Raw genomic sequence first — 115,343 nt, forward strand, 5'->3', positions numbered from 1 at the left:
AGGAAAAAATTCAAAGGGAATCTCAAAAAGGGGTTCGGAATTTTTTAATTCCGAACCCCTTTTGTCTACAAACTGAGGCCTTCTCCGATAGAAGGCCTATAGGTATTAATTTTGTTTTTCTTGCGTCTCAAGATACTGCCTTATTTTATTAAGATACTCTGGTCCATCCATTTGATCTTTCACGATCATTTCTATAAGGGAAAGTTTTTCGGCGTTCATTTCCTGAGCCTTCTTGATGGCATCATCCAGTTCTCCATTCGTCCTGACTCTCGCAGTGAAGGCCTCCTCGCCAAATGCTTCAGCTAGCTTTGTATATTCCCACTCTGGTATCTCGTTATATTCCTGTTTTTCTATATCGACTTTTACGTTTAAGAATTTTTCTATCGTATAGCCGTTATTGTTGAGGATGAACACGATGGGTTTGCAGCCGTTCTCCAACATCGAGCTTATTTCCTGTGCTGTCAGCTGTATCGAGCCGTCACCAGTAAACAAAAGTACACGACGGTTTCTATCCGCTATACAAGCCCCAAAAGCAGCGGGTGTCGCATAACCAATACTCTGCCAGCCTCCCTGAGCTATATAGGTCGCCCCTTTTGGCAATCTAACCTGTGACATACCATAATAGAATGTTCCTGTTTCAGTGACCACAATGTCATGTTCCTTCAACATTTGCTGAATTCGAGGATAATAAGAGGCCGCTTCCAGTGGTGCTGTTGGATCTCCGACCATTGTGTCATAGGGAAACGAGGTTGTTCCAACAGATTCCTTCTGCCGGTAACCAATTTCTTTGAGAGCATTTAGAACATCTTCACCATTGACATTCATATAGCTGGCAACTCCCACTTTTAAGGAGTCAGGTTGAACCTCTATCATTTTCAGCGGATTAAGCTTTGCTGTACCTTTGGATGTATTGACGTCTGACCAAACAGCACCTACTGCAATGATACAATCCGCTTCCTCAACGGCCTGAGCTACCTCCTTACTTCCAAAAGCTCCGCCGTATACACCAATATAAAGGGGATGACTCTCATCAAACACGCTTTTCCCCTGCATTAACGAAGCGACTGGAACATTTAACTGCTCAGCCAGTTGCTGCACGGATCCTTGCAAGTTATAACGAAGTGTTTTCATATCTACAAGCAGGACTGCTTTTTTCACATCCTCTAACATTTTCCTTATATGCTCCACTGCTGACTGCAATGCATCGTCATTCGTTTTGGTCTTATTTTGGGAAGGTTCGGTGTGGGAAATCACCGGTTTTGTAATGAGATCGATGGCCACTACCAAATAAACGGGCTTTTTCTTTTCCTTCGCAATTCTGATCGCTTCCGGTATCTCCCTACCCGCGTTTTCTGGTGTAAGAATCGCCGTATAACTGGTGATATGCTCATAAACCTTACGGAAAACATCAAAATCTCCATCCATTAACGTATGATGGGCAAGCTCTTTCTCCTTTTGGATCATGGACTTTGGTGAGCCGACAATATGAATGAGCGGCACATTTTCACTGTACGCACCAGCGACTGCATTGCATGCACTCATCTCACCAACGCCAAAGGTGGTGATAAGTGCCGACATGCCCTTCACCCGGGCATAGGCGTCCGCAGCGTATCCAGCATTGAGTTCATTTCGTCCATTTATGAACTCAATCCCATCGTACTCTTCCAAAGTATCTAGCAATGAAAAATTATAGTCTCCGGGTACACCAAAAATCTCTGTAATGCCCTCTGCTTTTAAGCAGTCGTATAAATATTGTCCCAAGGTTCTGTTTCCAGCCAAGTCAATCACTCCTTCACTTGATTCATCTTACTTTATTAATACCCAAACATAAGTAGGTTAACCGTATAAGTATCCATATAAATAAGAGCTGCCTTCGCTAACCTACTAATCTATTTTGAACTTTGAGGGTGATATTGTCCTGGAATGGTGTGGAAATCTTTAACCACTCAAAGGGAAGAGGATGCTTTTAAAGGTGTTGAAGAAAATTCATTATTCCCAACCATTCCAAAAACGAACTGCTACCTCGGAGCTACTGCCTCCTATAAAAATGCGGATTTCAAAAAAAACGATTCAATTCCAAATCAAAGAATCTGAAAATTCTTGATTTCACCTCTAATTTTGATTTATATTTGAATCAACCGAAAAAGCGGACAAGGGGGAAAATGATGAGTGAAAACAATGTAAAAAGAGTTTTGGAAACCATCATCAGCACATCGAATAATAATATTACCGTGACTGATGAAAAGGGATTCATTTTATTTACGAATCCTAACCATTGGTGGATTTATGGAATTGAACCCGACCATTATCTTGGAAAATCCGTATATCAGCTCGAAACGGAAGGAATACTTACGCCTTCAATATCTGCCATGGTATTGAAAGAGAAAACACCTGTTCAAATCATGCAGCATACGAAGACGGGAAAGATCGTCATGTCGACTGCCTATCCCATCTTTGATGATGATGGTGAATTGATTCGGGTCGTCAGTTATGCCCAAGATCAAACTGAAATCAGAAACCTCCAGGACCAGTACGGTCAATTGGAGAAAAAGATTCAAGAATATCAATCGGAGGTCGAGGAACTGAGGGAACAGGAGGAGCTGATCTATCGCAGCAAGGAGATGCGGCAAATCGCCAAAACGATACTCCGTGTTTCCAAAACGGATGCTACTGTCATGCTTCTTGGGGAATCGGGGGTGGGCAAGAGCGTTTTCGCCCGCCGGCTACATAATCAGAGTTACCGCAGCAAAGAGCCATTCATCGAAGTCAACTGCAGTACCATTCCAGAAAGTCTCTTTGAATCTGAAATGTTTGGATACGAAGCGGGATCCTTCACCGGTGCGCAAAAGCACGGTAAGCAAGGGCTGATTGAACAGGCAGACAATGGAACCTTATTTCTGGATGAAATCGGGGAGCTCCCCCTGGATATGCAAGTGAAATTATTAAATGTCCTACAGGAGAAGACTTTTAAAAGGGTGGGCGGAAAAAAAGAGCATAAGATAGATTTCCGGCTTGTAACCGCAACGAATCAAAACCTTGAGGAAATGGTCGAAAAGGGCACATTCAGGCTCGATTTGTATTACCGCTTAAATGTGATTCCCGTCCATATACCGCCTTTACGGGAAAGAAAAGAAGATATTGCCATTTTAATCAATCATAATCTCGAAATCATCAACAAGAAATACAAAACAGATAAGAAGTTGCATCCTTCCACTTACGAAATCCTGATTCAGCATAAATGGTCAGGGAACGTGCGTGAATTGGAAAATCTGATTGAACGGCTCATTCTGACCTCGGAAGACTCCATCATTTTCCCAGGCTTCCTCCCTTCCCATTTCCATGGACAAGTATCTATGGAGAAAAAAGATGATACCTTAATGATCGACCAAATGATGGTTGAGGATCGTGATCTCAAAACCGCTCTTGAACAAGTGGAAAAATGGATGATGATGAAAGCAAGTAAACAATGTAAATCCACATATGAAATGGCAAAATTCTTAGGTATAAGCCAGCCTTCAGTCGTTAGGAAAATGAAGAAATATAAAGGTCAATTACCCATTACGTAAAAGTAAACTAAAAGAATATTTCACTGCTAATAAGAGACCTTCACATGAAGGTCTCTTATTTCTCTTATTTATTTGACACGCCTGCCGAGTCAAATGTTGCCATTTCTTTAAGGACCAATGTCGCTGCCTTTAGGATCGGGTATGCCACTGCGGCCCCTGTTCCTTCTCCGATTCTCATTCCTATATCGAGGATCGGCTCCTTACCAAGCAATTGTATGGCTGTTCTATGACCTGGTTCAGCCGATCGATGTCCAACAAACATATAATCTGCTGCATGTTCAGAAATGAGGTTGGCCAATACAGCGGCCGTGGTTGTAATGAAACCATCAACAAGAATGGGTATACGGTTATTCGCTGCAGCGATCATGGCCCCTGCCATACCTGCAATTTCGTATCCACCGATTTTCATCAAAATATCGATTGGATCATCAGGACTAGGTTTTCTTAACGAAATCGCTTTTTCAATTATTCTTTGCTTATGTAAAATGCCTTCAGACTTCAAACCTGTTCCCTGTCCCACTAGCAATTCGGAGCTTTTCCCGCTTACGACGGAAATGATGGCGGAACTGGATGTCGTATTTCCGATTCCCATTTCACCAAGAATCAGGCAGTTCACTCCACGGGCAATCATTTCCTGTGCACGATCATATCCAATTTCAAGCGCTTGAAGTGCTTCTTCCTTTGTCATCGCATCTTCTTTATAAAAGTTTCTAGTTCCACGGCGGACTTTTCTCGAAGTTAATTCCGGAGCCTCGATATCTGCATCGATCCCTATATCGACAATGTCCAAGTAAGCATCTATCGCACGGCTGAGTACATTGATGGCGGCTCCATCATTCAGGAAATTGAGTGCCATTTGTTCCGTCACTTCTTTTGGATATGCCGACACCCCTTCTTCCGTAATTCCGTGGTCGGCTGCAAACACGATAACACCCGGTTTAGAAATGTCCGGAAAGGCCTCTCCTGTCATCTTGGCCAATTCGATTATCCATTCCTCAAGTCGTCCCAAGCTTCCCTGAGGAACCGTCAGTGAATCGACATGGCCTTTTACCTGCCGTCCCATATCCTCATCCAGCATCGGGATGGAAATGGCGGCTAACCCATTCGTCATATTAAAAACCTCCATAATCCAAAATGAAAAACCTTAACCATCGGAAAAGGTTCTTATCCATCATTTTCTATATATACAACTTAGTCAATATAATTATCCTCTAAACTTTAACATGTGTACACACTAAGATCCATTTACTTCGGGACCCCTATTTCATTTAATGGATAGATGCGAAATTCCACTTTGCCCACAAGTGATTCCTCTGAAATAAAACCAAATCTTCTTCCATCCCAACTTTTCCTGCGATTGTCCCCCATGACAAATAAGTGACCAACAGGTACCTTGGATTTCCCAAGTAAATCATTCAGGGTGAAATTCTCCGTCAGATTTTCTTCAGGTGGAATTTCCTCTTTTTTCGTTTTCAAATATGGTTCTGTATACTCTATTCCATTAATAAACAGAATATCATCCTTCATTTCGATACTGTCACCTGGTAAACCGATCACCCTTTTTATATACTTCGCATCTGCGTCCGGTGCATTAAATACAACCATATCGAAACGTTCTGGCTTTCCGATTTTAGTTACCACGATCCGGTCATCGTTTTCATAAGTCGGCTCCATTGATTTACCCTTGACGGTAACTGGCGTAAATAAAAACTGTTGGCAAATAAACACGATCATAAAAGCGAATAAGATAGATTTCAACCAAGAGAACACTTCAGTTTTCATATCATTCTTCATAGCGACTCCCTCCCATCTATTGTGAACGGCTAACATTTGAAACCAATGCATGCAGCGTCAAGACCAATTTTTTAGCTCTGTTACTCCCTTAATGCTGAGTTTTGCCGGTCGGTGTTCAGAGGAGATATCCTAAAAGAAATATCTGGAAAAATTGTAACATATCCATTTATCGCTTGCGAGAATTAATCATTTTTATTATCGGGGGCGCAAAGCAAATCTAAAAATATATCGAAAAAAGGATAGCGAATTTCAGCTATCCTTTTACTTGGTATCTAATCCTTGTTATGTTGAACCTTAGTATTTATTCCAAGTCAATAAAGTATCTAGTGGCAAACGGACTTTTTCAAATCCTGCTTTAGTTCCTTTTCCAAGGGAGATTAACATGACAGGTTTGAAGTTTTCCGGTACATTGAATGCATCCACAAATTTGGCTTCATCGAACCCTCCCATTGGGACTGTATCGTATCCTTTTGCTTTTGCTGCTAACATGATCTGCATGGAAACCAAGCCACCGTCAATCATGGCTACACTTAAAGCCTTTTCAGCAGAAAAGTTACCGTAATTATGGATGATGGAAGCTACAAATGGCTCTTTGATTTCATTCTTCATGATCCCTTTATCCACCAATTCACCATAAATTCGCTCTGCATTTTTGTAGCCTTCTATATCAGCTAAAACGGCAATGACCGCAGAGGCATCAACAATTTGTTGTTGGTTATTTGCGATGGGCAGCAATTCTTGTTGGGTTTGCTTATCTTGAATCACAAGGAATCTCCATGGCTGTAAGTTTGAAGAAGACGGCGCTTGAATCGCAACCTCAAGGATTTCTCTAATTTCTTCTTCAGTCATCACGTATTCAGCATCGTATTGGCGAACAGATCTCCGTTCTTTTGCGACCGTAAGGAAGTCTGTATCAGTAAGGACCTTCGGCTTTTCTAGCGGTATATTCAATTCTTTCGATTTATTTAGGTACTCTTCTTTACTCATTGTATTTTTTGTCATTTGTAATGACCTCCATTTAACTGTGTTTATTACAGGAACAGTATATTACGAATACTGTTCTTTTGTCAAATACAGTTTAAGAAAAACGAAACCCTATTAGTTTCGTTTTTCACTTTAAGATTTTGATAGTAAATCAGCAATCGTCTTTTGTTCCAAGCCTTGTATAATCCAGCTCTCCATCTCGTTTTTCAAACCGCATAAAGCGTCGCGAGAAGAAGGCTGAAAGCATTTTTTATCATTCACATCAAGGAAGCCCTTTGAAAAAGGTTCGGATTTAATTGCAGCGTATATATCTGCAAGTATGATTTGTTCGGGATTTTTGGCTAGTGAATATCCGCCATCCCTGCCTTCCTTCGCTTGAATCAGCCCTGCCTTAACTAAATTACTTAATATTTTTCTGAGAAAACCCGACTCCGAATCAAGCTTATCGGCCAATTTAGCACTATTACATAATCCATCCTGATCTGCAAGAACGAGCAGAGCTTGTACTGCAAGACTAAACCACATTATACTGAATACCTTTTCAGACATTTCTTTCACCTCTCCTCTACTTTAAACTATTTTTCAATGAATATAAAACGCTGCATCGAACAATTCTTCCTAAAACCTCTTTTAAATGGACAGCCATGCGGAAAAGCTTGCAGACCCTTTTGGACCGATCGGAGTTTTTCGGAGCAGTGATAGTAATGGGAAGCGGAATCTGTCACCAAAATGATGGATAAACACAGTACTCCCACTTGGCGTATTTTATATCACCTTCCATTAAATGCTTTTCCCCATTTTACAAAAACCAGGAAAAAAATGGACTAGTTATTTGTCCAAAATAGGTTTTTTGGGAATATGGTGAACTAACTTAATAGAATTTTCACTCAGGAAGTGTTAATGAATGATGCTAAAGACCCTCTCATCACGACTATAAGCTGGTTATTGGCTTGGAACGGAAATTAATGATCATGGCCCTCTTGGTTTTGTTCATAGCTGCTTCAGGGTATGTCCATTCTTGGGTGGTCGGTAAAATTTTCAAGATGGGGAAAGGGGGATATCATCACCTTGACATTTACAGGAGGAATGCGAAGCATCAGTGCAGGATCCGTTCTTGCGACTACCTATTTCCCTGCTGCCGTCGCTGTACCCCTTGTACTTGGTATGCTTTTTCAGCAAATGCTCGCTTCCTTTTTTGGCTTCATTATGGAGAAGCATTCCACCGTTGTTCGAAAGAAGGGTGATCAGTGAAAGATTATTTCCTAAGCATCCTTTTTCCCTTTCATTTAATTTCCAATTATAATAGACTAGTGGAGCTTATTAACATGATTATCCATGAAAAATAAACAATCGGAGGTAATGAAGATGAAAATTGTTGCAATAGTGGGAAGTATTCGTAAAGAGTCTTACAACCTAAAGCTTGCCAAATATATTCAAACTAGATATCAAGATCGTTTTGATCTCGAAATCTTAAACATTCGGGACCTTCCTTTTTATGATCAAGATATTGAAAATGAGCCTCCTGCAGTCGTGAAAGAATTTAAGAGCAAAGTGGCTGATGCAGACGCAGTCCTATGGGTAACGCCTGAATACAATGGGACGATTCCAGGCGTATTGGGCAATGCCATCGATTGGTTGTCACGTGTGGATAAAGTCTTGATTGGTAAACCTTCATGGATCATGGGTGCGTCAATGGGGCAATTAGGAACGGTTAAAGCTCAATTGCATTTACGTGAAATCCTATTCGCTCTAGGCATCTCCTCCCCGCTCCTTCCCGGGAATGAAGTATACGTCGGAGCCGTGCATGACAAAATCAATGACGAAGGCAGTCTTACACATGAGTCGACTGTCCAGTTTATCGATACGGTCGTCGATAACTTCATTAGCTGGTATAATCATCATACTCGTTAATGCTTTTAAGACAAGAATCCCAGCAGATCGCTCTGCTGGGATTCTTGCTGCTTCATTCATGAGTTAAATGAGCCTTGATGGCAGTGCTCCTTCTCGATTTAAATCCTGCCTTTTCCAGGCAGATACATTCATCCTCTTCCAGCTTGGAATGAAGGATATTTCGTCATCCCGCCATCAGCAAATAAAGTGATGCCCGTTACATAACTGGATTCTGAAGATGCCAGCCATACGGCAACCGAGGCAATCTCCTCAGGCTTTCCGATATACCCCATTGGAATCATGCTTTCCAGATCCTTTTTCTTTTCGGGATCTTCAAGTTTGTCGGCATTAATTGGCGTGGCGATGGCTCCAGGTCCAATGCTGTTCACACGAATCCCTTTCGGTGCATATTCAAGCGCCAGGGTTTCCGTAAGCAACTTCACACCGCCCTTGCTTGCCGCGTAATGTACGAATAAAGGCCAGGGAATCATCTCATGTACACTGGACATGTTTATCACATTCCCTTTAACATTGTTCTCGACAAAATACTTGATCGCTTCACGGCAGCCTAAGAAATTACCGGTTAAATTGGTGTCGATTACCCTATTCCAATCGCTTAACGGCATCTCGTGAGATGGAACGGCATTTTCTACTCCTGCATTATTAATGAATATATCAAGTTTCCCGAATTCCTTTACCGCAGATCGAACAATGTTAATCATATCTTCTTCAACCGTGACATCACATTTCACTGCAATAGCTTCCCCACCATTGTTTTTGATTTCTTCCAATACACTGTCCGCTTCCTCTAATTTAGTGCGATAATTAACCACGACCTTTGCCTTTTCCTGAACAAAGCGAATGGCCATCGCCTTTCCTAAACCAGTGGATGAACCGGTTATAACAACGACCTTACCCTCTAAATCTGTATACATTTAATCACCCTCCAATTAACTTTTTGCCAATCCGAGCATAATCCCGGCTATGATAATCAAGATAATTCCTATAACGATTCCAATTAGTTGGCGCTTCGTTTTCTTTTCACGTAATATGATGATCCCGCCGAGAGTTGATATGACTATGCCCATTTGAGAAAGGGAAAAACTCGTAGCCACTCCAACACGGGGCTGGGATATGAATAAAAACATGTTCCCTGCAGCCCATATCAGTCCGGGAATGATATTGCGGATCGTATATTTGTTAAACGGTTTATGTTTAAAGGTCAATAATAGACCGCCTATCACCATCCCGATCGCTTGAGGGAATAATGCTGACCAGCCATTAACATTGAAAAGCCGGGCTACGACCACATAGACCAAATAACCGAACGTCGAGATGAGGAGAATAATGATACCTTTCTTCAAGTTTCCCGATTTGCCCTCTTTTGATTCTTTATCTTCCAAGGAGGTCAAAACAATTCCTATAATAATGAAAACTAGTGCCAAAACGCCTAAAATGACCGCTTTCATAGTAGACCATTCGTGAAAAACAATGACCCCGAATAAAGTCGTTGAAATGAGCTGCAATCCAGTTGATATCGGCATCGTTTTGGAAACACCCATTAAATCAATGCTCTTAAGCTGATTAGCTTGTCCAACGGCCCAAAACAATCCAGAAACGATCCCGACGCCAAACACCAAAAGTGACAACTTGATATCGGCAAAAATATAAACACCAATTGAGAAAATCAAAGCGCCAATCGTTGTACCTAGTGTTTGACTATAGGGTCCCCCCCCAAGTTTCACATTAAATAAAACGATGCTACCCCAGAATAATGCAGGCAAGAGAGCTAATAATATATCCATCTTCAACCCCCATATATGTATGTACTAACGGAATTTCATTTTATATTCTCTTAATATGTTGTTCGCATTATTTGAATTGAACCTCGGTAATTTTATCCAGTTCCCGCAGAAATAGTGTTCAACACAAAAAGGGCTGCAGTCTCAGCCCTTTTTGACGATAGTGATATTAATTGTGTTATGATGTTGCATGTCCATTTCCGAATCATCACTACCTTGAAATAATCACTTTCCTAAACAGCCGTCGTTCCGATAAAGATGAGGGAGAACAAGAGAGTCACAAAGAAAGGAGCAAATCCCTCCCGCTTTTTGTTTCTTTTACATCCTCTCTCTTTATATAAAAAGTCACAAAGAATATACTGGGAAAGTATTCAGATTCACCGAAATGATCATGAAAGTTTGTGAATCAAGAGCCAGCATGACCCCAAGCATGGCTCCTATCAGTGTTGTTGATAGAGACTCCATAACCGCTGTTAAACCGAATGGCTTCCGCTGATTGATGCTGCCACTGCACATATTGAGATGGCCAGAATGGTAAAACCGCAGCTTGCCGGGCAACAGGAATGACAGCATTAAACTTGCCGTTATGCTTAACATCATGACCATGCATTTACCCAGGCTAACACCAATATGATTATGGTGAAATATTCTAGTTAGCAAATGCAAAATCCAGTAGCCTATATGTTATGAAAGATGAAGTATCCTTGCACCTTACTGAGCAATAATAGTTATTGTGAATTTAATGAGTTATTAATGAATGATCTTATTATATCGGGGGCGTTAGTTGGAAAAAAAACAGCTGTAGTGCTGTCTTTTTATTATGAGATTATAAATATATACGAACAGAGCCCAATAAAAAAGCAAACCATATGTAGGTTTGCTTCTTTTCTTAGATAATGGAGCTTACTTCTTCAAATGATAGGGAACTGTCGCAACAACTACATTTCTTCTATAAAGCAAGTAGGCCTTAATCAGTAAACTTGATTGGTTATGAAGAATATTGTGCCAGCCTTTCTTCGGAATAAATTGCGGGATTATTACCGTAACTTTATAGTTGGATTCACTCGCTTTATGTTCAACTGTATCCACGAATTTAGTTAATGGCTGTATGATACTCCTGTAATAAGAGTTTAGTGTGACGAGTCTAACATCTGGCTGCCACTTTTTCCACTTTTCTTCAAATTTCTTTTCATCTTCTCTTTCAAAAGCAACATAAACAGCAATGACCTGATGTGCTGATAGAGATTTAGCATAATTTAAAGAGTTCTCAACCACATGAGTTATACCGGCCACAGGCACAATAATGATATTCCCTTCTATTGGCAAGATAGGCTCACAAGTTGTAATCCTTAGCTGGTCTCCGACTGCTTCATAATGCTTCCTAATTCGATGAAAAATTAAAATGATGATAGGTAAAAAAATCAAAACAGGCCAAACCTGAGTAAATTTGGTTAAAAAGAATATCATCGTGACGATAAAACTAATAGTGGCACCAATTGAATTAATGGTTAATTTCATGATCCAGCCTTTTGGCTTTTCGCGTATCCATTTGACAATCATCCCTGTCTGGGAAAACGTAAATGGAATAAATACCCCTACCGCATAAAGTGGAATAAGATTTTCTGTATGTCCCCCAAATGCGACTATTAAGATGATGGATGCAAGTCCTAGTATGATAATTCCATTGGAATATCCTAATCGGTCCCCTCTAATCGTAAACGCCCTTGGTATGAATTTATCTTTTGCAAGATTCACCGCAAGCAAGGGGAAAGCGGAATAGCCAGTATTGGCAGCAAGAATCAAGATCAATGCAGTCGTACCTTGAATGAAGAAATACATGAAATTCCGACCAAAGATCTCTTCAGCAATCTGCGAGACGACCGTTACCTCTGCGCTAGGAACAATGCTTAAATAGTAGGCTAAGAATACGATTCCCGTAAATAATACAGCCAGTAAGGAACCCATAGCTATTAAAGTTTTTGCAGCATTATTCGGAGCTGGGTCTTTAAAGTTCGGAATCGCATTGGAAATCGCTTCGACTCCTGTCAATGCGGAGCTTCCTGATGCAAATGCCCTTAGCAGTATGAATAAACTGATGCCCGCTACTGGAGTCCCGATTGGCGCGTGTAATTCCGGTGAGACTCCACCTGTCAGGATTTTGTAAATTCCTACACCAATCAAGATGAACAATGCTAAAACGAATAGATACACCGGATAGGCCAAAACAGAGGCCGACTCTGTAACCCCTCTTAGGTTAAGGATGGTGAGCAGAAATACAAAAATGATGGCTATGCCTACATTATATGCATGAAGGCTGGGAAAGGCGGACGTGATGGCATCCGTACCTGCAGAAACACTTACAGCTACAGTTAAAATATAATCGACCAATAAGGATCCTCCAGCTATCAACCCTGGATTGATACCTAAATTGTTTTTTGAAACCACATAGGCTCCCCCGCCATGAGGATAAGCAAAAATGATTTGTCTATAGGACAAGATCAATGCAGCCAACAGTAACAATACTCCGATGGCGATGGGTATGGAATACCAGAATGCCGCAGCACCGACCGTGATCAGAACGATTAATATTTGCTCCGGTCCATAAGCAACCGAAGACAAAGCATCAGAAGATAATATTGCCAAAGCCTTGGTTTTGTTAAGCTTTTGATCACCTAGTGCATTTGATTTTAAAGGTCTCCCGATCAAAAACCTCTTTATAGAAGATAACATCAAGAATTCACCACCATTTTTAAGTTATAAGTTTATATTACCCAGCTATAGGAAAAACAAAAAAATGGAAAAATGCCCACAAGTCATAACTAAATAGACCTGTAGACATCCACTTTTTTGTCTAACAAGCTCCACTTCCCTCTCATATAACGCTTACGAGGTTAGCTGTCGGATTCGGACCTAAGAGTAGCCCTACCTTGAAAGGATTCACCCCTTGGATTGTTAAAATAATCCCATAACGGGTCCCCCGTACCATAAGGTTTAAGCGATTTAGAAATACGAAACTGTTGATTATCATACTCCGGTGAAATAGAAAAGTAAATGAAAATTTTGCACAGTAAAATAATAATTTATTTTGAGTGAGGCTTTGTTCTGACTTATATAACATAAGTCATCCAAGTGCATGATTCGAAGGTAGGAAAAAGGTGAATAACTTGTTAAAAAAGAGAAACTTCCCAATCAATTTTTAAGAAATGAAAGAACAAAACGGTGGGTACTTAAAGGGGAAAATTACCGAATTACGAAACTGTTTAAATCTCTAATTTATTAACGGTTCACCTTTCTTATTAAAAGGATCTGCCCCCGCTTGGATAGGTTTGCAATATATAAACTCCACGCTGAAAATCAAAAATTCGCTTCATGAAATCCACTTTGATTTCCATCCAAAGGGGCATTCTTTGATTCTAATCAGTTCCTTCCTTCTTGAATTGTTCCCAAATTGCTTTTTTTAAAGACAAAGTATTTCTGGCCAATATAGTTCAGTACTGTATAAAAGATTGTTCCGATAAGTACAGCCACATTTTGCTGAATGGAAAAATGAACGGATGCTTCCAAGGATTCTGCAATGGCTTGTCCTAAAGAATAAGCGGCGTAATAACAAATCAGGATGACGCAAAAGAAACGGGCAACCCCTCTCCGCCAATCTATATCGCTTCTAAAAGTAAAAGTCCTGTTCAACAGAAAACTCGTTACTGCTCCCATACCATTGCCGAAAAAGGTAGAGATCCAGTAAGATAATTCAAGAACATTCATGAGGAAAAGCATGATGGAAAGTCCAACCCCTGTATTGACCATTCCAACCAATAAAAAGCGGATAAAGGAGTTAGTGTGTTTTAGATAGTTTTTCAATACTTGTCCGTTCATTATCTAGTTGCTCCCGTTTATTTAAATCGAGTGGATTAAATAAATCCAGATCCACAATATATTTAGGCCGGCGTTTGGATTCATTATAGATTTTACCGATATATTCCCCAATCAAGCCGACAGCAATCAACTGGAGTCCGCCGATCAACCAGATGGAGGTAATTAATGAAGTCCAACCAGTTTCGGTCTGCCCAAAAAACTTTAACCATAAAAAGTATGACCCAAAAAGTAAGCTAATGAAAAAGGAAAGACATCCTAGCCATAATACAAGCCGGATCGGTGTTACTGAAAAGGAAGTAATGCCATCAAGAGCAAAAGCAACCATCTTCTTAAATGGATATTTCGTTTCCCCTGCCAATCTTTCTTTGCGGTCATAATAAACAGAGTCCGTCTTAAACCCAATAAGCGGGACGATTCCCCGTAAAAAAAGATTCGTTTCTTCAAATCGTTCCAACTCCACGATCGCCCTTTTGCTCATTAGCCGGAAATCTGCATGATTATAGACAAGGTTGACCCCCATTTTGTTCATCATTTTATAAAAACCAGTTGCAGATGTTCGTTTAAAAAATGAATCAAGGTCCCTTTTTTGGCGGACGCCATATACAATTTCACATCCTTCAGTGAATTTCCGAATGAATTCAGGGATGACTTGAATATCATCTTGTAAATCTGCATCAATTGAAATCACACAATCCGAGGCTTCCTTGGCTGTAAACAATCCGGCAAGGAGGGCATTTTGGTGGCCTGCATTCCGTGAAAGCTTCAGTCCACGAACATATTCATTGTTAATCGTTTCCTTATATATGATCTTCCATGTTTGATCTTTACTTCCATCATCAACCAATAGAATTTTACTTTGACCAGACACAACATTTTCTTCGACTAAACCCCTCACCAATCCACAAAGCTGGGAAATGGTATCCTGTAAAACACTTTCTTCGTTATAACAAGGTACAACAATCGTCACTATCGGTGAATTCACAATATCCCCCCCTTTTCAAATGACTCTGTATAAATGAATTTTCCATACGGTCCCTTTCTTTGTGAAAATCCTATCCAGTTCCAACCCGTTTTCCTTCGCGTTGTTGATTGGTATGGCAGAAAATATATACTTGCCGCCTAATCCTTTAAACGCATCTACATTAATCTCCAAATTATCCAACTCTTTCTTCGAGCTTTTTTTGAACATATAATGCTTACCAAGCTCATCGGCAAATAGGTAACAACGTCCTCCCCATTCATCAAAGTAGATTCTGATGGTTTTATTCTTAGCCAATTCGTTTTCAATTATTTGACGAAATTGATGTTTGTATGTAAGCGGATAGAAATTGTTATAGCTATCGAGCGTGTAAAACCCATTAAATTGGGCGATAGCAGGATGTAGACCGATGCTTGCAACCCGATATTCTTCCTGTGGGAGGCCAATATGCTCTTCTATATCCTGAAAAAGGCTTTCTGCATAGAACTCTTTAAAAGATGGTTTTTTATTGTTAGTGATTTCTTCATTGAAACCCATTAAAACCATGATTTGAACGGCAATGAAGATTAAAAGGGTTTTCTTAGCAAATTCACTGTATTCCCAGATGATTTTTATGGCGAGGGCAAACCCCAAGTAAATCACCATCGGCCTTAAAAAGTGAAATCTGGCAAAATTAAAAGTATCCAAGGTATGGAACCTTTCTGTTAAAGGAAGCCAGCCTTTATAAAACCAAAATGCATACCATGCGGAGAGCATAAAATTCAAACCGAACAAAAAAACAAAAACCTTTTCCTGTCTCCACAGTTTTTTGATCAAAATAATATAAAGGGCAAAAGCTGTAATCGGCAGGATGATAAGCGCATGTACAGTCATGACATGCGTATGTCCAAGAACGAAATTTTTGAAAGTAAGCTTAATGACCCACTCGAGCGGCAGCCTTGCGTGAAAATATTCATCCCTGCTGTTTGGCTCCGAATCAAAAATGAAAGAAGCAACCAAACGATACTCCACAAGACCAAAAATGAAGGTCATATAAACGATTGAAAGAAAAAACCTTAAATTCCAACCTTTTCTCCTAATCACATCCGTTATCCAAAGAAGGCCCATTGCAACCAGGAAAAAGAAAAAGCCAAGTACGATGCTTGAATATAGAGGTAAAAGTGTAAGGACCAAATAATTCTTCCACGAGTGGTCCTTGTTGCGGATATTCAAAAAAGCCCAAAGGGCTAGCGGCATCCCAAGCGTGCTGAGCATTCCCGATGGCCAAAATGGAGTAAGGGCAAAGGCTAAGGATGTTCCAACCCTAATCCATCCCGATTGGCTCCCTGTAATGAAATGTTTTTTTAATAGGATATACATACCAAAGAAAGCAATAAATCTTGTTAATGCCTGGCTTATTGCATATGCAACCATTGTTGGAAAAAGGGCATGCAGCCAAACGATAATACTGAATTCACTGCCAAACGCATTTCGGGGCAGCCCATTCATAATCTGTGGAATTTTGGCGTTTATTGAACCAAATAACTCACCGCTTTCTGAAAGCACTTTATACCAGGCAAGGTTGGAATCCAAATTATCATGTACACGAATATGTGCATTTTCTCCAAGGATGAGTAGAGGAGAGAGATATAAAATTATGACGAGTAAAGCAAAAAGGATTTGTTTTCGCTCTTGATTTTCAATTGGCAAAATATACACCTCTTGACGAAATTCATATATCCATAATATTTACTTCAATGGTAAATCTATTCTTTTTCAGGGATTTATTTTCACCTTTTTTTGATATAGGTCAACCAATGACTACATAAAATGAAGGGTAGAACAAAAAGCGGAATAAAAGAACCTTAAAAAGGGGCTAGGCTATGATAAAGAAAGCCGTAATTCCAGCAGCCGGTTTAGGAACACGATTTTTACCTGCTACAAAAGCTCAACCAAAGGAAATGCTGCCGATTGTCGATAAGCCGACCATTCAATATATTATCGAGGAAGCGGTACAATCAGGGATTACAGATATTATCATCGTTACGGGGAAAAACAAACGTGCCATTGAAGATCATTTCGATAAATCCATAGAGCTTGAAATGCTACTACAAAAGAAAGGACAAAATGATCTGCTTACAATCGTGGAGAACATTTCCAATATGGTGGATATTCACTATGTAAGACAAAAGGAACCATTAGGTCTGGGGCATGCAGTTCTATGTGCCAAAACTTTTATCGGAGACGAACCTTTTGCCGTCCTATTAGGTGATGATATCGTGGATAGTCGTGTCCCAGCCTTGAAACAGCTAATGGAACGGTATAACAAGGTTCGAGCAAGCATTATCGGGTGTAAGGAAGTGTCACCTGCCGCTGTCTCAAAGTATGGGATTGTAAATTTCCAAGAACAATATGAGGATTTATTTCTGGTACGAAACTTAGTGGAAAAGCCAAAAGTTGAGGAGGCTCCATCAACACAGGCTATTATTGGCCGATATATTTTATCACCTGCCATTTTTGAAACCCTTGAAACCGTACAGCCCGATTGTAAGGGGGAAATCCAGCTTACCGAAGCTTTAGACCTTTTGCTGGAAAAGGAACCAATATATTCGTACATCATCGAGGGAAATCGATATGACGTCGGGGATAAATTCGGCTTTCTTCAAGCTTCAATAGATTTCGCCTTGAAACGACCTGAGCTTCGCGATCAGCTAATATCTTATTTAAGACTGTTGTTTCCTTAATAAGGTTCATAAAAGCCTATGCCCAATTACCAAGATGTGATTGGGTCATTTTCATAACTTCTTGCATTTTTAATTCAATGGAAAGATTTTTTGAGTTTAGTCAGCTCCAGGTACATTGTAATATGACCCCAATAACATGTTCCCGTTTCAAAAGCTTAAGATCTATGAATATGAAACTGTTTATTAATGGCAAATCAAGTGAAAATTTTGAACAGAAAAAGAATAATTTATTGTTAGTGAGGTTATGTTGATAAGGTATATCAAACATATGAGATCCAGAAAGGATTACAGAGAATCACATGCATAAAAAAAATAATCCGATAATATCCGATGAATTTTTAGATAGTGTAGTTAAGGAAATCAATGACCTATTTGGTGGACCCATTAATGAAAAAAATGATCGTTTCCAGAATGGGGACGATCAAGAAAGAAATTGAATCCTCCTTATCCACAACAAGGAGTTTCCTCTACCGGGAAATTACCCCACATCTTCTGAATTAGTCTCAAAAAAACTCTGGCGGTTTTTATCCAGAGTTTTTTATATGGCTAAATGCAGGCTGACTCCCCTTCTTTTCCTATATATAGCAATATCATAAGAAATTTAAATGTTCATTATGACTTGTCCAAACAGATTTAGCTTATCCTCATAGAATGAATATATGTAACTATTAAAAGAAAGGGGTCAAGCAACATTGAGCCACACTGATGATGGCTTCCGCAATTCTCAAAAAGTGCCAAAGGGAAGGCTGATTTCCGGACATACAAAGGAGTTTCAAAAAGATGCCCTTGGCTTTCTTACCCGATTGGCCAAGGAATATGGGGAGGTCGCAAAATTCCGTTTTGGACCATTCCAAAATGTTTACCTCGTTTCCAACCCTGATTTAATAAAACAAATACTAGTAACAAAACAAAAATCCTTCGTCAAATCAAAGGACCTCAAAGCTTTAAAACCACTTACCGGTGAAGGTCTGCTTACAAGTGAAAAGGACTTTCATATGCGCCAGAGAAGGCTTATTCAGCCCTCTTTCAAAAAGAATCATATTAGCCATTATGCCAAGGATATAATTGATATCACAATGGCTTATATATCAACTTGGGAACATAATGATGAACGGATAATTACAAAGGATATGATGGACATCACTCTGGGGATAGTCAGCAAGACCATGTTCAGCATAGAATTCACGGATGGCTCTGAAATTGTAGGGAAATCGCTGGACACTGTATTAAAAGCTGCAGTCAAAAGGATGAGATCGATTTTCCGGTTGCCATTATGGGTACCAACCAAAATCAACCGTGAATATAAAAAGGCGATAAAAAGCCTTGATAAAGTGATTTACGAAATTATTGAAAAACGGAAGACCGACACAGTAAAACATGAAGACATGCTTGGAATCCTGATGGATGCACGTGATGCCGAAGACGGATTAGGAATGACCAACCATCAGGTACGTGATGAGTTAATGACCATTTTTCTTGCAGGTCATGAAACGACAGCAAATGCTCTTTCTTGGGCACTGTACGCACTTTCAATGAATCCTGAAATTCAATCTAAGCTTTTCTGTGAAGTGGATAGCATAATTGGTCGTAGGACACCCAGCCCTGACGATTTCATGAAATTACCATACACTCAAAATATCATACAAGAAACACTTCGAATGTACCCGCCAAGTTTTATGATATCCCGGGATGTGGAGGAGGATGTCGTTATAGGAGGATATCACTTTAAAAAAGGCGATATGATTATAATAAGTTCTTATGTGATGCAGCATGATCCAAAGTATTTTGAACAACCGGATTCTTTTATTCCTGAACGATTTGAAAACAACTTTTTGAAAAACCTGCCTATGTTCGCTTACCTTCCATTTGGCGGAGGACCCCGGGTTTGTATCGGCAATCATTTTGCCATGATGGAAGCAGTGCTTGTCCTGGCTTGCATTTCTCAACGATATAGGATAAAGCTTGCACCTGACCATCATGAAGTAACCCCACTTCCGTCCCTTACGCTCAGGCCTAAGCGTGGGCTGCGCATGGTCGTAGAAGAAAGAGAAGCAGAGGCCTTTGCACCTGAATCATCAACTTTTAAATGAATATGAATGATTCCCCATGAACAAAACATTTTTATCTCCTTTAAGAGACTGACCTATTTTTTGAAAGGAGGGTTGAAAAATGTATATGCACTATTCACCAAAGATGGGTATCATCCACACTGAATTACAATATTTAGGGATGGCCTCGCAGGTATATACCGGTTATTTAGAATTTATAAGCGAAATTGATCCGGTACAAGAATCAGAAGACCAACAGCCGCTTCCTCTCCCCTTTTTATATGAGAACGAGTAGTCCCATTAGCCATTTCCTGCTCTAAACCTTATATGTTATAGAAAAACCGACCTATCAAGGTCGGTTTTTTGTTATTCAGCAGTATGTTCCATAACCGTAACCCTGGGCGCACCCGCCGCCAAATCCAGCTCCGCCGCAAAAGCTAGCTCCCACAATCACTAAAAGGATAAACAAAACGACTATAAAGGCGAAACCTCCGCCAAATCCAAAACCGCCATCACAACCACAATCTGACATATATGACATCTCCTTATTCGTTTTTATTGAAGGACTTGAACTAGTTACATCATCTTATTCACTACCAAACAAAATGACAGTGAAAATGCGTTTTAAGATAATTTTTTTTAACTCTCGTCCCTTGTTCAATATGTATTTTTTTCGGAATGGATGCAAAATCGGCTTTTCCAAAAACCTCCGATTATTTTAAATAAAATTGCCCACATAATTTTTTCATTCCACTCTTAAAAAATCACTTATTATACTACTTTCCTTAATTTATTTCATAAAATTCAAATACTTTTAGATAATAAAGAACCTCTAAGGCATTTCTAAGAACAACCCAAAAGGGTATCCTATTTAATGGAATATCTTTAACTACATCATGTATATTTGGTGGTGTGTGTATTTATCCTATTTGACCCCAGATCTGATATTAAGCTACCTTATGGCCATCCATTTCCTCACAGTTCTATTATTATGGATTAGTATTTGTTCGGTGCAATTGAAGCTGCGTAAACAATATACAATATAATTTGGAACTACTGTATGTCTTGTCACTTTAGCAAAACTTATCCTTATTTCTTTTATTGTCAAACAAAAAAAGAAATAAGGAAAATCCCTGAATTTATTGGAATTCAGGGGTTGAAATTCTTGTTTTTACGGTTCCAGAAGTTGAAGTGTTAAGGATGGAGACGATTCGTAAAGCACCGAATATGGTTTTATTCGACAATCAAAGGCTAGAAAGTGAAAAAGAAGAATTAAAAGAGGAGATTCAGCAATTAAAAGGTCGTATTAGAGATTTAGAGAAAGCGTGGCTCTAAATCAAAAGGTATAATATACCTTTCTAAAAAAGGCTCTTTTCGTAAAGATTGTTGTTTTTAAAACGAAACTATTTAAGGTTAATTGGAGCGGAAGTGCGAGACTCCTGCGGGAGCAGCGGGAAGCGAACATCTGGAGGGGAAATCAACCACAACTCACTACCTGGTAAATAGCAACAAAGTATGTGAAAACAGCCTTAAAAAAAAGACCCCCGTTCTGAATGAGCCCCCCTATTTAATGACTCCAGGCAAAAGTGTTTATCTAAAAGGTAAGACAAAGTTGATTGGAGCGGGTGTTCGAGACTCCTGCTTAGAAAAGCGCGTCTAGGGGAGACACCAAAGGCGAAAGCCGAGGAGGCTCCCCGACCGCCCGCGGAAAGCGAGTGCCCTACGTTCCAATCGACGGCCAAATTGTACAACTCATAAAAAATAGACAAAGTCGACAGCTGTTTTTTATAAAAAGTTTAGCAACAGTATATTGTTTCCTTCTTTCAAATTCACAACTAAATATGCTAATTAAAAGATAAAAAAACCCCTTTTTCTCCATCAATTCTTTTGGAAAAGGGGTTTGTCTACACTCTGAATCCCTGAATTTATTGGAATTTAGGGATTTTTTCTTTTCCAAAATTCTTATGGGAAATTGAAATTTGATTTTACAAAATACTCGTATGCAACAACATTCTTGTTATATATTAAACATACATGTTAAAATAACCAATGAACCAATCATCCTACAAATTCGAGGTGTATATATTGTCCATATCTAAAACAAATCGCTTATCCCTTGTAGAGCAAGTGGTTTCCCAAATCGAATCGTTAATCGAATCAGGTGAATGGGAAATTGGAAATCAGATTCCTCCTGAAATGGATTTGATCCAACAATTCGATGTAAGCAGAAATACATTAAGAGAAGCTGTACGATCACTTGTTTATGCAGGTCTTTTAGTGACGAAACAAGGAAAGGGAACATTTGTAAAGTCCTCAAGTGCCTTGGGGGCGGCATTTCAAAGAAGGGTCCAGCAGTCAAGTTTATTAGAAACGTTAGAGGTCCGTCATGCCCTTGAAAGAGAGGGAGCTCAGTTAGCGGCACTGAGACGTAACCAGGGAGATATAGAAAGATTACGGCTTCATATAACAGCTTGCAGTAATGCGGCAAAAGCAAAGGATATCAAGGCTTACGAAGAAGCGGATATCCAGTTGCATAAATCGATTATGGGTTCATCACATAATGATTTATTGATTGATTTGTACGAACATATGGAAGACTCCCTTCATGATTCCATCCATCAGATAGTCGAGATGAGTTCTGATGCGAACCTTCATCTGAACATCCATTGCAACCTTGTAGATGCCATCATCGAGCAAGATGTGGACCGGGCAATCGAAACAGTCAATGAATACATTGCACAATTCAAAAAGTCTTTAGAGTAAGTACGGAGGAGATTATGAGCATTCATCAAGCGGCAAATCAACTAGAACAAACAAAAATGGATATTAAACCCAGGTTAGGACTTCTCATCATCGGGATCATTCTTCTTGGTGCCAATCTGCGGGCTCCCTTAACATCTGTTGGCCCCCTTGTCACTTCGATCCGGGATAATTTAGGAATTTCCAATACACTATCAGGTTCCTTAACGACATTGCCTTTGCTTTCTTTCGCATTATTATCACCATTTGCGCCTAGGATAGCACGGCGTTTTGGAATGGAGCTCACCCTTTTCCTTTCCTTGATATTATTAACGATCGGGATTGGGATACGCTCTGTTGGCGGCGTATTGACATTGTTCATTGGGACCATTTTAATCGGGTTGGCCATCGCAATGGGCAATGTATTGTTACCCAGTCTGATAAAACATAACTTTGCTAGGAATATCGGTTTAATGACAGGGACATATGCAGTTTCCATGAATTTATGTGGCGCAATAGGTTCCGGGATCAGCATTCCCATTGCTACATCATCGGGTTTGGGTTGGGCTGGTGCCCTTGGATGCTGGGGAATTTTATCTCTTATTACGGTTTTCTTTTGGATGCCGCAATTAAGACGGCCATTCAAGTCAGGTAAGGATATACAAACGGCTCAAAAGGTTAAAAACATTAACTTATGGCGTTCTGGATTAGCCTGGCAGATTACTTTTTTCATGGGGTTGCAATCGTTTATCTTCTATACAGTAATTACCTGGATGCCGGAAATCCTGGAGCAAAAAGGCCTGAATGCTGATGAGGCTGGCTGGATGCTATCCATTATGCAGCTTGCCGTCATTCCCATAACATTCATTGTGCCAATTTTAGCTGGACGCTTACAAAGTCAGCGCCTGTTAGTGGTCCCACCTGTCACCTTCCTTATTGCAGGGATATTCGGCATATTATACGGGAGCACTATATTCATACCAGTATGCATGATATTGATCGGAATTGGCGTCGGAACCATTTTCAGTTTATCCATGATGTTCTTTAGTCTTCGAACACAAAGTACCCATGAAGCGACGGAATTATCAGGAATGGCTCAATCATTCGGTTACCTCTTAGCTGCCATCGGACCGGTATTATTCGGATTGCTTCATGACGTTACACATAGCTGGACAATTCCCTTATTTATGTTGGTCGTTATTTCGGCACTTATTTTCATTGTTGGAATGCGTGCAGGAAAAAATGAATATGTAACTACAAATGAAAGTCTCTCATGAATTTTGTAAAAAAGAGCATACTTACATGATAAAGAACCTGTGAAAGCGTTAGAACAACGTGTTGTCGAATTAACGAAACGAATGATATAAGTTTAGTGTATTTGAAAAAAGCCATTGCTCCTGTTGAGCAATGGCCTAGACAGTGGACAAACTCGATTAAAATCAAGTTTGCCTACTGTTTTTTTATGGCTTGTACAATTTGAAAGAGGGCTATCACCAGTACAAATCACCAAAACACATTTGTGTGACATGTCATTTTTATCAAACTGTACCGAAAATAAAGATATCAAAAAGTAGTGACACGTCATATTGGGTACGATTATATGATAGAAGCAGATCATCTGCGTCATCATCAAGATGTAAAAACCTATCTATGCGAAAAGTAAAGAAACGATTGAGCGTGTTTTCGCAGATGAAAAAAGAATAGCATGGTGCGTTGGACTACTTAAAGGGGACTTAAAAAATTGTCCATGCAGGTGATGCAATTTCGCTGCCATGAATGTAAAGAAGATGGCCAATTGGACATGGGAAGGTCAAAAGATGGCCAATTGGACATGGGAAGGTCAAAAAATGGCCTAACATAGTGGGCTCGTAAAGACACAATTCCTTAATATTGAGCAAAATTCAATTTCAAAAGGGGTTCGGAATGTTTTAATTCCGAACCCCTTTTATCTGAGCCATTGCTCTTGTTGAGCAATAGCCTTTTCGTATGTAATTCCTGAATCTGCAAAATGAAAAAAGACGTACAATGTGAATCGCACGCCTTTTTGCCTACAATTATAATGACTTGAAAATCGCCATCTCCAAGTTCTCTTTTTTATGCATACTTCTTACTTTCCTCGTCTTTAAAAAAGCTCTTCATTGCATGGAAAACATCAGCCTTTTGCTTAAGGATATAGTACCTGAATTTTTCATTATCGATGTTCTTATAAGCTGTCATCAATGTCGAATGGCGATTGTATTGATTGACTTCCCCGTATCCGAACATATTGGAAACCTTCATGAGTTCTTCAACAAGCTTAACGCATCGGACGTTATCGGATGTTAGATTATCACCATCGGAAAAGTGAAACGGATAGATATTAAACTTCGCGGGGTCATATTTATGATCAATAAGTTCTAATGCTTTTCGGTATACGGACGAACAAATCGTACCGCCGCTTTCCCCTTTTGAAAAGAAATCCTCTTCCGGAACCACTTTCGCTTCTGTATGATGGGCAATGAACTCGATTTCCACGGTTTCATATTTTGTCCGCAAGAAACGGTTCATCCAAAAGAAAAAGCTTCGAGCCATATATTTTTCCCACAACCCCATACTACCGGAAGTATCCATCATTGCCAGCACGACTGCTTTGGAATCAGGTTTCTGGATCTCATTCCAGGTTTTGAATTTAAAGTCTTCCTTATAAATAGGATGAAACCCTGGAACCCCGCTTAAAGCGTTCCGTTTGAAAGCCGAGATCATCGTTTTCTTTTTATCGATATTTCCCATTAAGCCTGTCTTGCGGATATCGTTGAATTCGATATGTTCAAGCGTGTGCTCCGCCTGTTCTTTCTTCTGGAGATTAGGCAGTTCCAATTGGCTGAACAGGGCTTCCTCCAATTCCATCATCGACACTTCGGCTTCATAATAATCCTCACCTGCCTTATCACCTGCACCTTGGCCCTTACCGGCCCCGGCATCAGACGGTGAGCCATCCCTTGCAACCACATCCCCCACTTTACTGTCTCCATCGCCTTGCCCTACATGTTTGTTTTTATCATAGTTATAACGAATTTTGTATTCATCCAAGGAGCGAATGGGAATCTTGATAACATCCCGGCCATTAGACATTATGATGCTTTCTTCTGAAATTAGATCAGGCAAATTATTCTTGATCGCTTCCTGCACCTTTTCCTGATGACGTTGTTGATCATCATAGCCTTTCCGATGGAGGGACCAATTTTCCTGTGAGATAACATATTGTTGATTATTCTCTTCCGACATTCTCTTCCCCCCTTAAAAATGTTTGCACGCTTTTCATCATTCCTTCATATAATAAATTAGTGTGGGAAAGCCCACATCATTCCGGTGTCCCAATGAAAAATACTATGCGAAAAAACGGATTAAAAGAAAAGTATTACTCTATCTTATGCAGCGGTGCAGGATAATTTACCACAAAATTCAATAATGGACGTTTGCCTGTGAACTAGACAAGTCATGACATGGACATAGGGACCCTTTAAATATTTTTTTCTAATGTTACTGCAAAATAAGTATTTATCTAGAAAACGAACAGACTTATCAGTCCTGTTCGTTTTTCAGCAGGCTTCATTTATCGGATTAGATTTTTATAAGGTAACTTAAAATATCTTTTTGATGTTAGCCGTGTACAAAATCTAAAAGCAGAGACATGCAAATACATATCAAAAAATAGCTGCAATAAACCACAACAAAAGGGTGCTCCAATAATTTTCTGGACACCCTTTTACACAGATAGAATGATTCTGGTTGTGATATTCGTCAATCTTTATCTTCCTCAATTTCATGTTGCACTGTACCTGGGCGTTTGTCCCGCTCTTTCAATTCTTCATTCGTCCGTTGATTTTCCATCTGCTTCCCAAGTTCTTTCATCTCTTCATAATCCTTAGCCATGGAGCTGTTTTCCGGAACATGCTCTCTTTTCAATTCTTCTTTACTCATTTGCTATCACCTCCACTTATTGATACCCAATATTTCCAAATCCAAAACGTAACATATCCAATGGGAAGATGGGGTATAGATAAGACATTATGAGCAAACCAAAGGAGGTGTAAGAAGTATGCAAACAACTACGCTTTATGTAAAAGAAGCAACGTCAGAAGGTCCGATTCTAAATCTAGAGTCCATACTTTTAAAAACGGAAGGCGTGGAACGTGCGATCATCGATGTTGATGATGGGGAAATTAAAATCGATCATAGCGAAGACGAACTTTCCCCCGACCAACTTATCACACTTATTGAACAGTATGGCTTGAATGTAACCAAATAGGAATCCAAAGTGCCGGGCTCCCCCTAGTAGGGCCCGGTAATTTTTTTGATTTTTAAATATCCGATACCCTGTCACCTCTAACAAATACTTTACCTTTCCTAAAAAGAGAATATAAACCCCTACCCAATAGGGGGCAGGGGCAAGAAAGCATGCATTTACCGATTTAACAAGCTGCCCACATAGCGCAGCAAATCATTGGCCGAAGTGGAATTATAACCGTGCTCATCGATAAGTCTCGTAATGACTTCGTTCACCTTCTTCAGTTGCCTTTCGTCTGGTGTTTTCGTTGAAGTAGTGATCTTGACGACATCCTTCAAATCCGCGAATAGCTTCTTCTGGATTGCTTCCCGTAAACGATCATGTGAATTATAATCGAATCGCTTTCCTTTACGCGCATATGCAGAGATACGAATCAATATTTCTTCGCGGAATGCTTTTTTTGCATTCTCGGAAATTCCAATTTGCTCTTCAATCGAGCGCATCAATTTTTCATCCGGATTAATTTCTTCCCCTGTCAAAGGATCGCGCAGCCTTGATTTATTGCAGTAAGCTTCGACATTGTCCAGATAATTATCCATGAGGATTTTCGCAGACTCTTCATATGAATAGACAAATGCCTTTTGCACTTCATTTTTTGCAATGGCATCATATTCTTTACGTGCAAGGGAAATGAAATTCAAATACCGCTCCCGAAGTTCGTTCGTAATGGACGGATGCTGATCAAGACCTGCTTTTAATGACATAAGTACATCCAATGCATTGATGGACGGATTTTCCTTACGAATGATCGTAGAGGAAATTCGGTTAATCACGTAACGGGGATCGATTCCGCTCATGCCTTCGTCCTGATATTCTTTCTTCAATTCATTGATGTCTGCGGAGTTAAAGCCTTCCACATTTTCTCCATCATACAGCCTCATCTTTTTCAGTAAATCTATATCGCCCTTTTTGGGATCCTTCAAGCGGGTCATGATGCTGAAGATTGCCGCCACCCGTAATGTATGCGGGGCAATATGAACATCTGAGACATCACTTTCATGAATCATCTTTTCATAAATCTTTTCTTCCTCGGTAACCTTCAGATTATACGGAATAGGCATGACGATGATCCGCGAATGCAATGCCTCATTTTTCTTGTTGGAAATGAAAGCTTTATATTCCGTTTCATTCGTATGGGCCACGATAAGTTCATCTGCACTGATTAATGCAAAACGCCCTGCCTTAAAATTCCCCTCTTGTGTCAATGAAAGCAAATGCCATAAGAACTTCTCATCACATTTAAGCATCTCCTGGAATTCCATCATCCCGCGGTTTGCCTTGTTCAGTTCGCCATCAAAGCGATAGGCACGCGGATCCGATTCAGATCCATATTCGGCAATCGTCGAAAAATCGATGCTGCCCGTCAAATCAGCAATATCCTGTGACTTAGGATCAGAAGGACTGAATGTTCCAATTCCAACACGCTTATCCTCTGAAAGGAAAATACGCTCGACCATCACATCTTCAATCCTGCTTCCATACTCCTGTTCTAACCTCATTACATTCAGCGGCGATAGGTTTCCTTCAATCCTGATGCCGTATTCCTCATAAAAATCACCCCGTAAATACTGCGGAATGAGATGCAGTGGATCTTCATGCATCGGGCATCCTTTTATTGCGTAAATGGCACCAGAATCCTTTAATGAATAATTTTCAAGTCCACGCTTCAGTAAAGAAACGAGTGTAGACTTTCCTCCTGAGACCGGACCCATGAGAAGCAAAATCCGCTTACGGACATCCAGCCGCTTTGCCGCCGGATGGAAATATTCCTCGATGAGCCTTTCCAGTGAATCTTCAAGCCCAAACAACTGACCGCTGAAAAAATTGTATTTCTTTGACCCATTTACTTCCTCTATCCCTGCATCTCTGATCATGTTGTATACACGTGAATGAGCAGATTGAGCAACTAATGGCGTTTCTTTCAAAATTTCTAAGTACTCTGCGAAGGTGCCTTCCCACTTCAGCTTCTGTTCATCTTCTCTAAATTTTTCGATTTTCTTTAAAATATCCATTTAAGGAACCTCCCCCTGTCACTTTCAGAGAATACTTAAATCTATGCTCTAAGTCTGACAAACATGTCAGACTTTAAAAAGTGTCCGGGCATTGTTTAGAAACCTCCTGCACGCTCCATATATCGAAAAAGGCTTCATCATTGAACAATTGATGACAAATCGGCTGACAAGAAAAATAGTGTACACTACTGCTAAAAATTAGGGTATACTAAGCCTATACTTAAGTGGGACAATATGGGTAAAGGGAGGTCACATTATGGGCACAATTATTATCGTTGCAGTTGCTATTACATTTTTAGCCGCTATCTTTACTGCTGGTTATGAAGATAAACCGGGTGTCAAATAAAGAAAATATTAAGGCCTTTCTTACATTCCAAAAAAGGGGACAGCAAATTAAATTTGCTGTCCCTTTTCTTTGCACACCCATCCATATAAATAGAAAAAAGTCCTTGCGAACCCCGGAAGGATTTTTTACTTTTAAAATAAATTAATAAACCCTTCATTGATTCCATGCAAGCATGAAATCAATGAAGGGTCTTCATATTTTATACAGCGTTCTTTTTTTCCGTTTGAGATTTGGTATCGTCGTTCTCCAATGATCTCAAGTCGTCGTTTACTTTCTTTCCTTGTTCCAAATATTCTGTTTGGAATCCACTCTTTATTGCCCATCTATAAAACACCAGTGATAAACATGTAATGAGGGCCATATCCCAACCAAATGGAATTACGTTAAGTCCACCAAACTTTTCACTGCCTAAATATGAAATGGTCATCATACAGATTAAGTAAACAACCATCCAAAGTCCTGCCGAAAAGTTTTGACGGAATCCCTTCCAGTTTATTTTTGCTTGATAATAGAAATAAACGGGAAGACCAATCATTATGATAAATAATACTTGACCTGTCAGCGGCCATCTTGCCCAATAAAGAACCAAAGAAGCAAAAACAAAGCCAAGTGGCGCAATGATGCTTAATCCTTTTAGACGTAATGGTCTGTACAAGTCCTTACCTGTGCGTCTTAGCGTCATAACAGTAACTGGACCTGTAATATAAGAGACTAAAGTGGCAACCGAAATTACCTCTGCTAGTACTCCCCAGCCCCTAAACATGAATAAAAACAGGAAAGATACACCTAGATTTAAAAACATGGCTTGACGCGGGATACCATAAAGAGGATGAAGATTTCCAAACACGCTTGGTAAATATTTATTCTTTTCCATTCCATAAATCATTCGTGATGTTGTCGCCGTGTATGTTATTCCTGTCCCGGAAGGGGAAATAAAAGCATCGGCGTATAGTAAAATGACTAACCAGTTTATGCCTAAAACAATTGCTAAGTCAGCAAACGGTGAATTGAAATTCAAATGATGCCATCCGTTCACAATCATGGACGGATCAACTGCTCCAATAAACGCAATCTGTAATAAAACATAGATAACCGTTGCAATTAAAATGGAGCCAATCACTGCAATTGGGATCGAGCGTCCAGGATTCTTTGCCTCACCCGCCATATTAATCGGACTTTGAAAACCGTTAAACGCAAAGATTATTCCAGAAGTCGCTACTGCAGTAAGCACACTTGCCCAACCATTAGGTGCCATACTTCCTGCTGACGTAAAATTGGATGCATGAAAACCAGCAAATAAAAGTGATCCAATCGTAAGTCCAGGTATAATAACCTTAAAGACTGTAATAAATGAGTTAGCTTTTGAAAACAAACTAACTGTCCAGTAATTTAATAAAAAGTAGACGATAAGTAATCCGGAGGCAATTGCCAAGCCTCCCCCTGTAAGCCTTCCATTTTCCACTAAACCATGTGTCCACTTCGCCCATTCCCATGGCCATGAGCTCATATATTGGACTGAAGCAATCGCTTCAACTGGAATTACGGAAACAATTGCAATCCAGTTTGCCCAACCTGCAAGAAACCCGATGAACGAACCATGAGAGTACTGCGTATATTTTACCATTCCACCAGCTTCAGGAAACATTGCCCCTAATTCACTGTAAGAAAGTGCAATAAATAATATTACCACCATTCCTATAATCCAAGAGATAATGGCAGCTGGTCCTGCGATTTGTGCCGCTCTCCAAGCTCCAAATAACCAACCTGATCCAATAATAGACCCGAGTCCTACCATCGTTAATGAGAACGTTCCCATCTTTCGCTGTAAATTCATATGTCATCACCATGCTTTCCAAAAATTCATTCCTTTAAATAACGTTTAAAGTAACTGGATTTATGATTTGTGCTAGTGTACGCCCAAATAAATCTTAATGTAACTGCTGTATTCAGATCACCTCTTATTAAGCGCCTAACTTTTTGATTGGAATATCTTAAGGTTGTCCCCTTTATGAGAACAAATATTTTCTGCTTTTTTAGAAAATGCTTAGATCCCATTCTTCTGCCATATGTTTCAATAGCATACTACCTGTCACGCTATTCCCATATTCATCAATTGCCGGCCCATAAATACCAATACCACATCCACCTTTGAAGGGCATTCCGCTTCTGGCACTTGGAGGAACTGATGCCATAATTCCACCCGATACTCCACTTTTGGCTGGCACCCCAACAAAAGCCGCAAATTTCCCCGAAGCATTGTACATTCCACAAGTAAGCATTAACGCTTTGGCTAGTTTAGCCACTTTTTTAGGGAGAACTTGTTCTTGACGTATAGGATGGTAACCATCTAGTGCGAGGATCAATCCAATCAGGGCTATGTCTTCTGCAGTCACTTCTATGGAACATTGCTTCAGGTAAACCTCTAAAGCCTCCTCTACATCAGATTCTAAATAATTCATCTCTTTTAAATAATGTGCTAAAGCTCTATTTCTATGAGCGGTTAACATCTCAGATTGAAATACTTCCTCATTGATGATTGGGCGCTTCCCTAACAAATTTTCAAATAATGCAAGGAGAAATTCCAATTTTTTTTGTGAAGACTCCCCTGGCAGAAGCGAAGCTACAGTAATCGCCCCAGCATTAATCATAGGATTAAACGGTTTTCCTGGCTTATGCATTTCTAAACGAATGATTGAATTGAAAGCATCCCCAGTTGGTTCCACATCGACCCTATCCAACACATAAGAAATGCCGCAACCCAAGCATGCGGCTATAAAGCTGACCACTTTTGAAATACTTTGCAACGTGAAAGGGACTTCCCAATCTCCTGACTTTATCATGTTTCCACCTGGCTCTAGTATGCAAATACCTAACTGCGATAAGTGTGTATTCCTCAACGCAGGTATATAATTGGCGGTTTGTCCTTCAGTAGCATAGGGTTTGTAATTTGCTACCCATTCATCCAAGCAGGCTTGCTTTTGATTATTAACATGAATGTTATAATCTTTTGTTAATTCTCCAACCACTTTCTTCCACCTCTTCATTGTTGTGCTTAACTTTAATGGATTAGATGAAAACATAATGAATATTCTAAATATTGTTAAGCGCTTTCAAAAGTTTTTACCTACCTTGAATTTTAAAACGGGAACTACATAATCTTACAAAAACCTACAAAATCTAAAAAATAAAAATCCTTTAAAATCAAAAACGTGATTCTTTTCACATGTTTTGATACTATTTTTGTGGATAGAAAAAAAGATTGTTTTTTCCGTATTTTTACTAATACGTTCTATTAAGCAAAGTAAGCATTGTATTGAAGCCGCTGAAACTGTATACTGATTTTTTAAACAATTGGGAGGTGAACGCCCTGAATCTCGGTACGTTAATGAAAAAAGAGGTCAATATCCTTGCTCTGATGTTGTTAACAGTCCCATTAGCTGGTGAATTGAGTTTTTATCCTTTAAATGAAACGTTTCGGATAAGTTTTGGTCCGCCTGCACTTTTCTTTTTTTTACTATTATTACAGAAAACACCTGCTATTTTATCGGGTGCCTTGACAGGAACGATGGTTGTGTTATTTCGTATCCTAATAGACTTTTTCACAAATGATAATTTTCACTGGGCGTCCACTTTTCAAGAACAGTATCCCAGTTTTTTCTTTTATTTCACCTATTCCTTTCTTTTTTCTTTAGTGAAAATCAACCGCTTTCAAAATCGGTCTTTGATTATTGGATTTATTGGCCTCATTATCGAAATATTATCCGACACTGCAGAATTAATCATTCAATATTTTGTATTAGAAACAACAATTACGTTAGGTTCATTAAATGAGATGATCGTGATCGCATTCGGACACAGTTTTATCGTTTTAAGCTTTTTTAATATGATGAAACTTTATGAGGCACAATCAAGAGAAAGGCAAATCAGAAAACAAAATGAACACATGCTGATGCTCATTTCCAATTTATATGAGGAAACGATTCATTTAAGAAAAACATTAAAAAATGCAGAGAATATAACAAAGGAATCGTATGATTTGTATCGCGATTTAAAAGAACGGGAAAAACGGGAAAAGCAACCCCATGTTCTTACACAGCAATATAGTCAAAGAGCCTTGCGCATTGCGGGTGAAATGCATGAAGTTAAGAAAGATAATCAACGAATTTTTGCTGGTCTCTCTAAATTGATTTCTAATGAGAGTTTTAAGGATTATATGGAAGCTGCTGAACTTATTCGATTAATTATCCGAATTAATGAAAAATATGCCTTATCACTTGGAAAGGATATTCAATTTGAATACTCTTTAGATGGAAACACCGATTCACATTATCATGTATATACCGTATTATCTCTTTTCAATAATTTAGTCGCTAATGCAGTGGAGGCAATTAAAGAAAAGGGAATCATTAGTTTAAGTTTGAGTGAACTTTGCGATAATGTAGAATTTAAAGTTGCTGATAATGGACCTGGGATCCCTAAAAAATATCAGACCGTTATATTTAAACCTGGATTCACTTCAAAATATGATCATTTCGGGACCCCTTCAACAGGGATTGGACTCTCATATGTTAAAGAAGTTGTGAAAGAACTGGGAGGGGATATCCTATTAGAGAGTAAAATTGACGGCGCTGTTTTTTCTATAAAGTTACCAATCCATAAGTTGATACAGAAAGGATGATTTCATGCGTTTTTTTATAACAGATGATGATTGTGCTATACGTTCGAACTTAAGCCAAATTATAGAGAACGAAGATTTAGGAGAAGTGGTAGAGGAAGCGGAAGATGGCAGTCAATTAGAAGGACATATTTTGAATTTAAAACAAATTGATATTTTATTTATTGATTTATTAATGCCCATCCGGGATGGCATTGAGACACTTCGTCATATAAAAAGTACATTTAATGGAAAAATAATAATGATTTCACAGGTTGAATCAAAAGAGCTGATTGGTGAGGCATACTCACTCGGAATCGATTATTATATTACTAAACCGATTAATCGCATTGAAATATTAACAGTTATCCGAAAGGTCATGGAACGTATTCATTTAGAAAGATCGATCACTAATATCCAAGCCTCTTTAAATAGTGTATTGAATTTTGAACAGCCAAAGGCTGATAAATCAAATAATTTTAATGAAAAAAGCATAAAAGAGGTGGGCGAATTTTTATTATCGGAATTAGGGGTTGTGGGAGAAAATGGGGCAAAGGATTTAATTGAAATGCTTCAGTATTTATTCATGTATGAACGGACATTTACTTTTGAACAGCATTTCCCGACTCTTAAAGATATCTTTGAAGAAATTACAAAAAAAAAGCTCGGAACATCAGCTGGGCAAGTTGATATTAATCGAGAAATGAAAGCTGCCGAACAGCGAATACGCAGAACGATCAACCATTCGTTAAATCATTTTGCTTCGCTCGGTTTAACGGATTTTTCAAATCCAAAGTTTGAAAATTACGCTTCCAAATTTTTTGATTTCACAGTCGTTCGCCAAAAGATGAAAGAACTGCAAAAGGATTCAACGATCGTCCTCACTCCTACCCGGGTAAATACAAAAAAATTCATTCAAGTGTTTTTTTTCGAAGCGAAACGATTGAATCCAGAGGAAATAAATAGATATAGATAAATTCCATGAATAACAATGGAATTTTGTTTGATTCCACAAAAGGAAGTGCTCAAAAAAGCGTAAAATCCCCTGAAAGATTTCAAGGGATTTTAGCAATGAACTCACTTCTTCAACAATAAATACATGAAATAAGGAGCACCGATCAATGCTACCATGATACCTGCAGGAATCCCCTCAGGTTCAACAATATTACGTCCTATCGTATCGGCAAGCAACAATAGCCACCCACCGAGTAAAATGGCAACTGGAATGAATAATTGATTTCGAGGTCCCACCAAAGATTTTGCTATATGGGGGGCCATGAGTCCAATGAATGCAATTCCGCCTGTAACAGAAACGGCAGCCGCAGCCAGTGCGACAGCTGTGATTAGCAATACGATCCGTTCCTTTTCAATCGATACACCCACTCCAATTGCGATTGGTTCACTTAAACCAAGCAGATTCAAACGGTTTGCTTTATATAAAGTGAATGGAATGAGGATGATTAACCATGGAAGAATAGCCCAAATGAAGGGCCAATCCGTACCCCATATATTTCCCGCCAACCATTTTGCAATGAAATCGACTTTTGCCCGTTCCGCTGATGAAATGAGGACAATCATCAAGCCTGAAAGCGCCATTGAAAATCCTACGCCAATCAAAACTAACCGAACAGGTTCAAGGCCAGCCCTTTTCTTAAATGAGAGTATATATATTAAACAGGCCGTCAGTAACGCGCCTATAAAAGCGACAAGTGGGATCATGTAAACAAACGAACCTGTATCAATCGGGAAAAACAAAAAGAAAGCGGCAATGGCAACACCAGCTCCTGAGTTGATTCCGATGATTCCGGGATCGGCTAAATCATTACGTGTGATTCCCTGTAAAATGGCTCCTGACAGTGCAAGGGCCATGCCTGCCAAAAGGGTAATGATAATCCGCGGTAATCGGACGGAAAATAAAATGAATTCCTCTTTAAACGTCCCTTGCCCGAAAAGCGTTGGAATCAGTCGCCCTAAAGAAAGATTCGAATAACCCGAACATGTCCCAATAATGATCGTTATGATTATGAGTGCGAATAATGCACCTAATATCCATCGCTGTTTTTTGATTAAAGCTGACTGGATCATGAAAATGATTTACCTCCTTTACGCACGATTAGGAGGAAGAAAGGTAAACCAATCATCGCAACAACCGCTACCACAGGTGTTTCATATGGAGAATTTAATGTCCGGCCTATCGTATCGGCAAGAAGCATGAAAGTGGCACCTGAAATCGCTGACATAGGCAGGATGAATCGATAATCCGTACCGACGATTGCCCTAACCATATGGGGGACCATTAACCCGATGAATACCATATTCCCAACAAGAGCAACGGCAGCACCAGCTAGGAGAATGATGACTACGAAGAGGACCGCCTTTATTTGTGTTGTCTTTTGACCTAACCCTACCGCCACTTCTTCACTTAGGCTAAGTATTGTGAGCTGTCTAGAAAAGATAAAGGAGATCAGGATGCCTATTACAATAACTGGGACGATTACACGGAGCTGCCCCCATGATGTTCCGATATTCCCGCCTGCAGTCCACATCGAAACATCCTTTGATACCTTGAAATAAATACCGACCCCTTCCGAAACGGCAAATAGGAATGCAGAGACTGCAGCACCAGCCAATACGATCCGTAAAGGAGAAAATCCTCCCTTTTTCATCGCACCTATGCCGAAAACCATGGTAGCCCCCACTGCGGATCCAATAAAACACGCAGTCATGATCCCTAAGTTATTAGCTGAAGGAATAAATGCCAAAGTTAAGGCGAGACCTGCATTGGCACCTGCCGTCAATCCAAGCAACCCTGGATCAGCAAGTGGATTTCTAGTCATTCCCTGCATGATGGCACCAGAAACGGCAAGTGCCGCACCAACAAAGATTGCACACACTTCACGAGGGAACCGGATTTCCCGAATGATGGAAATCTTATCACCAGTAGCATTTGATGTCAGTGCTTGCCAGACATCTTTGACGGTAGCATCTGCCGCACCAAACGCCATTGAAATATAGAACATGCCCATGAATGCAGCAATCCCGATGATCAGTTTATATATAAATGGGATGAAACGTTTATTCTCATTAGTCATCTGTCTCTCATCTCTTTATTTATAGAATGAAAGGAGAGGAATTTGAATCCCTCTCCTCGCTGTATTATTTACCTAGAAAACTTTTGGAAAAGAAGTCTAATTGGTAATCTAATGTTATTGGATCATTGAAGTAAAATTCTTTCGCATTAGCTTCAAATAGTTGATTGTTTTTAACAGCAGGAATGTTTTTATACGTATCTGTTTGTTGGAATGAATTATCCTCATCTTTATTATTACTCAAAATCACATAATCACCGGCATAGTCTGCCAGAACTTCTAAAGATAAAGCAAAGTAACCATCTTTCAAAGCCACTTCTTTTACTTTTTCAGGCATGGCCAATTTCATTTCTTGATAAAGGATTTCCGTTCCACGGCCCCAATTATCGCCAAATACATAGAACTGTTTGTCAAACTTTTCGAATACGGAAACGGTAGTATCTTCACCGATTTTGGCTTTTATGTCTTCACCGGCTGTTTTTGCACGTTTTTTGAAATCATCCACCCAACCCTGGGCTTCTTTTTCTTTATTCAAAAGCTTACCAATTTCTATGTGCTGCGTTAAATAGTCCACTTTTCCGTATGTATACGTAACGGTTGGAGCAATTTCACTTAATTTATCGACATTTTTAATCGTTGATAAACCAATGATTAAATCCGGATTCAACTCAATGATCTTTTCCAGGTTTTCGTCCGTCACTTCTTCGACATTCTTTAGTTCTTTAAAGTTCGGGTTCATTTTAGACCAGGAATCGACCCCTACAAGGTTAACATCCAAAGCCATTACGTTACCTGCGAAAGTAGATAGTACTACAACACGCTTTGGATCTGCAGGAACTTCAACAGGGCCGTTTTCAGATTGGTAAGTGATGGTACCTGATTTTTCCTTTTTGGAAGTGGAGCCTTTTTCTTTTTTGGTCGACTCGTTACCACAAGCACTAATAATTAACACTAACAGCAGTATAAACGGGATCATTATCTTTTTCATTTGATGTCAAATCTCCTTTTAATAAATTGTAGGTGCTGCACATTGGTTTGTTCGTTCGTTGATCTCGTCCGATTACCGCATCAATATGGAATACTTCCTTAAGCACATCATGAGTGATGACTTCTTCACAATCTCCTGCTTTGACTATTTCCCCTTCTTTTAAGGCAATGATAAAGTCGGCAAAGCGAGCAGCTTGGTTTAAATCATGAAGGACCATGACAATCGTACGGCCCTGTTCTACATTCAGCCTCTGTAATAGTTCTAAAACCTCTAGTTGATGCGCCATATCCAAATAGGTGGTCGGCTCATCGAGGAAGATGATTTCCGTTTCCTGGGCAAGGGCCATGGCAATCCAAACACGCTGGCGCTGGCCACCTGAAAGAGCATCCACCGGACGGAACTTAAAGTCTTTCGTGCCGGTCACTTCAAGTGCCCAATCAATCACATCATAGTCCTTTTGGGTCAGACGCCCAAAACCTTTTTGATAGGGAAAGCGACCATATGATACGAGCTCGCCAACTGTCAAACCACTTGCACTCTCGGGTGTCTGCGGAAGTATGGCCATTTTTCTTGCAAGGATCTTAGTGCTTTCTTTTGAGATATTCACCCCATCTAAAATAACCGTACCTGATTGGTTAGGAATGATCCGGGTGATCGCTTTCAAAAGTGTGGATTTCCCACATCCATTTGAACCGATGATCGTTGTGATTTTTTTATCTGGAATTTTCACACTGAGATCTTTTACAATTAAATGTTCACCGTACCCAATATTTAAATTCTCTGTATATAGGCGAACCATTTTTTAACCTCCATTTATTGAAAAATAGGTAAGTAAAGACTCAATTGAAAATGATTATCATTACCACTACTTTAATACTATAATTCTATCTAAATATATTGTCAATAGTTAGTTCATCGGCATATAAGAAGACAACCTTTTAGACCTTTTGCCTGAAAAGTTTTACCAATTGATAAATGAAAACAGTGAAGATCCCGGAAATATTTCCGGGATCTTCACTGTTTGGCTCATGCTCAGGATTTTGAAAGATGTCCCTTAAGTCATCAATCAATGTTTCTTAAATCCTTGCTTTTCCACGTAATCTTTCATGTACAGCCTGCTTTTCTTTCCAAGCATGCCAGCCATTTGCTCGGTCCAGGTGTCTTTTCGTTTACCTTTAGTCCGGCGTTCGTAATAACTGGAAATCGTTTCATTGTACTCTTCAAGTTGTCCGATGAACTCCTGCTTATCCTCCTGATATCCATTTTCATGATAGATATTGGACTTCGGCAAACGGGGCTTTTTATCCGAACGGTTTTTCGGATATCCAACCACTAAAGCGAATAATGGAATAACCCGGTGCGGTATATTCAAAACCTCAGACACTTCCGGGAGATTATTGCGTATCCCGCCGATATAGCAAATGCCAAGTTCCATCGATTCTGCGGCCAATGCTGCATTTTGAGCCGCCAGAGCAGCGTCAATACAGGCAACCATGAATTTCTCCGTACTTTCAATCGATTCAGTCAGATCCATGTTTTCCATTTCGGAAACCATATCCTGACGATATAAATCGGCGCAAAAGACGAATAGATGTCCATTCTTCTCTACATAAGCTTGTGGTCCGGCAAGTTCAGCAAGCTTGGCTTTCTTTTCCGGTTCGGTTATCCCTATGATTGAATACGCTTGAATATAACTTGAAGTCGATGCAGCCTGGGCGCATTCCACAATCGTATTGATTTGCTCCTCAGACAATGGCTTGTCCTCAAAAGAACGAATGGAACGGTGATCTAAAATCTTCTCAATTATTTTATTCAAAGCTCTCACCCCTATTGAATATGTAAAGTGAAAAATCCATCATCGGGGCTGTAATTCCCCCGATGACAGTAAGCCAGTGATGACACTCAACCTTTTGTTTTCAAATCCAATTCACGGTAATTTTGCTGTCTCAATGCTTCATAAATCAAGATGGCAGCCGTGTTCGACAGATTAAGGGAACGTACTTTATCCGTCATTGGAATCCGAAGGCACCGATCCATATTTTCTTGGATCAGCTCTTTCGGGAGGCCCGTCGTTTCACGGCCAAAAATGAAGTATATCTCACTGTCTTGATCACTGTAATCGAAGCTGGAATGCGGCTGCTCGCCGAATTTCGTTAAGTAATAAAATTCACCGCCGGCATTCTTTTCGTAAAACTCTTCTAACGAATCATAATAATGGATCTTTACATTCTCCCAGTAATCGAGCCCAGCCCGTTTGAGCTGTTTGTCATCCGTTGAGAAACCGAGCGGGCGAATGAGATGTAAAGACGTATCCGTCCCTGCACACGTTCTTGCAATATTGCCTGTATTTGCTGGAATCTGTGGTTGATATAAAACTACATGTATTGCCACTTCTTATTCACCTCTAGTTTGAACTTCACCTTAATTATAGCATTAAACAAAAAAGACTAAAAACCAATCACCCTCCATCCAAAATCACAAAGAATTTATAAACGATGTTCGGTGTATATCTAGTCGAATCCTCATACGTCCAATACCGGTGACGGCTATTCATCGTATGGGCATTCACAAGCGGCATCCCATCCTGATCCTTCGCGGTTACAATCAAGTTATGATCAAACCGTCCGTCCCCTTCAAAATCTATACAAAGGATATCACCCAAATTCAATTCCTCTGCCGTCTCCACCTGCTTTGTCCTGATGGCATTCCCGGATTTTAGCAAATGATATAAAGAATGTGCCGTCGTCCAAGTGTAACTCCAGCTTTTTCCTCTTATCCACCAGCCCTTACTTTTGTTTGGCGCCCCCCACATCGGAATTCCTCCCGCATGTAGACATTGTGAAATGAAATTCGTACAATCATCAGTGAATTTATGATACCTTGGATTGAATTCATTCCACCAACGCTCGGCATATTGGACGGCCTTCATCCGCTCATACTTATATGCAAGTCGATTTGCGCCGGGATCACATTTTGGCTGTACCTCTTCCGTTTCAAAGCTGGGAACCAGCTCACATTCATCCACTATATACCCATTTCGAAATCGAGCTTCCCTTTCTTCCATTTCTTCTTCAATATAAAATGAATCCTCCTTTTTCAATAAATATTGCAGGTGCACTTGATAAGTCAGGACTGTATCCATGTCTTCCTTTCTCTTCGAATGAACCTTGCCTGCTGCATTCACCCGAACAATTTCCGCTGCACGGTTCCTCATCAATTCCTTTTTCAGATGTAATTTCCTTTCACTCCGTTCCTGATTATCGGAAGTATAAAACTCCACTCTTTCTTGTAAAAGGCGTTGCAATTGTTCCCTCAAGTTCATGCCCTCCTTCTTACTATCTATGCTAATGTGTATGTTCGAAGGGGATTAAAATGCACCTGACGATTTCCTCCCGCCTTTTTTACGATTTTAAAGGGCAATCCAAACAACCCTCACATTCATAAATTTTAAAGTCACGTGTGAAGCCTTTCCGTATGGATCGATTACAGTATGGCTTTTTTTATCCTGAATTATAATCAAAGTAATATTGGGGAAAATATAAGAATGAATACACGATTATCTAACCTGATTAGACCAGATTGGAGACGGAAATTTTGAGCTTTATTGAAGTGTTAAGTAGGGTAGTCGCTGCTTTTGTGGTTTTACTATTGATGACTCGAATTATGGGAAAAAAGCAAGTAAGTCAGATGACTTACTTTAACTATATTACAGGTATCACTATCGGCGCGGTGGCTGCTTCCATCACAATCGATACAAGTATTGATATGGTTGACGCCTTCGTTAGTTTAATCGGTTGGTCCGTACTCACTATGCTTGTAGGCTTTATTAATTTAAAATCTCCAAAAGCTCGTATAATACTTGACGGCGAACCTACAATTGTAATCAAAGATGGAAAAATCCTAGAGAAAGCGTTGAAAGGGGAAAAATTAAACATGGATGACCTTAACATGCTATTGCGAGAACAAAGCATATTCTCCATGCAAGAGGTAAACTATGCCGTTTTAGAACCAAATGGTCAATTGTCTGTCTTAAAAAAAGTGGATAGCCAGAATGTTTCCAATAAGGATATTACTTATGTGAAACCATCATACATACCTACAGAAATTATTGTGGATGGAAAAATTGTTCCTCATAATTTAAGTAAACTGAGCTTAAACCAAAGCTGGTTGGAAACGCAATTACAGCAGTTTGGTGTATGCCTGCAAGATGTATTTTATGCTGAAATACAAAGTGATGGCACTTTGTATATAGATAAAAGACAAGATGACCAGTTTCCTCCACGTTAAGAGGAAAGGGGGAACTCAAGTCATTTTAAATTTGGACAGTTATGCTTTTAGAGCTAAGGATTTGCTGATTAACAGCCCAATAAGCTCTCCTTTTTAGGTACCCGCAGGTTATATATAAACAAATATTTAACCATAAGGAATAGCGTAGCAACTAGTTATTCAGAATGGCAAGTGTCCGAAAGAAGTGGTCTGCAGCTCACCTTAAGTATGAATTGGTAGATGCCGTAACAAATATACCCGTATAACAACAATCTTATTACGGGGATGTAAGTACTGCTTATAGTCGGTACTGGTTTTATAGTGGTTACAAATTGGGAGCTATCCGGTTAACTTTAGTGGTAATGTCTATAACTAGAAAAAAAAGAAAGAAGCTGTCCCAAAAGTCATTTACGACTTTTGGGACAGCCACTACTTCTTAAATATCATTTTGTTTCCAAGGTAAACTGCAGTCCCTTTTCAATTTCCGCCAGTACCTCTTCATCCGTTTCCTTCATTCGTGCTTCTTCCAGAACGGAAACGGACTGCCCCCGGCCAATTTTCCCAACCGCCCAGGCCGCCGTTCCCCGTATGACGGGCCGCGGATCATCCTTCATGACCTGGATCAGTTCGGGCAATGCAGTTTCGTCTTTGAAGTGGGCCAATGCTAAAATGGCATTTCTTTGGATTGGTTTTTTACCGCGCCAAGAGCCAGATACATGGCCGTATGTCTCCTTGAAGTCCCGATTTGAAATCGTAAGCAGAGGTTTCAGCAGCGGTTTTGCTAACTCGGGGTCAGGTTCCATTTCTTCATGAAAATGAAAATCCATTCCTTTGTTTTTCGGACAAACGGTCTGGCATGTATCACACCCATACAAACGATTGCCTATTTTCGTCCTGAACTCATCCGGCAGGAAACCCTTTGTCTGGGTTAAGAATGCAATACAACGCTTAGAATTTAGCTGGCCACCCTGAACGAGCGCACCTGTCGGGCAAACATCGACACATTTATTGCATGTCCCGCATTGATCTTCCATCGGTTGATCCGGTTCAAATGGCAGGTTGGTAATCATGTCTCCCAAGTATACAAAAGACCCGAATTCCGGAGTGATGATCATACTGTTTTTTGCACTCCAGCCAATTCCTGCACGCTCAGCCACTGCCCTATCTGACAATTCGCCCGTATCTACCATTGACTTCACCACTGCCCCTGGCACTTTATCTTTAATGAAACCCTCAAGTAACTGCAATTTATTACGAAGAACGGTATGATAGTCCGTTCCCCAAGAAGCCCGGCAAAAGATCCCTCGCCGCTCACCTTTTGTGCTTTGCGGAGCATCCTTCAATTTTGATGGATAAGCAAGTGCAATCGAAATGATGGATTGCGGTTTTTCGAATATCAATTCAGGCCTGACCCTTTTTTCTATATCGCCTTCTTCAAACCCTGACTGATAATCCAGTTCCTGTTGACGTATCAGGCGAGCTTTCAATTCGGCAAAAGCCGTGGCCGATGTAAAACCGATTTTATCGATGCCGATCTCTTTACTATATAAAATCACTTCTTGCTTGAATGCATTCATATCCATATTAATCACCTACGTTCATTCAGTATTCCGATCGAAGCTTGTATTCATTTCAAACCATTGCTATCTATGATAAACTAATTGCAATCATTTTTGGAGGTGAAACGCTTGGAAATTACCGTATCAGCTAATCTTAGCAGTAAAATCCCCCAATTCAAAGTTGGGATCATTACATATGAAAACATCGAAGTAGGTCCCTCCCCGCAAATGGTGAAAGGGAGACTTCAACTATTTCAGGAAGCTCTTTTCTTCGACCTTGAAGAAAAGGAATTGACCGACTTTTCCGGCATTAAAGTGTGGCGAGAGACTTTCAAGGCTGCAGGGACCAACCCGTCACGGTATCGCCCCTCCGTTGAAGCCCTGTACCGCCGCGTAAAAAAACAGAATTACTTGACACCCATCCATTCAGCGATAGATTTGAATAACTTCTTCTCCCTATTATATGAAGTTCCGATCGGCATTTATGATGCGGAAAAGGTATCAGGAGACATCTTGATTAAGATTGGCGACGGAACGGATGGTTATGACGGTTTGAACGGCCGCTTGAATTCCATGGAAAATATGATTACATCAGCCGATCATGAGGGCGCATTCGGAAGCCCATACGTTGATTCAGAACGCACGAAAGTCACCGAAGAAACAAAAAAAGCGATCCAAATCATTTATTTACAACCCAATACTCCAATCATAGAAGCACATCAGCTAACAAAATCCTTGATGGACATGTTCCTTGAAATCCACGGTGGTGAAGGGACTTACTCGATTGTAGAAGGCTAATCAAAAATGAACGGAAATAAACCCTTTCCACAATCGGAAGGGGTCTTTTCGTAAACTTTCCAAACCTTTAAAATAAATTATATTCCCATCGATCCATCCCTTCAGCTTTGGATAATAACTTGATATGCGTCCCGGCCCCCGTATGATTTAATGATTCTGATAACCCCATCCACCCGTGAAGTTAAATAACACCCGTCATCATAACCCTAACCGGTTCACTGTTTTTACTAAAACCCCAGAACTGCTGTTTAGGCATTTATCCAAAAATGAACTTATTTTGTTATCCCCTAATGCTGAATAGCTTTGATTAACGCTTTTTATCGGTATAAAATACATGGCAGCTAATATAAAACTCCGGTTTTAATTACGGTATGAATGCCACGAAGTTCGTATTGTCATTTCTCTGATAGAATAAAAATGATATCAGATTAACCTTCAGCTCATTCAACCCCTTCCCGAATTTCCGCCCCCATAAAATTTGGACAATAAAAAAAATCCCACTGTAAACAGTAGAATTCTTGTAATAATATTTAAACGCAAAGCTTCGTTCTCCAGGTAACGAAACCCTACGTTATGAGTATGTATTGGAGCGGGTGAAGGGAATCGAACCCTCATCATCAGCTTGGAAGGCTGAGGTTTTACCACTAAACTACACCCGCATGTCATTGTAGAACTTTGTCGAATTACCAACAAAATTAATTATATAGTTTAATCTAAAAAAATGCAATAGTTCTTTTAAAAAAATTATTAATTAATGTATTGTAACGTTAATATATTCATTCACTCTAGAAAAGATGTTAAAAAGCCCCCTGTTTCAGAGAACTTTTTCATCCTATATAATGATTTAAGACCAAATGACTTCCATTAACCGCGGATAAACCTGCTGTGCCGTTTCAAGCAGCATGATTAACTTCCTGAACGCAAGATCCGGTACGATATCCCCCTCAATGGAGTATGAATACCGAATGGAAATGGTCCCATTTTCTTCATAAAGCTTGGAGTACCTAAAATTAGCATTATATTCATTCAACAGTGTATGAACATCCTGTTTCTTTTCAGGATTCTTCAACTCGGCGACATTAAAGCAAAATAAGTCCGCCACATTTTCATCTTGATTGAATGCAAATACTAAAAGGACCTTCCACCCGTCCTTTAACTTTTGCTCAGCTCTAAAAAAGGTGGTTCCATCTTCATTCAACTCATTCATATAGATTTTCTCACTAGTTAAAAAATCACGAAATTCAGCAACGTTTGACATGGTTCATCACCTTTCTGTTTGTAAGTACATTTTATAATGAAAACTGGCATTTTTACAGACTTTTCTATAACCCTTCCAATTTCACCCTATTAACAGAGGCATGAAACACTCATTAAATGAATTGGAGTCAAATATGAACTCCCTTAATAGATTAATTAGCCGGTTGTTTCTCCGCAAAACTGAAGTGCTTCTTGAAGGTCCAAAATTTCCTGGCGGACTTTTGAGTATCCTTCAATTTCAGGCACTTCTTTATTAGTATGTGATCGACCTTTATCTGCCGCTATCGCCATGGTTTCGAAAACATACAGCAATTGAGCGAGTTCCCGCTCTGAAAGGACTGGCCGTTCATAGGATTTCAAGCTGGCATTTAGATAATAGCCCAACTGTTCTATCGAAAATATAACGGGCCAAAGAGATTCCAGTCTAGCCTTGTTTTTGAATATCTCACCAAGGGATGCATTGTAAACCGTTAATAGATTCACCATATTTGTTTGCATTTTGTTCCTTTCGCTGCTTTCATCAATTGCAAAGTCATTATCTTTTTCAGAGAACGCCATCAATAATAACTGTCCCTGACTTCGAATCGTTTTGGCTGTTAAATGATTGAGAAGACTGGATGCCGAACGACTTCCGAGTAACAGCGACCCAATAAGACCTATCATGCTTCCAACGACGATATCTGTTATTCTTACTGTCGCAAAAAAACTGAAATCATAGATTTGAGTTGAATATTCCGCCATGATTAATGCTGAAGGAGTAAAAAACATCGCCGCTAATCCATAGTTCCGAAAGATGAAAAGCTCTGTAATGAATGTCAAACATAAAATGATCAGAACGATAAGGAACTCGTTATGAACCGCTGCTAGAATTAAACTTGCTAGCAGGAGTCCGATGACCGTCCCGAAAGTCCTTTGGACCGCTCGATGGAATGTGGCGATGATGGTTGAACCCGACATAACGGCCGCACAGGATAAGGGAATCCAGTACGAACGGTTAAAATCGGCGGAATATGCGATGATGGCAGCAATGGTAAGGATTGTTCCATATCGAACGGAAGCCCGGAAGACAATTGAATTCTTATCGAACGCCCCAAGAAAAATTGTTTTTAAAGAAGGCTTTGAGATGGTTGCTGCATGATCGATTTTCTGGACAGGTTCAATCATGATGGCATCCGCATTATAAATCTTCATGAATAACTCTTCCACCTCTTCGGTCATTTGGTCAGGTTGAAGGATCTTTTTTTCATTCTTTGTTTTAGATGCAATGGAACCGGCAAGGGCACGAACGGATTGACCTAATTCTGGCGGCAGTACGATATTTTTGTTCAAGGAAATTTCCAGAGCCTCCAAGAATATGGCATTCGCATGTTCATTCAGTAGGAACAACCGCTTTAACTCATCTCGGCTTCGCCTGTTTGAAAACCCGGCTAATAGTGTATCTTCAGCCTGTTTCATCGCCAATACCGTTCCCTGTCTTGCTTTATTGTATTTCTCGGTTCCCATGGAATCAAAGAATGCCCCCAATTCCCTGTACACCTTTTCCACCGCAAGCGATTCTGGTCCATGAGGGTTGAAAAACCACCCTAACATACAGATTATCCAAGATAGTGCACCACCCATTAAAACGAGGCCCCCACGCAACGGAGCCAGACTTTGATCAACGGGCATACCTGTCGCAAGCGCAAAGCTCAAGACGAAGAATACCGCCGAAGGACCGGTAATCTTTAATGCACCAAATATAAAAAAAACACTTGCCCCGATGATCCCCATCATTATGGCTGTTCCCAATTGGTATGGAGCCAAAAGCGTCCCTAATACAACAGATAAAGCAAGACCCACCATCACAAAGAAAATCTTTATAGTTCTTTGGTGATACGGTTGGTTAAAAACGTATAAATAAGTGAAACCTCCGATCCCTGCCAGTAAACCGTACGCTAAATTCCCGAATAATAAGCCAATGAAAACAGGTAAGGCAGCAGCTATGCCTGCGCTTAGTGCTTTTATCCAAGGAAATGGATTCTTCTTTATTTCAAAAGCCTGTTTAAATGTCGTATGTATCGCATCTGATTTCAGAGATTCGGAAGGTTGCTTATTTTCACTCATTTTCAATTTATCCTTTCATTAATAATTCTATTAACTCTGCAGTGAAAGCTACGGATAAGATGACTTCTAATAATTAATATCCTTCATATGGATAAAAAGATACCACTAAAGGTAAAAGCAAAGTAGATTGGAACAGGTGTGCTAGACTCCTACGGGAAAAGCGCGTCCAGAGGAGACCCCGCAGGCGTAAAGGCACCTGGGGCGGATTGCCTGCGCAAAGTGAGTGCCTGTAGGCAACGTTCAAATTTCCCTAAAGGCTGGGATATCTTATTATGAAAAGGAAAACGGCCTTTCCCCGATTAAATATCGAAAAAAGGCCGTTTTTATTATAAGCTGATTAAAGTCACAACAAAGGACCTTCCTCAGCTTTATTTCCATAATACTTAGAGTTGAGCGAATTCAGGTTCCGCAACTTTTACAAGCTGCTTACCGAGGTTCGTTCCTTTAAACAAACCTAAAAATGCATCAGGTGTGTTTTTGAACCCTTCAATAATCGTTTCTTCATACTTCAGCTTTCCTTCTTGAAGCCACTTACCTAAATCCGTCGCACCCTCTTGGAATCTAGCGGCATAATTTCCAACTGTGAAACCTTTCATAAGTGCACTCGTTTTGATCATCGCCGATTGCAGACGCGGTCCTAGATCTTTCCCTTCTGCATTATACGAGGAAATCGCTCCGCATAATGGAATTCGGGCATTCGCATTCAAAAGTGTGAAAACAGCATCTGTCACCTCGCCGCCCACATTATCGAAATAAACATCGATTCCATCAGGAACAGCATTAGCTAAATCTTTCGCAAAACTATTACTTTTATAATTTACGGCTCCATCAAATCCGAGCTCTTTCGTTAAGTACTCAAGTTTTTCATCTGAACCAGCGATGCCAATAACCTTCGCACCTTTTATCTTAGCAATTTGTCCGACTACTGAACCAACTGCTCCAGCCGCTCCGGAAACAACTACAGTTTCACCTTCTTGAGGTTTACCAATATCAAGCAAACCAAAGTAAGCTGTCAAACCGGTCATTCCAAGAATCCCTAAATGCGTTGTGATCGGAGCCACCTTGGGATCAATCACGCGGATTTCCTTTTCAGTGACAACTGTATATTCTGCCCAGTCAATATTCCCAACAACGACATCCCCTTGTTTGAAAGAATTCGATTTGGACTCAACAACTTCAGCAACAACGCCACCCGTGATGACTTTATTCAATTCAAATGGGGCAATGTATGATTTGGTATCTTGCATTCTGCCACGCATGTATGGATCGACAGATAAATATAGCGTCCGTACTAAAATCTCATTATCTTTTGGTGTGGGAACTTCACTCTCAACAAAGTTAAAATCTTCTTTCGAAGGCATACCTTTTGGACGGTTTGCCAGGGTGATTTTTTGTTGTTTTGTTTGTGTCATCATTCGTTCCTCCTTGATTTTGAATGCGTAATATCGAAAAGAAGCGTATCACTGTTGAAGTTCATAGGTCAAAGAATATGATTGCCTTTTGCTTCCATATCACTCTTTATGTAGCCTTTCTTGAAAGTCCTAAACTTGCTACGACCTATTATGCCCCATGTTTTTCATTCATATAAAGGACATGAGGAAAATGCTTTGTCCTACAATGTTCGTTTTAAGCATAAATAATGTACGTCGACTTCTACACTACACGGTTCGCTTCCTGGAAATTTAACGGCCTTTCCCCGTTTGGATACCGAGAAAAGGCCGCAGCTTGAAATACACTATTTTTATTGATCTGCTTGGCAAATGGTCAAGCTCAGCAGCTACTTTCTTTCTTCTTCTTATTTATATCCCTGATTTAAAACGTCAGCCTGGACAGTTTACACTGCAATCATTGAGGCTATGTTCGCCCTTGAAAAAACTTTGCAAACATATGTGAACTTGATTTAATGGATGGTCTACATCAATTTTGAAATAAACATCGTCGCAATTCCAAAGTAAATAAGTAACGAGAGTATATCATTTAGTGTTGTAATTAATGGACCAGAAGCAACTGCGGGATCGATGTTGAGTTTATATAAGATTAGAGGAATGATGGTCCCAGCTAAGGTCCCAATAATTAGGGTCATGACTAACGAACTTCCAACCACTAATCCCAGAACGGGATTTCCCTGCCAAACATAAGCTATGATGGAAATTAATATTCCACAGGTAATGCCTATTATCAATCCAACTTTCAGTTCCCGTATAATAAGTCTGGTTACGACTCCCTTATCCGTATCACTAGTGATTAGGCCCCTTACAACAACAGCTAAAGATTGGGTACCTGTATTTCCAGTCATCCCTGCGATCATCGGCATAAAGAAAGCAAGTGCAACAACTTTGGACAATGTTTCTTCAAAACTGCTTATAATAGTTCCAGACACTAATCCGATAAATAAAAGTAAAATAAGCCAGGGGAGCCGACGATATGCGGCCACATGGGCCTTCGTGTCAAAATCAATGGCTTTACCGGATGCCGATAGTTTTTCAATATCTTCGTTTGCTTCTTTAATGACAACATCAATAATATCATCAACGGTTACAATTCCTAATAACTCATTATTTTTTTCAACAACAGGGATTGCTAAAAAATCATAACGCTCAATAACACCGGCTACCACTTCTTGATCTTCATAAGCCGATACGGAGATCACTCGGCTGTACATAATATCTTTAATTTTTTCAGATTCATCATTTATTATTAAATCCCGATATGAGACAACACCAACTAATTTTTTATCATTATCAATTACATAAAGATAGTTAATCGTTTCCGAAAACTCCGCAAATATTTTAAGTTTTTCAACTGATTCACGGACCGTATAATGTTGGGGGATCCATACAAAACGGTTTGTCATTATTCGTCCCGCTGTTTCAGGGGGATAATTCATGATATTTTGAACGATTTTAGATTCTTCTTGTTTCATGCCTGAAAGAAGTTCTTCAATTTTCCCAGGGGATAGGTTCTCTAACAATGAAGCTAGGTCATCATTATCCATTAAATCCATTACATGCCCGGATTTCTCTATTCCTAATTTACTAAGAATCTTTAATTGATGTACTTTTTCAAGCTCTTGAATCAGTTCAGCGATTTGTTCTGAATTAAGGAACAGCAAGAAACGTGTATGATGTTTTTCTGGGAGTCCCTCAAAAATCCGAGCAATGTCATATGGATGGAGTTCTTCTAATATTGCTTGAAATTCTTTCTTTTTTCCTTCTTTTAAAACTTTTATGATTTGTAAAGTTATTTGGTCTTCTGTCAAGACTTTTATCATTTTTGCCACTCACTCCTTTTTAGGGGAGCAAAAAAATATTTCCTTAATAAGAGTAAAAAAAATATTATTATTCCCCTTCCAAAATCTTGTGTTTATTCAATTTTCACTAAGTTTCGAGTATATCGTCGCGAATAAGGATCCAAATCCTCACCTCCAGGAAAAAAATAAAAACACCTCCATTACAAATGAAGGCGTCAAAAATACGGTATATATGCGGTACATTGTCTGGATGACAAATAAAACAGTCGTATATGACTGAATGACAAATACATAGCATAAATCCAGTTCCTCCATTCGTAGAGCTTTAGCACTGTGTGGCATAGGACAAAGCCAGCTACATTAAAAACCACCTTATGTCGATGGTTTCTGTTGACCCATTGGCGTCTTTCGACATTTTTGGGCAGTAGCGTATCTCCTACACAGGAGCCTCACCTAACGAGGATATTTAATTTACACATCTACTCTAAAAGAGTTTCTTTTAGAAGTCAATGTTTGTTTTATAAAAAATTCTGATATTGACCTAATATCGCTACCGCTATAATTTTTAAAAAATCCACTTTGAGAACAGCACCGTCCTTAAGCATACCGATTTTAGACACAGCCTCATTAGTCATTAAATCTATTATGTACACTTTTATGGAAAAATAAATACCACCTTAAGGGAAAAAATTGGGAATACATATTAATATATATTTATAATGAAGACGGATAGAAGTGATTCAAATATCAATAATGAAAGAGTGACTGAAACAGAAAACGACAATAAAGTTCTAATAAAGAAAGGGAGTTGCTCAAATGAAAAGACCTTTTACGATTATATGTATCATCGTAAGCGCTTTTGTATTAATGGCAGGTTGCAGAATCAAGGAGGCGGAACAGGTGGATGAGAATTTGAAGGAAGTGAGCTCATTGAAAGATATTGAAGGTAAGTGGGAAGGAGATATAAAGATTCCCAATCAACCCCTTCCAATTATTGTTCATTTCACGAAGGAAGATGGAACTATAAGTATTCCTGTACAAGGATTGAACGAATTCCCCTTAACAAGTGTTAAGTTAAGTAAATCAGATTTATTTTTTGATATGAAAATTCAAAATCAGCAAATAACGTTTGATGGGAAAGTCGATCAGGAAAAGATTTCAGGAACATTTGCTCAGAATGGGCAAGAGTACCCCTTTGAATTGCTTAAGAAATCCAATCAGGAAGTTGCAGAAAAAGAATCAGGTGAAGTTGTGCAGGCCGACTTAAAGAACGGAACAATTAATGGCCTTTTAAAAACACCAAAAAATGAAGGCCCTTTTCCTGTGATGATTATAATTGCGGGTTCTGGTCCAACTGATAAAGATGGGAACACCATTGCAATTCCCGGGAAAAATAATAGTTTGAAAATGTTAGCCGAAAGTCTTGCGGAAAAAGGTATTGCAAGCATAAGGTACGATAAGCGCGGTATAGGGGAAAATATGAAATTAGCAGGAAAAGAAGAGGACCTGAGATTTGAACAATATATTGATGATGCAGCTGCTTGGGTTCAATTTGCTAAGAAGGATCGGCGTTTTTCCAAAGTTGGCATCATCGGCCATAGTGAAGGTTCTTTAATTGGAATGGCAGCTGCAAAGAAAACGGAGACAGACATATTCATTTCATTAGCGGGTGCAGGCGAACCTATAGACCAAGTACTTGTTAAACAGCTTGAAGAGCAGTTGACATCGGCGTTATTAACGGAATCCAAGGATATTCTGACAAATCTAAAACAAGGTAAACAAGTCGAGTCTGTCAATGCAGACTTGTATAGTGTATTCCGTCCTTCTGTTCAACCCTACATGATTTCTTGGATTCATTATAATCCGATAGAATTAGTAAAAGAACTAAAAATCCCTGTTCTAATCGTAAACGGGAATAGAGATATCCAAGTGGCGCCCAATAATGCAAAAGCTTTGCACAAGGAAAAAGGCGATTCTGAATTACTTATAATCGAAAAGATGAATCATGTATTGAAAGAAGCCCCTGCAGATCGAGAAGGAAATCTAGCAACCTATACAAATCCTGAACTACCGTTATCACCTGGATTGGTGAATGGAATTCTTGAATTTTTAAACAAACATGACATCACCAGTAATGATGATCCATTAAATTGATATTTGAGAATTGGGTCTCCCGGGGGTTGCAAAAATGTATCAAAGATCAATATTAGGGTAAATACTGAAAGTCCCTAGCTAAGATAAAAAATACAAAGCTTCAGCAAGGGTATTCTTTATTGCATTACCCTGTCAATAATTTGATAATGATAAATTGTATTTTTTAAATAGGAACAGGGAGCCAAATTTATTGGCTCCCTCCTGACTGTAGACAAACTCGATGAAAATCGAGTTTGTCTACAGTTTTTTTGAGGGTTTTAAAAATTCGAACGTTGATTGGAACGTAGGGCACTCGCTTTCCGCGGGCGGTCCGCCCTCGGCGCCTTTGCGCCTGTGGGGTCTCCCTTGGACGCGCTTTTCCCGCAGGAGTCTCGCACACCCGCTCCAATCAACTTTGTTTTAACAATTAGATATAACCGCTTTTGCCTACAGTCTTTTTTGTTTTAAAATAGGAATATTAAAACTTGAGGTGATGACGATGCTTTCGAAACATAATTCTGTTCAGCGAGATCAACTTGAAATGATTACTTTGGATCAACTGGTGCCAGCGAACCATTTGGTTCGTAAAATTGAGGCGGCCATTGACTTCACTTTCATTTATGACTTGGTGAAAGTTATGTATTCAGAGATAGGGCGCCCAAGTATTGATCCAGTTATTTTAGTTAAATTGACACTGACTCAATAAACCTTCGGTATTCGTTCGATGTGTAAAACAATTGAAGAAGTTGAAAAGAATATGGCTTACCGTTGGTTAGGTTTTACATCTTGATGATGACGCAGGTGATCTGCTTCTTCCATATTTTCTTGCCAGATATGGCGCGTCACCACTTTTTGATGGTCTTTGCTTTCTGTACACTGTGATAAAAATGAACATGTCTTACAAATGTGTTTGGGAGATTTGTACTCACGATATCCCTCTTTATTTGTTGTTGAGTACTTTAAAATCTCGCCCTGGGCAAAGGTAACAGTCAAAATGTTCATCGTAAACATACTCATGTTTGCGGAAGAATCCTTCTTTTGTTCGTGGCCGTGTATAGGGTAAAGCCGGTGTGATTTCTTGTCAAAGAGGTAGCTTGTAATGGCTGGTGTTTTATAAGCTGCATCTGCGGCAACGGCTTCAGGCTATGCGAAACGCAAGGAAACGATTGAGCGTGTATTCGCAGATGCAAAAGAAAAGCATGGTATGCGTTGGACTACTTTAAGGGGACTTAAAAAATTGTCGATGCAAGCGGTGCTTACTTCCGCTGCCATGAATGTAAAGAAAATGGTCAATTGGACATGGCAAGGTCCAAAAATGGCCTAACATAGTGGGCTCGTAAGACCCAAGCTCTTAATCTTGAGCAAAATTCCAAGAATATCAAAAGGGGTTCGGAATTAATACATTCCGAACCCCTTTTGTCAACAAACTGCAGGGAGCCAAATTTATTGGCTCTCTCAGTTTGGAGTTTATTCCCTATAAGAGAGGATATCCCCTTGCCCATCTTTCTATTTGTTTTGATGGGTACACTATATAATGTAATTATACTTCAATAAAAGAGGGAAGTATTGGCGTATAACGAAGAGGCGCCGCCAGAGTGTACGAATAGAATGTTATCATCCGGCTTAAATGTGCCTTTTTTTACTAAATCAATGAGTCCCGCTGCCGCTTTACCCGTATAAACCGGATCCAGTAAAATCCCTTCTGTTCTGGCCATGAGCTTGACAGCTTCCACCATTTCAGGCGTAGGTAAAGCATAACCAGGTCCGACATACTCATCAAAACACACAACAGCCTCACGAGAGATTGAATTCGGAACGCCGATGTGTGCTGAAGTTTCTTTAACAAGCTGAAAAACTTTCTCTTCTTGTTCGGCTTTTCCTCTGCTTACGTTTATTCCGATTACCGGTATTTTACTTTGATTTCCATAAAGTCCAGTCACCAAACCTGCATGCATTCCCCCGCTGCCGCTTACACAAACGACAGCATTCACATTGACTCCTTGATCAAAGGACTGTGTCAAAATCTCCTGAGCGCAAGCAACATATCCCGTTGCACCAATGGTATTCGATCCCCCTACCGGAATTATATAAGGTTTATATCCCTCTTCCGTTACCTCTTTAGCTACTTTCTGCATTTCTTTCATCAAGTCTGTTCCATTAGGTACAACCTTGATTTGTTCAGCGCCCAATAAATGATACAGAAAATAGTTACCGTTAAAATCCGGCTCTGGACTTTCTGAAAGGCCCTCTTCCAACACAAGGATGCAATTCATTTTCTCTTTAACGGCAGCGGCTAGTGTTAAGCGGCAATGATTTGATTGAATGCCCCCACATGTAATTAACGTATCCGCACCTTTTTCCATTGCATCGGCTACAAGGAACTCTAGTTTTCTTGTTTTATTTCCACCAGCCGTCAGCCCAAGTAAATCATCTCGTTTAAGATAAATGGATGGGCCCCCAAGCACTTCAGAAAAATGATGTAATTTCTCCATGGGTGTATTTGTTGGTGTATATCGACGTCTCGGGAATTGCGCTAAATTCATATTAATTCTCCTCCTGTATTCTCTGTCTAGGACTACCCTATGTAAAGTAAAGAAAAGAGAATATCAATTTGACGTTCTCTTTTCAATTATTATTATTATTATTATTAGATTATAGCAATTGCTTCGATTTCAATCAAAGCATCTTTAGGTAAACGAGCAACTTCAATCGCACTTCTAGCAGGATAATCATCCAAAAAAAATTCTCCATATACATGATTCATTGCAGCAAAGTGACTCATATCGCTTAAAAAAACCGTTGTTTTTATTACCTGCTGTAAGTTTGCTCCCGCCGCTTCTATAACTTTCTTAAGATTCTCCAATGACACCCTTGTTTGCTCCTCAATATTATCAGGCATTTCTCCAGTTTCAGGATGAATGGGAAGCTGCCCTGAAGTATACACTACATTTCCTACTTTAATACCTTGTGAATAAGGACCGATAGCCTTTGGGGCTTCATTGGTTATGATTGTTTCTTTTAACATATAAACCACCTCTTTTTTTTTTGCAATCCTATTAAAAAACTGAATTGAATTTAATTCTCCTTTGAATAAAACACTTACATTCACACAAGCCTTCCCTCTTATTCTTTGCGCTCAAAATCACACTCCATCAGAGGAACTATTTTTGTTTTCTTAATGATTTTATAACCAAGCCAGAGAAGCAAGAAAATAGGAAGACCTATATACGTCGCTATAATTTCTGCCCAGCTAATTTGATCTCCGTAAAAAAAAGTCTGCCCAAAAATGAAAACCACAAAAAATAATAGCGTGATGACCGGGCCCAGCGGGTACCATTTGGCTTTAAACGGCAATTCATTTAGATCTCTGCCTTGGGCTACATAGGCTTTACGGAAGCGGTAATGACTAACGGCAATCCCGAACCATTTGATAAATCCGGTAAGGGCTGAAGCATTTATCAACCAAATGAAAACTGAACCATTACCAAAAAGGGAAGCCAAAAAAGAGGCAAGTCCTATAAAAGCAGTTGTACAAAGGGCCCACATGGGAATTCCCTTCCTGTTAAGCCGTGCAAAGATTCGTGGTGCCTTTCCTTCTTTCGCCAGTGCCCATAGCATACGTGAAGAAGCATACATTGCTGAATTTGCTGCTGATAAAACAGATGTAAGCAGTACGGCATTCATGACGGAAGCGGCTAATGCCAACCCAGCTCTTTGAAGAACAAGCGTGAAAGGGCTGATAGATACATTTTGAACACCCGATTTAAGCAGGTTTGGATCCGTATAAGGAATAATTAAACCGATAACAAAAATCGTCAACACATAGAAAATAAGGATTCGCCAGAAGATTGACCGAATCGCTTTCGGTACGTTTTTCGATGGATTTTCGGTTTCACCGGCTGCCGTCGCAATCACCTCAGTTCCCTGGAACGCAAAGCCCGCGATGAGCACTACACTAAAGATAGATACAAGCCCGCCATGGAAAGGAGCATCTCCTTGTGTAAAGTTACTGAACCCGACCGCATGTCCTCCCATAATTCCAAAAATCATGGCAACCCCAATAACGAGAAATACGATGATCGAGATGACCTTAATGCCTGCAAACCAGTATTCACTTTCCCCATATGCCTTGACTGATAAAACATTTAAGATTAGCAACAAACCCAGAAATAGTGCACTCCACAAGATAGAAGGTGAGTCCGGAAACCAATACTTCATAATAAGAGTAGAGGCCACCAAATCTGCAGGAACCGTTATCGCGGTTGTATACCAATAGTTCCAACCTAATGCAAAGCCTAATGCAGGATCAATGTACTTTGAGGCATAGATGTCAAAGGCCCCCGGGAGCGGTAAGAAGGCCGATAGCTCTCCTAAACTATTCATAACAAAATAGACCATGATCCCTACCAGAATGTATGCAGTAAGCGCTCCCCCCGGCCCCGCAGTGCTAATCGTCGATCCGCTGGATACAAACAATCCAGTTCCGATAGCGCCACCTATAGCCATCATCGTTAAATGTCTGGATTGCAGCTTCCTTTGTAATGATCCTTTTGAATTTCGCTCTTCTAGGGTGTTACTTATCTCTGCTTCTAATTTCCCCATAGTGTATCCCCCTTTTTACTCATCGTTCAAATACAATTTGTATGCAAGGTTCATCTGGCTGTTATTTCAATAAATCTCTTCATCATTCATTTACAGAACTTTCAGTTATTTTATAAAATATCTCTATACCTTCAGCTTTTATCCTCACCCTTCTAAAAAGGCGAGAAAATGATATGCACTCTCCCGCTTTTATTTTAAGAAACTTTAATTGAGAAAAATAGATATTTTCTATGAAGTTAACATAATTTATATTTTTCCAACTTGCGATAAAGAGTAGAGAGGCTAATCTGTAGTTCCCGGGCAATTTGTTCCTTATCATGCCGATATTTTTCAGCCAGGAAATAGCTCTGGATTACGTCTTTTTCATATTCAGAAATCATTTGTTCTAAACTTAACCCTCTACACTCTACAGAAAGAGGATCCTGTTGAAACAGATAGTCAGGTAAATCATGGAAGGAGACGATATCTGATTCAGCCATATTTGCCATATATTCTACGGCGTTTTCCAACTGCCGTATATTCCCCGGCCAATCATAGCTTATAAGCCATCGTTCCAGCATGGGATCAAATCTCAATGGGTGTCTTTGCATGATCTTACAATGTTTATGCATGAAATGTTCAAGATACAAAGCGATATCATCACGCCGCTCTCTTAAAGGTTTGGTATGGAGAGGGATGACATTGAGACGATAATATAAATCCTCGCGAAAAGTGCCATTCCGCACCATTTCCTCCAGGTTTTGGTGAGTGGCTGCAATCACCCGTACATTAATCTGGATTGCTTTTTTTCCACCGATTCTTTCAATCTCTCTTTCTTGTAAAAACCGTAATAACTTTGGCTGCAAGAAAATCGGCATATCGCCAATTTCATCAAGAAAAATGGTCCCGTTATGTGCTAATTCGAATTTCCCCAGTTTCCCATTCCGCTTTGACCCGGTAAATGAGCCACCCTCATAACCAAACAACTCACTTTCCAACAAGCTCTCAGGAATGGCAGCGCAATTAACTGCCACAAATGAATGCATCCGCCGCTTGCTTTCAAAATGAATCGCTTTGGCAATTAATTCTTTCCCCGTTCCGCTATCTCCCCTGATCAAAACAGTGGAAGGGCTGTTTATAATCCTTTTAGCTTTCTTAATAACATCTTTAAGCCCGGAATCTTTTCCAAGAATGTTTTCAAAAGTAAAAACCTTCGGGGGAATCGGAATCTCTTCTTGAATTTTGCAACCCGGTTCCTTCTCAGGGTCCAGCATTGCTAATTTATTGACCAACAATGTACTAACATAGCGTAAAAACTGTATAAGATTCTCTGATTCTATAATCATTTTCTCCTTTTGTTCATGGGAAAAACCAATCATGCCGATGACGCCAACTGGTTTGTCTTGCTTTACAATAGGAAAACCGATGGTGGCGAGTTCTTTGCATTGATTCACGAATTTACAACTCCTGCACTGCGACTCATCTCTTTTCACGTCGTAAACCACTCCAGGCTCCCCTGTTTCCAATATCATTCTGAAAAAGGAGCCTTCCGGAGCGGTTTTGCCAATGAGATCTTTATAGTAGCCAGTTCCGCTAATGCGAACGCCCTTTTCATCAAGCACGGTTATATCCAGACCAAGGATTCCTGCTGTGTTCTCAGCGTAATCTTGAATAAACTGCTGTATGCCGATAAAGCCTGCCATATTATCCTCCTCTGCTATAACGTTATATGCAATAATAAAATAATTTTATTATTGCATAAATTCTACGCTTTACACAAAGAGGAGATAGCTTTTTCTATGCCATCCAAAGCATTTTTCAACATCGAACGCGGACAAGCAATATTGAGCCGCATGAACCCTTCACCTTCCATACCGAAAATGAGCCCTTCATTCATTGCAACCCTTGCTTTGCGTAACATAAATTCATCCAATTCTTTAACTGAAAAACCCAGTTCCCGGCAATCCAGCCATACAAGGTATGTGCCTTCCGGCTGGATGACTTTAATTTGCGGGATGCTTTTGCTGAAGTAATTCAGAGTGAATTCCAAATTCCCCTGCAAATATTCAAGGAGCTGATCCAGCCATTCTTCTCCGTGTCGGTAAGCAGCCTCTAACGCAACAACGCCAAATATGTTCGGCGAACCAATGGATAATGTATTAAGTTCTCGATCATACCTATCGCGCAGTTGTTGATTTGGAATAATGATACTTGACGTCTGTACACCCATCAGGTTAAAAGTTTTGCTTGGCGCAATGCAGGTAAGAGAATGATTTGCAAACTCTTCTGATATAGAGGCAAAAGGAATGTGAGTATGTGTCTTATAAACAAAGTCACAATGAATTTCATCTGCCACAACGAGAATGTTATGCTTCATGCAAATCTGTCCCAATCTTGTCAATTCTTCTTTGCTCCATACCCTTCCAATCGGGTTATGAGGACTACACAAAATCAACATTTTTACCGTTGAATCCATCTTTGCCTCTAGGTCTGCGAAATCTATGGAATAATGTCCATTTTCAAGCTTAAGCGGGTTGTTTACAATTTCACGGCCGTTCGCTTGAATCACACGGGCAAAATGATGGTATACAGGAGGTTGGATAATTATTTTGTCCCCTTTCTGAGTGAAGGACTGAATCGCCAACGATAGGGCTGGAATCACACCTGGGCTGTGGGTAATCCATTCTTTCTCAATGGACCATCGATGTCTTCGTTTTAGCCAACTTACAATCGATTCCATATAAGAGTCCGGTCTAAGTGTGTAGCCATATACACCGTGCTCCACACGCTGTTTTAATGCTTCGATGATAGGTTGTGGAGACTGAAAATCCATATCGGCCACCCACATCGGTATAACATCCTTTACCCCAAATTGACTTTCAAGTTTATCCCATTTTTCACAATCAGTGTTCAGTCGACGGATTTCTTGGTCGAAATTGTATTTCATCGAGTATCTCTCCTTCTCATGTTCGCTTGTGTACCTTGCCTCTTTATATATGCAATTGCCATGCCAACCCATTTCTTCTATAAAATCTCCTTATACCGCGGTGATTATTTAAAAAATTTTCCATTCTAAGCATTGGCACATTTGCAACTATGGTAAGTATTTTCGCATGTATGATAAAATTCAAAGAATTCATTTAGCATCTCTGGCAGGGCGCAACTTCTGCTGTTTTCTCCATTCCTCATATCCGCCTACAAGGCTTTGTACTTCTTTAAAACCATGAACTTGTAGAAGGCTTGCAGCGATGGCCGATCTTCCGCCGGTTTTGCAATAAACCAAAATTGGTTTATCATTCGGAATTTTGTGTGCCTGTTCTTGTAAATGACCAAGCATCACATGCTTCGCCTGCGGAATATGGCCTTCCTCCCATTCGCCCATGCTTCGGACATCAAGCACATATATATGGTCTGTTTGAATAGCACCATCTAACTTGTCCATTGTCACTTCTTCATACTTCATTACACGCGAATCAATTTCTCCTGCCATCTCATCGATATATGGGTCCATTGTTGCAACGACGTGATCCAATCCAATGGACTGGAGATCATTCACAATAATTTCCACAACATCATTGCTTGCGAGAAGATATAAAGGTCGGTCATAGTCCAACAGCCATCCCGCCCAGGTTATAAATGATTTGTTATAAGGGATATTAATTACACCTTGTATATGCTTTTTGGCAAATTCACTGGCCGGACGTGTATCAATGACAATTCCCTGTTTCGCCCATTCCTGTACAATATCTATTGAAACCTCCATACGAAGTGGTGCTGCTATACTTCGAATTTGCTGCGGACCCTCTTTATTCAACCGCTTCATCATTGAAAAATAAGAGGGTGCCTCCGGCTGTCCAGCCAACAGCGCTTCTATAAAGAGCTCCTCATTATCATATTGCAGTGCCCAATTTGTCCGTTTTTCATATCCGATGGTTGATGATGGGATTGCTCCTAGCGCTTTTCCACAGGCACTGCCCGCACCATGCCCTGGCCATACTTGCAGATAGTCAGGAAGATTTTTAAACTGCTGCAGAGACCGATACATCTTGCGTGCCATTTTTTCCGAGGACCCGTGCACCCCTGCGGCTTTTTCTAATAAATCGGGACGCCCCACATCACCGACAAATACAAAATCACCAGTAAATATCCCGAGTGGATCCTTGGTAACTGTACCCCCATCTGTTATAAGCAGTGATATATGTTCAGGTGTGTGTCCTGGTGAATGAATCACCTCAAAATGGATATTTCCAATCGTAAATACATCTCCATTTTTTAGAAAGCGGTGTTCATACCCAGTTACGTACTCATATTTCCAGTCCGGCCCTCCCTCATCAGATAAGTACAATGTTGCCCCAAGCCTTGAAGCCAGCTCCTGTGAACCAGACAAAAAATCGGCATGGATGTGTGTTTCCGTTACACCCACGATCCTCACACCATTTGCTCTTGCCATTTTTATGTAAGGTTCTACATTACGTGACGGATCAACAATGATCGCTTCGCCAGTAGCTTGGCATCCCACAAGGTATGAAGCCTGGGCCAGTTTCTCATCATAAAAATATTTGAGCAGCATAAATCTTCCTCCTTTTTTTATGGATATCAGAAATGCTATTACATCATACCTTTAAGCATCCCATTCCAATACATAACGGGAAGCAAGTTTTTCTTCAATACATACATACTGAACCTCTCACGGGATTGATCGATTGGAAAGGTTTCTTGAGGCTGTAAATCATAATTGAATTCAGCCAGTATAAGCCGCCCGTATCCAGTAACAAGTGGACATGATGTATAGCCGTCATATTTATGAACCATTTGTTTGGCACGCATTCGATGAAGTAAATTTTGCACAAGCACTGGTGCTTGTTTGCGAATAGCAGCCCCTGTTTTTGACGTAGGCAGGTTTGTACAATCCCCTATGCCGAATATATTGTCAAAGTGTTCATGCTGCAGCGTATATTTGTCCACAGCCAGCCAGCCATTACTAGCAGCAAGGGAACTATTCTTGATGAAATCCGGGGCGCTCATCGGCGGTACCACATGAATCATGTCATATTGCATATTCACGCGCTCTTTTGTATTTAGATTTTCAAATGTCGCTCGTTTTTTATCACCATCAATTTCAATGAGATGATGCATAAAATATGTTGCGATTTCTTTTCGTTCAATTATTTTGTTTAGTGCCTGTTCATATTTTTTTACATTGAATATGGATGGGCTGCCTGAAACAAAAATAACCGAAGATTGCTGGCGAACTCCTGATTTTCTGAAATATTCTTCCGCCAAATACATAATTTTTTGAGGAGCACCACCGCATTTTACCGGAGTGTTCGGATTGGTAAAGATGGAAGTCCCGCCCTTGAAGTTTCGGATCGCCTCCCAAGTGCTATCAACATAATCATAAGAGTAATTACTACATACCCCATTCTTTCCAATACTCTCTTTTAACCCCTTGATTTCATGCCAGTTAATTTGAATCCCCGCAGCGACAACTAAATATTCGTAGTGCAGTTTGTTTCCTGATGCTGTTAAAACAACGTTTTCATCTGGCTGAAATGTGGTAACCGCATCCTGTACCCATACGGCTCCTTTCGGAATAACAGATGCCTCCTCCCTTTGTGTCACAGCTTTGTCAGCTTCGCCAGCTCCTACAAGCGTCCATAAAGGTTGATAATAATGTTTCGTCGCAGGGTCAATGATGGCAATGTTTCCGCTCAGAGTGCGTGATTCACGGAGGAGACGTGCCGCGACCGTAATTCCGGCACTGCCGCCTCCTACAATCAAAATTTTATAATGTGTCTCATTCTTCATCTTTACCATTCTTAATCACCTCATATCAATTTTATAAAGCAGCTCATCAATTTAACGCTTCAGATTGGAAGCGGCACCGAAATCTTTTTCGATGGGCGTCCGCCCAATTAAATGACTTTTCCACTTTCCACTACGATTTGATTGAGAAACTGTTCAACCTCCTCCTGGCTTTTTCCGAGTTTACTTACAAAGCGATTAAGTTCCCTCCCTTCTTGAAAAGCAATAAAGCTTGGGATTCCATACACATCTAGCTTCTCTAATAATTCCGGAAAATGGTCTCGATTTACTGCGATCATATCTATTTTTTCTTTATACGCTTCTTCTACAATTGGCATGAATAAATTGGTATTCTGACAGTCTGGGCACCATTCAACATAAAATTTGGCAACAACTGGTTTTGTTGATAAAATCGCCTCATCAAACTCTTGCTTTGTTTTTATCTCTTTCATAATTACAATCCTCCCTATATTTTGTTCTCAATGCTATACTGATTGTCTTCATTACTTGAACGCTCTTGCTTCAAGATATCTTTTGCAATCCAGAACATACATACATCCACTTCCTGCAGCAAACTTTCCAATAAAGCTTTAGTAATTGGCGATTCATCACTCCCTACTTTCTCTATTTACTCATCATTTATATCAAGCAAAAACCATGCCAACTAATTTTCTCCTGTAAAACCGCTTTGTTTGTACACTTCACTCTTTGGAAATTCCCATTTTTGCTATCATTTATATTAAAAAACCTTTATCATCAGGCTTAAAGCGTTCCTATGACTAGGAAGGCATTTTGCATCTGTGATAAACTCTTCGAACCAATTATTAAAGTGATTACTAACATTTAAAGCTAATAAGTATTTTCCTTAAGTTTCGTATAACTAAATTGACTAGCCTTTCCCTTTATTGCATAAGATAAAGAGCTGATTTCACAGCCCTTTCATGAACCATTCCATCTGTTGATCACCCCGGCTCAGCCTTCCTGCTTAACAAATATTCTTCAATTTCCTGCTTGCTTTTTAAAATAACCATTATCTTTTCAGGCTCACTTCTTTGAAGATCTGCAAGTCTTTTTTTCATTTTTTTCTTACGTGGAAAGTAAGTGGTCATTATAAACTTAACAAACTGCCAGTCCAATTTTTCATAACAGCCCTCACCCATATCAGGTCTTGTTTTCCCTATATAAGACAGCCAACGTTTTACAACACGGTAAAGGCAAACACGGAGAGGGAGTTCCAAATAAATAATCGTATCGGCATGCTCAAAACGTAAGTCAAAAGAATTACTATAATTACCATCCATTATCCACTTGCCATCACTCAATACTTTCTTCTGAGCAGAAATAAAATCCTCTAAAGGAGCTTCCACCCAGCCAGGCCTCCAGTAGAATGTATCCAAATTATGTACATCAATATTTAAATTTTCTCCTAGTCTTCTTGCAAAAGTAGATTTTCCGACGCCCGCGGATACTCCTATAACCATAATACGTTCCATTGATATACCAGCTTTCTGCTTTAGGTATTGGGAATGATTTGTTGTTTCATCATTCTTTCTTCCCTTTAGCTCCATAAGGAAAAGGCGACCCTTCATAATGAAGAATCGCATCAATAAATTGAAAGAAAAAAATGATTGGTTATTTGTACACTGACATTAAAAAAAGGCTATGTTTTTTCTCAATTAAATAAGTTGCCCTAAATGTTTCTTTGCCTCGTAATCAACAAGTTTTTCTTCATGCTTAATTCGTGCCAGATAATCCGGGTTGGCGATAAGCGGACGTCCAATCGCCGCAACGTCAATTGTGCCCTTTTCCAGTGCGGCTTCTGCTGTTTCAGGATCAAGCCCTCCCACACCAACTATAATTCCATCCCAGTGACTGCGTACCAATTCATGCATGGTCAGTCCCCTTGCAATCGGTTTGGTAAATTCCATCGTGGACGGGTGAATCATTTTGACTCCTGTTTCATTAAACGCTTCAATAAATGTTTGGATCGCTGTTTCAGGGTCTTCCCACATGTAAGACGGCTGGTCAATTTTCAAAGCCGAGAAACGAATAAGGGTACGTTCCACTCCAACCGTATCAATAACAGCTTTTAGCACTTCCTTCATAAATGTCAGACGCTGTTTTAAATCACCGCCGTATCGATCCGCCCTTTTATTGGAAGTGTCAGAATTGAACTGGTCTATTAAGTAGCCATGTGCACCATGAATTTCAACGCCGTCAAAGCCAGCATCCATCGCATTCTTTGCAGCTTGTTTATATTGGTTCACTACTTCTGCAATATCCGTCTCTGTCATTTCTTCAGGAATATCAAAAGGTTTTCCGAATCTTGAAACCTTTCCTTCAGCAGCGATAGGAGAAGGGGCCTGCGGAGGTCCTCCTGCAATTTCATGATGGCTTGCACGGCCAACATGCCAGATTTGCGCAATGATCGTTCCGCCTTCAGCGTGTACAGCTTCCGTTACTTTTTTCCACCCATTTATTTGCTCTTGAGTATAAATCCCGGGCACCCCAGGATTACCCTTTGCTCTTGGTGAAATCACGACACCTTCTGTAATGATAAGCCCGATTCCATCTTGAGCCCGTTTTCGGTAGTATTCTACGGTCAGGTCATTCACAACACCAGTTTCGTTATTGGCAAACGACCGTGTCATAGGAGCCATTGCCGTTCTTGTTTTTAAGTTCCATGCACCTATTGTTACAGGTTCCAACAGTTTAGTTATTTTTTTCATTTGAATTCCTCCTGTTAACCACTTTACCTGAGCTAACTTTTAGTAACTATTATTGTGTAAGATTATCCGATAAGTGGTTGATTTTCAAATAATTAACTCTGAATTTAATACCATTTGATAAAAAATGGTATTAAAGACCAATAAAAAAGCACTTATTCATTACCAATAAGTGGATGGTTCTAAATTGCTTTTTTCCAAACAAAAAAGCCAGTCAGAGAAAACCTTTTCCCTACTGGCTAATGGATCTTTTTTCATTACCTTTTTAGTCACGTGCTGTTCTGATAAAAAACGATATGATCAAACCAATGATTGCAAGGACTAGACCGAAAATGAAGGCATCTTGAACGCCTGCAGTCAATGAACCGCTAATGGCTGATGGATCGAACGGATCTTCTGCATTTGCCATATAATTTTTTTGGGATGCTGACATGATGGTAATGGCAACGGTTGTCCCGATAGCTCCCGATACTTGTTGCAATGTATTCATAAGAGCCGTTCCATCCGGATAAAGATTTTTCGGCAGTTGATTCAGCCCATTTGTCTGGGCGGGCATCATGACCATCGAAACACCAATCATAAGGAGAGTATGCATGATGATTACCATAATGATAGCTGTTTCAGTCGTTACGTTCGTCAAAGTCCATAACATGGCAATCATGATAATAAAGCCTGGAATCACTAGTCCTCTTGGTCCGAACTTATCAAATATGCGTCCAGTAACCGGAGACATGATACCATTAAGCACTCCACCCGGTAAAAGTACCAGACCAGCTGAAAACGCAGCTAATGCCAGCCCGGTTTGCAGGTATAGCGGTAAGAGGATCATGGATGACATGATGATCATGAAGGTGATGAAGACGGTTATTAACCCTAAAGTGAACATGGGATATTTAAAAACGCGCAAGTCAATCATCGGTTTATCCATATTGAATTGTCTTACAGCAAACAGGAATAGCGCTATAAGGCCGACAATGAGCGAGGATAGAACTATCGCATTACTCCATCCATGTTCCCCAACAATACTAAAGCCATAAACAATTCCTCCAAAACCAATGGTCGATAAAATAATGGATGGTACATCGATTTTAGGTTTGGTGATTGTTGAAACGTTTTGCATATACTTGAGACCGAATAGTAAAGCAATCACAAAGAATGGCAACGACACCCAAAAAATGTAATTCCATTTCAAATTTTCAATAATCAAACCTGAAACTGTCGGTCCGATGGCTGGGGCAAACATGATCACCAGTCCCATCAATCCCATCGTCGCTCCCCTTTTATGGATCGGGAAAATCAATAAAATGGTATTGAACATGAGAGGCAATAAAAGACCTGTTCCGATTGCCTGGATGACACGAGCTAGCATCAAGATGCCGAACCCAGGTGCAATTGCTGCAATGAGCGTCCCAATGATGGAGAACACCATTGATGCAATGAATAATTGACGGGTATTGAACCACTGAATCAGGAGTCCCGAAACGGGAACCAAAATCCCCAATGTTAATAAATAACCCGTTGTCAGCCATTGCACGGTGGAAGGACTGACATTGAATTCCTGGATTAAATCCCCCAGGGCCATGTTTAAAGCCGTCTCACTGAATTACCCAATGAACCCTGCAATTAAAAATGCAATTAAAATGGGGGTAGTTCTAATGACTTGGTTTTGTTGCTGTGTTGCATCTATAGACATAAAATGATTCCTCCAATTACTGACTGTTCGATGTAAGCATAAAATAATTTTTCCGTATGACTTATTTATTTATCAACAATAATGGTATCTGTTCCGCAATAGCTTGGAGAGGTTTCCCGTTTTTCGCCGTTAAGGATAAAAGGATACCACCCTCAATTAAAGCATTAATTACGATACTCAATTCCTTTGCCCGTTTCTCACTGAATTTCGCCTCGAGTAATTTCTTCACATATATGGATTGCCAATCTTCTATCGCTTCTTGACAGGCCGTTCTTATCGGCTCACTCGTCGTATACGTTTCCGCCGCTATCGTCCCGATTGGCAGTCCTAAAAGATTTTCACTTTCACCAAAAACCTCGGATAATTGAAAAATATGAGCCTGAATCGCTTTAATAGGGTCTTCGATTTCATCAAATCCCCGTTGAATTTCATCTATCACGAATTCTTTTGTATGAATAATCGCCTCTATCGCCAATTCTTCTTTGCCTTTCGGAAAATAATGATACAGCGAACCTTTTGGGATACCACTTTCCTCAATAATATCCTTAAGTCCTACACCATAATATCCACGTATGCGAAAAAGTCGGGAAGCTGCTTCAATAAGAATGTCTTTAGAGTTTCGTTTGTCTGCCATAGCTGGATCACTCCTTTGAATTATATCAACCGGTCCATTAGGACTATACTTGTATATTATTGTTTTGTCAAAGATGACTACCAATGAATGGATGGGGGATTTGCTTACAAACTCATACGAAATACTTATACAACAAAAAGAACACCTTATACTCGGTGTTCTCTGCAAGTTCGAGGAAATCATACCTTCTATTAAATCCCGGTATTTTTTAAAACGCTTCCATTATCAAACACAGCGGCCTGGCTTATCATAAACATATCGTTATCTTCAAGGATTCCTGTCATGATTTTTGAAACCAAGAATAGCAATTACAAACATGCCAAAGCTTAGCATTAGGGAAATAACTTCGAAAGTACCCATTCACACCGCCTCCTTACATCCAGCTTTTCCTGATCAGAGATTGTCCTATACAAGAAAAACATGAAGGCAGCACCTTTTATTCAAAAAAAAAGCAAACCCCAATCAAGGTCTGCCCTCCTACTCCATTCATATCATTGAAAGTTTGAAAGTTCCCATTCGTTGAGAGCTTCTTTTTCATAACCCATTCCTGTTAATAACCAAGTCCTTTTTCCACAACGTTCTTGAGCGGCTTACCGTCAGAAAACAGCTTTAAATTTTTCAGGAATAACTCCATTACACGATCTAGATGTTTGGCAGAGTTGTAAGCATTATGTGGGGATACCATGACATTTTCCAGCTTCCAGAAAGGGTGATCCTCAGGTAAAGGTTCTACTTCAAACACATCGAGCGCCGCTCCTGCGATGTGCCCATTTTTCAATGATTCAATTAAATCTTCATCCACAATCGTATTACCACGGCCGACATTAATTAAATGGCTGCCTTTTTTCATTTTATTTATGCGTTCTTCATTTAAAAAATAAGAAGTATCTTTCGTAAACGGGAGTGCCAAGACTACAAAATCGGACCTAGAAAGGACCTCATCCACTTGATCCATCCCCATTATCAAATCAGCAGGTTCATATTTTCCCTTCCTCTGGGCGGGGTTTCTGCGGCAGCCAATAACGGTCATTCCTAGTCCTTTACATCTCTTTGCTATCTCAAAGCCAATATCACCATACCCAATTATCCCGACTGTTGAATTCTCAAGGTCTTTCACAGGGATTTCAACCCAATTTTTGTTTATTTGATTTCTGATCATTGTCGGCACACCCCTTGCTAACGAAGATAGCATCGCAATTGTATGCTCGGCTATCGGGACAGATGAGCAGCCTTTGACATTAGTGATGATGACATCGCTTTTTTTGATGTCTTCATTCAGCATGGCCTCCACTCCCGCACTGTCTGAATGTACCCATTTAATTTTTGGAGCTTTTTTTAAAATGCTAAGATTATCATGAAGTCCCAGCGTATAAAGGATATCAAACTTTGATAGATCTACTGTTGGCTGCGGTTCAGTTTCGCCGAATTCCCATGGTTCGATAACAACTTCAGAACAAATCTCCTTAAACTCATTGATGTATTTCACTGGTATATCGACCCTGATATAAAGTGAAGGTGCTGTTTTCTTAGAATCGGACATTATTAAACCTCCTCAAGAACCTGCAATCCCTTTTTCCCTCTTTGATGAAAGCAATCCGTTTCATGTTTCGTGTCTATCCCCGTGCTTTATGATCACTTCAAGCAATCCGGTTGCTCTTCTCTAATTCTATCCCAAAGAGGCTGAAAACTCAGCCATCCCTCATATTCAGTTCCCGTTTGTTCTGCAGTTAACTTTGCATACTCCTGTTCTATAAAAATGGGCTTGCCTACAGATTCAGCCATTATCTGTGCTTGACATGAACGTTCCATCGTTATGAACCACCAAGCAGCTGAATCTACAGATTGGCCCACCGTTAACAATCCATGGTTGCGGAGGATGACAGCTTTGTATTGACCTAGAGCCCTGGCAATGCGTTTCCCTTCTTCAGATGCATAAACCACACCAGTAAAATCATCAAATAATGCATGGTCATTGTAAAATTGGCAGGCATCTTGCGTAATCGGATCTAACAGTCTCCCTAAAGAAGACCATGTCTTTCCATAGACCGAATGAGCATGTGCCGCTGCAACTGCATCCGGTCGTGCTTTATGAATTTCCGAATGGATGGCAAAGGCAGCACCATTCACTGAATGTTCACCCTCTACAATATCACCTTTATGATTAACCAATATAAGATCTGAAACGGAAATTTGACTAAAATGCATCCCAAACGGATTGACCCAGAAATGGTCTGTATATTTTGGATCACGGACCGTAATATGGCCAGCTATCCCTTCATCGAAACCAAACTTTGAAAAAAGCCGGAATGAAGCTGCCAGCCGTTCTTTCCGGTGATTGCGCTCTTCTTCCATTGTATTGAATGTTGCGGGTTGAAGGGAAATTGTCTTTGTCATTTTTCTTTCCTCCTTGATTCTTTTTCTGTTTTTTGGTGAACCATCAATTAGCCATGGTGTCCATGTCAGCTTTACCCTTAACCTCTTGCATTTCCTCGCTTTTGTTCTCGAGATGATTTTTCGAACTTAGGAAAGTAAATGTAGTAATGACGACAAAACTAGTAGCGAGCCCGTACAGAATTGGTTGAGTGGAGGATGGTCCATTTATCACCAATCCAACAATAATAACGACCATGCTGGCCAGGATGGAGTAAAATGCGGCTGTAGCCGTTACCCTCTTCCAGAAGAATCCAAGGATGATTGGAAAGAACACAGCACCAGATAAAATTGCGTAAGCTACATCCAATGCAACTAAAATATCCTGAATCCATATCGAAACGATAATAGTCAATACACCAATCGTTAAAGTCGTAATCCGGGATGTTTTTAAAAATTGACGTTCACTCATTCCTGGACCGATATATTTTTTAATGATGTCATTAACAACTAAAGTGGAAGAAGCAAGCAATGTCCCTGAAGCTGTAGACATAAGGGCAGATACCACACTCGCAATGACGACCCCCAATAGACCAGGAGGCAAAGTTTCCATCGCTATACTAGTAAAAGCGTTTTGTGGATTTCCTAAATTAGGAAGGATAATAAAAGCGCACATTCCAATGATACTGATTGCTATCGCATAAAAAACACTATATATTCCCGCTCCAACCGTACCGCCACGAGATATCGCTTTGGTTCGTGCAGTAAAAAGACGCTGCCAGATATCTTGGCCAACAACAACCCCTAAAGTAAATAGTAAGAAGTATTGAAAAATTGTCTCTCCGCCAATGTTGCCTAACTCGAAATGGGATGCAGGGAGATTTTCTTTAAGCGATTCCCACCCTCCTGCCTTAGAGATGCTCAATGGAAGCATGATAAAGAAAATGCCGATCGTCATGATGACGAATTGCACGACATCAGTCATGGTGACTGACCACATACCTCCTAATATAGTATAAAATAAAACGATCCCACCCCCGACTATCATGGAAACCGTTAAATTCCAGCCAGCCAAAACATGTAATATCGTCCCCATCCCAATCACTTGCGTTACAGTCAGCATGAAAGTATAGATAACAGAGACAAGGGCACTAATCAATCTTGTTTGAGAATTGTAACGCTTCTCAAGCATTTCACTGATCGTCAGTACTTTTAAATCAAATATCTTATTTGTTAAAAACAACCCGATAGCGATAATGCCGAGTCCAATCATCACCACTAGCCAAATACCGGATATCCCAAACTGATAACCTAACTTTGCTGTACCTAGAGTGGAAGCCCCCCCTAATATCACAGCAGCTAAACAGGATAAATACATAAAATGCCCTAGATTACGCCCTGCTACAATGAAATCATCTGCCGTTTTTGCCCGTTTGGAGCCGATTACTCCCACAATGATTAAAACAGAAAAATATAGAATCATGATCGATATATCCAAAATATGCATGTACACATCTCCTTTTGGGGTTGTTTTGTTTTATATCGCTTTGTGTTTAAAGAGGGAAGGATTGGATTTCACCGTTCCTCCCTTCAATTCATATGAGAGAACTAGTTGTTAAGCTGCGTTTCCAGATCTCCCGTTCTCTCTTTTTTCTCCAGTTTACCTTTTTTTGCGAGAGCGATGAGTGTGATGAATTCATAGACAATATTAGCTGCGGCGGCAGCCGTGATTTGTCCGTGATCATATGATGGTAAAACCTCAACAAGATCAAATCCTACAAAATCTATATTCGTCAATCCTCTTACAAAGGCTAAAGCATCATCAATGCTGGCCCCTGAAACCTCCGGGGTCCCCGTTCCAGGGGCATAGACGGGATCTAAAAAATCAATGTCAAAAGATAAAAACACCGGGCCCTTCGCGACACGTTCATGAATGACCTCTAGCATCTTTTGGACCCCGATGCGTTTATAATCGTTCGTCGTATAAACCCCCAAACCTAAATCCTGGGCATCCTGAAGATCTTCCGGTCCGTAAAGACCACCCCTCATTCCAATTTGAAGAGATCGCGATACATCGATGAGACCCTCTTCTATTGCCCGGCGAAAAACCGTTCCGTGATTATACTTTTGATCAAAATAACTATCCCAAGTATCGGAGTGAGCATCGAATTGAAGCAAGGCCACTGGTCCATGCTTTTTTACGATTGCGCGTAACTCCCCTAGAGTAATAGAATGATCGCCTCCTAATGAAATGGGGATGATCCCTTTTTCAATGACTGGGGTAAGCTCTTCTTCGATCTTTTTATATGTTTCAGAGATATAACCGGGAATGATCGGAATATCCCCATAATCAATTCCTGATATATAATCAAAAATATTTATATCTTGTTCTGGATTATAAGGGCGTAAAAGGATTGAAAAATCGCGAATGGCTTCTGGTCCGAATCTCGCACCCGTTCTGAATGATTGCCCGGAATCAAAAGGAATTCCCGTAATGACAAAATCCATATGTTCATCTACCTGTTCAACAAATGGAAGCCGCATAAACGTACGTACTCCGCAAAAACGGGGTGATTTGAATGAGTCTTTCGGTTGATACTTCATCATGTAACATCCTCCTAAATTTCAACTATTATTTTCACTACATTGCAATTTCATGATGTTAAATGAACTTCCATCTTTTTTACACTAATAGAGTGGAAATATATAACACCCTTGTTTGGAAGTTCTCTTCTTACCTTTTACATAAGCAAGATTCACGCCAACTATTTCGCTGCGGTTTATAAGGCTTTTCGATATTCTGTTTCATCAAATGATCAAAGACTTAATCATTTTCTTATTTTTTGATTTAATTTTTGATTATTCTGACTCTTTGATTTATATTTTAATTAATCAACATCCCAAAGGAGCGGAACTCATGTATGACGATATGCTGGAGGAAGAACTTAATAAGATCATTGAAACATCGAATAATAACATCCTCATTACCGATCAAGATGGAATCATTTTATATTCCAATCCAAAGCTTTGGGAGATTTATGGTATGGAAAGTGATTCTTATATCGGTACCTCTGTCTATCAATTAGAAAGTGAGGGCCTTCTCACACCATCCATCAATGCGATTGTTTTAAAAGAAAAAAAAGCGAAGCGTATAATGCAACATACAAAAACAGGTCATGTTGTCATGTCGACTGGCTATCCCATTTTTAATAAGGACGGACTTCTCGTTAGGGTAATCAGCTATGGCCAGGATCAAACCGAGATTCTGCAATTGCAAGATCAATTTGAGCAATTACAACGAAAAGTAAAAGGCTATCAAACCGAAGTCGAGGATTTAAGAGAAAAGGAACTGGATTACCATGATATGATCGCTAGAAGTAATGAAACGAAACAGATTTTAAAAACGATCCATAATGTTGCAAAAACCGATGCCACGATTCTCTTATTAGGACCATCCGGGGTAGGGAAAAGCACTTTTGCCCGTGCTGTTCATGACCAAAGCAACCGAAAGAAAGAACCTTTCATCGAAGTGAATTGCAGCACGATACCTGATAGTTTGTTTGAATCCGAAATATTCGGCTATGAGCCGGGATCATTTACAGGGGCAGATAAGCAAGGAAGGCAAGGCCTGGTTGAGCAGGCTGACAGCGGAACTCTTTTCTTAGATGAAATCGGGGAACTCCCACTTGCCATGCAAGCTAAATTACTGAAGGTATTACAGGAAAAAAAGATAAAGCGTATCGGCGGAAAAAAAGAAAACTATATTAACTTCCGCCTTGTTGCAGCAACTAATCAAGATCTGAAGGGGATGGTTAGTCAAGGTAAATTTAGATTAGACTTATTTTATCGTTTGAATGTGATTCCCATCCAAATTCCGGCTTTGCATGAACGTAAAGAAGATATACCACTCTTAATACAACATTATTTAAAGAAAACGAATGATAAATACCAGAAATTCAAAAAAATCCATCCATCGACTTATGAAGTTTTGACCCATTATAATTGGCCCGGGAATATACGAGAATTAGAAAACCTAATTGAACGGTTAATCCTGACCATTGAAGTGCCAAATATATTTCCCGAACACCTTCCACACTCCATCACAGGGCAAATAGAACAGCCCGAAGATTCCACTTTCTTGGCAATCGAAAAAGAATGTGAAGAGAATTTCGATTTAAAGAAGACACTGGAAAAGGTTGAAATGCAACTGATTGCCAAAGCATGGAAACAATGTAAAACCACCTACGAAATGGCAGACCATTTGGGCATCAGTCAGCCAACGGTCATCTATAAATTAAAGAAATACAAAAAGTATTTTTAAATTCATCTAGATTAAAATCCCCTAGACACGATAGATGGTGGTCCTTAGCCTTTAGTAATGAAATGCCATTCAAGCTAAGTGCGCTTTTGAAACCTTATTTGCGAGCGGCCATAATATTAATGTTAAAGATTTGTAGGCTTGAATTAATTTTAACGCAGGATCTTCAGTGAAGCTCCTGCAGACCCTCCCACTGTTAAGACAACGGGGGCCACTAAATCAGGTTCTTAATTATTTTTCAAATAAAATAAGGCTCCCGGTAAAGGAAGCCACTCATTTAGTAACATAGCAATCTTGCCAAACATTTTTATGAATTCAAGCTTTTTTCCAATTTGGAACCGCAAGATTCTCGGATGATCAACTCATCTTCCAGAACGAATTTTTTCTTTTCAATGGTTCCACCTTTCATCAAGGTCAGCAATAAGTTCGTCGCTTTTTTCCCTATTTCGTACTTAGGCTGGTCAATGGTCGTAATATGAGGATGAAAAATCGAAGCTATTTTCAAATTATCAAAACCTACGACAGCAATATCCTCAGGAACGCTCAACCCATTGTCCTGGATTGCCTTTACAGCTCCCAGCGCCATTTCATCATTAAAAACAAACACTGCTTCAGGTTTGTTTTCCAGCGATAATAATTTCACCATCTGGTCATAACCTGAGTCAATGCCATAATCTCCCTCCTGGATGAATTCCGGGTTGACTTTCAAGTGATGGCTATTCATTGCCTGCTGGAACCCCCCTAGGCGATCCCGGCTAAGAATGATATTCATAGGTCCTGTTATATGGGCAATCCGTCTATGTCCAAGCTTGATTAAATGTTCCGTAACTTTCCTGGCACTGCTTACATTGTCGATCGATACAGTTGGAATGTCCAGTCCGTCCACGTATTCACATGCCAGTACAATCGGAAATTGATTTGATAGTTTTTCCAGGCTTTCCCTGTTCATTCTAGCAGTAAGGAGTAACGCTCCATCCGCCTGCTTTTTATATAGCAAATCGATGTATTCCTTTTCCCGCTCAATGTCGTTCTCTGTATCTCCCAATATAACCTGATAGCCATTTTCTACAGCTGTATGCTCAATACCCCGAAGCACTTCGGAAAAAAAGGGCCTTGTTATATCCGGAACGACGACCAGGATGATCTTTGTCTCTTTCGTCCTGAACTGACTGGCAATCATGTGAGGCTTGTAATTCATCTCTTCAATCACCTGCAGCACCTTTTGTTTAGTATCCTCGCTGACTAAATCCGGCTGTCTGAGCACTCTTGAAACGGTTGCAGGAGATACGTTGGCCAATTTCGCCACATCGCTCATTTTCATACTATTATCCACCTGCCTATTTCTTTTTGTCATTTTCATTAAGTCCATTATAAAGTAATTTAGACTTCATGTTAAAATATCGAATTCTCTAGGCAACGTTTCTTTCAAAACATTCATGGATTTTTTAACGCCTGTTAAAGGCCCCATTGTTAAATCTTCCATTTCGAGAACGACCGGTCCTTCATAACCAATCATTTTAACGATGGTAAAAAACTCTTTCCACCAGCCACTATCGTGCCCATATCCAAGTGCAACGTAATTCCATGATCTTCCTGCGTATTGGTGCATTGGTTTCACATCAATCAATCCCTGGACATCATATATTCCTCTTTCCAACCGGACATCTTTTGCGTGAATATGATAAACTGCGCTTCCTAAAGCCCTTAAAGCTGCGATGGGGTCACCACCCATCCAAAATAAATGACTCGGATCAAAATTCATGCCGATCGTATCACCGACTTCATTCCTTAATTTAAAGAGTGTTTCAGGATTGTATACTAAATTGCAGCCAAGATTTTCGATGGCAACCTTTCGAACTCCATGTTCATGTGCTGTTTTCACAGCTTTTTCCCAATAAGGGAATGCCACCTCATTCCATTGCCATTGGAGCATCTCAAAATGAGAGGGCAAAATAGGATGTGTCAGCCAATTGGGCGTCAATTCACTTGGTCCACCGCCAGGGCACCCCGACATCATGACAACCGTTTCGACACCTAAAAGCCCTGCAAGCTGAAAGGTCTTATCCACAACTTCTTTATGTATGTTTCCTTCTTCTGCTGGATCAAGCTGATTGCCAGAACAATTTAATGCCGCAATGTTAATCCCCCTTATATGTAATTCATTTAAAAATTGCTTTCGTTTTGCGGCACTGCCAAGAAGTCCGTCCAAATCAATATGTGGCGCCTCCGACCAATTTCCGCATCCAAGCTCCAGGGTTTCTATCCCCAGATTCACACATGTATCCAGCATCTCTTCAAAAGGCATGTAACCTAAAATATCAGTAACTAAACCAACCTTCATAATTCATTCCTCCTCTAGTGAACTAAAATCCTTCCACGTCGCTTAGTTCAACTTCAAATTCTGTTCGGTTGCTTTCCTTTCAAGGTGACTCCATACAATCATGAAGAACACAGCGATTGCACCTAGTGATCCCGAGAAATAAAATCCTGCTGAAATACCTAAATGAGAGATCAATATTCCTGCAATGAAAGGTCCAGCGAACATACCAATCGCGTAGATTGCTTGATAAGCCCCCATGGCCGTTGCCCTTTTTCCAAGGGAAATCGTCTCCACCGCCATTCCTAAAAACAATGGAAAAAGAATGCCTAATGAGAATCCATTCAATCCTTGAATCAGAAAAAGCAGCCCTTTTGTTTCTGCTAATGGCGTACATGCTGTAAATATGGCCGTTAGAGCAAAAGCTAGTTTCAGTAACTTCCATTGTCCGAATAATGGTACGAATAATTTCCCGCTAAGCATGGTGGCAATAGCATGGGGAATCATGAATGAAAAGATGACGATGCTGATCTCACTTGTCTGAAGTCCAAGTTTTAAAGCAAATGTTGGGGTGAAGCCGAACATTGTCGTGAAGATGATGCCATGTGCGAGAATGGATAGAAATGATACTTTTAAAAGTGCCGGTTCAAGCATGACTGATACCAGTTCTTTCATTTTAATAGGCTCTTTCTGAAAATCTTCGTTCGATTCGCAAATAAAAAGCGAAAGGACGATACCAACGAAACCGATGATCCCTCCCATCCAAAAAGGCGCGTGCCATCCCCATTGATCGACAATGTATCCGCTGACCATCATTCCAAGGAGCTGTGCTAAAACCACAGACAACGAGATACTGCCCATCGCTCGGTGAAGATCACGTTCAGAAAAATAACTGGAAAATAGAATTGTGAACGCTACCCACGTTGCCGCGGCAATTCCAGCTAACGAGCGGGCCAAAAGGATCCAGCCTAAACTATCTGCCCATGCAAATGTCACGCAACTCAGCGCACTCACGACCATCCCAAAGATAATAAATGGTTTTCTTACTTTTATAAGGTCGGAAAAGACTCCAAATGGAAGACGGAAGAGAAATTGCATTAGCCCATAACTGCCTATTACAATGCCGATAAAAGTATAATCCCCTCCAATAGACTCTATGTAAGGAGATAAAATGGGAATATAAATGAAATTTGAAAACCAAAAAATAAATGAAAGCACTAAAAATAAAAGTTTATTTCGAGCTGTATGTAACGGAGTCATTGCATCACTTCCTCTTTAAATCCACACTTCATGCAAAGCTGTATATACTAAAAGGTGCCCGCAACGGTAATTGGGAACACCTTTTCGATCTTAAGCCTTTCCACTCGTATTGAACTCTGCCATCTTTCTTTTCACGACAGAGATGATAGCTTCTTTTGCTGGTGTGATGATGGCGCGTGGCTCGTATACTTTTTCCTCAACTGCCAATACTCCCCGAATCGTCTTTGCCCACACTTGTATGCTTTCGGTATTAACATTTATTTTAGCGTGTCCAAGTTTAATCGCTTTTCTGATTTGCTGCAGCGGAATACCTGAGCCGCCATGTAAGACGAGAGGTATATTCGTCATGTTCGAAATTAATTCCATTTCCTCAAAACCAAGCTTAGGTTCTCCTTGATATGGGCCATGAACGGAGCCCAAAGCAGCCGCTAGTGCATCAATTTCCGCTTCTTTTACAATCCGCATGCATTCATGGGGATCTGCATATTGAATACCGCCGACGAGACCATCTTCCGTCCCTCCGACTGTCCCGACTTCGGCTTCAACGGAAACGCCTCTTGGACGGGCATAGTCGGCAACCATCTTGGTCATTTCAATGTTTTCATCAATTGGATGATGGGAGCCATCGATCATGACCGATGTAAATCCCGCATCTATCGCTTTCCTGCATCGTTCCACATCCATTCCATGATCAAGATGAAGGGCAACCGGAACCATAATGTCCATTTCTTCCATAAGACTTTTTACCATAGCCGCAATCGTTTTAAATCCGCCAAGATAATCAACAAGCCTGTCCGATGCCGCAAGTATGATTGGCGCTTGTTCCTCATTTGCAGCCTGTAAAAACGACTGGGCGAATGACAAACCATTAATATTATATTGACCCACAGCATACCTTTCTGCTTTTGCTTTTATAAGCATCTCTCTCATTGATACTAAAGGCATGATTCCGTCACCCCCTGTTCCGAAACTATCAGTTTCACTCACACGTGCTGAAGCGCAAAGTATTTCGAAATAACTTGAATTGTCGTTTCTTTTGCAGTCTTAATGACTTCTTCTGCGTCCAGTTTGTAATATTCCGGACGAAACAATTCAACAGAGACGACGTCAGAATAACCAATTCCCTTCAATACGGATAATATGCTGTCTAAATCTATGGCTCCATGCCCTGGCCATACCCGATCTTCATCCGTCAAAGAACCGATTGGAAAGTCCTCTGTATCATCAATGTGTAAAATAAAGATTTTAGATCCATCCGCTTTTTTCAAATCTTCCAAACTGGAACCCATTGCATGGAAGTGAAAACAATCTAGCACCACCCCAACATTGTCACGATTGACTCTTTCAACAATATCGTACGCCTGACCGAATGTATTCACCGTACATTGCGGGTGCCCGACAAATTCCACTGCAATTTTAACACCATACGGTTTTGCGATGTCGGAAAGCTCCGTCAATACTTCCACACAGCTGTTTTTAATATCTTCTTTCAATATTTTCACTTCCGTTACAAGCGGAACCGCCACCACGTATTTCACACCTAGTTTCTGCGCCATGATCATCATATTTTTAAACTCGTCGATTATCGCCTTATAGCCGACTTCATCCCGATTATTAAAGAATACGAGCGCGTTGAAGGCCAGTGGCTTAATATGATTCGCCTTAAAAAATTCAGCTAGTTCATCAATGGAGTGCTCTTCTAAATACTCAGGCAATTTATCCATTGTACGGATTTCGATATAATCGTAACCATGTGTTTCACAGTGTTTGAGATCTTTGACCAAGTTGGAATTTTCAAGCGTTGTCGCTTGATTGAAACAAAGTTTCATTTTGTCAGCCTCCAATTCTTTCTGCTAAACCCAATCCGTCTCTCATTTTTTCAAGCATAAGCTTACTTGACCAGTCTGCTTTGTCAATCCAAGCAAATACTGCATTTGTCGCGATGCCGTCAAAATTCATTTCTTTCAGTTTTTTGAAGATCGTATCAAAGTCAACTTCCGCTTCGCCGATGTTCAAATGCTGGTGGACCGTTGCCTCGACACCTGGTGGATTGACGATATAACGGAGTCCGTTGGATGCTTTATGATTGAATGTATCTGCAAACAGGACATGTTGCAGGCGATCCCCGGCAGAATCGAACATAGGGGCGATATCGCCTTTGCCATCATCATAGAAAAATGTATGGGCGGTTGAATACACAAGGTTGATCCACGGACGGTCAAGAGCACGGATCATATCCATCGCTCCCTCATGCGTTTCGATAAAATCGAATGGGTGTGCCTGCAAATTCAGTTTAACGCCTTCCCTTTCAAATACCGGGAGGAGCTCATCCATCGATTTAATGAATTTCTCTTCACAGATAACTTCATTGAATTTAGATCCGTTAAATTCACTATTCATCAAGTCAACATCCAATTCCACTGCAACTTCAATGGCACGTTTCCAATTTCGGACTGCGGCCTGGCGCCGTTCCTCATCAGGACCGGCCCAGTAGTAAAGCGGAAGCAAGGATGATATCTTCACACCTGCGTCGCTGCACCAGCGTTTCAAATTCTTAATCTGTTCCTTATCCACTTTAGGATATTTATAGAATGGACAAAAATCTTCCCTCGGTGACAGTTCGATATATTCATAGCCTAGTTCCGCTGTTTTATCGACCATTTCTTTTAATGATAAATTGGCATACATCGTAGGATCCAAAGCTAGTTTCATTGGTCTTTCCCCCTATAATTTATTTATTTTTCGTTTCAATGCATGGGTACGTTCACTGTACAGTCATTTTCCCCGTATAAAAATCAGGCTTCTCTTCAAGGTCAACGGATTCTTTCTGTCCGGACTCTTGTGCCTTTACACAAGCATCAGCTGTTACGGCAGCAATGTATCCGTCCCATGAAGTCGGACCATTAGGCTGACCTGTCTTTATAATGGAATCTATGAAATCCTGTAATTCTATGTCATATGCATCCATAAAACGATCTTTCCAATCTACCAAGATATTCGTGCTCCGTTTTGCGCCTTTCCTTGTCACGATGCTCGCTGGTTCAGGAAGATATGCAACCCCTTCTTCACCAATGACTTCACATTGGATATCATAGCCATATTTACAATTCACGAATACTTCAGCTTGAATGACAATCCCGCTCTTCGTTTCCATTATGATGATTTGGGGATCTTTTAAATTAGCATGCGCGCGGCTTGCTTTCTTCGGGTAAATGACTTGAACGGATTTGTAATCATCGCTGATTAACCAATGCAATACATCAATCTCATGAATCAATGTATCAACGACCGCCATTTCCGTCGTATATTTTTCATCCACTTCTGGGTTGCGATGTACACAGCGGACCATGAGCGGCTCACCAATTTCATTTCTATCAATGGCTTCTTTCAGTTGTACGTAACCGCTATCATAACGTCGCATAAAACCAACTTGCACCAAACGCTTCCCGTGTTTCATTTCCGCTTCGGCAATTCTCCTGCAGCCTTCCGCCGTTGTTGCCAGTGGCTTTTCACAGAATATATATTTGCCAGCTTCAATCGCATTCAATACGTTTTGCTCATGTGCAGGGCCCCAACTCGTAACAAGCACAGCATCGACATTTTCCGAGTTTACGAGTGATTGGTCATCCGGATATACAAGTGCCTCAAGTCCATATTGTTCCACGACCTGTTTTGCCGCCTCTTCATTCACATCGGTTACAGCCACAATTTTCCCTCCGGATAATTTGTCCGTAATTCTTTTAATATGCTCCCGGCCGATGGCACCCGTTCCTATTACCCCAAAATTTAATGTCATGATCATATTCCTCCTTTTATGAATATCTGGTTTATTACTCTATAACTCTTAAATTATTTGTGTTATTTCCTTTGCAGGTTCTTTTCCGTGATTGCGGAAGTTTTGTTCAAGCTGTTCAAGTGTAAGTCCTCTCGTTTCCGGTAAAAACTTTTTCACAAAGATGATAGCGATGATGCCTAAAGCGAAAAAGATATAGAATGTGGTAGACAATCCGACTTTATCTAATAAAACCGGGAATGTTAAGCCGATAAGAAAGTTCACGCCCCAAAGGAAAAATACGGTGACACCCATACCGAGCCCACGTACTTGAAGCGGGAAGATCTCTGAAAGCATCAACCAGGTAACCGGTGAAATGGCCCCCTGCTGAAAGGCAAGGAAGGTGACAGTCAAGGACAAAATGAGATAGGGAAGGGCAACCGTCCCTTCAAGAAGGGACGATAAGACGCCAATCAAAAGCAATGTGGTCGTAGTCCCGATCAAACCGGTTATGAGCATTGGACGGCGCCCGATTTTACCAAGCAGCCAAATACCTAAAAACGTTGCCAAAACAGAAATGATACCGTTTGCAATATTCCCGATCAAAGCAGCTTTTGTCTCAAACCCTGCATCCTTTAAAATTTGGGTACCATAGTACATGATAGAATTAACGCCCGTTATTTGCTGAACGATGGCAATCCCGATTCCAAGAAAGACGATTCTCCGTATCCATGGGACGGTCAAATCTTTATATGTAGCCTTTTTAACATGGTTCTCCTTATCGAATGTCGCTTTGATTCCCTGAAATTCCGATTCTGCCTCATCCATTTTACGTATTCTTTTCAAAACCTTCAGGGCCTCTTCATTTTTGTTCTTCGAAACAAGCCACCTTGGACTTTCAGGCAACCTGATCATGCCAAAGAAAAGAAGTATGGCTGGAAGTGATGCTATTGCCAGCATGTAACGCCAAACATGTGAACTGTCACCCATCGTTGTCCCTAGAATGGCATTGAAGATGAATGCAAGCAGCTGTCCACTAACAATCATCAATTCATTTTGGGTGACGATCCGGCCGCGTCGTTCAGCAGGAGACATTTCCGCCAAATAAGTAGGAACGGTAACTGACGCCCCGCCTACCGCAAGTCCGAGTAGAAAACGGCAGACAATCATGACCGTAACATTCGGTGCAAACGTGCATCCAATGGTGGAAAGGAAAAAAAGTACCGAAAGAAAAAGAATGTTTTTTCGGCGGCCCGCATAATCCGAAAGCCTGCCTCCCAGAAACGCTCCAAGTGCCGCGCCTAAAAGAAGTGAACTGGCAACAAGTCCTTGCGTAAGTGAATTGAGGTTAAGTTGATCCGCTTCGGACATGAACGGCAAAGCGCCATTAATAACACCTGTATCATATCCGAACAAAAGACCGCCTAACGTCGAGATAATAATAATCTTTCGTAAGAATGCCATTTGATTCCCATCATTACTCAAGTTAATCACTTCTTTCCGGTTTTTAATCTTGAACTAGGAGCAGCCTGTCATTTATATACTTGCGAGCCATTAATGCGTATTCCAATGGATGGGCAACGGACGGATCTTGTTCTGCTTCTACTACAATCCAGCCTTTATAATGATTTTTCAGTAATGTATGGTAAGCTTCCACAAAGTCAATGCAGCCGTCACCAGGCACCGTGAACATGCCGGCTAAAAAAGATTCTTGAAATGATTTCCCCTCTTTCAGGCACTGCTCCAGCACGTTATTTCTCACATCCTTGAAATGAACGTGCTCAATGCGGTCGATATGCTTTTGTAGAAGGGCCATGCAATCGCCATCCGATACATAAATATGTCCAGTATCATATAACAGATGCACTTTCTTTTCGGTATTTTCCATAAGGCGGTCAATTTCACTCAGTGTTTGAACCCCTGTCCCCATGTGGTGGTGATACACCAGTTTTAGGTTGTAAAGTCCGGCAATATCCCCGAGCCGATTCAGGCCCGTACACAATATTCCCCATTCTTCATCAGTAAAGTGAGGCTTTTCCTTAAATACATCGTACCTTCCGCCTTGGATACTGTAAGTCTGTTCGGATACTACCGCTACATCTCCATCGACAGCCTGTAAATATTTGCAATGTTCATGGAAATCCCTTTCTGCTTTTTCAATGCCATCTCGGATGATGAAACTGCTGAACCACTGACCGGCTATTTTTAAGTTCCGAAGCTGCAGCTCTTTATTCAGGACCGCCGGTTCCGGGAAGAAACCTCCTACTTCGGTCCCCTGAAATCCCGCCACGACAATATCGCTTAAAAGGTGGGATAGGGTGTTTTCAGCTCCGATTTCCGGTATGTCATCATTACGCCAGCCAATTGGGGCAATCCCCCACGAAATCTCCTGCATTTTCCGACTTCCCCCTTTTAATATTGTTTGGCCTTTTTTAATTTCTCTTGTCTCGCTTCATATGCCCTTTGTATACTTTCTCGTTCAGAGACCTCTGCCACGCCAACATTCCACCAGGAATCATAACCATCCGACATCGTTTTCGGCAGAACTTTCATTTCTATTAATGTAGATGCCGACTGTTTCTTTGCATCCTCCAGCGCAGCTTTCAGCTCATCGACCGTATTGGCCCGATAAGTTTTGGCTCCGTACCCTTCCGCCACTTTTGCGTAATCAATATTCATGATTTGGTTATCATGTGTTCTGAACTCACAGCAATATGTTCCGCTGCCATTCTCCATTTGCAAATTGTTGATGCAGCCAAAGCCAGAATTATCAAACAATAAAATATTGATTTTATGATTATATTGGATGGCTGTGATCAATTCCGAATGCAGCATCAGAAAACTGCCGTCCCCTACCATTGCATAGACTTCCCGGTCTGGATGGGCAAGCTTAGCTCCTAAAGTTCCAGCAATTTCGTAGCCCATGCAGGAGAATCCATATTCAAGATGGTACGTGTTTGGCACGCTTGAATGCCAGAGGCGCTGCAAGTCACCCGGAAGTGATCCGGCTGAACCGACCACCACACTTTCCTGATCGACCGTATCGTTTATTGCGATCATCGCAGCGGATTGGGCCAATTCAGTTTTTAATGCATCCGAGTATTCATTCAAGACTTGCTGTGAAAACTGGCTTTTGATTTCAGGCATGAAATTTTCACGGCTGAAAGTGACTTGACTTAAACGGGTCCGTTCGGAAAGCCACTCCTCCTTCCAATCTCCAAGCATTTCCCCATATTCGGTTTCATAGCCTACTAGTAACGCTTCAAGGTTCTCGAGCGCCACTTTTGCATCAGCGACGACCTGAAACCCATCTAATTTATAGGTTTGAAGGCGGCTGACGTTAATGTTCAAAAACTTTGTCCTTTCAAAATCAAATGCAGTTTTGGAAGACGTCGTAAAGTCCGTATAGCGGGTCCCGACACCAATTACGAGATCTGCCTGGCGGGCAGCCTTATTGGCAGCCATCGTACCGAGAATGCCGACACCGCCCAAATTCTTAGGAAAAGATGATTCCACCGTCGATTTACCTGCCTGTGTTTCCACAAGTGGAATGTTATGCTTTTCTGCCAGCTTCATCAAAATATCCCGAGCTCCGGAATATCTTGCTCCGCCACCAACGATGATGATTGGCTTCTTACTTGCTCTAATTCTCTCGGCAGCTCCTTGCAGTTCCCGTTCTACCGGAACTTTCCGATCTAAATAATGGACGCGTTTTTCAAAAAAATGTTCATCGAAATCGAATGCTTCCCCTTCTACGTCCTGTGAGATGCATATCGTCGCCGGCCCGGCTTTCCCGGGATCGGTCATCACCTCGAAGGCCCGGATCAGACTGGACATGAGCTGCTCAGGGCGAGTGACGCGATCCCAATATCTTGATACTGCCAGAAAAGCGTCATTTGTTGTGATGGCCGTACTATGCTCATGCTCAAGTTGCTGAAGAACCGGATCCGGCTGACGTGTCGCAAATGTATCAGCAGGAAGTAAGAGGACAGGAATATTGTTGGCAAGTGCCGTCCCCGCCGCAGCTATCAGGTTTGCCGAGCCTGGCCCGGCTGATGTAGTGACGGCATAAATTTTCCTTCGTAGCATTTCCCGGCTGTAGGCGATTGCTGCGTGTGCCATCCCTTGCTCATTCTTTCCTTGAATCACTTTCAAGTGGCCAGCGTCCTGTTCGAGTGCCTGACCAATTCCAACGACATTCCCATGGCCAAATACATTAAATATCCCTTCTACAAACGGAGACTCTTCACCATCAACATGAATGTACTGCTGATTTAAAAACTTGATCAAAGCCTGGGCTGTCGTCAACCTCACTGTTCCCATCTTCTGTTCACCCCTCTATGTAGATAAATTCCTTACACGCGTAAGGCAATTAAATCCTCGATTTCTTCTGCAACAGGCATCGCCTCAGATGAACTGTGCTTGCTTACAACTATGGAAGCGGAAGCACTGCCAAACTTCAAAGCGCTTTCAATCCCTTTGCCGCGCACTAACGCATATATGAAAGCGGAAGCATATGAATCCCCTGCGCCGAATGTTTTCAATACTTTCGTTTTATAGGAATTCGCTTTAAATACTTCTCCTGATTTGGCATAGGCATATGAACCCTCGACTCCGTGTTTGATGACGACCAGTTCTGCGGAATGTTCAAACAAGTAACGGATGGTCCTTTCATTCGTACCTTTTTCGGTATTTTCCATTACATCATATTCATCACGAGTGCCAATCAATATGTCTGATTGCTCTGCGACTAACGAATAGTAAACGGAGGTTTCTTCAATGGAATTCCATGTATAGGGACGGTAATCCAATTCAAATATGACTTTTACATCATTTCTTTTCGCAAGGCTGACGGCTTTTAAAACTGCCTCACGTGATGGACTTTTTGCTAAAGCCGTTCCTGAAACCAATAGAATCTTTGATTTTTTGATATATTCTTCATGCACTTCCGAAGGTGCTAAATGAAGGTCGGCTACATTATCCCGATACATCAGGATACTGCATTCTTCAGGACTTTTAATTTCCGTGAAGGCCAGTCCCGTTTTATGCCCTTCTCGATCGATTACCATATTCGATGTATCAACATCTGCCTCACGCATATAACTCTCGATGAAACGGCCGTGCTGATCATCTGCAAGCTTACCGATGAATCCAACTTTCAAGCCTAATTTTGCACTTCCGATGGCAACATTGGCAGGTGAACCGCCCACGTATTTTGTGAATGTCATAGTCTCTTCCATCGGACGGTTATACTCATTGGCATTCAAGTCGATGCAGGCACGGCCAATGGCAATCAAGTCAAATTCCTTATCGTTATTAAATGTATAGTTCATCCGGTTAACAGCTCCTTTTCCTTTAACGATTCAGGATCCACTCGTGTTCGGGATCATTGAAAAATTTCCATGTCCTTGTCGGACCGGCCATAACATTCAAGTAATAGGATTCATAACCGTCAGGCACTCCTACCGGATGATAACCGGCCGGTACAAGTACGACATCGCCGTTTTCAACCGACATGGTCTCATCAATCGAACGGTCATCTGTATATACTCGCTGAAAAACGAATCCTTGAGGCGGGTTCATTTCATGATAATAGGACTCTTCCAATAACGACTCATTTGGTAAGTTATCCTGATCATGTTTATGCGGAGGATAGCTCGACCAGTTTCCGCTTGCTGTATATACTTCAACCACCAGAAGGCTATTCGCATACGGAGCTGAATCCGGTAATATATTATGCACCATCCGCTTATTGCTCAAAATGCCCCTATGTTCCACTTCAACATCCCCCGCTTTAATCCATTTAGTCGGAAGTTGCTTATCAGAAGGCGAATAACACAGCGCAACTCTGGCTTTGGTTATAGCTTCCAATTTAAAGCCTCTATCATTTGACACGTAAATGCTATCAGTCGGCACTTTATCAAATACACTATCGCGTGTGCCTAAATCACGGTATACATTTTCGCCTACAGCCACATTGATTTTTCCTGTAAGAGCAACAATGCAGCATTCCGTTTTATTTAACGATTCCGAATATTCGGCATCAGCAACCAACTCCACTATTTTGAATTCAACAAATTCTAAAGGAGAATTTCCTTTCGTTACTGCTTGAACGACTGTAACACCTTCAGCGACCTCTTTTTTTACCGGTTTTTGAAGCAGTTTACTCATATGTACCTCCTTGGTTTTCAAAAAATCTGGCCCGTATCCAAACGGGCCATCTTGCAAAGTCCTTTTCGTTTCACTTATTTCACGTAGCGTGCAGTCACCATTTTTTTACGTGTATAGAACTCCACACCGTCGGTTCCATTTGCATGAAGATCACCATAGAATGAATCTTTATATCCAGAGAATGGGAAGAATGCCATAGGTGCTGGAACACCCACGTTAATGCCCAACATCCCGGCATGTACCGTTTCACGGAATTGACGTACATCAGCAGCACTGTCCGTATAAAGGCAAGCCCCGTTAGCCAGTGCTGAAGCATTGGCTATCTCAACGGCTTCCGTTAAATCTTTAGCACGGACAACGGAGAGCACTGGTGCAAAAATTTCATCTTGCCAGATTTTCATTTCCTGTGTCACATGATCAAAAATCGTCGCCCCTAGGTAATATCCATTGCCGCTTGCTGCCTCATCTTTACGGCCATCACGTACAAGTGTCGCACCTTGAGCTATACCTGATTCGATGTAATCGATGGTCCTCTTTTTAGCTCCTTCCCGGATCACCGGACCAAGAAAAACACCGTCATCCAGACCATTACCAATCGTAATGGCATCTGCTGCCTGTTTCAATTTTCCAACTAGCTCGTCCGCTACACTTTCTTCTACGACAACAACCGCAGCTGCCATGCAACGCTCACCGGCAGACCCAAAAGCCGCACTTGTTATTTCCTTGGCTGTCATATCAAGATTTGCATCTTTCAAGACAATCGAGTGATTCTTCGCTCCCGCAAGAGCCTGCACGCGCTTCAAGTTAGCCGTGCCTGTTTTATACACATATTCTGCAACTGGCTGTGAGCCGACGAAGGAGATAGCTTTCACATCTTTATGCTCCAGAAGCCCATTAACCACATCATGTGCTCCATTAACAATGTTCAGTACTCCTTTAGGAAGACCTGCTTCCTCAAACAGTTCAACAATGCGTGCTGCAAGCAATGGTGTACGTTCAGATGGCTTTAACACGAATGTATTGCCACATGCGATCGCAAGCGGGAACATCCAGCAAGGGACCATCATCGGAAAGTTAAATGGGGTGATGCCGCCGATTACACCGATTGGGTAACGGTACATACCCGATTCAATGTTTGTCGCGATATCCGGAAGCTGCTTGCCCATCATCAGCGTAGGTGCCCCCGCCGCAAACTCGACACACTCGATGCCCCGCTGTACTTCACCCATCGATTCCGATAGGCTTTTACCATTTTCGATAGTGACCAGCTTAGCAAGTTCTTCCCAATTTTCCACAAGGAGCTGCTGATATTTGAACAATATTCGAGCCCGTTTCGGGACAGCAACCTGCGACCACTTTTTAAAAGCCTCATCCGCCACTTGAACCGCACGATCCACATCTTCCCTAGTTGAAAGTGGCACCTCGGCAATCGCCTCACCAGTTGCAGGGTTAAACACAATTTCCGTTTCCTTTGAAGTGGACTCAATCCACTTACCATTTATATAGTTTTTTAATTTTTTCACCTCGTGTGTTACTGAAGACATGTTTTTTCCTCCTAAAAATAAAGTTTTTTGTTGATCATCAAGGTCAGTATAAGTATCGTCGTCAAATGAAATCGATTTCATTTGACTATAGAAAAAATCCATCCATGTTTCTTTCTAGGATCACTCAATTGGATTTCTGGCTCAATCCAAATATCAAGCCTGTTAATCCGGTAATGAAATCGATTTCATTTCTTTTAAGAGTTCCCCCTGAAGAAAAAGGTGAACACCTATCCCGGCGCAATAATATCTCATCCTTATCCCACTTCCAGTTTCTGATTAAAGCATGTCCATAATCGCGACCTTGGATGAAATCGATTTCATTTACTTTATAAGGAAATACTACAATGAAATTTTTTCCCTGTAAACACTTTTTTTGGATTTTTTATAATATTCTCTCTTCTTTACACTTCAAAACATTGATGGATATGGAAATAGGCTTGAATATTTAGTTAAAAGCGTTTCCAGGGAATTTGCTTCTTGGTCGTAATCGAAATCCCAACTGGGACCGGTCTTGGTTTCAGATAACTAACCACTACTTTAAAGACTTCTTAATGGTATTTTTAAATATTAATATTTCTAAACTTAATTGTTTTTATCTTAGGAATCCTAGCCGTCCTTAGAACTAACCCCCTTATTAGTTCATAAATATTAACATACTAAACGACCTTCCTGCTCTCTCACTCTTCACTTGTCCATCAAAGACACCATTCAAAAAAAAATATATTACTATATCAACAGAATAGGAATAACATAAACCTATTTTGAGATGATTCCATCAACAAAAAGAGGCACCCATAATGGGAGCCTGAATTTTAGTGAAGGTAAGCCATTGTATGTGAACAGCCACCATTCCGCATCCCTATGCGACGCAATAGTTGAGAAATGGGATATTCCACTCAGTCACTTTAGAGATTTCTTTAAGCCTTTTAATGAGTTTAATGAGGCTTTGACTTTAGGACACGGACTTAAAACTGGAAATGCAAAAAAATAAAAATGAATCAGGAAGTCATGCATAATTTCCCGATTCATTTTTGACATTCATTCACCTTTTATCTTTAATGCTTTTGGGAACATAGTCATTCAGTTTGTTAAATAAAGAAGTAATGTAGGAGTTGAGTTCGAATCGATCCTCCTGAATAAATTCAGCTAACGACACTCCATTCTTTTTCATATCTTCTCCCCCTTTTAGCATTCTATCCTGGTGCATATACCTTCCAGCCTCAGCCTCCACTACCTGTGAATCCAGTCATTGGCGCACTTAAAATATCTTCTCTCCATCGTTTTCTTTATTTGATTATCATGATTATACAAGAAAGCGCTTACAATGTAAAATATCATAATACTATAGATTCCTATTTACTTATGTTTCAGATTAAATAAAATTTCATCTTCATCATATTTATATTATCAAGCTGCACTGGCTTCTATGTGCGCATGAGCTTTTCTTTTCTTTTATTTCAAAGCTACTTGTCTTTTTTACAGTGTGCAAAATTTCATGAAATGCCCTTCAATATTTCAGTTAAACGTATGAACTCATCCTTATCATGATTCTTCAATGAATCATCGATTTCTTTTTCAATTTGTGCTTTCCGATAATCACTAAGGGCCTTTTTTAAAACCATTTCAGCCATCTCTTCAGGTTCAAGCGATGTTCCTGGCAATTGCTTCTCCATACGAAACCAACTCCTTAACCTTTTTTCTATTATACTAAATAACTCGGAGATTATTATTATTTCTTGAAATCTTATCCTTTCGTCTTTTTCATTTCCTTATCCACATGATTTCCACTTTGCCACTCTTCTATACATAAAAAATACTAAATGATTTTAAGTGAATGTTGTTCTCATCTTTAGTTAAAAATTCCCCCTTACTTTGGCTTCACCATTTTATCCGTTAAGGTCTGAATTTGTTTATTTCCATTACTTTAGAATTAATTATATTCGAATACAGCTGATAAGAGCTAAGTTAATCGCTTCATTTTTTCTGAAAAATCAGAAATATATTGACTGTGATGGATAACCCCTCTAAAATAATCTAAATAATCCAGTTTTTTACTTATATTCCTAACCAGCGATTTTGTTCATTCAATGTAAGTGCTTTATTTATGAAACCATTTTTGAGTAAAACTATGCATTAAAGGAGCATTATCCATGAAAAAAAGTCGAGTTCTTTTCGCTAGTTTAGCCGGTTCCGTTATCGAGTGGTATGATTTTTATTTATACGGGACAGCAACTGGCTTAGTTTTTACAACTCTATTCTTCCCCAATCATGATCCTGCCATTTCACTTCTTCTCGCCTTTGTCACTTTCGGTGCAGGTTACGCAGCCCGTCCAATCGGGAGCATCCTCTTCGGTCATATGGGTGATCGCATCGGCCGGAAGGCAGCACTCATGTTTACACTAATTGGCATGGGCGGGAGTTCAATGCTTATCGGTGTTCTGCCCACATATGCCCAGGTTGGTTTGGCGGCACCCGCTATCTTGGTGGTACTGAGGTTGTTTCAAGGAATTTCCCTGGGAGGTGAATGGGGCGGAGCCATCCTATTGGCAACGGAATCTGCTCCAAAGGGTCTCCGTGGGTTATATGGATCCATTCCCCAACTAGGGGTACCCATCGGTTTAGTTGCCGGTTCGTTCAGCCTAACCCTTATAAGTTCCTTGACAACCGATGCCCAATTTTTAGCTTGGGGTTGGCGAATTCCTTTCCTTTTAAGCGGTGTACTGATTGCATTGGCAATCTGGGTAAGGAGTGGAATTGAGGAAACGACGGAGTTCCAGCAACAGAAAGATAGCGGTGATCTTGCGAAAGTTCCCATTATTGAAACGTTGAAACACGATTGGAGAAGTGTGCTGCAAGTAATCGGATTAAAAATTGGGGACGGGTTCTTCAATGTATTCATCATGTCCTATGTTCTCGTCTTTACTACAATGTATTTCGGTTATTCACGAGATTCTGCCTTGACCGCTTTAACGGTTGGCTGTGCTACAATGCTAGTTACCATTCCAGTCATTGGTTACATTTCTGATTTTATCGGTCGAAAAATTATTTATTTTGGGGGCCTGATTCTCCTTTTCATCTTGGCTATCCCATATTTCACAATGATTGGGCAAGGGGTCGGCTGGTTCTATTTTATGCAGGCAATTGTACTCGGAGTCGTCTGGGGAGCCATTTTTTCTACACAAGGAACATTATTCTCAGAGCTCTTTCCAGCAAAGGTCCGTTATACCGGATTATCCGTCGGATATCAGGTCGCGGCAGCCATTGCAGGTTTCGGTCCCCTCATCTGGACCACCATGGCGGAATCATATGGCCCATCCCCTTTGGTATTTGGCGGATTCATGATGACAGGCCTCGTAATCTCCCTAGCACTCTGTCTGCTATTACCGCATTCCAGTAGAATCATCGAAACGGAACAAACTCTTAAACCCGATGAGCTGGATTTGAACTGATTCTAAAATCCCTGGCATAAATAAAAACAAAGGCTGCATGTCCTATCACTTGGACAAGCGGCCTTTGTTTTTTAGAACTCTCTAAACTTGCTTACTTCCTATAATCCCTAAAAGATCAGTCAGCTTACGGATTTCATAGGTTGGCTTGATTCCCAGATTATTATCCTTTTGATGGGGATTGTACCAGCAGGTGTCCATTCCATAATTCAATCCACCCTGTATATCTGATGTCAAGGAGTCACCCACTATCAATGCTTTCGATTTATCTGTGATCTTTAACTTGGAAAATGCATAATCAAAAATCCCTTTATCAGGCTTCTGAAACCCAGCCTCTTGGGAAGCTATCAAATGCTCAAAAGTATGGCTAAGAGGAGAACCCCCGATTCTTGCTGTCTGCACTGACGTAAAGCCATTTGTTATAATAGCCAGCCGGCATCCTCCAAGCTTCTCGCAAACCTCTACAGCCCCTGGCATTAGATGTATTTCCTTTCCCAAATATCCCAGATACGCACGGCTGAATGAATCCGCATGGATATCAAGACCATGCTTAAGGAATAATCGCTTAAACCTTTCCACTCCCAGTTCAGTTAAATCAATAAGTCCCTGTTCCAAATCCCTCCATAATACCTGACTGATTTCTTGGTAGCATCCTGCATAATCCTCCGCCCCTGTGGGTAAACCGTACTCCAAAAAGGCTTCATGCAGTGCCTTTTTTTCCGATATTCTAAAGTCTAGCAATGTATCATCAACATCAAATAAGATAATCTCGTATTTCATCGCTGCCTCCTGTATTCATACTGAACTGTTTAAAATCATCATCTGTATTACTATTCCTATGATTAGAAGCCTAACGAAGAATGGCTTCTTCCAAACATAAAAAAGCCGAATAATGAACACTGTTTTATAAGTGTCCATTATTCGACCGATGACACAACACCTGTTTATAATGCCTCTTTTTTAGGAAGGGGCGCTTTTTGTTCAGGTTCTTTATTTTGTTTTCCCATTGTTAGACCTATTTCCGCTTTAAGACCTTTATACGTAGAATAACACATAATAAGCATTAGCACCGCCAATGGAACCGCCGTTGCAACAAGTGCGGATTGCAAACCTGCCAGACCACCTGTCATGATCAATACAATGGAAATTGCCGCAATGACAGCACCCCATATCATTTTTATTGAATGGGAAGGATTTGGATTTCCATTTTCGCTGAACATCCCTAACACAAAAACAGCTGAGTTGGCGGATGTAATGAAGAAAACCAGTACGAGAACCATAGCTAGAATACTTAAAAATGTAGTCATCGGAAAATAATCAAAAAATTTGAACAATGCAGATGTCACATCGGTCGAAACTGCAGTAGCCAGTGCTGTTTCACCCATATTTTGAATTAAATGAATGGCTGAGCCCCCCATAACAGCAAACCAGAAGAATGATCCTATTACCGGAATAAATACGGCACCCATCATAAATTCTTTAATCGTTCTGCCTTTTGATATTCTAGCGACAAAACTTCCAACTAGTGGCGCCCAAGCAATCCACCAACCAAAATAAAATAATGTCCAACTAGCTATCCAAGTACCTTTATCATCACTATAAGGCTCGGTCCTGAACGACATGCCTACAAAGTTCTGAACGTAATCACCTATCCCCTGGAAAAAGACTTTAAAAATGGTTTGGGTCGGTCCTAGAAAAAGAACGAAGGCCAATAATGCAAAAGCTAGCAGCATATTTAGATTGGATAAATGTTTCATGGCCCCTTGTAGTCCAGAAACCGTGGATGCTACATAAATAATTGTCACTACAACAATAATAGATGTTTGAACACTGACATTCATCGGCAGACCCCATAGAAAGTTCAAGCCACTGTTGACCTGTAACGTACCAAAACCTAGTGAAGTAGCAATACCAATGACGATGGAGAGAATGACAATCACATCGATCCCCTTGCCAATGGGTCCTCTGATTTTGTCTCCTATTAGGGGATAAAAAACAGAACTCAATGAAGAAGGTAATTTTTTTCTAAATTGGAAGAATGCTAATGAAACTCCTACAAGTGCATAACAGGCCCAGGCTGAAACTCCCCAATGCAAGTAAACTAATTGCAAAGCGAGCTTTGCTGACTCTTCGGAAGAGGCTTTACCAAAAGGAGGATTAATATAGTAGGAAACAGGTTCTGCCACGCCCCAAAATACCAGACTGATTCCAATGGAAGCACTAAATAGCATACCAATCCAAGTTGCTGTTTTATATTCAGGGCGATCGCTATCTTCCCCTAACCGTATATGACCGAATTTAGACAGCCCTATATACATACAAAACACAAAGAAAGTAAAAACACTCCCCAAAATGAACCAACCCAAATTATTGTAGATAAAATCAAGCGATGAATTAGAAAAACTCTCTAATTGGCTTGGCATGAATACACCAATGGCTATTAAGCCTAAGCTGATTGCTAATGATATGTAAAACACATATTTCTTACTTTTCATCCAATCACCCCTTAAATAATAAGATAGACAGTTTATATGCATCATGTAAACGTTTTCTTTAGTGAATAAAAAATTATTTTTTTGTCATTAGCCCTCGGTACCCATTCTGGGCTAATGACAAAAAAGGTGTAGTCAACTTAATTTCAATACCATTCAATAAATTTGAATGATCATTTCAGACCTTGGATAAAATGATAGACTCGATGATTTCCGCTACCCGGTTCCCCACTTCGGAAGTGGATGCTGTGCCATTCATATCGGGCGTGAGCACCCGGGCTTCCACCAGCAGTTGCTCAACCGCCTCAAGAACAATCTTCCCAAGTGATTCATAGCCAAAAAAGTCGAGCATTTGGCTTGCTGACCAAATGGAGGCGAGCGGATTTCCGATACCTTTACCTGCAATATCAGGAGCTGAACCGTGAATTGGCTCGAACATCGATGGAAATTCCCTTTCAGGATTAATATTGGCACCGGCAGCAAGACCGATCCCTCCAGCAAGCGCAGCCCCTAAATCCGTTAAAATATCACCGAACAGGTTCGAAGTGACAACGACCTCAAAGCGCTTCGGGTCTTTAATCATCAGCATTGCCGCTGCGTCGACAAGATATGAAGCCGTTTCGACTTCAGGATATTCCCTGCTCACCTCTTCGAATACTTGATCCCAGAAAACCATCGAATAATTCAGGGCGTTCGCTTTAGAAATGCTCGTCAGCGATCTGCCTTCTTTTTTCGCGGTTTCAAAAGCATAACGGATGATCCTTTCTGTGCCTTTACGGGAAAACACACCGTTTTGCAGCACCACTTCGTGTTCCTGACCTTTAAACAGCCAGTCCCCTGCACCTGAATATTCACCTTCACTGTTTTCGCGGATGAACAGCATATCAATATCTTCACGTTTAACATCAACGAGAGGCAAGTGAGCCCCTTTTAACAATGTCACGGGCCGGATATTGACATACTGATCAAAACTTTTACGGATTTTCAATAATAGCTCCCATAGTGAAATATGGTCTGGAACGCCGGGAAATCCGACCGCCCCCAAATAAATCGCGTCAAACGCTTTCAGTTTATCGATCCCATCAACATCCATCATTCTACCATTTTCGGCATAAAATTCGCAGCCCCATGGGAAGAATGTGAAATCCAATCTAAAGCCTGAATCAAGTTCAGCCACTTTATTTAATACTTTTATCCCTTCATTAATCACTTCAGGGCCAATGCCATCTCCTGCGATGACCGCAATTTTGAATTGTTTCATAAATGATCTCCTCAATTTCAGCCTTGGTTCCAAACGACCAATTTCATTTCTGTCATTTCTTCCACAGCATATTTAATGCCTTCACGACCAGTCCCGCTTTCTTTTACACCGCCGTATGGCATTTGATCGACACGATAGGTTGGCACATCATTTATGATCACACCCCCTACATGCAGTTCCCGTGAAGCGGACAATGCGTTTTTCACATTGTTTGTGTATATCCCGGCCTGCAATCCAAACCGGGAATCATTCACTTGATCGATCGCTTCCTTCACTGAACTTACTTTATTTACAATGACAACCGGAGCAAATGCTTCCTGGCATGAAACTTTTAACGTATGATCCGCATCCGTAATGATTGTCGGTTCAAGAATGTCACCTTGCAATTTGCCCCCTGCTGCGATTGTTGCCTTACTTCCTTTAGTTTCCTCAATCCAGCCCAGTACACGGGCAGCTTCTCCTTTGGAGATTAGGGAGGAAATATACGTATCCGGATCCAATGGGTCGCCAATTCTAAGTTTTTTGGCCGCTGCAGTGAATTTTTCGACAAACTCTTCATACACTTCTTCATGTGCATATACACGTTGCAATGAAATACAGACTTGCCCTTGATTGGAGAAAGCACCCATAATGCAACGATCGATAATTTTATCGATATCTATATCTTTATCAATGATTAATGCCGAGTTCGAGCCAAGTTCAAGTGTGGTCTTTTTCAGACCCGCTTTGTTGCGGATGCCGATTCCAACGCTTGGGCTGCCTGTGAATGTGACCATGCTTACCTGATCGTTTTCTACAATTGCTTCTCCGACCGTGTTGCCCGGACCAGTCACTACATTTAATACACCAGCCGGCAGACCCGCATTTTCAAAGATTTCTGCGATGAAAAGTGCGGAGAGCGGAGTTTGTGAAGCTGGCTTCAAAACAATGGTGTTCCCTGCAGCAATCGCCGGCCCGACTTTATGCGCCACTAAGTTCATCGGAAAGTTAAATGGGGTGATGGCACCAATGACCCCGATCGGCTCTCTTAACGTGTAACCAATTCGGCCTACCCCGCCAATGGCTGCATCAAATGGAATTGTTTCACCATGAATTCTTTTAGCTTCTTCAGCCGAGAACTTATACGTTTCGATGGTCCTTCCAACTTCCGCTTTTGCGAACATGATCGGCTTGGCTGATTCACGAGATATGATTTCTGCCGCTTCATCCGCATTCTCGATTAATAACGCGACAGCCTTCTCCAATATGTCCGCCCTTTGATATGCTGGCATTTTTGCCATGACTTCGCGTGCATTGTAGGCGGCTGCAATCGCCTTTCCCGTCAGCTCTTTATCCGCCATGGCAATTTGGGCGATTTCTTCCCCGGAATAAGGGGAATATAATGGAGCATAGCTTACCGTTTCCACTTTTTCACCATTGATCATCAGATATTGTTTCATTGATTTGAATTGATTCGCTAATTTACTCATTTAGGGCCTCCAATACCATTTCATGAAATTGAACAATTGCTTTTTCCGAAGAAGAATATCTGCCTTTGTTAAAGGCACGGGAGCGGAAACCTATTTGTTCCAGCTCTACAAGTTCAACATCTTCCTGTCGGACTTGTTCGGCAAATGTAACAAGATCTTTCTCTTCCTGAGTCAAATTCTCATCGCGGAAATAATATGTGTAAACAGCCAAAGTCGTTTCGTGATCAATTGGAACCATTTGAATGGTCGCCATATTTCCGGGACCTGGATAAATGGTCAACATCAAGTTTGGCCACAGCCAGAAAAAGGAGCCACCCTGCATTTCTGCCTGATTTAAATCGACCGTACCATAATTTTTATCCGGTTTAACGATCGAACCTTGCAGTGAATAGTTATCACAGGTAATGATTTGGTAATCATCCATATCAAGTGCTGCAACAAAGCTTGGATGAGCTACATGGCAATGGTCACATTCTAAATAGTTATCTATGAACGCTTTCCAGTTTGCCTTGATCACCCTCGTTTTTTGGCTTGTTCTTTTTAACTCACCTAAAAACGGGTATTTACTTAAACGATCAAAGAAATCGCCGTAAGATTCGTTAAGCGGTTTCGCATTATCATCCAAGTTAACAAAAATTAAAGATTCCATGATTTCCATGCGAACGGAGCGCAAACAGGCATCTTGTACACAGGCTTCATCTTCGCCTTTAAAATTCGGAGCTTTGTTCAATTTCCCATCCAATTTGAACGTCCAACCGTGATAACTGCATTGTAAAATTTTCTTCTTACCTGATTCACTTTTTTCAAGCTTAGTAGCACGATGCGGACAAACATTATAAAAAGCGCGGATCACCTCGTCCTGGCCGCGGTTCACTATGATCGGCTCGTTGGCTACTTCTGTCGTAAAAAATGATCCCACTTTTTCCAATTGGCTGACATGACCCACAAGCTGCCAAGATTTAGAGAATACTAGATTGATTTCCTTTTCGAGAACTTTTGGATCTGTGTATTTGTCATATGTCAATGTTCTTTCAAATGTACGATTTGTAACATTTTCCACCTTGTTATAAGCCATCATTATTTCCCCCTAAAAAATGATTACAAGCATTACTGCCATACTGGATATTAAAGATTGGTATTTCTTAATTGATCCGACCTTCCGCTTCAACCGGCTATCACTGGTATATTGGCAAAAGGTTCTGTAGCCAACTTAATCGAATCTGTCGGACAACCATCAAAAGCATCTTCCAAGTCCTCCTCCAGATCTTCGGATACTTCAGTTATTCCTGTGTTGGCATCCAGGATTGAAAAAGCAATTCCTTCATCGTTATAATCGAAAATTTCCGGTGCAGTCGCTCCACATGCCCCGCAAGCGATACATGTCTCCTGGTCAACTACTGTGTATTTAGCCATGTGGTTTCCCTCCCCCCATTTACATAATTAAACGGACGTTGTGCTTTTCTTTTTTCCTCCCATTGTGCTCGTGCTGTGCAGCGGCTGAACTTTCGCACTCGGGTCGATATGAACTTTAGCATTACTCACTGCTGTAGGCGCTTCACCGAACCCGCTAGCAATCAGCTTCACCTTTCCTTCGTACGTGCAAATATCCCCTGCTGCGTATATGCCTTTGATATTCGTTTCCATTTTAGAATTGACAACAATGGAATTGTTTTCAATTTCAAGACCCCAATCCTTTATTGGCCCTATTGATGATAGGAATCCATAATTGACGAGAACGTCATCGACTTCCAATTCAAGTGAATTTCCACTCTTCGCATCCGTCACAATCACTTTTTCTATCTTTTCATCTCCGACCAGATCGGCTGGGAGATAAGGAGTCAAGACCTCCACATTGGATTGTTTCAAACGCTCTACACTGTGTTCATGGGCACGAAATTTATCCCTGCGATGAATGAGTGTCACTTTTTCCGCGATCGGTTCAAGCATTAGCGACCAGTCGACTGCCGAATCACCGCCACCGAACACAACTACTTTCTTATTAGCGAATTGACTCATACTCTGGACGAAATAATGAAGGTTGGCATTTTTAAATCTTTCTTCGCCTTCCATTTTTAGTTTCCGAGGCTGGAATGCCCCGTTACCAGCAGTGATGATTATTGCTTTCGTATAATGTGTTTCTTCGGATGTCGTAATGGCAAACAGCCCCTCCGAAGTCCGAACAATGGTCTCTACAGATTGATTAAGACAAATATCCGTTTTAAATTGACCCATTTGTTCCAGTAATCGATTGATGAGCTCTTGGGCCTGTATTTTCGGGAACCCTGCAATATCATAAATATATTTTTCAGGGTACAAAGCAGATAGCTGCCCTCCCAATTGAGGAAGACTTTCGATAATTTTCACTGAAGCTTGGCGCATTCCCGCATAAAAAGCGGTAAATAAACCCACCGGTCCTCCCCCGATAATAGTGATATCAGAGATCTCATACTTTTCTTCCAAACTCATTCCCCCCTAGATGTCTTACTCGAGATAACTCCTTTTACTAGAATTCTGCTATGCTCAGATGTCGATTCATGCAATAATTATTGACATGCAAACCTAGCACTTCGTCAATTTCAGCAATTGATAATTTTATATAATGCAATATGCGTGCCAACCACGGAAACTGCCTTTAATAAACAAAATATTTAGAATTCATTTTGAAAACGCTATCACACCGAGTTATAATTAACTCAAAATTGATGAAATCTTATTCAGAATTCACTCATTCCCTTTTGAAAAGAGAGGATTACCTTATGAAAAGTACCGATTCTACTGAAAGTGTCGAGATGACGCTCCAAACTTTATTAAAGATTCTTGATCATTCCTCAGATGAGATTTTTGTCCTTGACGGCGAAAAGCGGATTCTTTACGTCAACAAGGCATGTGAGCGCCATTATGGGCTGAAACCTACTGATGTCATTGGCAAATATAATGTGGACTTATTTGAAAAAGGATACTGGACACCCTCCATCGTTCCTGAAGTGTTTAAAAGGAAAAAGCCTTGCTACATGAAACAACAAACATATATTGGGGCAGAATTGATGACATCAGCGATTCCAATTTTAAATGATGCCGGGGAAATTGAACTGGTCGTCACTACATCGACAGAAACCCAAACGTATAAAATGTTAAAAGCAAATGAAGCGAGTGGTGAGTTAAAAATCACTCATGACGAAGATGAAACGGGGAGATTCATTACTAACAGCGGTAAAATCAACCGCATCCTCACTTTTTGTGAAAAAGTGGCGCCGACCGATTCCACGATTTTGATCCAGGGGGAGTCTGGAACGGGAAAAGGAGTGCTTGCCCATTTCATCCACCGGATCAGTAAGCGGAAAAGCAAACCTTTCCTGACGATCAACTGTGCAGCCATACCGGATGAGCTGCTCGAATCTGAACTATTCGGCTATTCAAAAGGTGCTTTTACCGGTGCTAACAAAACTGGAAAACGCGGATTGATTGAATCCGCAGATGGAGGCACTGTCTTTCTTGATGAAATCGGGGAAATACCGCTAGCTTTGCAGGCAAAGCTTCTCCAAGTAATCCAGGACAAACAATTCATTCCCGTCGGCAGCAATGAATTAAAAAAAGTCGACATCCGCATCGTCGCTGCCACAAACCAGAATTTAATAGAAATGGTCAATGATAAAAAATTCCGGGAAGATTTATTTTACCGTTTGAATGTGATTGATATTCAATTGCCTCCATTGCGGGAACGCAAAGAAGATATCATTCCTCTTACTTACAATTTTTTAAATAAGTTCAATGAAAGGTATCAGGAAAATAAAGTCATCTCGGAAGAATGCTTGAACCTATTAATTTATTATTCATGGCCAGGCAATGTGCGCCAGCTCGAAAACTTGATTGAACGGTTGGTCTTAATAAGTGACTCCGTTATCCTAATGTCGGACTTGCCTGAAATGATAACCGAGAACGTTGAACAGGTCACACAGATTGATCTCCCCACTTCTCTCGATAAAGCACTTGATGAAACGAAACGGATATTGATCAGGAAATCTTACCAAACATACAAATCATCAAGGAAAGTCGCGAAGGACCTCTCTATCAGTCAAACGAAAGCTTCGGCATTGATCCGGGAGTACTGTTGGGATTTAATGAATAAATAGGTATCATGAAAGGACAATATTTGTCTTACCTTAAACAAGTCCATTTGCCCCCAACCGAAACATGCTGGTTATTCGTTGCCAGTGATCGATAGTGAATGGTAAACACTTATATATATTTCACTTAGCTATTAAATTCAGGTACGAACAGAAAATAAGAGACTTCCCCTTTGCGGGCAAGTCTCTTATTTTTATGAAGATCCAACTATTTTATCACCTCTCGGCTTTGTACTATTTGAATCTGGTTCTTTTGTGATGCCAATTTGATTGAATTGATCATTAATGGACAGTTTGTATGTCAACGATCCTGTGCCTGCTTCATCAGGCTTGAAGGTTCCTGCATTTGTCCGTTTTCCATCTTTCAGCAACCATACCTGATACACCTCGGACTCTTGAAGGCTAGGCAAATTCTGAATCTGAACGATTAACCTTCTTTCTTCACCTTGCTGCAAAATGTATGCAGCACCGTCCGTATTCATCTTTATAGCTGTCTTATCAGCAGGCTGCAAAGATAGTGACGTTTTAACCTCCATTGGCAGATTGATGGCTGTAAGTTCTTTTTTTAGTTGAATATTGGAATACAACAGCACAAATGACAAAACTAGAGTGGCCAGCAAGATACCTGAAGTTACAGGTGTAAACTGCTTAAGGAAAAAACCACTCCATTTCTTTTCCTTTGTCACTGGAACTTCATCATCAGTCTCAAAGACAAAATTCATAACCTCCGATTTCATGGAGGAAGAAGGTTCGATTTCCTCGAAATCCCATTTCAATGAATTCCAGGCTTCCGTCATTTGTTCATACTCCCTAGTGCATTCAGAGCAGTGAATTAAGTGTTCCGTGAATGCCTTTTTTTCTTTTTCCCCCAGTTCACCCGATAAAAATGAAAGCAGGTTAGCGCATTTTGTATTCATTTACAAACCACCTACTTCCAAATGCTTTTTCAACAATTTAAGCGACTGATGAAGTCTGCTCTTGATGGTACCAACCGGTTCATTTTCAATTTTGGCAATTTCCGTTAACGAGTACCCTTTCCAATACAGTAAATCAATCAGCCTTTTTTGCGGCTTGCTTAACTTACTTTTTGCATTGGCAATTTCACTGTGTAATAGCCCATTTTCTATATCATTATTCGGATCTTCTATGTCAATTGGATGACTCATGTCCATATGTTTGTTATTCCGGATATGAACACTGTCTTTACGGACATAATCGACACACACATTTCGTGTAACCGTCAAAAGCCAGCTTAAAAAGTGCCCCTTTTCGGAATTGTAGCTGCTTTTTGTGGTCCAGAGCTTTAAAAAGACCAACTGCACAATCTCCTTAGTTTTTTCAGCATTTCCATTTGTGAATTTAAAAATAAAACCATAGATTAATTTAATATGCCGGTCATAAAGTTCTTCCAGGGCAGGACGATGCTTTTTCATTACTAATGCCATCAATTCCTTATCAAGTTTTTCTTTCAATCGCACCTGCAACTCCTCACCATGTAAATTTGGAAAACGAACAACAGGAACGACCACCAGTGATCGTCCCTTTTTTCTTATTTTGGAAAAACTGTCTCATTATTTACAATATACCAAACATTTTTCACTCCTTCACCATTGACATCTCCCGCTGCCTTATCATTCACAAAATAGTAGAGTGGAAATCCTTTGTACGTTAGCTGTTCTTCTCCTGTATCTTCCCTTTTAATGGTTCCAAAGTCTTTTTCCTCAAATCCTTTTGGAACAGCAAAATCCCTTTCCATGAACGGCGGCCATTTCTCCAGACATTCATCCGCGCAATTGCTTTTACCGGATTTATCATTCTTGAAAAAATAAAGTGTCATTCCCTTGGAATCAGCCAAGTATTCGCCTGTTGTTTCACTTTCCAATAATTTTAGGGTTACAGCTTTTTCATCGGCAGTACCACTAACAACTTGATCCTTTTTGGGTGAATCATCAGCTTCATTTCCACACGCCGTCAAAACTAGGACCATCATAAAAACTGAAAATACCAACCACTTTTTCATATACTCTCACTCCTCATAAATTTTACTTCCATCCCCATTTTTGAAATACTTGATGGGATTCTTCCGTTTTAAGATAGTCAATGAATTGTTTTGCTTTTTTCTTGTTTTCGCTCTTACTTGTTATGCTTACCGGAGTTCCCCTATATAGCTTGTCTTCCTCAGGGAGTTGAACCAGGTCTGTCACACCCGATAGACGGTAATGCCAGGATTCATATGTTATCCAAGCGTCGAATTTAGAATTTGCCTTCCATAGCTCGATAGCTTCTGCACTGGACTTCACTGAAATGTCAATATTCCTGCTAATTCCAGGAATAAGTCCTTTTCTTCCAGCCAAATCTTCCCATAGCCCCAGTTGCCCGGCTCCATTAACATCCACAATCTTTACGCCCTTCTTCGTTAAATCCTCCAATGACTGTATATTCTTTGGGTTTCCTTTTCTAACCAGAATTCCAGCTGCCCTCGAGTACAATTCAGTACGGCTTTTTTCATTAATGATACCTGGATGGTTAAGCATGAAATCAGATAGCATATACTCGGAACCTCCGTAAATGATATCGGCATCCTGCTTGGCTTGATCAATCCATTTTTCTTCGGGTCCCGCTGTTACCTCAACTTTTATTCCCGTTTCTTTGGTGAATTGCTCCGCTACTTCCTTGATTGGTCCAAGAGGGCCACCTGGACCGTATACTTTTACGACATCGTTGACTGCTTGCCCCGGTTTCGAATCCATTTCAGGTGAAAATCCTACAAGGACTAACATCAATGATATCCACCCAACAAAAATGACCTTTTTCTTCACGTCTTTCTTCTCTCCTTTCTAAAAAAACCTTTGTACTATAGATAACGGGACAAACCTCAAAACGGTTTGAAAAAATTGTTTTTTTTTTAAGGTCTTCAATAAAAATAATAAACTCTATTTTTTTGGTCTATAACGAACATAATCCTACTGCAAAATAATCTGGTAAAATGATCTTCAGCGACTCTCTTTTCCCTCATAACAAAAAAACCATTCGAAAAGATCTTTTCCGAATGGGGCATGGCTTTAATTCATACTCTTTTTAAGTCTCTTAAACCAAGTGACAGAAAAGGTCAGCTTGAATTGCTTCCATTACTCTGTCCATTTTTTTTACGAATAACAGCTATCACCAATAATAAAAGCGGAATGATCGTCTGCATTAAAATTCCTTGAAAAGGGAAGACGTCGGTATCATTACGATTAACATCCATAGAGCTAGGAAACGACCAAAAACCGAATTCCACTATCAAAATCCCTATCGGCCATACAACAGGCCGATAGTCGGAGAGATTCAGCCACTGCGCTGTACCTACAGCAGATACATAATAAAAAACGGAAATTTTCACAAACGCCCCCACTATCCATACCGCCATGACGGCGGACTCTACATGTTCAAAAAAGTCGGCCAAACTGATGTATCGAGATACATTCATCAGGGGGTAAAGTTTTGTGGATGTGGTTGACCCAAGTACAAATAGAACCATAAGATTCACCACAATTAACGTCATCATCACGGTAAACACGGTCATCATCCCTGATTTCATCCCTTTTTTCATATCTGCCAAGAAAGGGAGAAGAAAAATGATCAGGAAAAACTCGCTGAACCATCCACCCGGTACAATCGCACCCTTGATTGGGGGCATTATACCATCCCCCAATACCGGGAATATATTCTTAAATTCGAGATCAGGAATCAGCAAGAGGATTAAGACAAAGATTGGAAAAATGAAAACAGGTACAAACAATTCAGCAGCACGCCCCAACACTTCTATTCCCCCGCGTACGATGAACGCACACAGAATCACCATCGATATCATGATCACACTAATCGGGGTACGTACCAGAAAAGAGCCGACAACAAATTCTGCGTAGGATCTAAGGATTAGCCCCGTGTTCTGGATATAAAAAAACAAGAGTAAAAAACCGAAAATTTTCCCCAGAGTCCGACCAATGATCTTTTCAGTGAATTGGATCACCGTTTGTTTTGGATAAAGTTGGTGCAGTTTATAAGCGATATATACCGTCAGATACCCTATGAGCGCAGCAAAAATGGGGGAAAGCCATAAATCAGTTTTGGCATATTTCGCTGTGATGCTTGGAACACCGAGAATAGCCGTTGCCACAATCGATGGATACAACATGAATGCCATCTGCAGAGATGATATTTTCCCTTTCTCCATCTGCTTCCTCCTTTCTTAATAGAATGAAATTAATCCCGCAACACCCACTAATGGACTCACTTTTCCATAAACTCTGCAAATGGCCTGAAAAGAGTCTCCACCCATTGAGTAGGCCCTGACATCTGTGGGAGATTGAACATGGACAGAACCAAGCCAGTGAGGAGCAGTGTAACAAATGCCACCTTATCTTTTTTAGGATTTTTTTTCATTTTCGGCCATTCATACAAAATGATTAGAATTACAATCACGGTTGTACAAAAAAAAGTCCCCCATCTCACTTGTCCTTCACCTCATTTTCAGACAAACCTGCCGGTTTGATAATATAGCCCTGTCTTCGAATATAGGCCATAACATCGATTTCCACTTCCATTTCCGCGAATACCTCATCCCAGTGGTTTTCGACCTTATTAAACTGTTTAGGATATTTCCTATAGAAATCTTTACCTAACCCTAAAATGTCCGATTTCTTATGCTGAGTATTCAGAAAAGCCAGCTCGATGCGTTTTTCTATATCTTTTTGAAAGGCTCGTTCTGCCATTTTTAAAGATTTTGGACTTGAAAGGTCTAAATTCGTTCCATTTTGTATAACAGCTCCTTCTGTATTTACCTTCACCAATAATTTCCATTTGTCATTGATAATTTGCGGAATGATCTTGACTTTGGCTGTCACTGGATTTAAAGAAATCTCCCCTTTCACACCTTTTGGTTGTAAGGTCACGGTATATGATTCTATTTCATCCCTTAACCACAATAGCCCTCTAGTTTCCTTTTCAGTCATCGTTCCAGTCATTTTATCTTTTTTGAACACGGCTGATCCGACAATGTAAGGAATCCCCTGTAATTTCGTTTGCCCTTTCCCTGGAGGTAATATTTTAATGAATGGAATTACGGCCGCTTGAGGCTTACCCGTTAACATTTCATCTAAATCCTGTAGTGTGACCAGCATCCCGATATGTAAATCAGATAGTTCTCTAAGCACTTCCCCTGAATAGTTTTCCAGGGGCGGCAAAGATTCAAGGATAGGCTTTGCTTTCCCTTGGCTTACATACACATTTGCTTTCTCTCTTGGCTGCGGATGGCGCAGCAAAAAATCCAGCTGCTCTTGAACTCCTTCCTTCGCTAACTTTTCACCGAATACAAATACTTTACAATGTCCCCAAAATATTTTTCGCGGAAGCTTGCTTTGAAGCCTAGACAATGCATCTGAAATATTGGCGCCTTTTTCATATCTCACCATTGTCGTAGCCCCACTCCCCCCCTGACTGCTCCCTCCTTGACCGCCTCCACTGGCAATTGAACTTGGAATAAAGACCTGGACGGATAGTTCAATTTGATCATTACCCTTCTTATCGATGGCGGCTGCTGTGACAATCGCCAAATCAGTGATTTCCACTCGATCCCAACAACCGCTTAGAAAAGGGGTCGTTCCACAAATACCGAGCAAAAGAAGGACGCTTTTCATGAAATGACGCCTTTTTCCTTTCTCCAATATCCTTTTTCGCCTCCAGCTATTATTCACTCCGTTTCACTCCCCCTTTTTGGATTTGGTTTCTGTTCCGGGGCTTGACGGTATACATTAGAATCCCCTGTGAGACGCGGGCGTGAATCCATCATCCACCAAGGGGCTCTCCACAGCACATCTTTCAGCTCTTTACCTTTTAACGGTGCCAGTGGCGCTAAGTATGGAACGCCAAAGGAACGTAAGCTGCATAAGTGAATGACTATGGCGATGATCCCCATCATGATGCCAAGCAGTCCTAAGGTACCGGCAAGCAGCATCATTGGAAAACGCAGCATCCGGAAAGCAATTCCGGCAATATAACGAGGCATCATAAAAGAAGCGATTCCCGTAATTGCAACCACAATGACCATTGGCGCTGAAACCAAGCCCGCTTGTACGGAAGCTTGACCAATCACTAGCGCTCCAACAATGCTGACGGCAGAACCTATCTGCTTCGGCAATCGAACCCCTGCCTCTCTTAGTCCTTCAAACGTAATTTCCATAGCCAATGCCTCTACTATTGCAGGAAAAGGGACCGATTCCCGGGATGCAGCCATGCTTAGCAGCAATGCAGTTGGGACTGCCTCATGATGGAACGTCAAAATGGCAACATATAGGGACGGGAGCAAAAGGGATAAAAACATGAAAAAATAACGCAACCAACGAATGAAAGTGCCAACCATGAAACGTTGATAATAATCCTCTTGTGATTGAATCAAAGAAAAGAAGGATATTGGAGCAATTAGCGTAAAGGGCGTTCCCTCTACTAGAATGACAGCTCGTCCCTCCAGCAAACTAGAACAGGCTACATCCGGCCGTTCTGTCGACATGATCTGAGGGAAAGGTGAAAACGGATTGTCCTCAATCATTTCCTCGATGTACTCGCTTTCTAAAATACCGTCTATTTTAATTCGTTCCAACCGAGTTGTAATCTCTTCAATCAGTGTTTTATCCGCAAGTCCATCAATATAAGCAATTGAAACATTCGTCCTGGTAAGAGTTCCGATCTTCATCGATTGTATTTTAAGGGCAGGACTTTTAATAATGCGTCGCAATTGGGACGTATTTACCTCTAGCGATTCAATAAATCCCTCTCGTGACCCCCTAACTCCACTCTCTGCCACAGGTTCTTCAATGGCTCGCTTTTCCCATTTGGACAATCCTAAAGAAAATCCATCGCTTCCCCCTTCATATAGAAGGATCGGGTTTCCAGAGGAAATCGATTCAATGCAATTTGCCAGCATACTCACTTTTATCACTTTAGGAACGGGCAATTTATGTTCAATAAAATCATTTAATGATTGTGGTTCTTTTGATGACTCCTGCATGAGTGGAGATAGCACATATTGCTCTATCGCCTCGATGTCTGAGAGTCCCGCAATGTAAATGAGCATCGCCCGCGTTTTTCCGAAAAGTAAGAACGAGCGAAACATGACATCCGAGCAATTATCATAAACAGAACGAAGTGTTTCTACATTTTGACTGAAATTCGCATCAAGTAAATCTGCAGGCTTGGAATCTAGGTAATCATTTTGCACCAGGGATTTTTTTTCTTTCTTTTTTCTTAACAATTTGCCAACATTACGAATCAAGCTGGTTACCCCCATTTATTTTGCAGGTCGCTCTAACTCCATTTTTCTATGTTTCTTCATTAAGGGTATTTTATACAGAAGATCCTGAGACTAACATGAACTTAATTTTCATTTAAGCAGTTTTTAAGGGTAAATAAAGGCTACGTTAGAGATTGATATTGAATAAACCATAATCATTTGTGATATCCTGTTTGTAATTAATGACAAAGGGGTATATCAAAAACCGTGGCTACACATTAGCTGACCTTACATATCACTGTTTAAGTATTCAGGTTCCTGAACAAGATACACAAGAATTACAATATAAGGGTTTCTTAATGGATTATAATCGCTTTAAATGCCTCTGCTTTTTTACCTTTTATAAAAGTTTCATGGACACTCAGAGTAAAACATTAGAAGATAGGGGGATTCTATGTCATTCTTAATCGCTTTGCTCGGATTATTGGTTGCCACAATAATTGCAACCATCTTGAATGCCATATGGCCTCGTATTCCGCTTCCAATATATCAGATAGTCATGGGAGCAGTGCTTTCATTATTGCCATTTCAATTATCGTTGGATTTTCATTCAGAATTATTCATGATCTGTGTCATTGCTCCGCTGCTCTTTACAGAAGGAAAAAATACGTCCCGTAAAGAAATGCTTGAATTGCGTAAGCCTATTCTGTTATTGGCCTTTGGGTTAGTATTCGTGACCGTTTTTGCAGGAGGTTTTTTCATCCACTGGTTAATATCGGATATGCCGATTGCTGTCGCTTTTGCTTTAGCAGCCACAATTACCCCTACAGATGCTGTAGCCGTACAATCGATTACAAAAGGATTGAAATTGCCCGGAAATATGATGCCCATCCTTGAAGGTGAATCACTTTTCAATGATGCTGCCGGAATCGTTGCTTTTAAAGTTGCCTTGGCAGCTGCCTTAACTGGAGTATTTTCTATAAAAGATGCTTCGCTTCATTTTATATTTGTGGCTTTAGGCGGAATCATTATAGGTTTCCTTTTGGGCTATTTAATCGTTAAATTACGATTATTTTTACGGGTTCATGGACTTGAAGAAATCTCCATGTCCATTGTTATTGAACTGATTACGCCTTTTGCCATATATATGGTAGCTGAAGAATTCCATGTATCCGGCATCTTGGCAGTGGTTGCTGCAGGTGTAATTCATGGCATCGAGCGGGACCGCCTTCAGAGTTCCACAACTAAATTGCAAATTGTATCAACTAATACATGGTCTGTATTAGGTTATGTTTTGAATGGACTTGTATTTGCCTTGTTAGGCTTCATGGTGCCGATTGTTTATCTGGAAATTGAGCCCGGCTTAAATAGGGGTAATCTTTTTGGGATAAGTGTTTTGATCGTTCTTTTATTATTGGTGATCCGTTTTATTTGGGTATACATTCTGCATGATACTTTTACGAAAAACAGAGTGAATCCATTAGAGCAATTCATCATGTCAAGGGTTCATCCAGAAGATAGCCATGACACCGATGAGGAAAATGTTTCAAGATCACGATTTGCCTTCTTGACATCCGTTAGCGGCATTCATGGAACCATTACATTGGCTACCGCTTTATCCATACCATATTTTATATCGGATGACACTTTATTCCCGATGCGTAATACTGTCTTGTTTATCGCAGCGTGCGTTATTTTGTTAAGCGTCATATTGGCTACGGTTCTCTTGCCATTACTGGTGAAGACACCGATTGAATTCAAAGATGAACGCCTAACCCCTGAGGAGGCTTATAAGATTGTTTTAAATAAAACGATCAATCAGCTGAGCAAGGAAGCAACCATCGATAATCAGAAAGCTGTCCATCAAGTGATGGAGGATTTAAATGAGCAACTGATAGATTTGGAGCGGGGAATAACAAATAGACCGGATAATCGGACCATACTGGAATTAGTGGAGCTAGGGGCCAATGAGGAATTGGAAGTCGTTTCTGGATTAGTCGAAAAAGGGATTATATCTGAAACAGCCTTTGAGCTTTATAAAGTGTATATTTCAAGAACGTTAAATTATATGCAAAAATCATCGCTGCAAAGAGCTTGGATTAATTTGCAGGCAATCCTTTTCAAGAAAAAGATCAATGTCAAATGGGATAAGAAATGGAAAGCGAAATTGGAGGACTCCATCGATAAAAATGCTGACCTGATCCGGGAGTTCCGTAAAGCACAAAAAGAAGCTTCAAAGGAAGCTATTTCATTAATCAAACAACAAACTACACCAGAAAACCGTCATGAAGTAATGCTTGTCATTCAAAGATATAATCGTTATTTGAATCCATTCGGAACATTAAGTGAAAAAGAAGCACATTGCTTCGAAGAGATGGTGAGTCATTTTCAATTGAATGCGATGCAAATAGAACGTGATATCATTCAGCAAATGGTTGAAGAGGAGCAAATATCCACACAAACAGCAACTGAGCTTAGACAAAACTTAATCTATGATGAAATGCTAATGATCCAAAATTGATAAAATATAAAGAGACACCGATACAGCAGGAAGCGGTGTCTCTTTAGTAAATAAACATTTAATCTAATTGAACAATCCATTGTGTCCTCTCAATTTCTTCTTTTATCAATTCCGTTGAAAGATGCCCCGGATCAGCTTAACTCATCCAAGTTGAAAATCACTAAGTAGGAAAATCGCACAAACTGATTACCTGGAAGACATGCTGCTTTCTTCTTTCCTGCCAACAAATCATGGTCTTTTCTTATCCTTAAAGCGCTCCATCTTTTCCTGCACTTCTGATTCCATTCATGGTTATGGATATGCTTGAAATGGATACTCAGATACACTAAATAACCGTCCAACTAGTTGGACGGTCCCTTTGCAAAATCTTAATTCCCTTTTGAATGCGTTTAATGACCTTTTCCAAGAGTTCGATCACTCTTTGCTTGTAAAAGTGCTTGGCATCACAACAGCGATAACTTCTCCACGGGCGCAAAGTTTATCGATGGCAAAAACCTCTGTTTCGATTCTCCATTTCTTAGGATGAATCTCATGAATTGTCCCAATGGCCATTAATGGTACATCATTGGGAGTTGGCTTTACGAACTCCACTTTCAGTGAAGCTGTCACAAACCTAGGAGGCTCCACTCCATCTCCAGCTTCATGACCATTTTTACGATGCAATGCAATAGCAGCTGAACCTGTTCCATGACAATCAATTAACGATGCAATCAAGCCGCCATAAACAAAGCCTGGAATTGCGATATGCTCTGGACGTGGTGTATAAATTGTCCTTGTTTGCTCGCCTTGCCAACCCGTTCGAAAATGATGACCATCTTTATTTAACCGACCACATCCATAACACCATGCAAATGCATCTGGGTAATCATCTTGAATCGCTTTTAACACTTTCTCCTCCATTTTACCTCCCCCTTTTTCAGAATATTATAACACCAACGAAGGATAATGGGTCAATTTGGACATTCCCTGACAAGTTCTTGGCGAAGCTGAAATTGTTTATTTCTATAATTTAATTTTAGACCGTGATGTGTATATGAATGGTCAGAAAGAATTAATAAAAAAATGCGAAATGAGTGATGCATTAAATTACCTGGTAGCTATCAAAGTATTGAGATTTTTGATGCTGGCCGTATCCATATTGTCCATCAAGCCAGGTATTTCTCTGGTTTTTATTTTTCTGCATCACTCTTTCAACTAAATTCATATTATGTTGAAAGAGTGAATTTCAATATTTGTCCCCTCTTTTTCAAAATGTGACACAAAAGTGATGTCTTTCCATGCTATGCTTTTAACAAACGAATAAGGAGCTGTAATATGATTAAAAAATATGCTGTCATTTTACTTGCTGGATTAATCTTAATTGGTTGTTCTTCTCAATCGAACGTAAAGGCATCTAAAGAAAAGACATCTATAAAAGATTCTGAGCTAAATGATCCCGCAGACTCTTTTATTTACGAAACAAACCAAACATAAACAAACAGTGATACTTGAATTCGAGTCGAAATAATATTAAAAAGAGCGACTGCATTTAATTAGCAATCGCTCTTTTTTGTTTACCTAGTTCTATAGTAGTTTTCAGCTGTGTATATAGGCCAGCTCCAAAACGCTTCACCTTGTGAAATAATGTAGCGGTCTAAAAATATTTCAAAATTAAGATTTAGAGATGAAAGGTCTGTAAACTCCAAAATATTAAGGTAATTTGGATCCCCACTCTTTAGTTTTTCTGTATCCAGTATGAGATAACAATCATTTAACAGATGTGCAATTGGAATCCCATGTTCACTTAAATATTCAATTTCTTGATATTCTTTTATTTCGTCCAAGCTAAATATTTCTAGACCATCGCCTAGTTTTTCACCGTCTTCTTCAATTGACTCATATATTCTTGCTCCATTATGGAGTGCTAGAAACGCCTTGTAGTCTTCAGGAAGTTTGATACTATTTTCATTTTCAAACTTTTCAATTTCAGCTGTACAAGCTTCGGAATTAAAAGAACAAGTTATATCTCTAACTTCCCCTTCGTATGATATTATTTTCATTTGGTCGTTGTTGTTCAATAATTTTTTAAGTCCAGATAACGTGTTTTGTACGAAATGGCTCAAATGACTTATCCCTCCAAATCAAATTAATATGCTCTCCACCAAGGAGTAACTTCTTTTATATGAAAGTCTTTAGGTAGAGCAAATAGGTTGGACATCGAATTTGTTCCACCATATTCTAATGGCTTTTCATGATGTACGTGAATCTGCGACCAATCCCATTTTGGATCTCCATATTCTTTAATATACCACTTTTTATATGTAACATTTAGTCCACTCTTTCTTTTTGTCCGTACTACCGGCATATTAGCTTTTGTAGGAATCCACATAGATGTATTATTGTCTAAATTTGT

Annotated in this window: 97 protein-coding genes, 1 tRNA gene, 5 pseudogenes and 2 riboswitches (1 of these 105 running past the window's edge); of the genes and pseudogenes, 22 read left to right on the forward strand and 81 right to left on the reverse strand. The window is 40.4% G+C overall.

Going from position 1 to position 115,343, the window contains the following annotated elements; genetic code table 11:
* Window positions 1-105: 105 nt before the first annotated feature.
* The gene (locus tag SB775_RS08575; protein WP_410861251.1) at window positions 106-1,788 is read right to left on the reverse strand and encodes an alpha-keto acid decarboxylase family protein; all 1,683 of its coding nucleotides are present in this window, start codon (window positions 1,786-1,788) and stop codon (window positions 106-108) included.
* A 374-nt stretch (window positions 1,789-2,162) separates the two neighbouring features.
* Between SB775_RS08575 and SB775_RS08580 the strand changes: the two genes are divergently transcribed.
* The gene (locus SB775_RS08580) at window positions 2,163-3,566 is read left to right on the forward strand and encodes a sigma-54 interaction domain-containing protein (protein WP_284472119.1); all 1,404 of its coding nucleotides are present in this window, start codon (window positions 2,163-2,165) and stop codon (window positions 3,564-3,566) included.
* A 64-nt stretch (window positions 3,567-3,630) separates the two neighbouring features.
* Here the strand turns inward: SB775_RS08580 and cobT are convergent, their stop codons facing one another.
* From cobT to SB775_RS08600, 4 genes are all read right to left on the reverse strand, one after another.
* Window positions 3,631-4,677: a nicotinate-nucleotide--dimethylbenzimidazole phosphoribosyltransferase gene (cobT, locus tag SB775_RS08585; protein ID WP_410861253.1), complete on the reverse strand. Its 1,047-nt coding sequence runs from the start codon at window positions 4,675-4,677 to the stop codon at window positions 3,631-3,633.
* Window positions 4,678-4,811: 134 nt separating this feature from the next.
* The gene (lepB, locus tag SB775_RS08590) at window positions 4,812-5,360 is read right to left on the reverse strand and encodes a signal peptidase I (RefSeq protein ID WP_410861254.1); all 549 of its coding nucleotides are present in this window, start codon (window positions 5,358-5,360) and stop codon (window positions 4,812-4,814) included.
* A 294-nt stretch (window positions 5,361-5,654) separates the two neighbouring features.
* Entirely contained in the window at window positions 5,655-6,362 is a 708-nt protein-coding gene (locus tag SB775_RS08595) for a nitroreductase family protein (protein WP_089365045.1), read from the reverse strand.
* Window positions 6,363-6,476: 114 nt separating this feature from the next.
* Window positions 6,477-6,893 (reverse strand): RrF2 family transcriptional regulator, encoded by a 417-nt coding sequence (locus SB775_RS08600; RefSeq protein WP_410861255.1) that lies wholly within the window; start codon window positions 6,891-6,893, stop codon window positions 6,477-6,479.
* 519 nt (window positions 6,894-7,412) lie between these two features.
* On the opposite strand from SB775_RS08600, the gene SB775_RS08605 reads away from it, so the two are divergent.
* Together SB775_RS08605 and SB775_RS08610 are read left to right on the forward strand one after the other, a co-directional pair.
* On the forward strand, window positions 7,413-7,595 hold the full coding sequence (locus tag SB775_RS08605; RefSeq protein ID WP_410861257.1) for a hypothetical protein: 183 nt from the start codon (window positions 7,413-7,415) through the stop codon (window positions 7,593-7,595).
* 114 nt (window positions 7,596-7,709) lie between these two features.
* A complete protein-coding gene (locus SB775_RS08610; RefSeq protein ID WP_284471646.1) occupies window positions 7,710-8,255 on the forward strand; it encodes an NADPH-dependent FMN reductase in 546 nt (181 codons plus the stop codon).
* Window positions 8,256-8,383: 128 nt separating this feature from the next.
* Here SB775_RS08610 and SB775_RS08615 read toward each other — a convergent pair whose 3' ends face one another.
* The 7 genes from SB775_RS08615 to SB775_RS08645 form a co-directional block, all read right to left on the reverse strand.
* Window positions 8,384-9,169, reverse strand: coding sequence for a glucose 1-dehydrogenase (locus tag SB775_RS08615; protein WP_410861258.1), 786 nt, complete (start codon window positions 9,167-9,169; stop codon window positions 8,384-8,386).
* 15 nt (window positions 9,170-9,184) lie between these two features.
* A complete protein-coding gene (locus SB775_RS08620) occupies window positions 9,185-10,039 on the reverse strand; it encodes a RhaT/GlcU family sugar-proton symporter (RefSeq protein ID WP_061461839.1) in 855 nt (284 codons plus the stop codon).
* A 342-nt stretch (window positions 10,040-10,381) separates the two neighbouring features.
* Complete coding sequence (locus SB775_RS08625; RefSeq protein ID WP_410861260.1) at window positions 10,382-10,696, reverse strand: hypothetical protein; 315 nt, start codon at window positions 10,694-10,696, stop codon at window positions 10,382-10,384.
* Between the two features lie 243 nt (window positions 10,697-10,939).
* On the reverse strand, window positions 10,940-12,766 hold the full coding sequence (locus SB775_RS08630) for an APC family permease (protein ID WP_061461837.1): 1,827 nt from the start codon (window positions 12,764-12,766) through the stop codon (window positions 10,940-10,942).
* Between the two features lie 134 nt (window positions 12,767-12,900).
* A riboswitch (cyclic di-AMP (ydaO/yuaA leader) is annotated at window positions 12,901-13,044 on the reverse strand.
* A gap of 409 nt (window positions 13,045-13,453) precedes the next feature.
* Window positions 13,454-13,909 (reverse strand): GtrA family protein, encoded by a 456-nt coding sequence (locus SB775_RS08635; protein ID WP_410861261.1) that lies wholly within the window; start codon window positions 13,907-13,909, stop codon window positions 13,454-13,456.
* Window positions 13,869-14,891 (reverse strand): glycosyltransferase family 2 protein, encoded by a 1,023-nt coding sequence (locus SB775_RS08640; RefSeq protein WP_089364585.1) that lies wholly within the window; start codon window positions 14,889-14,891, stop codon window positions 13,869-13,871. The genes SB775_RS08635 and SB775_RS08640 overlap by 41 nt, the downstream gene beginning before the upstream one ends.
* Before the next feature lie 15 nt (window positions 14,892-14,906).
* Window positions 14,907-16,577, reverse strand: coding sequence for a DUF6044 family protein (locus tag SB775_RS08645; RefSeq protein ID WP_410861263.1), 1,671 nt, complete (start codon window positions 16,575-16,577; stop codon window positions 14,907-14,909).
* A gap of 173 nt (window positions 16,578-16,750) precedes the next feature.
* Between SB775_RS08645 and galU the strand changes: the two genes are divergently transcribed.
* The 3 genes from galU to SB775_RS08660 all read left to right on the forward strand — a co-directional run bounded on the left by galU (window position 16,751) and on the right by SB775_RS08660 (window position 19,954).
* A complete protein-coding gene (galU, locus tag SB775_RS08650; RefSeq protein ID WP_089364586.1) occupies window positions 16,751-17,611 on the forward strand; it encodes a UTP--glucose-1-phosphate uridylyltransferase GalU in 861 nt (286 codons plus the stop codon).
* A gap of 692 nt (window positions 17,612-18,303) precedes the next feature.
* Window positions 18,304-19,701: a cytochrome P450 gene (locus SB775_RS08655; protein ID WP_410861264.1), complete on the forward strand. Its 1,398-nt coding sequence runs from the start codon at window positions 18,304-18,306 to the stop codon at window positions 19,699-19,701.
* Window positions 19,702-19,780: 79 nt separating this feature from the next.
* The gene (locus SB775_RS08660) at window positions 19,781-19,954 is read left to right on the forward strand and encodes a hypothetical protein (protein WP_410861266.1); all 174 of its coding nucleotides are present in this window, start codon (window positions 19,781-19,783) and stop codon (window positions 19,952-19,954) included.
* A gap of 75 nt (window positions 19,955-20,029) precedes the next feature.
* Here the strand turns inward: SB775_RS08660 and SB775_RS08665 are convergent, their stop codons facing one another.
* Complete coding sequence (locus tag SB775_RS08665; RefSeq protein WP_410861268.1) at window positions 20,030-20,200, reverse strand: YjcZ family sporulation protein; 171 nt, start codon at window positions 20,198-20,200, stop codon at window positions 20,030-20,032.
* A 659-nt stretch (window positions 20,201-20,859) separates the two neighbouring features.
* Between SB775_RS08665 and SB775_RS08670 the strand changes: the two genes are divergently transcribed.
* The 3 genes from SB775_RS08670 to SB775_RS08680 all read left to right on the forward strand — a co-directional run bounded on the left by SB775_RS08670 (window position 20,860) and on the right by SB775_RS08680 (window position 23,675).
* Window positions 20,860-20,994 (forward strand): hypothetical protein, encoded by a 135-nt coding sequence (locus tag SB775_RS08670; protein ID WP_410861270.1) that lies wholly within the window; start codon window positions 20,860-20,862, stop codon window positions 20,992-20,994.
* A 750-nt stretch (window positions 20,995-21,744) separates the two neighbouring features.
* The gene (locus SB775_RS08675) at window positions 21,745-22,422 is read left to right on the forward strand and encodes a FadR/GntR family transcriptional regulator (protein ID WP_410861271.1); all 678 of its coding nucleotides are present in this window, start codon (window positions 21,745-21,747) and stop codon (window positions 22,420-22,422) included.
* Window positions 22,423-22,436: 14 nt separating this feature from the next.
* The gene (locus SB775_RS08680) at window positions 22,437-23,675 is read left to right on the forward strand and encodes a CynX/NimT family MFS transporter (RefSeq protein WP_061461832.1); all 1,239 of its coding nucleotides are present in this window, start codon (window positions 22,437-22,439) and stop codon (window positions 23,673-23,675) included.
* 817 nt (window positions 23,676-24,492) lie between these two features.
* On the opposite strand, the gene yhbH is transcribed toward SB775_RS08680, so the two are convergent.
* Both yhbH and SB775_RS08690 read right to left on the reverse strand, forming a co-directional pair.
* A complete protein-coding gene (gene yhbH / locus SB775_RS08685) occupies window positions 24,493-25,662 on the reverse strand; it encodes a sporulation protein YhbH (protein WP_410861273.1) in 1,170 nt (389 codons plus the stop codon).
* Between the two features lie 516 nt (window positions 25,663-26,178).
* Window positions 26,179-26,358 carry a hypothetical protein gene (locus SB775_RS08690; RefSeq protein ID WP_089364592.1) on the reverse strand — a complete coding sequence of 60 codons (180 nt, stop codon included), beginning with the start codon at window positions 26,356-26,358 and terminating at the stop codon, window positions 26,179-26,181.
* Between the two features lie 118 nt (window positions 26,359-26,476).
* Here SB775_RS08690 and SB775_RS08695 point away from each other — a divergent pair, with 118 nt between their 5' ends.
* Window positions 26,477-26,686, forward strand: a complete 210-nt coding sequence (locus SB775_RS08695) for a hypothetical protein (RefSeq protein WP_061461829.1) — start codon at window positions 26,477-26,479, stop codon at window positions 26,684-26,686.
* Window positions 26,687-26,841: 155 nt separating this feature from the next.
* Here the strand turns inward: SB775_RS08695 and SB775_RS08700 are convergent, their stop codons facing one another.
* From SB775_RS08700 to SB775_RS08710, 3 genes are all read right to left on the reverse strand, one after another.
* Complete coding sequence (locus SB775_RS08700) at window positions 26,842-28,737, reverse strand: PrkA family serine protein kinase (RefSeq protein ID WP_061461828.1); 1,896 nt, start codon at window positions 28,735-28,737, stop codon at window positions 26,842-26,844.
* Window positions 28,738-29,282: 545 nt separating this feature from the next.
* Entirely contained in the window at window positions 29,283-30,917 is a 1,635-nt protein-coding gene (gene aimA, locus SB775_RS08705) for a glutamate/serine transporter AimA (protein WP_410861275.1), read from the reverse strand.
* 199 nt (window positions 30,918-31,116) lie between these two features.
* Entirely contained in the window at window positions 31,117-32,127 is a 1,011-nt protein-coding gene (locus SB775_RS08710) for a glutaminase (protein WP_061465973.1), read from the reverse strand.
* Between the two features lie 314 nt (window positions 32,128-32,441).
* Between SB775_RS08710 and SB775_RS08715 the strand changes: the two genes are divergently transcribed.
* Together SB775_RS08715 and SB775_RS08720 are read left to right on the forward strand one after the other, a co-directional pair.
* Window positions 32,442-33,761, forward strand: coding sequence for a sensor histidine kinase (locus tag SB775_RS08715; protein ID WP_284149580.1), 1,320 nt, complete (start codon window positions 32,442-32,444; stop codon window positions 33,759-33,761).
* A 4-nt stretch (window positions 33,762-33,765) separates the two neighbouring features.
* The gene (locus tag SB775_RS08720) at window positions 33,766-34,713 is read left to right on the forward strand and encodes a response regulator (RefSeq protein WP_061461826.1); all 948 of its coding nucleotides are present in this window, start codon (window positions 33,766-33,768) and stop codon (window positions 34,711-34,713) included.
* Window positions 34,714-34,814: 101 nt separating this feature from the next.
* Here SB775_RS08720 and SB775_RS08725 read toward each other — a convergent pair whose 3' ends face one another.
* From SB775_RS08725 to SB775_RS08755, 7 genes are all read right to left on the reverse strand, one after another.
* A complete protein-coding gene (locus SB775_RS08725) occupies window positions 34,815-35,822 on the reverse strand; it encodes a FecCD family ABC transporter permease (protein WP_317778575.1) in 1,008 nt (335 codons plus the stop codon).
* Window positions 35,819-36,829 carry a FecCD family ABC transporter permease gene (locus tag SB775_RS08730; RefSeq protein WP_410861277.1) on the reverse strand — a complete coding sequence of 337 codons (1,011 nt, stop codon included), beginning with the start codon at window positions 36,827-36,829 and terminating at the stop codon, window positions 35,819-35,821. The genes SB775_RS08725 and SB775_RS08730 overlap by 4 nt, the downstream gene beginning before the upstream one ends.
* Before the next feature lie 64 nt (window positions 36,830-36,893).
* Entirely contained in the window at window positions 36,894-37,814 is a 921-nt protein-coding gene (locus SB775_RS08735) for an iron-hydroxamate ABC transporter substrate-binding protein (RefSeq protein ID WP_410861278.1), read from the reverse strand.
* Entirely contained in the window at window positions 37,765-38,613 is an 849-nt protein-coding gene (locus tag SB775_RS08740; RefSeq protein WP_410861280.1) for an ABC transporter ATP-binding protein, read from the reverse strand. Before SB775_RS08740 ends, SB775_RS08735 begins: the two co-directional genes overlap by 50 nt.
* Before the next feature lie 267 nt (window positions 38,614-38,880).
* The gene (gene nfsA / locus SB775_RS08745; RefSeq protein WP_410861281.1) at window positions 38,881-39,630 is read right to left on the reverse strand and encodes an oxygen-insensitive NADPH nitroreductase; all 750 of its coding nucleotides are present in this window, start codon (window positions 39,628-39,630) and stop codon (window positions 38,881-38,883) included.
* A gap of 86 nt (window positions 39,631-39,716) precedes the next feature.
* Window positions 39,717-40,205, reverse strand: a complete 489-nt coding sequence (gene trmL / locus SB775_RS08750) for a tRNA (uridine(34)/cytosine(34)/5-carboxymethylaminomethyluridine(34)-2'-O)-methyltransferase TrmL (RefSeq protein ID WP_089364594.1) — start codon at window positions 40,203-40,205, stop codon at window positions 39,717-39,719.
* Between the two features lie 67 nt (window positions 40,206-40,272).
* Window positions 40,273-41,136, reverse strand: coding sequence for an amidase domain-containing protein (locus tag SB775_RS08755; RefSeq protein WP_317778574.1), 864 nt, complete (start codon window positions 41,134-41,136; stop codon window positions 40,273-40,275).
* Window positions 41,137-41,408: 272 nt separating this feature from the next.
* On the opposite strand from SB775_RS08755, the gene SB775_RS08760 reads away from it, so the two are divergent.
* Window positions 41,409-42,101, forward strand: a complete 693-nt coding sequence (locus SB775_RS08760; protein ID WP_410861283.1) for a DUF421 domain-containing protein — start codon at window positions 41,409-41,411, stop codon at window positions 42,099-42,101.
* Between the two features lie 422 nt (window positions 42,102-42,523).
* Here the strand turns inward: SB775_RS08760 and queG are convergent, their stop codons facing one another.
* On the reverse strand, window positions 42,524-43,663 hold the full coding sequence (gene queG / locus SB775_RS08765; RefSeq protein WP_061461821.1) for a tRNA epoxyqueuosine(34) reductase QueG: 1,140 nt from the start codon (window positions 43,661-43,663) through the stop codon (window positions 42,524-42,526).
* 105 nt (window positions 43,664-43,768) lie between these two features.
* Between queG and SB775_RS08770 the strand changes: the two genes are divergently transcribed.
* Complete coding sequence (locus SB775_RS08770) at window positions 43,769-44,437, forward strand: B3/B4 domain-containing protein (RefSeq protein ID WP_410861285.1); 669 nt, start codon at window positions 43,769-43,771, stop codon at window positions 44,435-44,437.
* Window positions 44,438-45,022: 585 nt separating this feature from the next.
* Here the strand turns inward: SB775_RS08770 and SB775_RS08775 are convergent.
* The 5 genes from SB775_RS08775 to mgtE all read right to left on the reverse strand — a co-directional run bounded on the left by SB775_RS08775 (window position 45,023) and on the right by mgtE (window position 51,068).
* Window positions 45,023-45,096: transfer RNA gene (locus SB775_RS08775), tRNA-Gly, on the reverse strand.
* A 185-nt stretch (window positions 45,097-45,281) separates the two neighbouring features.
* Window positions 45,282-45,695, reverse strand: coding sequence for a YbjN domain-containing protein (locus SB775_RS08780; RefSeq protein ID WP_061461819.1), 414 nt, complete (start codon window positions 45,693-45,695; stop codon window positions 45,282-45,284).
* A 155-nt stretch (window positions 45,696-45,850) separates the two neighbouring features.
* Window positions 45,851-47,797 carry an FUSC family protein gene (locus SB775_RS08785; RefSeq protein ID WP_410861287.1) on the reverse strand — a complete coding sequence of 649 codons (1,947 nt, stop codon included), beginning with the start codon at window positions 47,795-47,797 and terminating at the stop codon, window positions 45,851-45,853.
* 383 nt (window positions 47,798-48,180) lie between these two features.
* Window positions 48,181-49,209: an NADP-dependent oxidoreductase gene (locus SB775_RS08790; RefSeq protein ID WP_410861289.1), complete on the reverse strand. Its 1,029-nt coding sequence runs from the start codon at window positions 49,207-49,209 to the stop codon at window positions 48,181-48,183.
* 500 nt (window positions 49,210-49,709) lie between these two features.
* Complete coding sequence (gene mgtE, locus SB775_RS08795) at window positions 49,710-51,068, reverse strand: magnesium transporter (protein WP_410861290.1); 1,359 nt, start codon at window positions 51,066-51,068, stop codon at window positions 49,710-49,712.
* A 281-nt stretch (window positions 51,069-51,349) separates the two neighbouring features.
* Window positions 51,350-51,515: riboswitch (M-box (ykoK) riboswitch) on the reverse strand.
* 348 nt (window positions 51,516-51,863) lie between these two features.
* On the opposite strand from mgtE, the gene SB775_RS08800 reads away from it, so the two are divergent.
* Both SB775_RS08800 and SB775_RS08805 read left to right on the forward strand, forming a co-directional pair.
* Window positions 51,864-53,201 carry an alpha/beta hydrolase family protein gene (locus SB775_RS08800; protein ID WP_410861292.1) on the forward strand — a complete coding sequence of 446 codons (1,338 nt, stop codon included), beginning with the start codon at window positions 51,864-51,866 and terminating at the stop codon, window positions 53,199-53,201.
* 478 nt (window positions 53,202-53,679) lie between these two features.
* Window positions 53,680-53,961, forward strand: a pseudogene (locus tag SB775_RS08805) (transposase); the annotation flags it as partial.
* On the opposite strand, the pseudogene SB775_RS08810 reads toward SB775_RS08805, so the two are convergent.
* Window positions 53,958-54,323, reverse strand: a pseudogene (locus SB775_RS08810) (transposase); the annotation flags it as partial. The pseudogenes SB775_RS08805 and SB775_RS08810 overlap by 4 nt on opposite strands.
* A 1-nt stretch (window position 54,324) precedes the next feature.
* Between SB775_RS08810 and SB775_RS08815 the strand changes: the two are divergent.
* A pseudogene (locus tag SB775_RS08815) lies at window positions 54,325-54,504 on the forward strand (transposase); the annotation flags it as partial.
* 223 nt (window positions 54,505-54,727) lie between these two features.
* Here SB775_RS08815 and cuyA read toward each other — a convergent pair.
* From cuyA to speB, 17 genes and pseudogenes are all read right to left on the reverse strand, one after another.
* Window positions 54,728-55,723, reverse strand: coding sequence for a D-cysteate sulfo-lyase (gene cuyA / locus SB775_RS08820; protein WP_410861293.1), 996 nt, complete (start codon window positions 55,721-55,723; stop codon window positions 54,728-54,730).
* Between the two features lie 104 nt (window positions 55,724-55,827).
* Window positions 55,828-56,205, reverse strand: coding sequence for a Rid family detoxifying hydrolase (locus SB775_RS08825; protein WP_061465969.1), 378 nt, complete (start codon window positions 56,203-56,205; stop codon window positions 55,828-55,830).
* Between the two features lie 98 nt (window positions 56,206-56,303).
* A complete protein-coding gene (locus SB775_RS08830) occupies window positions 56,304-57,782 on the reverse strand; it encodes an amino acid permease (protein WP_410861295.1) in 1,479 nt (492 codons plus the stop codon).
* A gap of 236 nt (window positions 57,783-58,018) precedes the next feature.
* Window positions 58,019-59,464, reverse strand: coding sequence for a sigma-54 interaction domain-containing protein (locus SB775_RS08835; protein WP_410861297.1), 1,446 nt, complete (start codon window positions 59,462-59,464; stop codon window positions 58,019-58,021).
* A gap of 62 nt (window positions 59,465-59,526) precedes the next feature.
* Window positions 59,527-60,708 carry a MalY/PatB family protein gene (locus SB775_RS08840; RefSeq protein WP_061461813.1) on the reverse strand — a complete coding sequence of 394 codons (1,182 nt, stop codon included), beginning with the start codon at window positions 60,706-60,708 and terminating at the stop codon, window positions 59,527-59,529.
* 189 nt (window positions 60,709-60,897) lie between these two features.
* A complete protein-coding gene (locus tag SB775_RS08845; protein ID WP_410861298.1) occupies window positions 60,898-62,331 on the reverse strand; it encodes an MBL fold metallo-hydrolase in 1,434 nt (477 codons plus the stop codon).
* A gap of 38 nt (window positions 62,332-62,369) precedes the next feature.
* The gene (locus SB775_RS08850) at window positions 62,370-63,569 is read right to left on the reverse strand and encodes an FAD/NAD(P)-binding oxidoreductase (protein WP_410861429.1); all 1,200 of its coding nucleotides are present in this window, start codon (window positions 63,567-63,569) and stop codon (window positions 62,370-62,372) included.
* A 107-nt stretch (window positions 63,570-63,676) separates the two neighbouring features.
* Window positions 63,677-64,018: a thioredoxin family protein gene (locus SB775_RS08855; RefSeq protein ID WP_410861300.1), complete on the reverse strand. Its 342-nt coding sequence runs from the start codon at window positions 64,016-64,018 to the stop codon at window positions 63,677-63,679.
* Between the two features lie 510 nt (window positions 64,019-64,528).
* Window positions 64,529-65,059 (reverse strand): P-loop NTPase family protein, encoded by a 531-nt coding sequence (locus tag SB775_RS08860; protein WP_410861302.1) that lies wholly within the window; start codon window positions 65,057-65,059, stop codon window positions 64,529-64,531.
* Window positions 65,060-65,242: 183 nt separating this feature from the next.
* Window positions 65,243-66,283: pseudogene (locus SB775_RS08865) on the reverse strand (alkene reductase); the annotation flags it as partial.
* Window positions 66,284-66,557: 274 nt separating this feature from the next.
* Window positions 66,558-67,985, reverse strand: a pseudogene (locus tag SB775_RS08870) (MDR family MFS transporter).
* Between the two features lie 61 nt (window positions 67,986-68,046).
* Window positions 68,047-68,619: a TetR/AcrR family transcriptional regulator gene (locus SB775_RS08875; RefSeq protein WP_284471676.1), complete on the reverse strand. Its 573-nt coding sequence runs from the start codon at window positions 68,617-68,619 to the stop codon at window positions 68,047-68,049.
* A 267-nt stretch (window positions 68,620-68,886) separates the two neighbouring features.
* Window positions 68,887-68,979: a putative holin-like toxin gene (locus SB775_RS08880; protein WP_289320953.1), complete on the reverse strand. Its 93-nt coding sequence runs from the start codon at window positions 68,977-68,979 to the stop codon at window positions 68,887-68,889.
* 190 nt (window positions 68,980-69,169) lie between these two features.
* Window positions 69,170-70,159 (reverse strand): D-2-hydroxyacid dehydrogenase, encoded by a 990-nt coding sequence (locus SB775_RS08885; RefSeq protein WP_410861303.1) that lies wholly within the window; start codon window positions 70,157-70,159, stop codon window positions 69,170-69,172.
* Window positions 70,160-70,251: 92 nt separating this feature from the next.
* A complete protein-coding gene (locus SB775_RS08890) occupies window positions 70,252-71,130 on the reverse strand; it encodes a class II aldolase/adducin family protein (RefSeq protein WP_410861430.1) in 879 nt (292 codons plus the stop codon).
* Complete coding sequence (locus tag SB775_RS08895; protein WP_410861305.1) at window positions 71,057-72,496, reverse strand: sodium:solute symporter family protein; 1,440 nt, start codon at window positions 72,494-72,496, stop codon at window positions 71,057-71,059. The genes SB775_RS08890 and SB775_RS08895 overlap by 74 nt, the downstream gene beginning before the upstream one ends.
* Before the next feature lie 101 nt (window positions 72,497-72,597).
* Window positions 72,598-73,596 (reverse strand): agmatinase, encoded by a 999-nt coding sequence (gene speB / locus SB775_RS08900; protein ID WP_061461803.1) that lies wholly within the window; start codon window positions 73,594-73,596, stop codon window positions 72,598-72,600.
* Window positions 73,597-73,906: 310 nt separating this feature from the next.
* Between speB and SB775_RS08905 the strand changes: the two genes are divergently transcribed.
* Window positions 73,907-75,310: a sigma-54 interaction domain-containing protein gene (locus SB775_RS08905; protein ID WP_410861307.1), complete on the forward strand. Its 1,404-nt coding sequence runs from the start codon at window positions 73,907-73,909 to the stop codon at window positions 75,308-75,310.
* Between the two features lie 304 nt (window positions 75,311-75,614).
* Here the strand turns inward: SB775_RS08905 and SB775_RS08910 are convergent, their stop codons facing one another.
* The 15 genes from SB775_RS08910 to SB775_RS08980 all read right to left on the reverse strand — a co-directional run bounded on the left by SB775_RS08910 (window position 75,615) and on the right by SB775_RS08980 (window position 92,044).
* Complete coding sequence (locus tag SB775_RS08910; protein WP_410861309.1) at window positions 75,615-76,628, reverse strand: LacI family DNA-binding transcriptional regulator; 1,014 nt, start codon at window positions 76,626-76,628, stop codon at window positions 75,615-75,617.
* A 66-nt stretch (window positions 76,629-76,694) separates the two neighbouring features.
* Window positions 76,695-77,648: a sugar phosphate isomerase/epimerase family protein gene (locus SB775_RS08915; RefSeq protein ID WP_089363552.1), complete on the reverse strand. Its 954-nt coding sequence runs from the start codon at window positions 77,646-77,648 to the stop codon at window positions 76,695-76,697.
* 42 nt (window positions 77,649-77,690) lie between these two features.
* The gene (locus SB775_RS08920) at window positions 77,691-78,884 is read right to left on the reverse strand and encodes an MFS transporter (RefSeq protein ID WP_410861310.1); all 1,194 of its coding nucleotides are present in this window, start codon (window positions 78,882-78,884) and stop codon (window positions 77,691-77,693) included.
* A gap of 90 nt (window positions 78,885-78,974) precedes the next feature.
* Window positions 78,975-79,829: a class II fructose-1,6-bisphosphate aldolase gene (gene fba, locus SB775_RS08925; RefSeq protein WP_410861312.1), complete on the reverse strand. Its 855-nt coding sequence runs from the start codon at window positions 79,827-79,829 to the stop codon at window positions 78,975-78,977.
* A gap of 38 nt (window positions 79,830-79,867) precedes the next feature.
* Entirely contained in the window at window positions 79,868-80,713 is an 846-nt protein-coding gene (iolI, locus tag SB775_RS08930; RefSeq protein WP_410861314.1) for a 2-keto-myo-inositol isomerase, read from the reverse strand.
* A 4-nt stretch (window positions 80,714-80,717) separates the two neighbouring features.
* Window positions 80,718-81,596 (reverse strand): sugar phosphate isomerase/epimerase family protein, encoded by an 879-nt coding sequence (locus SB775_RS08935; RefSeq protein WP_214788849.1) that lies wholly within the window; start codon window positions 81,594-81,596, stop codon window positions 80,718-80,720.
* A gap of 52 nt (window positions 81,597-81,648) precedes the next feature.
* The gene (gene iolG / locus SB775_RS08940; protein WP_410861316.1) at window positions 81,649-82,680 is read right to left on the reverse strand and encodes a bifunctional inositol 2-dehydrogenase/D-chiro-inositol 1-dehydrogenase; all 1,032 of its coding nucleotides are present in this window, start codon (window positions 82,678-82,680) and stop codon (window positions 81,649-81,651) included.
* Window positions 82,681-82,728: 48 nt separating this feature from the next.
* Window positions 82,729-84,141, reverse strand: coding sequence for a sugar porter family MFS transporter (locus SB775_RS08945; RefSeq protein WP_377421418.1), 1,413 nt, complete (start codon window positions 84,139-84,141; stop codon window positions 82,729-82,731).
* 22 nt (window positions 84,142-84,163) lie between these two features.
* Window positions 84,164-85,051: a myo-inosose-2 dehydratase gene (iolE, locus tag SB775_RS08950; RefSeq protein ID WP_410861318.1), complete on the reverse strand. Its 888-nt coding sequence runs from the start codon at window positions 85,049-85,051 to the stop codon at window positions 84,164-84,166.
* A gap of 17 nt (window positions 85,052-85,068) precedes the next feature.
* Complete coding sequence (gene iolD / locus SB775_RS08955) at window positions 85,069-86,979, reverse strand: 3D-(3,5/4)-trihydroxycyclohexane-1,2-dione acylhydrolase (decyclizing) (protein ID WP_410861320.1); 1,911 nt, start codon at window positions 86,977-86,979, stop codon at window positions 85,069-85,071.
* Between the two features lie 32 nt (window positions 86,980-87,011).
* Window positions 87,012-87,989 carry a 5-dehydro-2-deoxygluconokinase gene (iolC, locus tag SB775_RS08960; protein ID WP_089363543.1) on the reverse strand — a complete coding sequence of 326 codons (978 nt, stop codon included), beginning with the start codon at window positions 87,987-87,989 and terminating at the stop codon, window positions 87,012-87,014.
* A gap of 22 nt (window positions 87,990-88,011) precedes the next feature.
* A complete protein-coding gene (gene iolB, locus SB775_RS08965) occupies window positions 88,012-88,827 on the reverse strand; it encodes a 5-deoxy-glucuronate isomerase (protein ID WP_410861322.1) in 816 nt (271 codons plus the stop codon).
* A gap of 74 nt (window positions 88,828-88,901) precedes the next feature.
* The gene (locus tag SB775_RS08970; protein ID WP_089363573.1) at window positions 88,902-90,371 is read right to left on the reverse strand and encodes a CoA-acylating methylmalonate-semialdehyde dehydrogenase; all 1,470 of its coding nucleotides are present in this window, start codon (window positions 90,369-90,371) and stop codon (window positions 88,902-88,904) included.
* 1,042 nt (window positions 90,372-91,413) lie between these two features.
* Complete coding sequence (locus tag SB775_RS08975; RefSeq protein WP_318687110.1) at window positions 91,414-91,542, reverse strand: hypothetical protein; 129 nt, start codon at window positions 91,540-91,542, stop codon at window positions 91,414-91,416.
* Window positions 91,543-91,864: 322 nt separating this feature from the next.
* A complete protein-coding gene (locus tag SB775_RS08980) occupies window positions 91,865-92,044 on the reverse strand; it encodes an IDEAL domain-containing protein (RefSeq protein ID WP_410861324.1) in 180 nt (59 codons plus the stop codon).
* A gap of 477 nt (window positions 92,045-92,521) precedes the next feature.
* On the opposite strand from SB775_RS08980, the gene SB775_RS08985 reads away from it, so the two are divergent.
* Window positions 92,522-93,820, forward strand: coding sequence for an MFS transporter (locus SB775_RS08985; protein ID WP_410861326.1), 1,299 nt, complete (start codon window positions 92,522-92,524; stop codon window positions 93,818-93,820).
* 81 nt (window positions 93,821-93,901) lie between these two features.
* Here SB775_RS08985 and SB775_RS08990 read toward each other — a convergent pair whose 3' ends face one another.
* From SB775_RS08990 to SB775_RS09020, 7 genes are all read right to left on the reverse strand, one after another.
* Window positions 93,902-94,597, reverse strand: coding sequence for a YjjG family noncanonical pyrimidine nucleotidase (locus SB775_RS08990; protein ID WP_410861328.1), 696 nt, complete (start codon window positions 94,595-94,597; stop codon window positions 93,902-93,904).
* Between the two features lie 164 nt (window positions 94,598-94,761).
* Entirely contained in the window at window positions 94,762-96,312 is a 1,551-nt protein-coding gene (locus SB775_RS08995) for a BCCT family transporter (protein WP_410861330.1), read from the reverse strand.
* A gap of 175 nt (window positions 96,313-96,487) precedes the next feature.
* Window positions 96,488-97,570, reverse strand: a complete 1,083-nt coding sequence (locus SB775_RS09000) for a tartrate dehydrogenase (RefSeq protein ID WP_410861331.1) — start codon at window positions 97,568-97,570, stop codon at window positions 96,488-96,490.
* A gap of 17 nt (window positions 97,571-97,587) precedes the next feature.
* Window positions 97,588-99,039, reverse strand: coding sequence for an aldehyde dehydrogenase family protein (locus tag SB775_RS09005; protein ID WP_410861333.1), 1,452 nt, complete (start codon window positions 99,037-99,039; stop codon window positions 97,588-97,590).
* Complete coding sequence (locus SB775_RS09010; RefSeq protein WP_410861335.1) at window positions 99,032-100,114, reverse strand: aromatic ring-hydroxylating oxygenase subunit alpha; 1,083 nt, start codon at window positions 100,112-100,114, stop codon at window positions 99,032-99,034. The genes SB775_RS09005 and SB775_RS09010 overlap by 8 nt, the downstream gene beginning before the upstream one ends.
* Before the next feature lie 89 nt (window positions 100,115-100,203).
* Window positions 100,204-100,452, reverse strand: a complete 249-nt coding sequence (locus SB775_RS09015; protein ID WP_089363532.1) for a ferredoxin — start codon at window positions 100,450-100,452, stop codon at window positions 100,204-100,206.
* A gap of 27 nt (window positions 100,453-100,479) precedes the next feature.
* Window positions 100,480-101,499 carry an NAD(P)/FAD-dependent oxidoreductase gene (locus tag SB775_RS09020; protein ID WP_410861337.1) on the reverse strand — a complete coding sequence of 340 codons (1,020 nt, stop codon included), beginning with the start codon at window positions 101,497-101,499 and terminating at the stop codon, window positions 100,480-100,482.
* Between the two features lie 296 nt (window positions 101,500-101,795).
* On the opposite strand from SB775_RS09020, the gene SB775_RS09025 reads away from it, so the two are divergent.
* Window positions 101,796-103,169 carry a sigma-54 interaction domain-containing protein gene (locus SB775_RS09025; protein WP_410861339.1) on the forward strand — a complete coding sequence of 458 codons (1,374 nt, stop codon included), beginning with the start codon at window positions 101,796-101,798 and terminating at the stop codon, window positions 103,167-103,169.
* Between the two features lie 188 nt (window positions 103,170-103,357).
* Here the strand turns inward: SB775_RS09025 and SB775_RS09030 are convergent, their stop codons facing one another.
* From SB775_RS09030 to SB775_RS09060, 7 genes are all read right to left on the reverse strand, one after another.
* On the reverse strand, window positions 103,358-104,080 hold the full coding sequence (locus SB775_RS09030) for an anti-sigma factor domain-containing protein (RefSeq protein WP_317777716.1): 723 nt from the start codon (window positions 104,078-104,080) through the stop codon (window positions 103,358-103,360).
* Window positions 104,081-104,635, reverse strand: coding sequence for an RNA polymerase sigma factor (locus SB775_RS09035; protein ID WP_061465967.1), 555 nt, complete (start codon window positions 104,633-104,635; stop codon window positions 104,081-104,083).
* A gap of 77 nt (window positions 104,636-104,712) precedes the next feature.
* A complete protein-coding gene (locus SB775_RS09040) occupies window positions 104,713-105,183 on the reverse strand; it encodes a COG4315 family predicted lipoprotein (RefSeq protein WP_410861341.1) in 471 nt (156 codons plus the stop codon).
* A 22-nt stretch (window positions 105,184-105,205) separates the two neighbouring features.
* On the reverse strand, window positions 105,206-105,982 hold the full coding sequence (locus tag SB775_RS09045) for an extracellular solute-binding protein (protein ID WP_410861343.1): 777 nt from the start codon (window positions 105,980-105,982) through the stop codon (window positions 105,206-105,208).
* Between the two features lie 290 nt (window positions 105,983-106,272).
* Window positions 106,273-107,379 (reverse strand): GerAB/ArcD/ProY family transporter, encoded by a 1,107-nt coding sequence (locus SB775_RS09050; protein ID WP_410861345.1) that lies wholly within the window; start codon window positions 107,377-107,379, stop codon window positions 106,273-106,275.
* 274 nt (window positions 107,380-107,653) lie between these two features.
* Window positions 107,654-108,898 carry a Ger(x)C family spore germination protein gene (locus SB775_RS09055; protein ID WP_410861346.1) on the reverse strand — a complete coding sequence of 415 codons (1,245 nt, stop codon included), beginning with the start codon at window positions 108,896-108,898 and terminating at the stop codon, window positions 107,654-107,656.
* Window positions 108,895-110,487, reverse strand: coding sequence for a spore germination protein (locus SB775_RS09060; protein WP_410861348.1), 1,593 nt, complete (start codon window positions 110,485-110,487; stop codon window positions 108,895-108,897). Before SB775_RS09060 ends, SB775_RS09055 begins: the two co-directional genes overlap by 4 nt.
* Window positions 110,488-110,884: 397 nt before the next feature.
* Between SB775_RS09060 and SB775_RS09065 the strand changes: the two genes are divergently transcribed.
* The gene (locus SB775_RS09065; RefSeq protein WP_410861350.1) at window positions 110,885-112,951 is read left to right on the forward strand and encodes a Na+/H+ antiporter; all 2,067 of its coding nucleotides are present in this window, start codon (window positions 110,885-110,887) and stop codon (window positions 112,949-112,951) included.
* Between the two features lie 414 nt (window positions 112,952-113,365).
* Here the strand turns inward: SB775_RS09065 and SB775_RS09070 are convergent, their stop codons facing one another.
* Window positions 113,366-113,851, reverse strand: coding sequence for a PaaI family thioesterase (locus tag SB775_RS09070; RefSeq protein WP_410861352.1), 486 nt, complete (start codon window positions 113,849-113,851; stop codon window positions 113,366-113,368).
* A 414-nt stretch (window positions 113,852-114,265) separates the two neighbouring features.
* Between SB775_RS09070 and SB775_RS09075 the strand changes: the two genes are divergently transcribed.
* Complete coding sequence (locus tag SB775_RS09075) at window positions 114,266-114,424, forward strand: hypothetical protein (protein ID WP_410861354.1); 159 nt, start codon at window positions 114,266-114,268, stop codon at window positions 114,422-114,424.
* An 80-nt stretch (window positions 114,425-114,504) separates the two neighbouring features.
* Here the strand turns inward: SB775_RS09075 and SB775_RS09080 are convergent, their stop codons facing one another.
* Both SB775_RS09080 and SB775_RS09085 read right to left on the reverse strand, forming a co-directional pair.
* On the reverse strand, window positions 114,505-115,053 hold the full coding sequence (locus tag SB775_RS09080) for an SMI1/KNR4 family protein (RefSeq protein ID WP_410861356.1): 549 nt from the start codon (window positions 115,051-115,053) through the stop codon (window positions 114,505-114,507).
* Between the two features lie 23 nt (window positions 115,054-115,076).
* Window positions 115,077-115,343, reverse strand: partial view of an HNH endonuclease signature motif containing protein gene (locus SB775_RS09085; RefSeq protein ID WP_410861358.1) — the 3' portion only. It continues 285 nt past the right edge of the window; the window shows 267 of its 552 coding nt (coding positions 286-552); the start codon falls outside the window, past its right edge — the gene reads right to left on this strand; the stop codon is at window positions 115,077-115,079.

Source organism: Peribacillus sp. SIMBA_075 (assembly GCF_046534585.1).

Coding starts and splice junctions, on each gene's coding strand:
- SB775_RS08910 (WP_410861309.1), bottom strand. CDS start 76,628: ATGAAAATGAGCGATGTGGCGAAATTGGCCAACGTATCTCCTGCAACC.
- SB775_RS08970 (WP_089363573.1), bottom strand. CDS start 90,371: ATGTCTTCAGTAACACACGAGGTGAAAAAATTAAAAAACTATATAAAT.
- SB775_RS08615 (WP_410861258.1), bottom strand. CDS start 9,169: ATGTATACAGATTTAGAGGGTAAGGTCGTTGTTATAACCGGTTCATCC.
- SB775_RS08680 (WP_061461832.1), top strand. CDS start 22,437: ATGAGCATTCATCAAGCGGCAAATCAACTAGAACAAACAAAAATGGAT.
- SB775_RS09005 (WP_410861333.1), bottom strand. CDS start 99,039: ATGAGTAAATTAGCGAATCAATTCAAATCAATGAAACAATATCTGATG.
- SB775_RS08885 (WP_410861303.1), bottom strand. CDS start 70,159: ATGTCCGATTCTAAGAAAACAGCACCTTCACTTTATATCAGGGTCGAT.
- SB775_RS09000 (WP_410861331.1), bottom strand. CDS start 97,570: ATGAAACAATTCAAAATTGCGGTCATCGCAGGAGATGGCATTGGCCCT.
- SB775_RS09030 (WP_317777716.1), bottom strand. CDS start 104,080: ATGAATACAAAATGCGCTAACCTGCTTTCATTTTTATCGGGTGAACTG.
- SB775_RS08695 (WP_061461829.1), top strand. CDS start 26,477: ATGCAAACAACTACGCTTTATGTAAAAGAAGCAACGTCAGAAGGTCCG.
- SB775_RS08630 (WP_061461837.1), bottom strand. CDS start 12,766: ATGTTATCTTCTATAAAGAGGTTTTTGATCGGGAGACCTTTAAAATCA.
- SB775_RS08610 (WP_284471646.1), top strand. CDS start 7,710: ATGAAAATTGTTGCAATAGTGGGAAGTATTCGTAAAGAGTCTTACAAC.
- SB775_RS08700 (WP_061461828.1), bottom strand. CDS start 28,737: ATGGATATTTTAAAGAAAATCGAAAAATTTAGAGAAGATGAACAGAAG.
- mgtE (WP_410861290.1), bottom strand. CDS start 51,068: ATGATAAAAGTCTTGACAGAAGACCAAATAACTTTACAAATCATAAAA.
- SB775_RS08785 (WP_410861287.1), bottom strand. CDS start 47,797: ATGAGTGAAAATAAGCAACCTTCCGAATCTCTGAAATCAGATGCGATA.
- SB775_RS08730 (WP_410861277.1), bottom strand. CDS start 36,829: ATGACTAATGAGAATAAACGTTTCATCCCATTTATATATAAACTGATC.
- SB775_RS08635 (WP_410861261.1), bottom strand. CDS start 13,909: ATGAACGGACAAGTATTGAAAAACTATCTAAAACACACTAACTCCTTT.
- SB775_RS08670 (WP_410861270.1), top strand. CDS start 20,860: ATGGAGACGATTCGTAAAGCACCGAATATGGTTTTATTCGACAATCAA.
- iolG (WP_410861316.1), bottom strand. CDS start 82,680: ATGACATTAAATTTTGGGGTAATAGGAACGGGTGCCATCGGCCGGGAG.
- SB775_RS08880 (WP_289320953.1), bottom strand. CDS start 68,979: ATGGGTACTTTCGAAGTTATTTCCCTAATGCTAAGCTTTGGCATGTTT.
- iolD (WP_410861320.1), bottom strand. CDS start 86,979: ATGGGAACAGTGAGGTTGACGACAGCCCAGGCTTTGATCAAGTTTTTA.
- SB775_RS09015 (WP_089363532.1), bottom strand. CDS start 100,452: ATGGCTAAATACACAGTAGTTGACCAGGAGACATGTATCGCTTGCGGG.
- iolE (WP_410861318.1), bottom strand. CDS start 85,051: ATGCAGGAGATTTCGTGGGGGATTGCCCCAATTGGCTGGCGTAATGAT.
- SB775_RS08735 (WP_410861278.1), bottom strand. CDS start 37,814: ATGAAAAAGATAATGATCCCGTTTATACTGCTGTTAGTGTTAATTATT.
- SB775_RS08985 (WP_410861326.1), top strand. CDS start 92,522: ATGAAAAAAAGTCGAGTTCTTTTCGCTAGTTTAGCCGGTTCCGTTATC.
- aimA (WP_410861275.1), bottom strand. CDS start 30,917: ATGAATTTACAGCGAAAGATGGGAACGTTCTCATTAACGATGGTAGGA.
- SB775_RS08665 (WP_410861268.1), bottom strand. CDS start 20,200: ATGTCATATATGTCAGATTGTGGTTGTGATGGCGGTTTTGGATTTGGC.
- SB775_RS08740 (WP_410861280.1), bottom strand. CDS start 38,613: ATGGTTCGCCTATATACAGAGAATTTAAATATTGGGTACGGTGAACAT.
- SB775_RS09060 (WP_410861348.1), bottom strand. CDS start 110,487: ATGGGGGTAACCAGCTTGATTCGTAATGTTGGCAAATTGTTAAGAAAA.
- SB775_RS08835 (WP_410861297.1), bottom strand. CDS start 59,464: ATGGCAGGCTTTATCGGCATACAGCAGTTTATTCAAGATTACGCTGAG.
- SB775_RS08720 (WP_061461826.1), top strand. CDS start 33,766: ATGCGTTTTTTTATAACAGATGATGATTGTGCTATACGTTCGAACTTA.
- SB775_RS08895 (WP_410861305.1), bottom strand. CDS start 72,496: ATGCATATTTTGGATATATCGATCATGATTCTATATTTTTCTGTTTTA.
- SB775_RS08980 (WP_410861324.1), bottom strand. CDS start 92,044: ATGGAGAAGCAATTGCCAGGAACATCGCTTGAACCTGAAGAGATGGCT.
- cobT (WP_410861253.1), bottom strand. CDS start 4,677: ATGACGAATGGGTTAGCCGCCATTTCCATCCCGATGCTGGATGAGGAT.
- SB775_RS08920 (WP_410861310.1), bottom strand. CDS start 78,884: ATGACTCCGTTACATACAGCTCGAAATAAACTTTTATTTTTAGTGCTT.
- lepB (WP_410861254.1), bottom strand. CDS start 5,360: ATGAAGAATGATATGAAAACTGAAGTGTTCTCTTGGTTGAAATCTATC.
- SB775_RS08780 (WP_061461819.1), bottom strand. CDS start 45,695: ATGTCAAACGTTGCTGAATTTCGTGATTTTTTAACTAGTGAGAAAATC.
- SB775_RS08595 (WP_089365045.1), bottom strand. CDS start 6,362: ATGACAAAAAATACAATGAGTAAAGAAGAGTACCTAAATAAATCGAAA.
- SB775_RS08725 (WP_317778575.1), bottom strand. CDS start 35,822: ATGATCCAGTCAGCTTTAATCAAAAAACAGCGATGGATATTAGGTGCA.
- SB775_RS08840 (WP_061461813.1), bottom strand. CDS start 60,708: ATGAAATACAATTTCGACCAAGAAATCCGTCGACTGAACACTGATTGT.
- SB775_RS08990 (WP_410861328.1), bottom strand. CDS start 94,597: ATGAAATACGAGATTATCTTATTTGATGTTGATGATACATTGCTAGAC.
- SB775_RS09070 (WP_410861352.1), bottom strand. CDS start 113,851: ATGGAGGAGAAAGTGTTAAAAGCGATTCAAGATGATTACCCAGATGCA.
- iolI (WP_410861314.1), bottom strand. CDS start 80,713: ATGAAACTTTGTTTCAATCAAGCGACAACGCTTGAAAATTCCAACTTG.
- SB775_RS08975 (WP_318687110.1), bottom strand. CDS start 91,542: ATGAAAAAGAATGGAGTGTCGTTAGCTGAATTTATTCAGGAGGATCGA.
- SB775_RS08860 (WP_410861302.1), bottom strand. CDS start 65,059: ATGGAACGTATTATGGTTATAGGAGTATCCGCGGGCGTCGGAAAATCT.
- SB775_RS08830 (WP_410861295.1), bottom strand. CDS start 57,782: ATGGGGAAATTAGAAGCAGAGATAAGTAACACCCTAGAAGAGCGAAAT.
- SB775_RS09050 (WP_410861345.1), bottom strand. CDS start 107,379: ATGGAGAAAGGGAAAATATCATCTCTGCAGATGGCATTCATGTTGTAT.
- SB775_RS08875 (WP_284471676.1), bottom strand. CDS start 68,619: ATGGCAGACAAACGAAACTCTAAAGACATTCTTATTGAAGCAGCTTCC.
- SB775_RS09025 (WP_410861339.1), top strand. CDS start 101,796: ATGAAAAGTACCGATTCTACTGAAAGTGTCGAGATGACGCTCCAAACT.
- SB775_RS08935 (WP_214788849.1), bottom strand. CDS start 81,596: ATGAAACTAGCTTTGGATCCTACGATGTATGCCAATTTATCATTAAAA.
- queG (WP_061461821.1), bottom strand. CDS start 43,663: ATGGATATGAATGCATTCAAGCAAGAAGTGATTTTATATAGTAAAGAG.
- SB775_RS08755 (WP_317778574.1), bottom strand. CDS start 41,136: ATGAACTTGAGGGAACAATTGCAACGCCTTTTACAAGAAAGAGTGGAG.
- SB775_RS08845 (WP_410861298.1), bottom strand. CDS start 62,331: ATGCTGCTCAAATATTTTTATGATGAGAAACTGGCCCAGGCTTCATAC.
- yhbH (WP_410861273.1), bottom strand. CDS start 25,662: ATGTCGGAAGAGAATAATCAACAATATGTTATCTCACAGGAAAATTGG.
- iolC (WP_089363543.1), bottom strand. CDS start 87,989: ATGAACTATACATTTAATAACGATAAGGAATTTGACTTGATTGCCATT.
- SB775_RS09040 (WP_410861341.1), bottom strand. CDS start 105,183: ATGAAAAAGTGGTTGGTATTTTCAGTTTTTATGATGGTCCTAGTTTTG.
- galU (WP_089364586.1), top strand. CDS start 16,751: ATGATAAAGAAAGCCGTAATTCCAGCAGCCGGTTTAGGAACACGATTT.
- SB775_RS08855 (WP_410861300.1), bottom strand. CDS start 64,018: ATGAAAGAGATAAAAACAAAGCAAGAGTTTGATGAGGCGATTTTATCA.
- SB775_RS08915 (WP_089363552.1), bottom strand. CDS start 77,648: ATGAAGGTTGGTTTAGTTACTGATATTTTAGGTTACATGCCTTTTGAA.
- SB775_RS08690 (WP_089364592.1), bottom strand. CDS start 26,358: ATGAGTAAAGAAGAATTGAAAAGAGAGCATGTTCCGGAAAACAGCTCC.
- SB775_RS08660 (WP_410861266.1), top strand. CDS start 19,781: ATGTATATGCACTATTCACCAAAGATGGGTATCATCCACACTGAATTA.
- cuyA (WP_410861293.1), bottom strand. CDS start 55,723: ATGAATTTAGCGCAATTCCCGAGACGTCGATATACACCAACAAATACA.
- speB (WP_061461803.1), bottom strand. CDS start 73,596: ATGATGAAGTATCAACCGAAAGACTCATTCAAATCACCCCGTTTTTGC.
- fba (WP_410861312.1), bottom strand. CDS start 79,829: ATGCCTTTAGTATCAATGAGAGAGATGCTTATAAAAGCAAAAGCAGAA.
- SB775_RS09010 (WP_410861335.1), bottom strand. CDS start 100,114: ATGGCTTATAACAAGGTGGAAAATGTTACAAATCGTACATTTGAAAGA.
- SB775_RS08580 (WP_284472119.1), top strand. CDS start 2,163: ATGATGAGTGAAAACAATGTAAAAAGAGTTTTGGAAACCATCATCAGC.
- SB775_RS08600 (WP_410861255.1), bottom strand. CDS start 6,893: ATGTCTGAAAAGGTATTCAGTATAATGTGGTTTAGTCTTGCAGTACAA.
- SB775_RS09065 (WP_410861350.1), top strand. CDS start 110,885: ATGTCATTCTTAATCGCTTTGCTCGGATTATTGGTTGCCACAATAATT.
- SB775_RS08825 (WP_061465969.1), bottom strand. CDS start 56,205: ATGTTAAAAGAAACAATCATAACCAATGAAGCCCCAAAGGCTATCGGT.
- SB775_RS08850 (WP_410861429.1), bottom strand. CDS start 63,569: ATGAAGAATGAGACACATTATAAAATTTTGATTGTAGGAGGCGGCAGT.
- SB775_RS08905 (WP_410861307.1), top strand. CDS start 73,907: ATGTATGACGATATGCTGGAGGAAGAACTTAATAAGATCATTGAAACA.
- SB775_RS08790 (WP_410861289.1), bottom strand. CDS start 49,209: ATGACACAAACAAAACAACAAAAAATCACCCTGGCAAACCGTCCAAAA.
- iolB (WP_410861322.1), bottom strand. CDS start 88,827: ATGAGTAAACTGCTTCAAAAACCGGTAAAAAAAGAGGTCGCTGAAGGT.
- SB775_RS09075 (WP_410861354.1), top strand. CDS start 114,266: ATGATTAAAAAATATGCTGTCATTTTACTTGCTGGATTAATCTTAATT.
- SB775_RS08710 (WP_061465973.1), bottom strand. CDS start 32,127: ATGAAGAGGTGGAAGAAAGTGGTTGGAGAATTAACAAAAGATTATAAC.
- SB775_RS08620 (WP_061461839.1), bottom strand. CDS start 10,039: ATGGATATATTATTAGCTCTCTTGCCTGCATTATTCTGGGGTAGCATC.
- SB775_RS08800 (WP_410861292.1), top strand. CDS start 51,864: ATGAAAAGACCTTTTACGATTATATGTATCATCGTAAGCGCTTTTGTA.
- SB775_RS08995 (WP_410861330.1), bottom strand. CDS start 96,312: ATGAAAAGTAAGAAATATGTGTTTTACATATCATTAGCAATCAGCTTA.